The organism is Sandarakinorhabdus limnophila DSM 17366, assembly GCF_945882885.1.
In the GTDB taxonomy this organism is placed as follows: Bacteria; Pseudomonadota; Alphaproteobacteria; order Sphingomonadales; family Sphingomonadaceae; genus Sandarakinorhabdus; species Sandarakinorhabdus limnophila_A.
Window position 1 is genome coordinate 1 of sequence record NZ_CAMCWT010000005.1, and the last position, 88,067, is coordinate 88,067.

At 64.7% G+C, this 88,067-nt stretch carries 95 protein-coding genes, 1 tRNA gene and 2 riboswitches; of the genes, 40 read left to right on the forward strand and 56 right to left on the reverse strand.

The annotated features are described in order from the left end of the window. Positions 1-503: 503 nt before the first annotated feature. A complete protein-coding gene (locus Q7O19_RS01755; protein ID WP_303808292.1) occupies positions 504-1,130 on the forward strand; it encodes an RluA family pseudouridine synthase in 627 nt (208 codons plus the stop codon). Here the strand turns inward: Q7O19_RS01755 and Q7O19_RS01760 are convergent. The 6 genes from Q7O19_RS01760 to galE all read right to left on the reverse strand — a co-directional run bounded on the left by Q7O19_RS01760 (position 1,096) and on the right by galE (position 8,524). Beyond that, complete coding sequence (locus Q7O19_RS01760) at positions 1,096-1,956, reverse strand: MurR/RpiR family transcriptional regulator (protein WP_303808293.1); 861 nt, start codon at positions 1,954-1,956, stop codon at positions 1,096-1,098. The genes Q7O19_RS01755 and Q7O19_RS01760 overlap by 35 nt on opposite strands. A 43-nt stretch (positions 1,957-1,999) precedes the next feature. Further along, positions 2,000-4,048 (reverse strand): acylase, encoded by a 2,049-nt coding sequence (locus tag Q7O19_RS01765; protein WP_303808295.1) that lies wholly within the window; start codon positions 4,046-4,048, stop codon positions 2,000-2,002. After that, positions 4,048-5,316, reverse strand: coding sequence for an amidohydrolase family protein (locus tag Q7O19_RS01770; protein WP_303808297.1), 1,269 nt, complete (start codon positions 5,314-5,316; stop codon positions 4,048-4,050). The genes Q7O19_RS01765 and Q7O19_RS01770 overlap by 1 nt, the downstream gene beginning before the upstream one ends. A 58-nt stretch (positions 5,317-5,374) precedes the next feature. Next, positions 5,375-6,463, reverse strand: coding sequence for a glycosyltransferase family 1 protein (locus Q7O19_RS01775; protein ID WP_303808298.1), 1,089 nt, complete (start codon positions 6,461-6,463; stop codon positions 5,375-5,377). Between the two features lie 10 nt (positions 6,464-6,473). Then, positions 6,474-7,391, reverse strand: coding sequence for a UDP-2,3-diacylglucosamine diphosphatase (locus Q7O19_RS01780; protein ID WP_303808299.1), 918 nt, complete (start codon positions 7,389-7,391; stop codon positions 6,474-6,476). 107 nt (positions 7,392-7,498) lie between these two features. Beyond that, positions 7,499-8,524 (reverse strand): UDP-glucose 4-epimerase GalE, encoded by a 1,026-nt coding sequence (gene galE / locus Q7O19_RS01785; RefSeq protein WP_303808300.1) that lies wholly within the window; start codon positions 8,522-8,524, stop codon positions 7,499-7,501. 97 nt (positions 8,525-8,621) lie between these two features. On the opposite strand from galE, the gene Q7O19_RS01790 reads away from it, so the two are divergent. Further along, positions 8,622-9,374 (forward strand): SDR family NAD(P)-dependent oxidoreductase, encoded by a 753-nt coding sequence (locus Q7O19_RS01790; protein WP_303808301.1) that lies wholly within the window; start codon positions 8,622-8,624, stop codon positions 9,372-9,374. Here the strand turns inward: Q7O19_RS01790 and Q7O19_RS01795 are convergent. Beyond that, positions 9,371-9,994, reverse strand: coding sequence for a 2-dehydro-3-deoxy-6-phosphogalactonate aldolase (locus Q7O19_RS01795; RefSeq protein ID WP_303808302.1), 624 nt, complete (start codon positions 9,992-9,994; stop codon positions 9,371-9,373). The genes Q7O19_RS01790 and Q7O19_RS01795 overlap by 4 nt on opposite strands. A gap of 46 nt (positions 9,995-10,040) precedes the next feature. Between Q7O19_RS01795 and Q7O19_RS01800 the strand changes: the two genes are divergently transcribed. Next, entirely contained in the window at positions 10,041-10,925 is an 885-nt protein-coding gene (locus Q7O19_RS01800) for an SMP-30/gluconolactonase/LRE family protein (protein ID WP_303808303.1), read from the forward strand. 131 nt (positions 10,926-11,056) lie between these two features. On the opposite strand, the gene Q7O19_RS01805 is transcribed toward Q7O19_RS01800, so the two are convergent. Together Q7O19_RS01805 and Q7O19_RS01810 are read right to left on the reverse strand one after the other, a co-directional pair. Continuing rightward, positions 11,057-11,133, reverse strand: a tRNA-Pro gene (locus Q7O19_RS01805). A 50-nt stretch (positions 11,134-11,183) separates the two neighbouring features. Next, positions 11,184-12,485, reverse strand: a complete 1,302-nt coding sequence (locus tag Q7O19_RS01810; RefSeq protein ID WP_303808304.1) for an FAD-dependent oxidoreductase — start codon at positions 12,483-12,485, stop codon at positions 11,184-11,186. A gap of 129 nt (positions 12,486-12,614) precedes the next feature. On the opposite strand from Q7O19_RS01810, the gene lepA reads away from it, so the two are divergent. Continuing rightward, a complete protein-coding gene (gene lepA, locus Q7O19_RS01815; RefSeq protein WP_303808305.1) occupies positions 12,615-14,423 on the forward strand; it encodes a translation elongation factor 4 in 1,809 nt (602 codons plus the stop codon). A 200-nt stretch (positions 14,424-14,623) separates the two neighbouring features. Here lepA and egtD read toward each other — a convergent pair whose 3' ends face one another. The 10 genes from egtD to Q7O19_RS01865 all read right to left on the reverse strand — a co-directional run bounded on the left by egtD (position 14,624) and on the right by Q7O19_RS01865 (position 23,591). Next, positions 14,624-15,610, reverse strand: coding sequence for an L-histidine N(alpha)-methyltransferase (egtD, locus tag Q7O19_RS01820; RefSeq protein WP_303808306.1), 987 nt, complete (start codon positions 15,608-15,610; stop codon positions 14,624-14,626). 1 nt (position 15,611) lies between these two features. Continuing rightward, positions 15,612-16,859, reverse strand: a complete 1,248-nt coding sequence (gene egtB, locus Q7O19_RS01825) for an ergothioneine biosynthesis protein EgtB (protein ID WP_303808307.1) — start codon at positions 16,857-16,859, stop codon at positions 15,612-15,614. Between the two features lie 357 nt (positions 16,860-17,216). Next, positions 17,217-18,929: an amidohydrolase gene (locus Q7O19_RS01830; protein WP_303808308.1), complete on the reverse strand. Its 1,713-nt coding sequence runs from the start codon at positions 18,927-18,929 to the stop codon at positions 17,217-17,219. A gap of 73 nt (positions 18,930-19,002) precedes the next feature. Then, on the reverse strand, positions 19,003-19,680 hold the full coding sequence (gene gpmA / locus Q7O19_RS01835) for a 2,3-diphosphoglycerate-dependent phosphoglycerate mutase (protein WP_303808309.1): 678 nt from the start codon (positions 19,678-19,680) through the stop codon (positions 19,003-19,005). Positions 19,681-19,743: 63 nt separating this feature from the next. Further along, the gene (locus tag Q7O19_RS01840) at positions 19,744-20,082 is read right to left on the reverse strand and encodes a P-II family nitrogen regulator (protein ID WP_303808310.1); all 339 of its coding nucleotides are present in this window, start codon (positions 20,080-20,082) and stop codon (positions 19,744-19,746) included. Positions 20,083-20,188: 106 nt separating this feature from the next. Beyond that, entirely contained in the window at positions 20,189-20,392 is a 204-nt protein-coding gene (locus Q7O19_RS01845; RefSeq protein ID WP_303808311.1) for a DUF2007 domain-containing protein, read from the reverse strand. Beyond that, on the reverse strand, positions 20,392-20,949 hold the full coding sequence (locus Q7O19_RS01850) for a pyridoxamine 5'-phosphate oxidase family protein (protein ID WP_303782135.1): 558 nt from the start codon (positions 20,947-20,949) through the stop codon (positions 20,392-20,394). Before Q7O19_RS01850 ends, Q7O19_RS01845 begins: the two co-directional genes overlap by 1 nt. Positions 20,950-20,960: 11 nt before the next feature. Continuing rightward, entirely contained in the window at positions 20,961-22,391 is a 1,431-nt protein-coding gene (gene tldD / locus Q7O19_RS01855; protein WP_303808312.1) for a metalloprotease TldD, read from the reverse strand. A gap of 61 nt (positions 22,392-22,452) precedes the next feature. Then, positions 22,453-23,394, reverse strand: a complete 942-nt coding sequence (locus Q7O19_RS01860) for a hypothetical protein (protein WP_303808313.1) — start codon at positions 23,392-23,394, stop codon at positions 22,453-22,455. Then, positions 23,391-23,591, reverse strand: a complete 201-nt coding sequence (locus tag Q7O19_RS01865; protein ID WP_022679668.1) for a zinc-finger domain-containing protein — start codon at positions 23,589-23,591, stop codon at positions 23,391-23,393. Before Q7O19_RS01865 ends, Q7O19_RS01860 begins: the two co-directional genes overlap by 4 nt. Positions 23,592-23,748: 157 nt before the next feature. Between Q7O19_RS01865 and Q7O19_RS01870 the strand changes: the two genes are divergently transcribed. The 3 genes from Q7O19_RS01870 to nadB all read left to right on the forward strand — a co-directional run bounded on the left by Q7O19_RS01870 (position 23,749) and on the right by nadB (position 28,675). Then, on the forward strand, positions 23,749-26,067 hold the full coding sequence (locus Q7O19_RS01870) for a TonB-dependent receptor (RefSeq protein WP_303808314.1): 2,319 nt from the start codon (positions 23,749-23,751) through the stop codon (positions 26,065-26,067). 75 nt (positions 26,068-26,142) lie between these two features. After that, the gene (locus Q7O19_RS01875; protein ID WP_303808315.1) at positions 26,143-27,075 is read left to right on the forward strand and encodes an ABC transporter ATP-binding protein; all 933 of its coding nucleotides are present in this window, start codon (positions 26,143-26,145) and stop codon (positions 27,073-27,075) included. Continuing rightward, complete coding sequence (gene nadB / locus Q7O19_RS01880; RefSeq protein ID WP_303808316.1) at positions 27,053-28,675, forward strand: L-aspartate oxidase; 1,623 nt, start codon at positions 27,053-27,055, stop codon at positions 28,673-28,675. Before Q7O19_RS01875 ends, nadB begins: the two co-directional genes overlap by 23 nt. Here the strand turns inward: nadB and Q7O19_RS01885 are convergent. The 15 genes from Q7O19_RS01885 to Q7O19_RS01955 all read right to left on the reverse strand — a co-directional run bounded on the left by Q7O19_RS01885 (position 28,672) and on the right by Q7O19_RS01955 (position 40,865). Beyond that, positions 28,672-30,939 (reverse strand): bifunctional diguanylate cyclase/phosphodiesterase, encoded by a 2,268-nt coding sequence (locus tag Q7O19_RS01885; RefSeq protein ID WP_303808317.1) that lies wholly within the window; start codon positions 30,937-30,939, stop codon positions 28,672-28,674. The genes nadB and Q7O19_RS01885 overlap by 4 nt on opposite strands. 337 nt (positions 30,940-31,276) lie before the next feature. Beyond that, complete coding sequence (leuC, locus tag Q7O19_RS01890) at positions 31,277-32,692, reverse strand: 3-isopropylmalate dehydratase large subunit (protein WP_303808318.1); 1,416 nt, start codon at positions 32,690-32,692, stop codon at positions 31,277-31,279. 51 nt (positions 32,693-32,743) lie between these two features. Next, positions 32,744-33,991, reverse strand: coding sequence for a cysteine desulfurase-like protein (locus Q7O19_RS01895; RefSeq protein ID WP_303808319.1), 1,248 nt, complete (start codon positions 33,989-33,991; stop codon positions 32,744-32,746). A gap of 27 nt (positions 33,992-34,018) precedes the next feature. Then, entirely contained in the window at positions 34,019-34,561 is a 543-nt protein-coding gene (locus Q7O19_RS01900; RefSeq protein WP_303808320.1) for a peroxiredoxin family protein, read from the reverse strand. 39 nt (positions 34,562-34,600) lie between these two features. Further along, positions 34,601-35,623: a Holliday junction branch migration DNA helicase RuvB gene (gene ruvB / locus Q7O19_RS01905; RefSeq protein ID WP_303808321.1), complete on the reverse strand. Its 1,023-nt coding sequence runs from the start codon at positions 35,621-35,623 to the stop codon at positions 34,601-34,603. 14 nt (positions 35,624-35,637) lie between these two features. Then, complete coding sequence (gene ruvA, locus Q7O19_RS01910; RefSeq protein WP_303808322.1) at positions 35,638-36,234, reverse strand: Holliday junction branch migration protein RuvA; 597 nt, start codon at positions 36,232-36,234, stop codon at positions 35,638-35,640. After that, the gene (gene ruvC, locus Q7O19_RS01915) at positions 36,231-36,722 is read right to left on the reverse strand and encodes a crossover junction endodeoxyribonuclease RuvC (protein ID WP_303808323.1); all 492 of its coding nucleotides are present in this window, start codon (positions 36,720-36,722) and stop codon (positions 36,231-36,233) included. The genes ruvA and ruvC overlap by 4 nt, the downstream gene beginning before the upstream one ends. Further along, positions 36,719-37,132: a DUF4440 domain-containing protein gene (locus Q7O19_RS01920; protein WP_273435458.1), complete on the reverse strand. Its 414-nt coding sequence runs from the start codon at positions 37,130-37,132 to the stop codon at positions 36,719-36,721. Before Q7O19_RS01920 ends, ruvC begins: the two co-directional genes overlap by 4 nt. A 29-nt stretch (positions 37,133-37,161) precedes the next feature. Beyond that, positions 37,162-37,902, reverse strand: coding sequence for a YebC/PmpR family DNA-binding transcriptional regulator (locus tag Q7O19_RS01925; RefSeq protein ID WP_303808324.1), 741 nt, complete (start codon positions 37,900-37,902; stop codon positions 37,162-37,164). 63 nt (positions 37,903-37,965) lie between these two features. After that, on the reverse strand, positions 37,966-38,295 hold the full coding sequence (locus Q7O19_RS01930) for a heavy metal-binding domain-containing protein (protein WP_303808325.1): 330 nt from the start codon (positions 38,293-38,295) through the stop codon (positions 37,966-37,968). Positions 38,296-38,306: 11 nt separating this feature from the next. After that, positions 38,307-39,083: a xanthine dehydrogenase family protein subunit M gene (locus tag Q7O19_RS01935; RefSeq protein WP_303808326.1), complete on the reverse strand. Its 777-nt coding sequence runs from the start codon at positions 39,081-39,083 to the stop codon at positions 38,307-38,309. Then, entirely contained in the window at positions 39,076-39,552 is a 477-nt protein-coding gene (locus Q7O19_RS01940) for a (2Fe-2S)-binding protein (protein WP_303808327.1), read from the reverse strand. Before Q7O19_RS01940 ends, Q7O19_RS01935 begins: the two co-directional genes overlap by 8 nt. 47 nt (positions 39,553-39,599) lie before the next feature. Then, positions 39,600-40,238: a glutathione S-transferase family protein gene (locus Q7O19_RS01945; protein ID WP_303808328.1), complete on the reverse strand. Its 639-nt coding sequence runs from the start codon at positions 40,236-40,238 to the stop codon at positions 39,600-39,602. A 14-nt stretch (positions 40,239-40,252) separates the two neighbouring features. Then, positions 40,253-40,510: a DUF2312 domain-containing protein gene (locus Q7O19_RS01950; protein ID WP_303808329.1), complete on the reverse strand. Its 258-nt coding sequence runs from the start codon at positions 40,508-40,510 to the stop codon at positions 40,253-40,255. Between the two features lie 34 nt (positions 40,511-40,544). Beyond that, positions 40,545-40,865 carry a DUF1244 domain-containing protein gene (locus Q7O19_RS01955; RefSeq protein ID WP_303808331.1) on the reverse strand — a complete coding sequence of 107 codons (321 nt, stop codon included), beginning with the start codon at positions 40,863-40,865 and terminating at the stop codon, positions 40,545-40,547. A gap of 77 nt (positions 40,866-40,942) precedes the next feature. Between Q7O19_RS01955 and pyk the strand changes: the two genes are divergently transcribed. Further along, entirely contained in the window at positions 40,943-42,394 is a 1,452-nt protein-coding gene (gene pyk / locus Q7O19_RS01960; RefSeq protein ID WP_303808333.1) for a pyruvate kinase, read from the forward strand. On the opposite strand, the gene Q7O19_RS01965 is transcribed toward pyk, so the two are convergent. Further along, entirely contained in the window at positions 42,388-43,008 is a 621-nt protein-coding gene (locus Q7O19_RS01965) for an HAD family phosphatase (protein ID WP_303808388.1), read from the reverse strand. The genes pyk and Q7O19_RS01965 overlap by 7 nt on opposite strands. An 88-nt stretch (positions 43,009-43,096) precedes the next feature. After that, positions 43,097-43,222, reverse strand: a complete 126-nt coding sequence (gene ykgO, locus Q7O19_RS01970; RefSeq protein WP_022679686.1) for a type B 50S ribosomal protein L36 — start codon at positions 43,220-43,222, stop codon at positions 43,097-43,099. Positions 43,223-43,375: 153 nt separating this feature from the next. Between ykgO and Q7O19_RS01975 the strand changes: the two genes are divergently transcribed. The 3 genes from Q7O19_RS01975 to Q7O19_RS01985 all read left to right on the forward strand — a co-directional run bounded on the left by Q7O19_RS01975 (position 43,376) and on the right by Q7O19_RS01985 (position 45,986). Continuing rightward, on the forward strand, positions 43,376-43,981 hold the full coding sequence (locus Q7O19_RS01975; RefSeq protein WP_303808335.1) for a DUF4136 domain-containing protein: 606 nt from the start codon (positions 43,376-43,378) through the stop codon (positions 43,979-43,981). Continuing rightward, positions 43,978-45,108: a M14-type cytosolic carboxypeptidase gene (locus tag Q7O19_RS01980; protein ID WP_303808337.1), complete on the forward strand. Its 1,131-nt coding sequence runs from the start codon at positions 43,978-43,980 to the stop codon at positions 45,106-45,108. Before Q7O19_RS01975 ends, Q7O19_RS01980 begins: the two co-directional genes overlap by 4 nt. Positions 45,109-45,185: 77 nt before the next feature. After that, positions 45,186-45,986: an enoyl-CoA hydratase-related protein gene (locus Q7O19_RS01985; protein ID WP_303808339.1), complete on the forward strand. Its 801-nt coding sequence runs from the start codon at positions 45,186-45,188 to the stop codon at positions 45,984-45,986. A 1-nt stretch (position 45,987) separates the two neighbouring features. Here the strand turns inward: Q7O19_RS01985 and Q7O19_RS01990 are convergent, their stop codons facing one another. Beyond that, positions 45,988-47,091 carry an NAD(P)-dependent alcohol dehydrogenase gene (locus Q7O19_RS01990; protein ID WP_303808340.1) on the reverse strand — a complete coding sequence of 368 codons (1,104 nt, stop codon included), beginning with the start codon at positions 47,089-47,091 and terminating at the stop codon, positions 45,988-45,990. A 126-nt stretch (positions 47,092-47,217) separates the two neighbouring features. Between Q7O19_RS01990 and Q7O19_RS01995 the strand changes: the two genes are divergently transcribed. From Q7O19_RS01995 to greA, 7 genes are all read left to right on the forward strand, one after another. Further along, a complete protein-coding gene (locus Q7O19_RS01995; protein ID WP_022679691.1) occupies positions 47,218-47,460 on the forward strand; it encodes an exodeoxyribonuclease VII small subunit in 243 nt (80 codons plus the stop codon). 12 nt (positions 47,461-47,472) lie between these two features. Further along, the gene (locus Q7O19_RS02000; protein WP_303808341.1) at positions 47,473-48,372 is read left to right on the forward strand and encodes a polyprenyl synthetase family protein; all 900 of its coding nucleotides are present in this window, start codon (positions 47,473-47,475) and stop codon (positions 48,370-48,372) included. Between the two features lie 12 nt (positions 48,373-48,384). Beyond that, entirely contained in the window at positions 48,385-48,885 is a 501-nt protein-coding gene (coaD, locus tag Q7O19_RS02005; protein ID WP_303808342.1) for a pantetheine-phosphate adenylyltransferase, read from the forward strand. Further along, positions 48,882-49,616 (forward strand): peptidylprolyl isomerase, encoded by a 735-nt coding sequence (locus tag Q7O19_RS02010; RefSeq protein WP_303808343.1) that lies wholly within the window; start codon positions 48,882-48,884, stop codon positions 49,614-49,616. The genes coaD and Q7O19_RS02010 overlap by 4 nt, the downstream gene beginning before the upstream one ends. Before the next feature lie 39 nt (positions 49,617-49,655). Then, positions 49,656-50,705 (forward strand): tRNA preQ1(34) S-adenosylmethionine ribosyltransferase-isomerase QueA, encoded by a 1,050-nt coding sequence (queA, locus tag Q7O19_RS02015; protein WP_303808344.1) that lies wholly within the window; start codon positions 49,656-49,658, stop codon positions 50,703-50,705. A gap of 127 nt (positions 50,706-50,832) precedes the next feature. After that, complete coding sequence (locus Q7O19_RS02020) at positions 50,833-51,174, forward strand: hypothetical protein (RefSeq protein WP_303808345.1); 342 nt, start codon at positions 50,833-50,835, stop codon at positions 51,172-51,174. Positions 51,175-51,255: 81 nt separating this feature from the next. After that, positions 51,256-51,735: a transcription elongation factor GreA gene (greA, locus tag Q7O19_RS02025; RefSeq protein ID WP_303808347.1), complete on the forward strand. Its 480-nt coding sequence runs from the start codon at positions 51,256-51,258 to the stop codon at positions 51,733-51,735. Here the strand turns inward: greA and Q7O19_RS02030 are convergent. Next, positions 51,732-52,097 (reverse strand): hypothetical protein, encoded by a 366-nt coding sequence (locus Q7O19_RS02030; RefSeq protein ID WP_303808349.1) that lies wholly within the window; start codon positions 52,095-52,097, stop codon positions 51,732-51,734. The two genes, greA and Q7O19_RS02030, sit on opposite strands and share 4 nt — an antisense overlap. 122 nt (positions 52,098-52,219) lie before the next feature. Between Q7O19_RS02030 and Q7O19_RS02035 the strand changes: the two genes are divergently transcribed. The 4 genes from Q7O19_RS02035 (at position 52,220) to Q7O19_RS02050 (ending at position 55,056) form a co-directional block, all read left to right on the forward strand. Continuing rightward, positions 52,220-52,771: a hypothetical protein gene (locus Q7O19_RS02035; protein ID WP_303808351.1), complete on the forward strand. Its 552-nt coding sequence runs from the start codon at positions 52,220-52,222 to the stop codon at positions 52,769-52,771. A gap of 78 nt (positions 52,772-52,849) precedes the next feature. After that, positions 52,850-54,259, forward strand: a complete 1,410-nt coding sequence (mgtE, locus tag Q7O19_RS02040; protein WP_273462203.1) for a magnesium transporter — start codon at positions 52,850-52,852, stop codon at positions 54,257-54,259. Beyond that, positions 54,259-54,669: a DUF1489 domain-containing protein gene (locus tag Q7O19_RS02045; RefSeq protein ID WP_303808352.1), complete on the forward strand. Its 411-nt coding sequence runs from the start codon at positions 54,259-54,261 to the stop codon at positions 54,667-54,669. The genes mgtE and Q7O19_RS02045 overlap by 1 nt, the downstream gene beginning before the upstream one ends. A gap of 51 nt (positions 54,670-54,720) precedes the next feature. Beyond that, positions 54,721-55,056, forward strand: a complete 336-nt coding sequence (locus tag Q7O19_RS02050) for a GntR family transcriptional regulator (RefSeq protein WP_303782471.1) — start codon at positions 54,721-54,723, stop codon at positions 55,054-55,056. 20 nt (positions 55,057-55,076) lie between these two features. On the opposite strand, the gene Q7O19_RS02055 is transcribed toward Q7O19_RS02050, so the two are convergent. Together Q7O19_RS02055 and Q7O19_RS02060 are read right to left on the reverse strand one after the other, a co-directional pair. Next, positions 55,077-55,976 carry a crotonase/enoyl-CoA hydratase family protein gene (locus Q7O19_RS02055; RefSeq protein WP_303808353.1) on the reverse strand — a complete coding sequence of 300 codons (900 nt, stop codon included), beginning with the start codon at positions 55,974-55,976 and terminating at the stop codon, positions 55,077-55,079. A 1-nt stretch (position 55,977) separates the two neighbouring features. Further along, positions 55,978-57,153: an acetyl-CoA C-acetyltransferase gene (locus Q7O19_RS02060; protein WP_303808355.1), complete on the reverse strand. Its 1,176-nt coding sequence runs from the start codon at positions 57,151-57,153 to the stop codon at positions 55,978-55,980. Positions 57,154-57,246: 93 nt separating this feature from the next. On the opposite strand from Q7O19_RS02060, the gene Q7O19_RS02065 reads away from it, so the two are divergent. Both Q7O19_RS02065 and Q7O19_RS02070 read left to right on the forward strand, forming a co-directional pair. After that, the gene (locus Q7O19_RS02065; protein WP_303808357.1) at positions 57,247-58,689 is read left to right on the forward strand and encodes a DUF1254 domain-containing protein; all 1,443 of its coding nucleotides are present in this window, start codon (positions 57,247-57,249) and stop codon (positions 58,687-58,689) included. Continuing rightward, on the forward strand, positions 58,686-60,353 hold the full coding sequence (locus Q7O19_RS02070; RefSeq protein WP_303808359.1) for a thiamine pyrophosphate-binding protein: 1,668 nt from the start codon (positions 58,686-58,688) through the stop codon (positions 60,351-60,353). The genes Q7O19_RS02065 and Q7O19_RS02070 overlap by 4 nt, the downstream gene beginning before the upstream one ends. A gap of 17 nt (positions 60,354-60,370) precedes the next feature. Here Q7O19_RS02070 and fghA read toward each other — a convergent pair whose 3' ends face one another. Then, positions 60,371-61,198: an S-formylglutathione hydrolase gene (gene fghA, locus Q7O19_RS02075; protein WP_303808361.1), complete on the reverse strand. Its 828-nt coding sequence runs from the start codon at positions 61,196-61,198 to the stop codon at positions 60,371-60,373. Continuing rightward, positions 61,198-62,307, reverse strand: coding sequence for an S-(hydroxymethyl)glutathione dehydrogenase/class III alcohol dehydrogenase (locus tag Q7O19_RS02080; RefSeq protein ID WP_303808363.1), 1,110 nt, complete (start codon positions 62,305-62,307; stop codon positions 61,198-61,200). Before Q7O19_RS02080 ends, fghA begins: the two co-directional genes overlap by 1 nt. A 180-nt stretch (positions 62,308-62,487) precedes the next feature. Between Q7O19_RS02080 and infA the strand changes: the two genes are divergently transcribed. Then, on the forward strand, positions 62,488-62,748 hold the full coding sequence (infA, locus tag Q7O19_RS02085) for a translation initiation factor IF-1 (RefSeq protein ID WP_017668801.1): 261 nt from the start codon (positions 62,488-62,490) through the stop codon (positions 62,746-62,748). A gap of 154 nt (positions 62,749-62,902) precedes the next feature. Then, the gene (locus tag Q7O19_RS02090) at positions 62,903-63,202 is read left to right on the forward strand and encodes a hypothetical protein (RefSeq protein ID WP_303808365.1); all 300 of its coding nucleotides are present in this window, start codon (positions 62,903-62,905) and stop codon (positions 63,200-63,202) included. An 18-nt stretch (positions 63,203-63,220) separates the two neighbouring features. Here Q7O19_RS02090 and Q7O19_RS02095 read toward each other — a convergent pair whose 3' ends face one another. After that, entirely contained in the window at positions 63,221-63,676 is a 456-nt protein-coding gene (locus Q7O19_RS02095) for a DUF192 domain-containing protein (RefSeq protein WP_303808389.1), read from the reverse strand. Then, on the reverse strand, positions 63,676-64,236 hold the full coding sequence (locus Q7O19_RS02100) for a cold-shock protein (protein ID WP_303808366.1): 561 nt from the start codon (positions 64,234-64,236) through the stop codon (positions 63,676-63,678). The genes Q7O19_RS02095 and Q7O19_RS02100 overlap by 1 nt, the downstream gene beginning before the upstream one ends. Before the next feature lie 183 nt (positions 64,237-64,419). On the opposite strand from Q7O19_RS02100, the gene Q7O19_RS02105 reads away from it, so the two are divergent. The 8 genes from Q7O19_RS02105 to Q7O19_RS02140 are packed head-to-tail and all read left to right on the forward strand — an operon-like array spanning position 64,420 to position 70,713. Then, on the forward strand, positions 64,420-65,040 hold the full coding sequence (locus Q7O19_RS02105) for a CoxG family protein (RefSeq protein ID WP_303808368.1): 621 nt from the start codon (positions 64,420-64,422) through the stop codon (positions 65,038-65,040). Next, complete coding sequence (locus Q7O19_RS02110; protein ID WP_303808370.1) at positions 65,037-65,978, forward strand: XdhC family protein; 942 nt, start codon at positions 65,037-65,039, stop codon at positions 65,976-65,978. Before Q7O19_RS02105 ends, Q7O19_RS02110 begins: the two co-directional genes overlap by 4 nt. Continuing rightward, positions 65,954-67,543: an NTP transferase domain-containing protein gene (locus tag Q7O19_RS02115; RefSeq protein WP_303808371.1), complete on the forward strand. Its 1,590-nt coding sequence runs from the start codon at positions 65,954-65,956 to the stop codon at positions 67,541-67,543. The genes Q7O19_RS02110 and Q7O19_RS02115 overlap by 25 nt, the downstream gene beginning before the upstream one ends. Continuing rightward, on the forward strand, positions 67,540-68,445 hold the full coding sequence (locus Q7O19_RS02120) for a dienelactone hydrolase family protein (RefSeq protein WP_303808372.1): 906 nt from the start codon (positions 67,540-67,542) through the stop codon (positions 68,443-68,445). Before Q7O19_RS02115 ends, Q7O19_RS02120 begins: the two co-directional genes overlap by 4 nt. Before the next feature lie 30 nt (positions 68,446-68,475). Next, positions 68,476-68,949, forward strand: a complete 474-nt coding sequence (locus Q7O19_RS02125) for a MarR family winged helix-turn-helix transcriptional regulator (RefSeq protein WP_303808373.1) — start codon at positions 68,476-68,478, stop codon at positions 68,947-68,949. Then, entirely contained in the window at positions 68,946-69,392 is a 447-nt protein-coding gene (locus Q7O19_RS02130; RefSeq protein ID WP_303808374.1) for a PaaI family thioesterase, read from the forward strand. The genes Q7O19_RS02125 and Q7O19_RS02130 overlap by 4 nt, the downstream gene beginning before the upstream one ends. Continuing rightward, on the forward strand, positions 69,389-70,111 hold the full coding sequence (locus Q7O19_RS02135; protein WP_273462187.1) for an SDR family oxidoreductase: 723 nt from the start codon (positions 69,389-69,391) through the stop codon (positions 70,109-70,111). The genes Q7O19_RS02130 and Q7O19_RS02135 overlap by 4 nt, the downstream gene beginning before the upstream one ends. A gap of 11 nt (positions 70,112-70,122) precedes the next feature. Next, positions 70,123-70,713: a 2-hydroxychromene-2-carboxylate isomerase gene (locus Q7O19_RS02140; protein ID WP_273462186.1), complete on the forward strand. Its 591-nt coding sequence runs from the start codon at positions 70,123-70,125 to the stop codon at positions 70,711-70,713. Positions 70,714-70,782: 69 nt separating this feature from the next. On the opposite strand, the gene Q7O19_RS02145 is transcribed toward Q7O19_RS02140, so the two are convergent. The 4 genes from Q7O19_RS02145 to Q7O19_RS02160 all read right to left on the reverse strand — a co-directional run bounded on the left by Q7O19_RS02145 (position 70,783) and on the right by Q7O19_RS02160 (position 75,510). Beyond that, the gene (locus tag Q7O19_RS02145) at positions 70,783-71,520 is read right to left on the reverse strand and encodes a Bax inhibitor-1/YccA family protein (RefSeq protein WP_303808376.1); all 738 of its coding nucleotides are present in this window, start codon (positions 71,518-71,520) and stop codon (positions 70,783-70,785) included. A gap of 97 nt (positions 71,521-71,617) precedes the next feature. Beyond that, entirely contained in the window at positions 71,618-74,074 is a 2,457-nt protein-coding gene (locus tag Q7O19_RS02150) for an ABC transporter permease (RefSeq protein WP_303808377.1), read from the reverse strand. A 20-nt stretch (positions 74,075-74,094) separates the two neighbouring features. After that, entirely contained in the window at positions 74,095-74,793 is a 699-nt protein-coding gene (locus Q7O19_RS02155; RefSeq protein WP_303808378.1) for a dienelactone hydrolase family protein, read from the reverse strand. 12 nt (positions 74,794-74,805) lie between these two features. After that, the gene (locus tag Q7O19_RS02160; protein ID WP_303808379.1) at positions 74,806-75,510 is read right to left on the reverse strand and encodes an ABC transporter ATP-binding protein; all 705 of its coding nucleotides are present in this window, start codon (positions 75,508-75,510) and stop codon (positions 74,806-74,808) included. A gap of 68 nt (positions 75,511-75,578) precedes the next feature. On the opposite strand from Q7O19_RS02160, the gene Q7O19_RS02165 reads away from it, so the two are divergent. Together Q7O19_RS02165 and Q7O19_RS02170 are read left to right on the forward strand one after the other, a co-directional pair. Then, the gene (locus Q7O19_RS02165; RefSeq protein ID WP_273461401.1) at positions 75,579-76,193 is read left to right on the forward strand and encodes an arylesterase; all 615 of its coding nucleotides are present in this window, start codon (positions 75,579-75,581) and stop codon (positions 76,191-76,193) included. Beyond that, positions 76,190-76,339 (forward strand): hypothetical protein, encoded by a 150-nt coding sequence (locus Q7O19_RS02170; RefSeq protein WP_303808380.1) that lies wholly within the window; start codon positions 76,190-76,192, stop codon positions 76,337-76,339. Before Q7O19_RS02165 ends, Q7O19_RS02170 begins: the two co-directional genes overlap by 4 nt. Positions 76,340-76,436: 97 nt before the next feature. On the opposite strand, the gene Q7O19_RS02175 is transcribed toward Q7O19_RS02170, so the two are convergent. The 7 genes from Q7O19_RS02175 to Q7O19_RS02205 all read right to left on the reverse strand — a co-directional run bounded on the left by Q7O19_RS02175 (position 76,437) and on the right by Q7O19_RS02205 (position 83,678). Further along, complete coding sequence (locus tag Q7O19_RS02175; protein ID WP_303808381.1) at positions 76,437-77,228, reverse strand: PEPxxWA-CTERM sorting domain-containing protein; 792 nt, start codon at positions 77,226-77,228, stop codon at positions 76,437-76,439. A gap of 104 nt (positions 77,229-77,332) precedes the next feature. Continuing rightward, a complete protein-coding gene (gene gcvPB, locus Q7O19_RS02180) occupies positions 77,333-78,883 on the reverse strand; it encodes an aminomethyl-transferring glycine dehydrogenase subunit GcvPB (protein ID WP_273461410.1) in 1,551 nt (516 codons plus the stop codon). Positions 78,884-78,894: 11 nt separating this feature from the next. Further along, positions 78,895-80,262: an aminomethyl-transferring glycine dehydrogenase subunit GcvPA gene (gene gcvPA / locus Q7O19_RS02185; protein ID WP_303808382.1), complete on the reverse strand. Its 1,368-nt coding sequence runs from the start codon at positions 80,260-80,262 to the stop codon at positions 78,895-78,897. 5 nt (positions 80,263-80,267) lie between these two features. Next, complete coding sequence (locus tag Q7O19_RS02190; protein ID WP_273461398.1) at positions 80,268-81,038, reverse strand: class I SAM-dependent methyltransferase; 771 nt, start codon at positions 81,036-81,038, stop codon at positions 80,268-80,270. Continuing rightward, positions 81,039-81,410, reverse strand: coding sequence for a glycine cleavage system protein GcvH (gene gcvH / locus Q7O19_RS02195; protein WP_273461397.1), 372 nt, complete (start codon positions 81,408-81,410; stop codon positions 81,039-81,041). It lies immediately after the preceding gene. Beyond that, the gene (gcvT, locus tag Q7O19_RS02200; protein WP_303808390.1) at positions 81,407-82,546 is read right to left on the reverse strand and encodes a glycine cleavage system aminomethyltransferase GcvT; all 1,140 of its coding nucleotides are present in this window, start codon (positions 82,544-82,546) and stop codon (positions 81,407-81,409) included. The genes gcvH and gcvT overlap by 4 nt, the downstream gene beginning before the upstream one ends. A 43-nt stretch (positions 82,547-82,589) precedes the next feature. Next, positions 82,590-82,697, reverse strand: a riboswitch (glycine riboswitch). A 1-nt stretch (position 82,698) separates the two neighbouring features. After that, positions 82,699-82,793: riboswitch (glycine riboswitch) on the reverse strand. 237 nt (positions 82,794-83,030) lie between these two features. Next, complete coding sequence (locus tag Q7O19_RS02205) at positions 83,031-83,678, reverse strand: hypothetical protein (protein WP_303808383.1); 648 nt, start codon at positions 83,676-83,678, stop codon at positions 83,031-83,033. Between the two features lie 86 nt (positions 83,679-83,764). Here Q7O19_RS02205 and ispH point away from each other — a divergent pair, with 86 nt between their 5' ends. From ispH to Q7O19_RS02225, 4 genes are read left to right on the forward strand one after another with little or no spacing between them, the layout of a single operon-like run. After that, the gene (gene ispH, locus Q7O19_RS02210) at positions 83,765-84,742 is read left to right on the forward strand and encodes a 4-hydroxy-3-methylbut-2-enyl diphosphate reductase (protein ID WP_273461394.1); all 978 of its coding nucleotides are present in this window, start codon (positions 83,765-83,767) and stop codon (positions 84,740-84,742) included. 16 nt (positions 84,743-84,758) lie between these two features. After that, on the forward strand, positions 84,759-85,730 hold the full coding sequence (gene thrB, locus Q7O19_RS02215) for a homoserine kinase (protein ID WP_303808384.1): 972 nt from the start codon (positions 84,759-84,761) through the stop codon (positions 85,728-85,730). Next, positions 85,723-86,202 (forward strand): ribonuclease HI, encoded by a 480-nt coding sequence (gene rnhA / locus Q7O19_RS02220; protein ID WP_303808385.1) that lies wholly within the window; start codon positions 85,723-85,725, stop codon positions 86,200-86,202. The genes thrB and rnhA overlap by 8 nt, the downstream gene beginning before the upstream one ends. 41 nt (positions 86,203-86,243) lie before the next feature. Continuing rightward, positions 86,244-87,653, forward strand: a complete 1,410-nt coding sequence (locus Q7O19_RS02225) for a PucC family protein (RefSeq protein ID WP_303808386.1) — start codon at positions 86,244-86,246, stop codon at positions 87,651-87,653. 192 nt (positions 87,654-87,845) lie between these two features. Here Q7O19_RS02225 and Q7O19_RS02230 read toward each other — a convergent pair. Beyond that, the coding region (locus Q7O19_RS02230) for a light-harvesting protein (protein WP_303808387.1) at positions 87,846-88,067 on the reverse strand (222 nt) is incomplete at its 5' end.

Sequence of the window (88,067 nt, forward strand, 5' to 3'; positions counted from 1 at the left end):
GTCAATCGCACCGACAACTCGGTCCCGAAGATCCTGTGAGAGCGTTCGTGCCATCCATGCCGGCCTCCTGCCACCAGCAGGAAGTCTGAACCAAAACGCCGTCGAAAAGGGAATCCCCAACGAGCCAGTTCAGGTGGAAAACGCTCTAAGGGTTGCCTCCCGATTAAACCGGGCAACAATCTTCAGGCCGGTCGGCGCGGCGGTTAGGGTGACCACGGCAAATTCGCGGAGATCAACGATCATCTTCTGGCTGATGGCAAGGCCGGCGGCGGCGTATTTTGCGCCGTTGGTGCACTGGCCTGTAGACAGGCGCTACATCGCAAGGCGAACCATGTTATTGACACTGCGCTGTGCGTTGCGGGCGGTCAGCGCGCTGATGTTCGTGTTGATCATTGCCTTCTTGGGTTTACTCCCGCTTCTCGGCGCCGCAGAAGGTTCGGGGCGCTGCACTGGAAACGGCACAGCTTGAACTGCACTTAAACGCGTCTGGAAATGATCTTTATTTGAACGACTTCCCCTTCCCCATCCTGTTTTACAGCCGAGATGTCGTGATCATCGACAAGCCGGCGGGCCTGGCTGTGCACCCGGGGCCGAAAACGCCGGACAGCCTCGAAGATCATCTGCCGGCCTTGGCCAATGGCGGCTTTGTGCCGGTGGCGGCACACCGGCTGGACCGGGACACGTCGGGCTGCCTGGCCGTCGCCCGCACACGGCGCGGCGTGAAATGGCTGAGCGCGGCGTTTGAGGAGCGCAAGGCCGAGAAAGTCTATTGGGCTATCTTGTTGTCCTTGCCCGCCACGGCCGAAGGGTTGGTGGATGCACCCCTGAAAAAAGTTTCAACCGCAGAAACCGGCTGGCGGATGGTGGTACGCCGCGATGGGAAACCGGCGCGCACGCACTGGCGGGTGCTGGATGCCGCCACTCGGCTGGTGGAATTCCGCCCCGAAACTGGCCGCACCCACCAGATCAGAGTGCACGCCGCGCGCATCGGCTGCCCGATTGCGGGTGATCCGGTTTATGGAGGTGGAGTGGGCCCGATGCGGCTGCATGCCCGATCGCTGGCCATCACCTTGCCCGACGGCCAGCGCCTGGAGGCTAGCTGCGATCCGCCGGCGGACTGGCCGATTTGACCCGGCCCTGAAAGCCGATGAAATCGGCATAATGCTCAGCCAGTACGGCGAGACGCTCGTGCACCTGGGTTGGCCCAATTTTCTGCACCACGCCATCGACCAGCAGGTTCAGGAGCGAGGCCAGCGCCGAGTTCATGTCCCAGAAATGCCCCAGCGCCACTTCGGCGGTGAGGATGTGCGGCGTCAGATCCCGCGCCCACGGGCAATAAGGATCGGTGATCACCACCAGCGGTCGGCCACTGGCGGCGACCCGTTCGACCAGCAGGCGGAACTGGCGGGAATAGCGGCGCACATCGATGGCCACGAACACATCCTGCGGACCGGCGTCAACAAGCACGTCCATGATGCCGGCCGCCATGTCGAGCCCCTGCACCTGCGGGCGGACATAGGATAGGTGACGCGCAAAGCCAGCGGCAAGCCCGGCCTCCGTCTGGAAACCGGCTACATGCACGCGCGGGGCCGCCGCAAGCAGCGCCACCACAGTGGCCCATTCCGGGGTTTCGGCCAGCCGGTAGACGCCGGCAATCGCAGCGGTTTCCGCCTTCAACCGCGCATCGGCACTCGGCGCCGGGCGGGTGAGCAGCCAGGGCGCATCGCGGGCATCGTCGCGCAGATCATCCTTCAGCGCAGCGAGATTGTCATAGCCCAGGCTCTTCACCAGTCGCGCCACGGTCATCGCCGAGACACCGACACGGTTGCCGATGGAGGCCGCGGTTTCGAACGGCAGTTGATCCAGATTGTCGGCCAGCCAGCCGGCGATCATCCGCTCCGATACCGTTAGATGCTCGTAACGTTCGGCAAGGCGCTGGGCGATACGGCTGCTCATGTGCGATGGATAACAGACGCGCGGCGCTGTGCAAGCGCGCGCATCAGAACGCCACGTCCTTCCATTCCTCTCGCACGAACAGCGGCGACTGATCGGCATAGTGCGGCGAGGAGCGGCGGATGGTGGCAGCGCCATATTGATGGATAGAGCGCGATTTTACGGCGCCTTTCTTCGGCCATTCCACCAACATGATGAAGCCATCGCCATTGTCCGCCACGCGGCGGCCATCCCCGCCCTGATGAGCATAGATGGCGCGCAACGTATCGGGACCGCCGAAAACCGGCAGGTCCTTCGGGCCATGGCGCAGTCGCTGATAATCGCCCAGCGGCACATCGAGCCGGCCGAATGTCGCCTTCAGCGCGTCTACCACTTCGCGCAGCTTGGGTTCGGCCGGCGGCAGCGGATCGCCGCGATAAACCTGGCGGCCAACGCTGGCCATCACCGCCACCGCCAGGCTGTCGGAGGGGCCGATGCCGTTAGCCGTCCAGTCCCAGCGCCTGAGCAGCGTCTGCGCCTCGGCCAGATCGGGCTTGCCCTTGGTGTCCAGCGCCAGCACCGCCAGCATCCATTTCCCGGCGGGCGAGGAGCGGCTGTAGGCCTTGTCGAACTTGATGCGCAGCAGCGCTTCGCGGCTGATCGGGCCATTCACGCCGGCAAACAGCTCGGCATAACGGTGCATGCGGTTGGTAGTGTAGGTTTCGATGCCCAGTTCGGGCGCGAAATCATTGGCCTTCAGATTATCCTCCGGCGCCGTGCTCACCCACGGGATATTGTTGGCGTTGGCAACCCAGCCTGATGTGGGATCGACCACCATCGGATTGGCAACCCACGGCCTGTAACCCGTCCACAACGCGGCCGAGGTGTCGCCAGGCAACACGCCCTTCCAGTCGAAGCCGGGGCGGCGATTGGGGAATTTGGCATTGTAGAACATGCCGATGTGCCCCTCACGATCGGCATAGACAAAGTTGGTCGCCGGCACGGCCTGCGTCGCCATCACCGCCTGCCATTCGGCGAAATTCTGCGCCTTATTCAGCCGGTAATACTGTTCGACCTGGGCTACTTCACCAATGCCGGCATGGCGGATGGCAAACGCGCCTTTGTCGTTCAGGATCACCATGCCGTGCCGGCTGCGATAGACGGTGCGCGGCACCGGCAGCACCAGCGGGCCGAACTTCACCCGCAGCCAGACGCGTTTCGACTCCAGCGGAAGCCATTTGCCGTCGAAGCGATACTGGGTGCCGTCGTCATTCAGCACCAGCTTGTAAACATCGATCAGATCAGGCCGGTTGACCGTGTTGGCCCAGCCCAGGTTCCGGTTGTGACCCAGCAGCGGGAACGGCGCGCCGGGGAAATTGGCGCCGGCGAAATCCCAGCCTTCATCCGAGTGCACCACCAGTTCCCACCAGGTCACGCCACCTGCCCACGGCTGATGGCTATTGATGATCAGGCGGGTAGTGGCGTCGCCTGACCGCGCCGCCGTTACCGCAAAAGCATTGCTGCCACGTTCATCAATCGGGCCGGAATCGCGTGGCGGCAGTTCGCCTTTAACCAGCGGTTCCAGCACGCGCCCCATGCCAAAAAAGAACGGCGAACGCAGCACGAAGCCGGCAACGATATCGCGCCCCGTCACCGGGAACAGGCCCTGTAGACGCTGCTCTTGGGTGTGGCTGCGGGCATAATCATTGAGCCCCTGCGCATAGGCTTCAACCAGCGCGCGCGTTGCCGGAGACAGGCTCATGTAGCCCCGATCCGCCACGCCACGCGCATCGACCGCGTGGCTGGCAAAATCGATGCCGGCGCCGTCTTCGCCCAATATCGCCCCGGCGCGGCCGCGCACGGCGGCGAGCACTTCTTCGAGGTTGCGGAAATCATCTTCGGCGTGGGCCAGCGCGATGCCATAGGCAACATCGGCATCGGTCTTGCCGTGGATGTGCGGCACGCCCCACTTGTCGCGCTCGATATTCACCTGCCGCGGCCGCACCGGATCGGCATCAGGCGGACTCGCGCTGAACGCGTCCCACGTCGAAAGCCCCACCACCACGGCGGCGATGGCAATGCTGCTCCAGAACAGCGCGGTGAACCAGCGCGGCATCAGCGGGCGTCTTTCGCGATCACGCCGCCCTTCAACACCATCTTCACATAACGCAGCAGCGCGACGTCGCGGGTGGGATCGCCGGCCACGGCGATGATGTCGGCATAGCGGCCGGGGGCGATCTGGCCCACGTCTGCCTCGCGGCCCAGCGCCTCGGCGGCTTTCACAGTGGCGGCGCGGATGGCGTCGATCGGCGTCATCCCCCATTCCACCATCTTGGCGAACTGGCGGGCATTGTCGCCATGCGGATAGACGCCGGCATCGCTGCCGAACGCCATCTTCACGCCGGCCTTCCACGCTGCCTGAAAGGTCTGGCGCTGGCGCAGGCCGACCTCGCGTTCCTTGGCCAGACTGGATTCCGGCACGCCGTTCTTCGCGCCTTCTGTAAGGATATAATCATCGTTGTAGATATCCATGGAAAACCAGGTGCCAGCCTTCTTGGCCAGCTCGAACGCCTCGGCATCGGCAAAGCTGACATGCTCCACCGTGTCCACGCCGGCGCGGATCGCGGCCTTGATGCCGTTAGTGCCATGAGCATGGGCAGCCACCTTCAGGCCCAGCATGTGCGCCTCATCCACCAACGCGTTCATTTCGGCCTGGGTGTATTGCTGGGCTCCAACGCTGGTGCCAATGGAGAACACGCCGCCGGTCGCGCAATATTTGATAACTTCAGCACCGCGCCGGTGCAGTTCGCGCACCTTCTGGCGCACGCCATCGGGGCCATCGGCGATGCCGGGGCGATCAAAGACATAACTGGCCGGCAATTCGTTGCTGTCACAATGCCCGCCGGTCGCGCCAATTGCATAGGTGGCCGGCACGATGCGCGGGCCGGGGATTGCGCCGCGCTCGATCGCCATCTTTAGGGCGAGATCGGCATAATCGCTGGCGCCGACATTGCGAACGGTGGTGAAGCCGGCATCAATGGTGCGCTTTGCCATGGCGGCACCCAGCACCGTCCAGAACGAGGACGGATAGCTGAGCGCCTGCATGCCCGACAGCGTGGGATCGCTGGTCAGGTGCACGTGCATGTCGATCAGGCCGGGCAAGATAGTCAGCGTGCCCAGATCGATGCGCTTGCCATCGGTCACCGCCAGTTCGCCCTGCCGGCCGACCTTGGTGATGCGGCCATCCTCAACGACGATTATGGGCCTTTCGATCATGGTGCCGCTGGCCACGTCCAGCATTCGGCCGGCGGTGATCACCACGGTTTCGGCGCTGGCCGACACCGATGACATCAAGGCCACAACGGCCAAGGCAATGCGCTTCATCGAAAATCCCCCCTGTCTGCCCTTTCGATAGGGGCAGCCGGGAAGGACGGCAAGCTGATCAGGCGACCATTTGCAGACCGGGTGCCGGCAGCCAAGGCACCGGCTGGCCATCGCCGGTGAACAGTGCCGCCAGGAATTGATCGACACAGCCATCCCAGGCATAGCGGCGGGAGTATGCCACACAATCGGCGCGGCGGGCGGCCAGCGCAGCGCGCATGGCGTCGCCCAGTTCATGTGCCACAGCGCCAATCCGCCCCGGCGAACGGCCATCCGGGCCGAAGCCGCCCTGCCCCACCACATCCAGCGGCCCGGGCACCGAATAGCCGGCGACGGGCGTGCCGCTGGCCAGCGCCTCGATCATCACCAGCCCGAACGTGTCGGTGCGGCTGGGGAAGGCCAGCACATCGGCCCCCGAATAAGCGGACGCCAGCGCGGGGCCGTGCAGGGCGCCAAGGAAATGCGCGCTCGGATATTTGCGCTGCAGGGCATCCAGTGCCGGGCCATCGCCCACCACCAATTTGTCGCCAGTCCAGGGCGCGGCCAGGAACGCCTCGATGTTCTTTTCCACCGCCACCCGGCCAACATGCAGCGCCACCGGCCGCGTGAGGCCGGCATAGACCGGGTGCGGCGGCGCATCAGGGCGGAACTGATCTACATCGGCGCCACGCGACCAGAGCCGCGTCTGGGTGATACCGTGGCTGGCCAGTTCATCGGCCAGGCGCGGGGTGGCGACCATCACCGCACTGGCCGCGCCGTGGAAGCGGCGCAGCACACGCCACACGCGTTCGGGGTTGATGCCAATGCGCGCCGACACATAATCGGGGAAGCGGGTGTGGAAACTGGTGGTGAAGGCCATGCCCTGGTTCAGTGCCCAGCCGCGGGCGTGCCAGCCCAGCGGGCCTTCGGTGGCAATGTGCAGCGCATCGGGGGCAAAGGCGCGGATCTGCTTGCCGATGCGGCGCTGCGTGGTCATCGCCAGCCGGATTTCGGGATAGCTCGGCATCGGCACTGACCAGAACTGATCCGGCGAGATCACCTGCACCCGCACACCGCGTTCGGCGAGCAGGCGGATCGTGGTGGACAGTGTGCGGACAACGCCATTGACCTGGGGTTCCCAGGCATCGGTGACGAGCGTGAGCTTGAGCATGACTGTTCCTTCAGGCTGCCATCAGGGCCGGCATGGCGCGCTGGTCTGCGGCCTGGCGTGTGTGTTCGGCCCAATCGATGATCTCGATGCGACCATCGGCGTGCTCGGCCAGCGCCGTGCAGCTTTCGACCCAGTCGCCATCGTTCATGTAGGTAATGCCGCCGAATTCGCGGATTTCGGCGGAATGAATGTGGCCGCATACCACGCCATCAAGACCGCGCAGGCGGGCGGCTTCGGCCACGGCTTCCTCGAACTTGCCGATGAAGGCGACGGCGTTCTTTACCTTCTTCTTGATGTGGGCGGAGATCGACCAATAGGGCAGGCCCAGCTTTTGCCGGGCGCGGTTATAGTGGCGATTGAGTTTAAGCAGCAGTTCGTAGCCAATGTCCCCCGCCCAGGCGAGCCAGCGGTGATAGAGCACGACGCCATCGAACTCATCGCCGTGGCAGACCAGCAGTCGGCGGCCATCGGCGGTGGTGTGAATGGCTTCCAGCGCGATCTCCACCCCGCCAAAGCCAAGGCCGGCATAGGGGCGCAGGAACTCATCGTGATTGCCGGGGATGAAGATCACCCTTGTGCCCTTGGCCGCCATCTTCAGCACGCGCCGCACCACGTCGTTGTGGCGCGGCGGCCAGAACCAGCCACGCTTCAGCTTCCAGCCGTCGATGATGTCCCCCACCAGATAGAGGGTTTCCGGCTGAATCGACTTCAGGAAATCCAGCAACAGATCGGCGTTACAACCCGGCGTGCCGAGGTGGACATCGGAAATCCACACGGTGCGCAGCTTGAGCTTGCCACTGGTGGTGTGCTCATCATCTTCAGACAAAAAGGCCGGGCAAGACAATGGCAGATTGAAGGGTGGGGATGACGATGGAGCCGGCTCACGCCAGAGCAAATGATCAGCAAAAGCCAGCGGCAAAGACGACATCAGTATCCCCTGTCGGTCTATCCTTGCCAGCACGCATTAGCGACAGGCAGTGACAGGGGTGTGGCGATGGCGTTGCAAAGATGTGGCGTTATCGTTGCAGTGATATGTCAGCGATTGCCGAGCCGGTGCTGTTCCCAGGCCAGCGCATGGCCCACCATGGTTTCCAGATCGGCGAAACGCGGCTGCCAGCCCAGCAGCTCGCGCGCCTGACTTTTCGCCACCAGAACCGCTGGATCGCCGGCGCGGCGCGGGCCGTCGTGGCGCGGGATGGCGGTGCCGGAAACGGCTTCGAGCGCATCGAGCACTTCGATCACGGATGCGCCCTGGCCGTAACCAAGGTTCACCGCGTGATACTGCCCGGGATCGGCAAGGCAGGCCCGCAACAGCAGGATATGGGCTTCGGCCAGATCGGTGACATGCACATAATCGCGCACGCCAGTGCCATCGGGCGTGGGATAATCGCGGCCGAAGATGGTGAAACGCTCGCGCTGGCCGGTGAGCACGTGGCAGGCGAGCTCGATTAGGTGATGCGGGTGCTGGCTGGCCTGGCCCGAACGCATCTGCGGATCGGCGCCGCACACGTTGAAATAGCGCGGGCAAGCAACCGAGAAGCTGCGGTTGGCGGCCACCATGTCGGCCAGCGCGCGTTCGGCAAAGGCCTTGGACCAGCCATAGGGATTGATCGGCGCGATGGGCGCGGTCACTTCCAGCGGCTGGCCGTCACCGTTCCCGTACACGGCGGCGGTGGAGGAAAGCACGAACGCGCCAATCCCGCAGGCCAGCGCGGTTTCTGCCAGCGCCAGCGTCTCGCCGAAATTCTCGCGATAATAGAGCGCCGGCTGTTCGACCGATTCCGCCACCGAGATGCGGGCGGCGAAATGCAGCACGGCGCCAATGCCATGTTCACGGATCACGCGTTCCACCAGCGCCGTGTCTCCGGCGCGGCCCTGCACAAAGATTGCGCCTTCGGGCACCAAACCGCGATTGCCGGTGGACAGATCGTCCAGCACCACCACCTTCACGCCGCGATCGAGCAAGGCCAAGGCGGCATTGCTGCCGATATAGCCCGCCCCGCCGGTGACCAGCACCGGCGGCAGTTCGGATTCGGGGATCAGCGGCAGCAAGGGGCTCATTTCTTTCGCCTAGCCCGGCATGGGCGTCAGCTCAATCGGGAATGCCCTGTTAGCGGAGCGGGCGTGACTTGGCGTGTCGCGGCGTTATGCTGGCCGCATGAGCAGCGATCTTGCCACCTACCCCAGCCTTGCCGGCCGCCGCGTGTTCATCACCGGCGGAGCGACGGGCATCGGTGCGGCGCTGGTGACGGCGTTTGCGGCGCAAGGGGCCGTTGTGGGCCATGTCGATCTGGCGGCCGACGCGGCAGCAGCCCTGGCAGAGGGACTGGCCGCAGCGCCGTGGTTCCGGGCGCTGGACGTGACCGACACGCCAGCGCTGCAGGCGGCCATCGCCGATTTTGCCGCAGCCACTGGCGGGCTGGACGTGCTGATCAACAATGTCGCCAACGACAGCCGCCACGATCCGCTCGCCGTGGATGAGGCGCGCTGGCGCGGCCTGATGGCGGTCAATCTCGATTGCGGTTTCTTTGCCACGCAGGCCGCGATCCGCCTTATGCCGGCGGGCGGCAGCATCATCAATTTCTCGTCGATCAACGCGCTGCTCGGCCCGGCCGGGATGCCCGCCTATGTCGCGGCGAAATCGGCCACCGTGGGGCTGACCAAGGCGCTGGCCCGGCAATATGGGCCCGACGCGATCCGGGTGAACGCCATCCTGCCCGGCTGGGTGGTGACCCAGCGCCAGCTCGATCTGTGGCTGACGCCTGAGGCCGAGGCCGAATGGATGAGCCAAGTGGCGCTGAAGCAACGCATCCTGCCGGAGGATGTCGCCAATCTGGCGCTGTTCCTCGCCGCCGACGACAGCCGGATGATCACTGGGCAGGCACTAGTGATCGACGGCGGCCGGGTTTAGGTCAACGCGTCCCAGGCCGCCACGATGCCCTGCGCATCGGCGGCAATATCGGCCAACGGCTTGCCCGGCGTGAACAGGCTGCCGCCCAGCCCGAACCCGGTTGCCCCGGCCGCGCGGTAAACCGCCATATTGGCCGCACTGATCCCCCCAACCATGAACAACGGCAGGCCCGGCGGCAGCACAGCGCGCACCGCCTTCACGGCCGCAGGCGGCACCAGTTCGGCCGGGAACAGCTTCAGGCCGTTGGCACCAGCCGCTACGGCGGCGAACATTTCGGTTGGGGTCAGCACACCGGGCAGCGCGATCATGCCGCTGGCCACCGCCGCTTCGATCACTGCCGCGTTGCAGTTGGGCGCCACCACCAACCGGGCGCCGATGCCCGCCAGGCTGCGCACAGCGCCGGTATCAAGCACGGTGCCAGCACCAACCAGCGCAGCATCACCAACCGCCGCGATGATGGCTTCGATGCTGCTGAGCGGATCGGGCGAGTTCAGCGGCACTTCGATCAGGCTGATGCCGGCGTCGACCAGCGCGTGGGCCACGGCGGCGGCACGCTCCGGTTCCAGCCCGCGCAGGATGGCGATCAGGGGACGGTGCCCATCAAGAAAATCTCGGCTCATTCGCCGTTCTTGCGCCGGCAACAGCGCCGGTGCAATCCTGCCCGCCATGCTCGCCCTGCCCACCCAACCCGCCTTCATCATCCCGTCGCAATGTGTGCTGGCCGAAGGGCCGGTGTGGGATGATCGGGCCGGTTGCCTGTGGTTCACCGATATCCAGCAATCGCAGTTGCTGTGCTGGCATCATGCGACAAGCCGGCTCGAACGCATTGCCTTGCCCGAACGCCTGGGATCGCTGGCGCTGACCGACGACCCACAACGCCTGCTGCTGGCGATGGCCAACGGCTTCGCGCTGTTTACGCCGGCCAGCGGGCGCATCGAATGGCTGCACCGGCTGGATCTTGAAGCTCAGGGCATGCGCCTGAATGATGGCCGTGTGGACCGACAGGGGCGATTCTGGACCGGCGCAATGGTGGAGGACGATGCCCGCGCGCCGGCCGAACGTGGCTCGCTCTACCGGTTTGATCCGCCGGGAACTGCGCCGCCGGAGGCACTGCGCGGCGGTATCTCGATCAGCAATTCGATCTGCTTCTCGCCCGACAGCGCCCACGCCTATTTCGCCGACTCAACCAAAGGCCGCATCCTGCGTTACCCCGCCAATGGCCCGCCGGGCGATGGCGAACTGTTCGCCCGCACCGAACCGGGCAGCGCGCCCGATGGATCGGACGTGGATGCGGCAGGCCGGCTGTGGAATGCCGAATGGGGCGGCAGCCGCGTAACGGCGTACAACCCCGATGGCACGGTCGCCGGCCGGCTTTCACTGCCGGTCAGCCAGGTCACCTGCGTGGCGTTCGGCGGGCCGGCGCTAGATCTGCTGTTCGTCACCAGCGCCAGCGAAGGGCTGGACCGTTCAGCCGAACCGCATGCCGGTGATGTGCTGGTGTATGAAGGGCCATTCAGGGGCCTGCCCGCCGGTCGCTTTCGCCTCGCCTGAAAGGAAAAAGGGTCGGCGTTGCTACCAGCCCTTGTTGATCCGTTCGTCGGAACAAAGGATTGAAACCTTCATTCCCATTCCCCTGCAATTCAGAGGACGAAGGTTCGCCGGGACCGAACCTCAACACCAAATGGTCGGGGCGAGAGGATTCGAACCTCCGGCCTCTGCCTCCCGAAGACAGCGCTCTACCAGGCTGAGCTACGCCCCGATCCTTGCGGAAGCGGCGATATAGCCGCCGCCTCGCGCCCGTGCAACCGCTCAAAGCGCGATTTGCAGCATTTTCGTCACGTCCACCAGTTTTTCGCGCGGGGCGCCTTGCCGTGCAGCGGCGACTTCAGCGGCTTCGATCTTCTGCCAGGCGCCAAAATCCGTTGGCTTGCCGCCGCGGCCGGCCAGCAGCGCATCCAGCCCGGCCGGGCCCGCCTTGCTCGAAGCGGCGATGCCGTCCTCCACCATGGCCGCCACCACGGAAAACCCATCGGGCCGGTTGGTGCCGATGGTGCCCGAAGGCCCACGCCGCGCCCAGCCGCTGGCATAAAGCGCCGGCGCGATCCGGCCAGCGTCATCTGTGGGAAAACGGCCGAGCTTGTCGGACCAGTTAACGCCGGGAATCTCCGCCGTGCGATAGCCGATGCAGGCAATCACCAGCCCGCACGGAATCGCGTGCAGCTCGCCCGTGCCCACGGCCTGGCCATTCTCCAGCCGCGTCGTCTCCACAATCAGCCGTTCGGCCTTGCCATGGCCTTCCACTGCGACCGGGCGGCGGAAAAATTCGAAATTGATCGTCACCGGCTTGTCGCCCCTCGGCAGGCCGGCAAAACCACGCAGGTGGGTGACCATCTTGCGCTGGCCAGGATCCAATGCGGCATCTTCGGCTTCCGGCGGAAAATCGCCCGGCCGCACGACAGGATGCGCACGGACAAGGTGACCCAACTCGCCGGCTTCCTTGGTGGTGAAGCTGGCCTGGTGGGGCCCGCGCCGGCCAATGATGTGCACATCACGCACGCTGCTTTCCGCCAGCGTCTTCAGCGCGTGATCAGCGATATCGGTGGTGGAAAGTTCATCCACCGTCTTGGCCAGCACGCGGGCGCAATCGATGGCGACATTGCCGTTGCCGATGATGGCTGCGCCGTGGTGGGACAGATCGACATTCAGGCCCGCATGATCGGGATGGCCATTGTACCAGCCCACAAACGCTGCCGATCCGATCACGCCCGGAAGATCATCGCCCGGAATACCGATCGGCTTGTCGTGCGGCGCACCCACCGACAGCACGACGGCATCATACAGCCCGAGAAGTTCCTCCACCGAAACGTCACGGCCCAGCATCACATTGCCCACCAGCCGCGTGCCCGGTGCCAGGTTGGTCCCTTCGTATCGCTTGGTGACCGCCTTGATCGACTGGTGATCCGGCGCCACGCCGGCGCGGATCAGGCCATAGGGCGTGGGCAGGCGATCGATGATGTCGATGCGCACATCATCGCCCCACTGCTTCTGGGCGGCTTCGGCGGTGTAATATCCGGCCGGGCCGGCACCCACGATGGCGATGGAAAGCGTCAAGTCTCGACTCCCGAATCTGTGCGGTTCCGCTATGGCTGGCAGCATCGTGGGTCAAGCAGCTTGGGCTAGCCCACCCCCAAGGCCAACTGTCGCGTTGCATGCACCGCCACGCCTGCTAAAGCCGCTGGCATGACTGTCGACCAGAGCCGTATCCGCAATTTCTCGATCATCGCCCATATCGATCATGGGAAATCCACGCTGGCAGATCGCCTGATCCAGACAACCGGCGGCCTCCAGTTGCGCGAGATGTCGGAGCAGGTGCTCGACAACATGGATATCGAGAAGGAACGCGGTATCACCATCAAGGCGCAAACCGTGCGCCTGGATTACCGCGCGTCCGACGGGAAGGATTATATCCTCAACCTGATGGACACGCCCGGCCACGTCGATTTCGCCTATGAAGTGTCGCGCTCCCTCGCCGCCTGCGAAGGCGCGCTGCTGGTGGTGGACGCAGCCCAGGGCGTCGAAGCGCAAACGCTGGCCAACGTCTATCAAAGCATCGAGCACGACCATGAAATCGTGCCGGTGATCAACAAGATCGATCTGCCGTCTGCCGATCCGGAAAAGGTGAAGAAAGAGATCGAGGACATCATCGGCCTCGACGCATCGGGCGCCGTGCTGGCCAGCGCAAAATCCGGCATTGGCATTGTCGAAGTCCTTGAAGCCATCGTCAAACGCATCCCACCGCCCAAGGGCGATCCCACCAAGCCGCTGAAGGCGATGCTAGTCGATAGCTGGTACGATCCCTATCTCGGCGTCGTCGTGCTGGTGCGCATCATCGATGGCGTCATCAAGAAGGGCCAGCAGATCAAGTTCATGGCGGCAGACAGCATCCACCTGGTGGACCGTGTCGGCGCCTTCCGCCCCAAGATCGAACAGTTCACCGAACTCGGCCCCGGCGAAATCGGATTTATCACGGCCCAGATCAAAGAAGTGGCCCAGGCCCGCGTGGGTGACACGATCACAGATGCGAAACGCCCGGCCAACGAAGCCCTTCCCGGCTTCAAGGAAGTGCAGCCGGTCGTGTTCTGCGGCCTGTTCCCCACCGATGCGGCCGATTTCGAAAAACTGCGCGAATCCATCTCGCGCCTGCGCCTGAACGACGCCAGCTTCAGCTTCGAAATGGAAACCAGCGCCGCATTGGGCTTTGGCTTCCGCTGCGGCTTCCTCGGCCTGCTGCACCTCGAAATCATCCAGGAACGCCTGAGCCGCGAGTACGACCTCGATCTGATCACCACGGCGCCGTCGGTCGTCTATCACATCATGATGCGCGATGGCTCCACGTTGGAGCTGCACAACCCTGCCGACATGCCCGATCCGTCGTCCATCCTGCAGATCGACGAACCGTGGATCGAAGCCACCATTTACGTGCCGGATGAATACTTAGGCAGTATCCTGAAACTCTGCCAGGATCGCCGCGGCATCCAGAAAAACCTGACGTACGTGGGCGGCCGCGCCCAGGTCGTCTATGAACTGCCACTCAACGAAGTCGTGTTCGATTTCTACGATCGCCTGAAATCCATCTCCCGCGGCTATGCCAGCTTCGATTACCACCAGGTCGGCCACCGCGAAGGCGACCTGGTGAAAATGTCGATCATGGTCAACATGGAGCCCGTGGACGCCCTCTCCATGATCGTCCACCGCAGCGCCGCCGAAGCCCGCGGCCGCCACATGTGCGAACGGATGAAAGACCTCATCCCCCGCCACCTGTTCAAAATCCCGATCCAGGCCGCCATCGGCGGCAAAGTCATCGCCCGCGAAACCATCGCCGCCCTGCGCAAAGACGTCACCGCCAAATGCTACGGCGGCGACGCCTCCCGCAAACGCAAACTGCTGGACAAGCAGAAGGAAGGCAAAAAGCGGATGCGGCAGTACGGCAATGTGGACATCCCGCAGGAGGCGTTCATCGCGGCCTTGCGGATGGGGGATGATAATTGAGGTTGGAGTAAGAGGGGACCTCCGGCGGGCAGCAGGTCAAGCGCAAATCGCGACGCTGTCCCACAGGGCGCTGGCGGCGCTATAATCGGCGTCCGGCCCACCCGGATGTTCTTTCCACGATTGATCTTGCCCAGACGCGCGTGCGCATGTGGAAGAATCTGTAACCTTTGCAATCTACAGCGGCGGCAGGGGCGTGCAGTTCAGGGCTGCAGGGCGCCATCGTGATGCCGCCAAAGCCGCACGGCGAAGCGACCGGCGCTGTCGGTCCAGGCGTGCACCGGCGTCCAGCCGCTGGCATGGGCAATCAGCCGGATTTCGGCCGGCGTCCATTTGTGGCTGTTTTCGGTGTGGATGGTCTCACCGGCGGCTAGGCGGAAGGTCTGCCCGGCGGCGGTGAACGTCGTTTCACGTTGGGCGACCAGGTGCATTTCGATGCGGCCAAGATCGGCGTTCCAGACGGCGCGGTGGGCGAAATCGTCCACGCGCACCGTGCCGCCCAGTTCGCGGTTGATGCGGTGGAGCAGGTTGCAGTTGAAGGCGGCGGTGACGCCGGCGGCATCATCATAGGCCGCTTCCAGCGTGGCCACGGATTTGCCGGCGCCCGGTGCCAGATCGAAGCCGATCACCAGCCAGCTTTCCGGCCCCAGCAGGCCGGCAAAGCCGCGCAGCAGATCGATGGCCGCGCCGGGTGCAAGATTGCCGATAGTGGAGCCGGGGAAGAACCCCAGCTTCGGCAGCGCGGCCACAAGCGCCGGCAGCGCAAAGCTGCGGGTGAAATCGGCGACCACCGGCAGGATGGGCAATTCGGGAAACTGCAAGGCCAGCGCGGCGGTCGATTGGTTCAGAAATTCGCCCGAAATGTCCACCGGCACATAGGCCGCCGCATGCAGCGGCCGCAGCAGCAGCGGAGTTTTTGCCGATGAACCCGATCCAAATTCCACCACCGCCTGCCCTGGCCCCACCGCCGCCGCAATGGCCGCTGCCTGTTCGGCCAGGATCGCGGCTTCGGTGCGGGTGGGATAATATTCGGGCAGCTGCGTGATCGCTTCAAACAGCGCCGATCCGGCTTCATCATAGAAAAACCGGGCCGGAATGACCTTTTGCGGCTGGGCCAGCCCGGTCAGCACGGCCCGTTCGAAGGCATCAGCAACATCTGGGACAGCGCCCGGTCCTGCAGCTTCGTACATGTCAGGCATCCCTTGCGAGGCGCAGGCCGGTGAACTGCCAGCGTTGATGGGCTGCGAAGAAATTGCGCACGCTGGCCCGCGAACTGCCGCGCGGCGTGGCGCAGCTGGCGCCTTTCAGCACCATCTGCCCGCTCATGAACTTGCCATTATATTCGCCCACCGCGCCTGGCGCCGGGCGGAAGCCGGGGTGGGGCAGAAAGGCCGAGGCCGTCCATTGCCAGCAATCGCCGAACAGCCCGGCGCTGGCGCCCGTCGGCTGCACGGCGGCCGCGCTGTCCAGTTGGTTGCCGGCTGCCGCGTCATGATTTTGGGCTGCCACCTCCCATTCGGCTTCGGTGGGGAGGCGTGCCTCGGCCCAGGCGGCAAAGGCGTCGGCTTCATAATGGCTGATGTGCGTGACCGGCGCGTGCGGTGCCAGCGGCTGCCGCCCGGCCAGTGTCATGCTGGTCCAGCCATCGGCGCCCGCCTGCCAGCGCAGCGGCGCCGTGATCCCATTACGCTGCACCCACGCCCAGCCATCCGACAGCCACAACCGCGGATCGGCAAAGCCGCCATCATCGATGAAGGCCTGCCATTCGGCGTTGGTGACCAACGTGCTGGCCAATTGGAACGGGCGCAGCAGCACGTCGTGGGCCGGCCCCTCGCAATCAAAGGCAAAATCGCTGCCCGCATGGCCGATCCGCACGATGCCGCCAGCATGGTTCTCCCAATTGCGGGCGCGCGCCTGCGGGCTGATGGGCGCTGCCGCCACATAGGCCGGTTCCAGCGGATTGGTTGCAAACAGATCGAGGATATCGGTCAGCAGCAATTCCTGATGCTGTTGTTCGTGATTGATGCCCAGTTCCACCAGCGCGAGCGCCGCCGGGTCCAGCGTTGGCAGTGCGGCCGTCAGCGCATCATCAACATGGCCGCGCCACGCCAGCACATCGGCCAACATCGGCCGCGTGAGCATGCCGCGCTGATCGCGTGCATGGCGCGGGCCAACCGCTTCATAATAGCTGTTGAACAGAAAGGCGTAGCGTTCATCAAAAATGCGATAGCCCGGCACATTGGCCAGCACGAACGTTTCGAAGAACCAGGTGGTGTGCGCCATATGCCATTTTGCCGGCGAGGCATCGGGCATCGATTGCACACTGGCATCGGCATCCGACAACGGCGCCGCCAACGCCACGGTCAGGCTGCGCGTGCGCTGCAAGGCGGGCAGCAGCGACGCCGGATCAGATATTGTGGTGCTTGTGTTGGTGGCCATGCGGCGGGGCCCTCCCGATCAGTCAGCGGTTCGCGCCCGGCACCCGAATTTCTCGGCCGGCGGGTCACACTCGCCACGAGCCAGCACAAAATGCAAGTGCGGCAGCCGGTTGAGATCGTGCAACATTGTTGTCAGATACATTTCAGGGCTGCCTGGCAGTGGAAACGGGCTAACGTTCGGCGGGCACGAGAGTTCCGGCAAAAACCGGCAATCAGGCTGGCACCGAAAGTCCGCTACGCGCCGATGGCAAATGCAGCCCAGGTCGCGCCCGAGGCTGTTTGTGAAAAACCATTACTGTCGCAGCTCAGCCCAGTCCAGGCATAAGTCCTTGCATCTAAAGCCCCCTGCCCTTCCCCGTCAGGGCTTGCGCTCGAACACCACCTGCCCCCGAAACAGCGTTATATCCGCTTTCATGTCCTTGATGGCGGCGGTAGGCACCGAATAGGGGTCGCGGTCCCAGACGGCGATGTCGGCGGCTTTGCCCACGGCCAGCGTGCCGGAGCCGTCGGCGCGGATCAGGGGGGCGGCCCAGCTGGTATAGCTTTTCAGGGCGGTGTGGATGTCCACGCTTTCGGCGGTGCCAAAGGGGGCGTCTCCCCACACCTTGCCGCTGGTTTCGCGGGCGGTGGAGGCCCACAGGCCGAGGCGGGCGGGGAATGGGGTGACGCCGGTATCGGAGCCACCGCCCCACAGGATGCCGTTTTTCAGATAGGTGGCATAGGGGTTAAGGCGCTGGGAGCGTGCGGGGCCGAGGTTGGCGGCGTAGATGTCGCCGATCCACCAGGTGAAGGTGGCCTGGGTTTCGGGATAGCCGGAGCCATAGTCGCGTTGCAGCGCGGCCATAGTGGCGATAGCGTGATCGGTGGGCGTGTTGGTGTGGATGATGGAGAGGCGCAGGTCCTTCACGGGTCGCGCTTTCAGCGCGGCGGCATAGCCATCCACCACCCAGTCGATCGCCTTGTCCCCAATGGCGTGGGTGCCGATGCCGATATCGGCGTTGATGAACATGGTGATCATCTGGTGATATTCTGCTGGATCGATCTGGGGATAGCCGCTGTTGCCCTTGGCGATTTCGGTGCGGTGGTGGTTCCAGTCTTCATACATCCAGGCCGTGGGCGCGGCGCCACTGCCATCCATGAAGAGTTTGACGCCGCAGACGGAGAGGGAACTGTTGGCGACGGGGGCGATTTCGGTCTTGGCCTGACGGATTTCGGCCAGCGCCTTGGTGGCAGTGGCCATGGACCGGCCGCCGGAGAAGAGGACGCAGGCGTTGATCGGGAAGTTGCCGGCCTTGGCGAGGCCGAGATAGGCCTGCCAATCCGCGCGGCCGATGCTGGGGTCTTTGAAGCCGGTCATGCCTTCTTCATGTAGGCGGCGGATCATGTGGGAGAGCGCGGCCTGGCGTTGGGCCACCGTGGGTTCGGGGATGAGGCGGGTGATGGGTTCCTGTGCGGTTTCCTTCATCACGCCGGCGGGGCGGCCGTCGGGCAGTTTCTCGATGGTGCCGGCGGTGGGTGTGGCGGTGGTGGCGGTGACGCCGGCCATTTTGAGCGCGAGGCCGTTGGCGACACCATAATGCCCGGTGGTGTTTTCCAGCCAGACCGGATTGTCGGGGCTGACGGCGTCAAGCTCGGCAGCAGTGGGGTAGCGGCCATCGGCGAACTTGCCTTCGTCCCAGCCGACGCCCAGCACCCATTGGCCCTTGGGGGTGGTGGCGACGCGGGCTTTCACGGCGGCGACCATGTCTTCCACCGAACGCGCGCCGCCCAGCGCGATCTGGTTAAGTTCGCCGAGACCAGTGGAGAGGATATGGGCGTGGGTATCGATCAGGCCGGGCGTGGCGGCGCGGCCTTTCAGATCGATCACCTTGGTTTTCGGGCCGATCAAGGCGCTGATGCTGGCATCGCTGCCCACCGCGGCGATCTTGCCGCCGCTGATGGCCAGCGCCTGGACCACGCTGTCCTTCGCATCGGCAGTAATGATGCGGCCGTGGAGGAGGACGGTATCGGCGGGTGCCGCCAGTGCGGATGTTGCCAGCAGCGCCGTTGCTGCCATCAAGTGCCTGATCATCGTTCGCCCCCTGCCCGGTTGAAGCGGATAGTCTGGCGAAGTCTGGACGGGCGTCAAGCTTTTAGCGTGCGCCTCAGATATAGCGCCGCGAAATCGCTGTCAGATCGTCGGCCAGATCATAGACCATCGGCTGGCCGGTGGGGATTTCCTCGTGAACGATCTCGTCGTCTGACAGGCCGGAGAGGTGCTTGACGAGGGCGCGCAACGAATTGCCGTGGGCGGCGATGATGACGCACTTGCCGGCCTTGAGTTCGGGCACGATGGCCTGTTCCCAATAGGGCAGCACGCGGGCAATCGTGTCCTTCAGGCTTTCCGCGGTCGGGATAGCGATGCCGGCATAGCGGCGATCGGCAGCGAGATCGAATTCACCGCCCGGCTCCAGCGGCGGCGGCGGGACGTCGAAGCTGCGGCGCCAGATCTTTACCTGGTCCTCGCCATATTTGGCGGCGGTGTCGGCCTTGTTGAGGCCGGTAAGGCCGCCGTAGTTGCGTTCGTTCAGCTGCCAGTTCTTGGTGACGGGCAGCCACAGACGGCCCATGGATTCCAGCGCGAGATTGAGTGTCTTGATCGCCCGGCTCTGCACGCTGGTGAAGGCGACATCGAAATCGAGGCCGGCGGCCGCCATGCGCTGGCCAGCGTCGCTGGCTTCGGCGACACCCTGATCGGTGAGGCCCACGTCCCACCAGCCAGTGAAACGGTTTTCAAGGTTCCACTGGCTCTGGCCGTGGCGGAGAAGGACGAGTGTTGGCATGGGCGCGGTTTAGCAGGCGCGGGCAGCGTTGCCAGCCCCTCAATTCACCGCGCCTGCGGTCGATCAGAGCGCCAGCTGATCGATTTCGCCGGTGCGGATGCGCACGGCATTGGCAATGGCGGAAACGAAGATCTTGCCATCCCCCACGGTGCCGGTGTGGGCGGCATGGGCGATGGCATCGGTCACGCGCGCCATGTCGTCATCGTCCACCACCACTTCGATCTGCAGCTTGGGTACCAGGTTGAGATTATGTTCGGCACCGCGATATGCTTCGGCCTGGCCTTGCTGACGGCCGAAACCGCGCACTTCGGTCACGGTCATGCCCTGCACGCCGGCCTGCATCAGGGCCTCGCGCACGTCCTCCAGCCGGAACGGCTTGATGATGGCCGTGATGAGCTTCATGCTGTTTTTCTGTCCCCGAGCGTCATGGCGTAAAGCCTGCCGCAGGCGATTTGGTAGCAACATAAGGCGTTTGCCGGTTGCGACGAATGGGCAGGCCGGAACGGCCTTAGAACGGAAGGGCCAACTCGGTTCGGGCGAGATCCAGATCGTCTTCATCCACCATCAGGCGGATGCCCGAAACACCGGGGCCGATCAGGCTGGCGATGCCGGCATCGAACAATATGGCCGGGATACCGGCGGATTCCAGCCGGCTCCGCATGATTTCGGCTTCCACGGGCGAGTAGAGCGTATCGATGCAGGCAAGACCCATCAGCAGTAGGGCAGCACGGCGGGCGGAGTCACCGGTAGGCCGTCGATGGAACGGTTACGCTCCTGATATTTAGTGAGGCGGGCGGCCGGATCATCTTGCACGAAATATTTGCGCAGGGTCTGGCGTTCTTCCACCAGTGCCATCTTCGGCACGGCCCAGCCGCAGCTGGTCTGGGTGCTGTCCACATCGATCACGAAGATCTGCCGCACACCGCGTTCGATGGTGAATTGCGCGGCCAGCGCGGCCCACTCCGCATCCTGCGGCAGCACCGACCGGCCGCGGCCATAGATGCGGTAGATCAGCGCCGGTTGGTCGAAGGCGCAGAGCATGATGGTGATGCGGCCATCGGCGGCGAGGTGCGCGTGGGTTTCATTGCCGCTGCCGCCAAAATCGAGATAAGCGCATTGCCGCCCTCCATCGAGGACGCGGAACGTGTCCATGCCCTTGGGGCTAAGGTTGATGCGAGCGCCTTCTGCGGCGGTGGCGACGAAAAACACCGGCTGGCGGGCGATGAAGGCGGCGTGATCGGCGGTAATATGATCAAAGAACTCCGACATGCAGCCCTCCCTCAGCCGGCGGTGCCGCCCACCGTCAATCCATCGACCAGCAGGGTCGGCTGGCCAACGCCGGCCGGCACGCTCTGCCCGCCCTTGCCGCAGATGCCAACGCCTTCATCCAGTGCCATGTCGTTGCCGATAGCGCGCACGCGGGTGAGCACATCGGGGCCATTGCCGATCAGCGTGGCGCCCTTCAGCGGGCGGCCCAGCCGGCCATTTTCGATCTCATAGGCTTCGGTGCAGGAAAACACGAACTTGCCGCTGGTGATGTCGACCTGGCCGCCGCCGAAGCTTTTGGCAAAAATGCCCTTCTTCACGCTCGACAGGATATTGCCCGGGTCTTCGCTGCCGCCCAGCATGAAGGTGTTGGTCATGCGCGGCATCGGGGCGTGGGCATAGCTCTCGCGGCGGCCGTTGCCGGTCGGGGCGACCCCCATCAGGCGGGCGTTGAGCCGATCCTGCATGTATCCCTTAAGGATGCCGTCCTCGATCAGGGTGGTGCGGCCGGTGGGCGTGCCTTCGTCGTCCACGGTCAGGCTGCCGCGGCGCTGATCAAGGCTGCCATCGTCCACCACCGTCACGCCCGGTGCCGCCACGCGTTCACCGATGCGGCCCGAAAAAGCGCTGGTGCCCTTGCGGTTGAAATCGCCTTCCAGGCCGTGGCCAATGGCTTCGTGCAGCAGAATGCCGGGCCAGCCGGGGCCAAGCACCACGGTCATCTCGCCGGCCGGAGCATCGACGGAATCAAGGTTCACCAGCGCCTGCGCAAGCGCAATATCGATCGCACCTTCCCAGGCCGCATCCTTCAACAGCGCATCATAAAGGTAACGCCCGCCCAGCCCGTGGAAGCCTGTTTCGCGGCGGCCGTTCTTTTCCGCCACGATCTGCACATTCAGCCGCACCAGCGGCCGCACGTCGCGCACGCGGGTGCCGTCACCGCGCAGGATTTCAACAACATTCCAGCTGCCGAGCAGGCTGGCGGACACCTGCACAACGCTCGGATCGCGCGCGCGGGCGGCGGCATCGATCTGCTGCATCAGCGCCACCTTGGCGGAAAAATCCACGCCAGCCAGCGGATTGGCATCGGTATAGCGTCGGGCGTTGGTGGGCGTGGGCGGCATCGCCATGGTGCCGCCGTGACCGTCACGCACCACCTTGATGGTGTCGGCAGCGCGCGCGATGGCGGCGTGCGACAGATCATTGGCGTGGGCAAAGGCGGTCATCTCGCCGGCCACACCGCGCAGGCCAAAGCCCTTCACCGTATCGAAGCTGGCGGATTTCAGCCGGCCATCATCGAAGGCGAAACTTTCGGACACACCATATTGCAGATAAAGCTCACCATCGTCGCAGCCGTTCAGCGCGTCAGCGACCTGCGCGGCGGTGCGATCGGGATCAAGCCCGGTATCGGTGTAGAACAGCTGGGTGGCATCGGGTGTGGTCATGGCCAAGATATGGGCCAGCCATGGCCAAAGGGAAAGAGGTCAGTCGCCGCAGCCGCCGCAATCAGCCGAACTTGCAGGTCAGCAGCCAGCGTTCACCCGCCCGATCAAAGCTGATGCGGCTGCAATCATCCAGCACATCGCGGCCAATCAGGATCCACGGATCGCGGCCGCGCTTTTTCTTGCGGTCAGCCGAAACGGTGATGGTGTCCTCGTCGTCGCTTTCGCTGGATGTGCCCTTGGCGGCGGCATCGATGCGGCGCGCATCGATTTCCGAGACGCGCACGCTCATCTGGCGCATCGGCAGGCCGGCGATGGTCAAGCCGGCCTTGGGCGCCAAACCCTGCATAGGCAGCGCCACTCCCGGGAACGGCCGCCAATACCCAATGCTGTTGGCTCGCCGTGCCAGGCCAGCCGCCATCAAGGCCTCGCCAGCACGGGCGTTCATCACGGTGGTCGGGCTGTTGAGTTCAAGGCTGAGATTGACCGCTTCGGCACCGATCCGGGTCTTGATGCCGGTTTCGCCGCTGCCTTTCTTGGCAATCACATACTCGCGGCTGCCGGCCGGCGTTTCGCGCAGGATCACGTCCACCCGATCCGCCTTCAACGCTGCGATGGTCAATATGCCATCCGCATCGGCCGCCACCGGAATGCTCACCCAGATCGCCGGCACCTTTTTCGACGGCAGGCCCGCCGGCGTAACCGTGGGCAGGTTGAAACGGAAGGTCGCCTTGCCGCCCGGGATCATCGCGTTGCTGAAGCTGCCCTTGCCGATCAGGGGAAACGGCTTCAACCCGGCGCGCGCGGCCGCCGGTTCGTTGAGGACCAACCCCTGATCGAAGCTTAGCGCCATGCGGATGTTGAGCGTGGCATTCTTCACCACGACCGGCAGATAGGGATTGCCGTTGTCACTGGTGCGCAGGGTGAACACCGGCGGCGTGGCGACCCTCGCCGCCTGCACGGGCGCCGCCAGCAGCAGGAACGCCAGCGGCGCGAGCGCCTTCATCGCTTATCGGCCGGGCCGCCCGCCAGGATGAAGCGGCGATCACAATAACCGCAATCGGCAAAGCCGGTGCTGTCGATCTGGATCCACACCCGCGGGTGGCCATCACCGCCGCGCTCATCGCCGTCGCAAAACACGCGGGCGGTATCGGCAACGTAGGTTTCGGGGGCCGGAAGGGCGAGAGCGCGGGGAGAAGCCATGCGCCATGATTAGCAGCGCTGCGCCGCCAAGTCACCATGTCGAAAGGCGCTGCAGCATAACTATCATGCCAATGCCACGCGATTGCAACCTGCAGCCGGCACAGCGACGCTTCATGCCGCACTGCAACATCGCCGTGCCGCCAAAATGGGGAATGATATGCGCCGTCTTCTGCTGCTCGCCTCCGCCAGCCTGTTGCCTGCCCTGCCCGCATTCGCCGCTGATGCCGATCAGATGGCCGAATCGATCGGTGAGGAAATCGTGGTGACAGCGCAAAAGTCCGAGCAGAAACTGAACGACGTGCCGATCACCATCACCGCCTACACCGGGCGTAGCTTGCGCGAGATCGGCGTCACCCAGTTCGATCAGCTCGCCGCCTATGTGCCCGGCCTGAACGTCCAGGAACAATCGCCCAACAACCCCGGCTTCGTGATCCGCGGCATCACGTCGGACACCGGCTCCTCGCAAGGCTCTCCGGCTGTCACCGTCTATCTCAACGGCGTCGATGTCTCGCGGTCGCGTGGTTCCTACTTCGATCTTTATGATCTTGAGCGCGTCGAAGTCGTGAAGGGCCCGCAATCGACCCTGTTCGGCACCGCCGCTGCTGTGGGTGTGGTCAGCGTCATCACCGCCAAGCCGAAGCCCGGTTTCTCCGGCGAAGTGCGCGTTGGCTACGGCAATTATGATCAGCGCCGCATCGATGGCCATGTGAACATCGGCAACGACATCATCGCCCTGCGCGTCGCTGGCGCCATGAAGCTGCGCGACGGCGTGGTGGAAAATATCGCCGGCCGCCCCGGCTCGCAGACGCCGAACGGTCAGCGCGTGGATGATCTGAACGGCCAGGGCCAATATGGCGCCCGCATCTCGCTGCGCTACACGCCCACGCCCGATCTCACCGCCGATCTGGTTGCAACCTATGACGGCCAGCGCGCGCCGGGCACTGCCTTCTCATCGGGCACCTTCGCGCCCACCGGCGGGACCACCAGCCCCTACAGCTTCAAGGAAGCCGCCGGTTCACCGTTCAGCGCCGCCGTGCTGGGCGCCGATCAGCCCAGCCTGACGCGCAATGTGTATGACGTGAACCTGAGCCTGAACGCCAAGTTCAGCGACGCCTGGAGCTTCACCACCATCGCCGGCTACCGCAATTTCGACAGCAATGAAGTGTTCGACGCAGACGGCACCCAGGCCTGGTATCTGGAATTCGCCGAAGACGCGCGCGGCGAGCAGATGAGCTTTGAAGGCCGCTTCAACTACGACAGTGAGAAACTGCGCGGCTTCTTCGGCGCCAATTATTTCTGGGAAACCGGCTTTCAGCGCGTGCCGTTCAGTTCAGAAGAAGGCATTTTCCTGCAGTGCGCGGCGCGACTGGTGCCGGGCCTGGCCTGCATCAACAATGCCACCGGTGTGGTGGAAGCCGCCCGCGCCACCGCGATCCTGACCGGCGGCGCGGCCACCGTGCTGCCCTATTCCGCCGAACTGTTCCGCAACTCGGCTGAAATCAGCACATTCAGCGCCTTTGCCGACGTGACGGTGATCCCGGTGCCGCGCCTGGAAATCAACCTGGGCGGCCGTTATCTGAGTGAAGACCGCGACAGCGGCATTTCGACCCGCATTCCCAACTCGGTGATCACCCGCGGCCCGCTGATTGCTGGTGGCGTCAACACCAATGGTGAAGTGCTCGGTGCCTCGCGTCGATTTGATGCCTTCCTGCCGCGCGCCAACATCCTGTTCCGCGCCACCGACAACGTGAACCTGTACGCCACCTATTCGCGTGGTCGCCGCTCGCCGGTGGTGCAGGTCAATGCCGGCCGCGTGGCGGGCGTGCTCACCCCCAACGTGCGGGTGTTCCCGGCCGAACTGCTCGACAATTACGAAGCCGGCGTGAAGGGCACGCTTGGCAAGCTCAACTTCAGCATCGGCGCCTACCTTATCAAGTACAAGGATTTCCAGATTTCGGTGCCGCAGCAGGGCGCGCCGGCGCTGATCGTCAATGCCGATGCCAGCAACAAGGGCGTGGAAGCCGAATTCGCCCTGAACCTGTCGGACAATGTGCGGCTGTTCGCCAACGGCGCCTATATCGATGCCCGGGTGAACAATGATCCGCGTTTCGGCAATTTTGCTGGCGATCGCTTCCGCCTGCAATCGGAATGGCAGGGATCGGCAGGCGCCAATTTCCGCCTGCCGCTGGGTGACAAGATCGAACTGTTTGCCAATCCGAACGTCACCCACCGTTCTGGCGTCTTCTTCGAACTGCCCAACAACCCGGTGACCTCGCAAGGCCCCGTCACCCTGGTCAATCTGCGCGCCGGTATCCGTGATCAGAAGGGCAAGTGGGAAGTCATCGGTTTCGCCAACAACCTGTTCAATCAGGAATATCTGCTCGACGGCGGCAACACCGGCGGCGCGTTCGGTATCCCCACCTTCATCCGCGGTCTGCCGCGCTTGTTTGGCGTGGAAGCGGTTGCACGCTTCTGATGCGTACGGGGCGGGTGGTGTGGTTGGGGGTCGCCTCCCCTTGCCCCACTTCCCGCCCCGGTCTATCGCGATTGCATGAGCGAAGCTGCAATCAGCCTGCGTGGCCTGACCAAGACCTATGCCGGCGGCAAGCAGGCGCTGAAGGGGATTGATCTCGATATCCCGCGTGGTTCCATCTTCGGCCTGCTCGGCCCCAACGGTGCCGGCAAATCGACTACGATCAATATTTTGGCCGGCCTGGTGAACAAGACGGCCGGTAGCGCCCGCATCTGGGGCTTCGACATCGACGAGCATCCGCGCAACGCCAAAGCCAGCATCGGCATCGTGCCGCAGGAACTGGTGTTCGATGCCTTCTTCACGCCATTTGAAACGCTGGAATTGCAGGCCGGCCTGTTCGGCGTGCCCAAGGCCAAGCGCCTGACGATGGAATTGCTGAAGGCGGTGCGGCTGGACGACAAGGCGCATGTCTATTCGCGCACCCTTTCGGGCGGGATGAAGCGCCGGCTGCTGGTGGCAAAGGCGCTGGTGCACAACCCACCGGTGCTGGTGCTGGATGAACCGACGGCAGGCGTTGATATCGAGCTGCGGCAATTGCTGTGGGATTATGTGCGTGAACTGCACAGCATGGGCACCACCATCGTGCTGACCACCCATTATCTCGAAGAAGCCGAAAGCCTGTGCGATCGCATCGCCATCATCAATCATGGGCAGGTGGTCGCCAACGACGAAACATCGAAACTGCTCGGCACCACCGGTGACAAGGTCCTGGAAGTGGTGGTGGACCGCGAGCTTGCCGCCGTGCCGCCGGCGCTTGTCGGCTGCAAGGCGGTGGAGCTGAAGGGCCCGCGGACGCTGGTCATCACCTATGACAAGCGTAGCAACAATGCCGGCGCCGTGCTGGCGATGGTGGGTGCTGCCGGGCTGGGCGTGGTGGAGGTTTCCACCCGCGAAGCCGATCTGGAAGATGTGTTCCTGGAGCTGACAAGTGGCAAAAGCGCCGCCGCCTGAGGCCCGCCATTTCGATGCCATCGTGGTGGGTTCCGGTGCAGCCGGGCTGACGGCGGCATTGCACCTGGCCGAACATGGCACGGTGGCCGTGCTGGCCAAGGGCGATCTCGCCGATGGTTCCACGGCCTGGGCACAGGGCGGGATCGCCGCCGTGCTGGATGCCGGCGATACGGTTGCGGCGCATGTGGAAGACACAATGGTGGCCGGTGCCGGGCTCAACCACCGCGCCACGGTTGAATATGTCGCCAGCAATGCATCGGCCGCGATCGACCGGCTGGAGGAATTTGGCGTGCCGTTCAATCCCGGCAAGACCGTGTCCGAACGCTGGCACCTCACGCGCGAAGGCGGCCACAGCCATCGCCGCATCGTGCATGTCGATGATGCCACTGGCTGGGCGGTTTCACAGGCGCTGATCAAGGCGGCGCAGGCGCATCCCAACATCACCTTGGTGCCGCACATGGCCGCGGTCGATCTAATCACTCATCGCCACGTGCTGCACGAGCGCTTCCCACAGCGGCGCTGCCACGGCGTCTATGCGCTGGATGTGAAGAAGCGGCATGTCGTGCGCTTTGTCGCGCCGGCCACGGTTCTGGCCACCGGCGGGGCGAGCCGCGTCTATCTTTATTCTACCAACCCCGATGGCGCGACAGGCGACGGCATCGCCATGGCGTGGCGGGCGGGGTGCCGGGTATCGAACATGGAATTCAATCAGTTCCACCCGACCTGCCTTTATCACCCCGAGGTGCGCAATTTCCTGATCACCGAGGCGGCGCGCGGCGAAGGCGGCAACCTGAAACTGCCCGACGGCAGCCGCTTCATGGCGCGTTATGACGAGCGGCTGGAACTCGCCCCGCGTGACGTGGTGGCACGGGCCATCGATGCCGAGATGAAGCGGCTTGGCATCCCACATGTACTGCTCGATCTCACCCATCTGGGTGCGGACTTCGTGCGTGCCCATTTCCCCACCATCCATGCCCGGCTGCTGGATCTGGATATCGATTGCACGCAGGTGCCGATCCCGGTGGTGCCGGCGGCGCATTACAGCTGCGGGGGCGTGATGGTGACGCTGGATGGCCGCACCGATCTGGCCGGTCTGTGGGCGGCCGGCGAGGTGACCCAGAGTGGGCTGCACGGCGCCAATCGGCTGGCGTCGAACTCGCTGTTGGAATGCCTGGTGTTCGGTCAGGCCGTGGCTGACGACATTGCCGCGCAAACCCCACAGAACTCGCCGCGGGTGAAGCCCTGGGATGAAAGCCGGGTGACCGACAGCGACGAGGAAGTGGTGATCGCCCACAATTGGGACGAACTGCGTCGCACCATGTGGGATTATGTCGGCATCGTGCGCACCGATAAAAGGCTGGAACGCGCCGCTCACCGGGTCAAGAATCTGCGCAAGGAAGTGCAGGATTATTACGGCAATTTCCGCATCACCGCCGATCTGATCGAACTGCGCAATCTGGTGACAGTCGCAGATCTGATCGTGCGTTCCGCCCGCCGCCGCCGCGAAAGCCGCGGGTTGCATTACAGCACCGATTATCCGGCCATGGCCGCAGAAGCGGTGGACACCATCCTTGATCCGGTGATGACGCGAGAGGCCTAGGCCGCAGCGCGCCGTGTTAGCGGGAACGGCTGCGGCTGGCCGAACAGCCAGCCCTGGGCGAGATCGCAGCCCAGCCGGGTAAGCAGCTGGCGCTGGGCGTCATTCTCCACCCCTTCAGCCACCACCTGCTTGCCCATCGAATGCGCCAGATCGATGGTGGCGCGAACCACCTGCTGGTTGCCGGCCGATTCCGAAAGGCGGTCGATGAAACTGCGATCAATCTTGACGATGTTGGCCGGCACATTGCGCAGCTGGATCAGGCTTGCATGACCAGTGCCGAAATCATCCAGCGCCACATTCACGCCGGCATCACGCAGGCATTCCAGCGCCTCGATCAGCGCGCCGCCCAGGCCGCTCATCACCACCGATTCCGTCACTTCCACCACCAACGCATGCGGCGGCACACGGTGGCGGGCCAGTTCATCCAGGATGGCGACGGCAGCGGCCGTGCCCTGCAACTGGCTGCCAACGAAACTGATCGCCATGGTCAGATCCCTGCCGTCGCTCCGCAGCCTGGCCAATTGTTCCAGTGCCGATTTCAATACATGGGCCTGCAACTGGGGCAGCAGCGTTGATTCGCGCAGCACATCGGGGAAATCGCCGGGGGCCAGCTGGCCCAGCCGCGGATGCTGCCAGCGCAGCAGCGCTTCATAGCCAACAAGCGTATCATCCAGCTGCACGATGCGCTGATAATGCGGCAGGAACTGGTTGCCAGCCAGGCCAACGCGGGCTTCCGACAACAGGCGGCTGCGCGCTTCGGCTTCATCAGCCATGCTGCTGTCATAACTGCGCCAGCAACCACGGCCCGCCGCCTTGGCCCGGTACAGCGCCAGATCAGCCTGCTTGAAGATGCGGGCCAGAGCCACGCCCTTGTTTTCTGACGAACTGTGGCCAGCGCAGATCGAGATGGTCAGATTATGGCCCGAATGGCGCAGCGGAACACCGGACGACAGCGCGATCATCTGGCGCACGGCCGACAGGCGTTCGCGCGCCGCGCCGGTCAGCAGGATCACGAACTCGTCACCGCCAACCCGGGCGATATTGGCTTCGGGGCCGGCCGCTGCTGTCAGCCGTTCTGCCACCGCCACGATCAGCGCATCGCCCGCATCATGGCCGGCCATGTCGTTCGTCTGCTTCAGGAAATCGATATCGATGGCGATCACGTCGATGCCAGAATTGCGGGTCAGCGGCTGTTCCAGCATGTTCTGGAACAGGGCGCGGTTGCCCAGGCCGGTGAGCGCATCAGTGGTGGCCACCCGGAACAGCGTATCGCGTTCGGCATCGGCGGCATCGGCATCGCGGCGCAGCTGGCGGAAGCGATCGGCAATGGCCAGCGACAGCAACAGCGATTCCCAGCCGACGGCGGCAAAGCCGGCAAGATCGACCAGATCATCCTGCGGCAGCAGGCTGAAGTTGCGGAAGATGCGCAACACCAGCACGGCCAGCGCCGGCAGCCAACCAGCCAGATAATACCAGATCGCCCGGCTGCCGCGCAGCGCCGCAAAGCCCGAGCCAACCGTGAGCGTAAGCGTGACGATGATCAGCGTGATGTTGAGCAGAAGATCGCCCAGCGCTGCTGGAAACAGCGTGTCAAACGCCGCCACCACTGATGCAAGCGCCACGCCCATGCCGGCAAGCTGACCAAAATCGATCAGGCGCTGGGGCAACTTGTCCTTCTCGATCAGCGAGAAGAAGAAGGCGGCGCCAGACACCACCATCAGGCCAAGCAGCAGGTAGAAGGTGCGCACCGCTGCTGGCCCGGCAAGGAACGGGAAGATATTGAGGATCGCACCCGACCACACCAGCAAATAGCCCAGGCTGCCCGCCAGCCACACGACATACCAGCGTTGGAACCCGGTGCGCAGCCAGGTGAGCAGGAACATGTTGTAAACAAAGGCCGAGAACAACATGCCGAGCACAAGGGCGACCTGCACCGTCCAGCGCAGCAGATGCGATTCATGGCCGGCGGCATCCATCGCCTTGATGGTGCGCAGCAGGCCCGGCCCGTCCATGTTGCGATAGCCGATCTGGATGGCCGTCACATCAGGGCCCGCAACCGGAATCTGGAAGCGCAGATTATTGCCCATTGTCCAGTTGCGGCTGAGCTCGAACTGGCCACGGCGGATCACCGCCACGCCGCCTTCGTGCACCACCCGAATTTCGATGGCGGTGAAGCGGACATTGTCGATCACGAGGTTCCAGCCCGCTGGCATGCGCTGCAGCCGGGCGGGATCGACAGCAAACCACGTCCATTTGCTGGGCATGTCCTTGCCCGAACCCGGTGCAATGGGGGTGATACAGCTGTTGCCCTGGCAGGTCGGAACTTGCCGGTACGCAAGTTGCACGTTCTCAGCTCGCGCTGGTGCCACCCATAACGCGAAGAACGGCCCCACCACCAATACGATCAGACCCCAAGATCGTTTGGTGAAGGGGGCCAGGCGGCTCATCAGAGCCGATGTCGGTCTGCTGCCTTGTCGCAACATTCCGTCCTTTGCTTACCCCTCGTAAGAGACAAACATACGGGAGAAGCCGTTTAGGAACCATTACCGCCTCGTTCTGATGGCGGCTATTGAGGGTGAAACCCAGACAATTCAGTCCGAATCAGCGCATTAACTGGCGAACATCCACCAGATGCCCCGAAATAGCCGCCGCTGCTGCCATCGCGGGCGACAACAAGTGCGTGCGCGCACCTGGGCCCTGCCGGCCAACGAAATTGCGATTCGAGGTGCTGGCACAGCGCTCGCCGGCAGGCACCTGATCGGGGTTCATGCCCAGGCACATGGAACAGCCCGGCTCACGCCATTCGAAGCCGGCATCAATGAAGATGCGGTCCAACCCTTCGGCTTCGGCCTGGCGCTTCACGAGGCCGGAACCCGGTACCACCAGCGCCTGCCGCACGTTGCCGGCCACCTTGCGGCCGCGCACCACATCGGCAGCCACGCGCAGATCCTCGATGCGGCTGTTGGTGCAGCTGCCGATGAAGATGTTTTCCACCGGCACATCGGCCATGCGGGTGCCCGGCGTCAAGCCCATATAATCCAGGCTCTTCTGCGCCGCCGCGCGCTTGCCGGCATCGGCGAAGCTGGCCGGATCGGGCACCACATCGGTGATGGCAACCACGTCATCCGGGCTGGTACCCCAGGTGACGAGCGGGGCAATGGCGCTGCCGTCGATGGTGATGCGCTTGTCATACGTCGCGCCCGGATCGGTTTTCAGCGTCTTCCACCAGGCCAGCGCTGCCTCCCATGCTGCACCCTTGGGCGCACGAGGGCGGCCTTCAACATAGGCGAAGGTCTTTTCATCCGGCGCGATCAGGCCGGCGCGGGCGCCGGCTTCGATCGCCATGTTGCACAGCGTCATCCGCCCTTCCATGGAGAGCGCCTCGATCACTGGGCCGGTATATTCGATGACATGCCCGGCACCGCCGCCCGAACCCAGCACGCCGCACACGGCCAGCGCCACATCCTTGGCGGAGACGGAAAAGCCGAGCTCGCCCATCACATGCACCTGCAGCGTTTTGGACTGACGCAACAGCAGCGTTTGCGTTGCAAACACATGCTCCACTTCCGAGGTGCCGATACCAAAAGCCAGCGCGCCGAACGCACCATGGGTGGCGGTGTGGCTGTCCCCACAGACCATAGTAACACCCGGCAGGGTGAAGCCCTGTTCCGGGCCGATGACGTGGACGATGCCCTGTTCCGGCGAATCGATGTTGTAGAGCTCCACCCCGAAATCGGCGCAGTTTTGCACCAGCGCGTCGAGTTGTGCCTTCGACATCGGATCGAGGATCGGCAGCCGGCGATCCGTGGTGGGCACGTTGTGATCGGGCACGGCCAGCGTCAGATCGGGCCGGCGCAACCTGCGGCCAGCGATACGCAGCGCCTCAAACGCCTGCGGGGTGGTTACTTCGTGGATGAGGTGGCGATCGATGAAGATCAGCGCGGTGCCGTCATCAAGCGACTGGACGACATGATCGTCCCAGATCTTCTGGTAGAGGGTGCGGGGGGTGCTGCTCATGGGTGCGGCTGTGCCAAGGCCGCGCACCAAAATCCAGCGGCAAATGACGCGTCAGCCGGCGATCTGCTTCAGGGCGGCAATCAGCGCGTCCACCTCATCCAGCGTGTTGTAGTGGGTGAAGCCCACCCGCACCGCACCGCGATCGCGCAGGCCCAGCACGCCGGCAGGTTCCCACGCGTAATAATAGCCGTTCCACACGAAGATGTTTCGCGCCGCCAGATCGGCCGCGATGGCATCGGCGCTATGGCCTTCAATCTCGAACGTGAAGGTCGCCACCCGCTCGTGGAGACGGTTGGCGTTGGCAATGCCGTGCAGTGTCACGCCCGGCACAGTGGCGATGCCGGTGAGGAAGCGCCGCATCAATTCGGTCTCGTGCGCCTGCGCCGCCGCCAGGCCGGCCACCAGCCGCTGGCGCAGCGATGCATCACCGCTCACCGTGCCCGCAGCAATTCCCAGCCACGCCATATGCTCGATGGCCGCCGTGGTGCCGGCCATGGCCTCGAAACTGGGCGTGCCGGGCATCAGCCGGGTCGGCATTACATCAACCGAGGGACGGACCTTCAGCGGCCGGATCAGCCCCTGCAAGCGATGGGAGATGTACATGATGCCAAGGTGCGGCCCGAAGAATTTATAGGCCGATGCCGCTATCAGATCGCAGCCGATGGCCTGCACATCCAATGCGATATGCGGGGCAGACTGCACGGCATCGACAATGCTCACCGCGCCCACGGCGCGCGCGGCGGCGCAGACGGCGGTAACATCGTTGATGGTGCCGAGGAAGTTGCTGGCATGACCCACGGCAACGGCGCGGGTGCGTGCGTCGATCAGATCGGGCAACGTTTCCAGTTTGAGCGCGAACGTCTCGCGATCCCACTCGATGAAGCGCACCTCCACCCCGCGCGCCTCGGCCGCCTGCAACCAGGGCGAAACATTGGCATCATGATCCATGCGGGTGAGCAGGATATTGTCCCCTGCCTGCCAGTTGGCGGCAATCAGCGGCGCCATCTGGAAGAACAAGCTGGTGGTGTTGAGGCCGAAGATCACTTCATCCTCGGCGCAGTTGAAACAGGCTGCGGCGGCGGCGAGCGCGGCTTCGACGATGGCACCGGTCGCCACAGACGTGCGGAAGGTGCCGCCATCATTGGCGCAAGCTTCGATCATGGTGCGGCTCATCGCCTCCACGACCCGGCCCGCGACCTGGGTGCCGGCCGGCGCGTCGAGATAGAGGCGCGGGAGCCCATCGTCGGCAAGGGCCAGCGCCGGGAAGGCGGCGCGCACGTTGTCCATCGGCAATGTCATGTTCGTCCCCCGCCTGTTGCGGGAGGTTTATTGGCCCAGCGCGTCGACGGCGGCAAGCACCGCTTCGGGTTGTGGGCGCTGGCGGTAGTTTGATTCCATCAGCCGCGCGCGGATCACGCCCTTCTTGTCGATCACATAGACCGCCGGCAGCGGCACCCCATGGGCGCGATTACCGGGCGGGTAGGCCGGATCGCGCAACTGCCAGCGATCGATAACCTTCGACTGCGGATCCGATAGCAGCGGCCAGGCCACCTTGCGCTCGGCAGCGAACTTGGCGAGCACGGCTGGATCGTCATACGACAGGCCAACCAGTGCGTAACCGCGACTGTTCAGCCCCGCCGCCGCACTCTCGTTCATGGCGATCAGCTGGGCCTTGCAGAACGGGCACCAGGACGCCGAGCGGAAGAACATCAGTACCGTGCCTTTGCGGCCGGCGAGTTGCTTCAGCGTCCGGGTCTTGCCCGCAATGTCGGCACCTGAAACTGCGAGCGCCTTGTCTCCTACGGCGGGAAAGGCGACGACCGGCGCTGCGATGACGGAAAGGGCGATGAAGGCGGGGAGAATGCGCATGCAAAGTCTTTCGCATGGCAGCCGGCAAAGGTTGCAGCCCTATTCCTCGTCAAGCAGCGGCAGTTGCACCTGATCGGCCGGCGGCAGCAGCCCCAGATGCTTCCAGGCCGGGCCGTTGAGCATGCGGCCGCGGGCGGTGCGGGCGATCAGGCCCTGCTGGATCAGGAAGGGCTCGATCACGTCTTCCACCGTGTCGCGCGCCTCACTAAGACCGGCGGCGAGCGTTTCTATGCCGACCGGGCCACCGCGATAGATATCGGCGATCATCATCAGGTAACGCCGGTCCATCGCGTCGAGGCCGAGGCGATCGACCTCCAGTCGGCTGAGCGAGGCATCAGCCATGCGGGCAGTGACTTCGGTCTGGCCGGCGGCAGCCGCGAAATCGCGCACACGGCGCAGCAGCCTGCCGGCGATGCGCGGCGTGCCACGGGCCCGCGCCGCAATCTCGCGCGCCCCATCGGCGGTGAGCGGCAATTCGAGCAGCCGCGCAGCGCGGGTGACGACCTGTTCCAGCTCATCGATGGAGTAGAAATTGAGGCGCAGCGGGATACCGAAACGATCGCGCAGCGGTGTCGTCAACAACCCGGCGCGGGTGGTAGCGCCAACCAGGGTGAACGCCGGCAGATCGATGCGCACGCTGCGCGCCGACGGGCCTTCGCCGATCATGATGTCGAGCACCCGATCTTCCATGGCCGGATAGAGGATTTCCTCCACGGCGGGCGACATGCGGTGGATTTCGTCGATGAACAGCACATCATGCGGTTCGAGATTGGTGAGGATAGCCGCAAGATCGCCGGCCTTGGCGATGACGGGGCCAGACGTGGCCCGGATGCCCACGCCCAGTTCGCGCGCCACGATCTGCGCCAGCGTTGTCTTGCCCAGGCCGGGCGGGCCGTGCAGCAGCACATGGTCCATCGCCTCGCCGCGCGCGCGGGCCGCCGAAATGAACACGCCCAGATTCTCACGCAGGCCCTGCTGGCCGATGAACTCGTCCAGCCCCTTGGGCCGCAGCGCGGCATCAATATCGTCCGGGCGACGTTGCGGGGTGAGATCGGCGGTCATCTGGTCCCCGTCTCTTACCGCGCGCTCTTCTTCAGCGCCACACGCACCACGTCGTTGAGGGCAGCCCCCTCGCCCAGTTCAGCCAGCGCCTCGGAAACCGCGCGGCTGGCGTCCATCGGGCGGAAACCAAGGGCAGCCAGCGCAGAAACGGCATCTTCCACCACGCGGGCGCCGGCCGTGACTGGCAAAGGCGCACCGGCGGAGACAGCGACGCCGCCCATCTTGCCTTTCAATTCGTTTGCGATGCGGGCGGCAAGTTTGGGGCCGACTCCGTTGGCGCGAGCCAGCGATGCGGAATCACCCGCTGCGACCGCGTGCGCGACCTGATCGGGCGTAAGCACAGAGAGAATGTTGAGCGCCACCCGGCCGCCAACGCCCTGCACCGTGATCAGCACCCGGAAGGCAGCGAGTTCGGATTCGGAAACGCAGCCGAACAGAGTGATGGCGTCTTCCCGCACCTGGGTTTCGATGTGCAGCGCCACCGGCCGCCCCACCGACAGCGAAGCCAGCATGCGGGTGGAGGCCTGCACCAGATAGCCGACGCCGTTCACATCAACGATCACGCTATCGGCCGAAACGCTGTCCACCAATCCCTTGAGCCGCGCGATCACAGCAGGCCCTTTCGCAAACTGGCACCCAGATGTGCATGAGCAATCGCCACGGCCAGCGCGTCTGCCGCATCGGCCCCCACCACTTTCACGCCTGGCAACAACCGCTCCACCATCGCCTGCACCTGATCCTTGCTGGCACTGCCCACCCCGGTCAGCGCCTTCTTCACCAGCCTTGTGGCATATTCCGCCACGGGCAAGCCAGCACGCGCCGTACAAAGCAGCACGACGCCGCGCGCCTGCCCCAGTTTCAGCGTCGATTGCGGATTGGCGTTGACGAACACCTCCTCCACGGCGGCTTCGGTGGCGCCGTGGTCGTCGATCACCGTCATCAGGCCGTCATGCAGCGCCACCAGCCGTTCGGCCAGCGGCGCGTTGGCCGACGTTTTCACCGTGCCGTGAGCGATGTGGCGCAGGCGATTGCCCTCAGCCACGATCACGCCCCACCCCGTCGCCGCCAAACCGGGATCGAGGCCGAGGATCAGCCTCACGGTTTGCCGGGCGCTCCGTTGGACAGCGTCACGAATGTTTCGCTGCGCAGTTTCCAGCCCGTGGGCGTGGGCACCCACACCGCCAGATATTCGCCGCTGAACCGGCCGGTGAGGCTGCCACCCGACCAATGACCGCGTTCCATCGCGCGCAGCGGCGGGACGGCGACCGTGACCACGTCGGGTGTGCGCACGAAACCGAGAAAGCCCGGCGTCTTGAAGGCGCGGGCAAAATAATCGGCCATGGCGTCGGCGCCGATAATGGCTTCGCCGCCGGTGCCGGCAATGCCGACATAGCCCTCCCCCAGCGCGGCGCGCACGCCAGCGGCATCGCGGGCGGCGATCGCGGCGTTGTAAGCGGCGCGCGCGGCCTTGATGTCGGCAACAGGATCGGCAGCGGCAGGCGTGGCCATGATCATAGCGAGCGCAGTCAGCCCCAGCTTCACAGACCGGCCATCACGTCGTCGGGCACGTCATAATTGCCCCACACGGTCTGCACGTCGTCATCATCATCCAGCACGTCGATCAGCTTCATCAACTGCGCCGCATCCTCGGCGCCAACAATGACCATCGTGCCCGGCTTCCACGCCAGCTTGGCCTGGCCGCTGTCCCCCAGCACCGGCTCCAGGGCGCGGGCGACGTCGTGCAGATTCTCGATGCTGCACCAGATTTCGTGGCCATCCTCGCTCGATTCCACGTCGTCGGCACCAGCTTCCAGCGCGGCTTCGAACACGGCATCGGCACTGCCAGCGGCGGCGGGATAGGAAATCAGGCCCAGCCGCTCGAAGCCGTGCGAAACGCTGCCCGAAGCGCCGAGGTTGCCGCCATTCTTGGCCATCGCCGTGCGCACGTTGGTGGCGGTGCGGTTGCGGTTGTCGGTGAGCGTTTCGATGATCAGGCTCACGCCACCGGGGCCGAAGCCTTCGTAACGCACTTCCTCATAATTCGCGAGGTCACCACCCTGCGACTTGTCGATGGCGCGCTGGATATTGTCTTTCGGCATGCCTTCCACGCGGGCGGCGAGCACGGCGGCGCGCAGACGCGGGTTGTTGGCTGGATCGGGCATGCCCATCTTCGCCGCCACGGTGATTTCGCGGGAAAGCTTTGAAAACAAGGCGCTGCGCTTTTTGTCCTGCGCGCCCTTGCGGTGCATGATGTTCTTGAATTTGCTGTGGCCGGCCATGATCGTTCAACTGGTTGCAGGTTGGATGGCTGCGGCCTTAGCAACCCGCCCGCAAAACGGCAATCAGCCCAGCTTCACGGCGGTACCAACGGCACCCACCATCAGCATCGAATCCGAAGCGCCCAAGGCGGCATAGCTGATCTGCACGCCGATCACGGCATCGGCGCCCATCGCCAGCGCCCGATCGGCCATTTCGCGCAGCGCTTCCTCGCGGGCGCCCTGCATCACTTCTTCATAGGCGCCGGAACGGCCGCCAACGATGTCGCGGATGCCGGCAAAGATATCGCGGAAGATGTTGGCACCCATGATGGCTTCACCAGCGACGACACCCAGATAGCGCGTCGCCATGCGGCCTTCGACCGTGGGAGTGGTGGTGACAATCAGTTCGGCCATGACAGCCTCCTTCAGGCCAGAGTGGCCAGTGCCTGCTTCAGCATCACGCCGCACAGATGGGCGCGATATTCGGCACTGGCGTGGATATCGCTGTTGAGATCATCGGCGGCCAGCACCAGCCCGGCAGTATCGGTGCCGGCGTTCAGCGCGGCTTCCGCGTCCGTCCAGCGGAACACGCCTGGCCCGGCGCCGGTGACAGCGAGGCGCCAACCCGCAGCATGGCGGGCGACATAGACGCCGACCATGGCATAACGCGAGGCTGGATGGCGGAACTTGGCATAGGATGATTGCTGCGGGATGGTGAAGCCGACGCGGGTGATGATCTCGCTCTCAGCCAGCGCCGTAGTGAACATGCCCTGGAAGAAATCATCGGCCTTGTGGCTGCCGCGATCGGTTTCGATCACCGCGTCCAGCGCCAGCGCGGCGGCGGGATAATCGGCGGCCGGATCATTGTTGGCGATGCTGCCGCCCAACGTGCCGCGGTTGCGCACCTGCGCGTCGCCAATGCCGGCGGCCAGGCAAGCCAGACCCGGAATGGCGGTGGCGCCCGTGGCGACATCGGCATGGAGGGTGGTGGCACCAATCCACAGGCGATCCCCGTCGCGACTGATGCCCGACAGGCCAAGGCCGGTCAGGTCCACCAATGCATCGGGCATGCGCAGCCGCGATTTCATGGCAGGGATCAGCGTGTGGCCACCGGCGAGATAGGCGGCTTCGCCATCAGTGCCGGCAAAGGCGGCCGTGGCCGCCGAAACGCTGGCCGGGCGATGCAGAGCGAAATCACGCATTCTGGGCCTCCATCGCTGCCGCGCCGGCCACGATCGCCTTCACGATGTTGATGTAACCTGTGCAGCGGCACAGATTGCCTTCCAATTCATGCGTGACCAGTTCCGGCGTCAGCTTCGTGCCATGCTTGCGCACCATTTCCATGCCGGCCATCACCATGCCTGGCGTGCAGAAGCCGCACTGCAGGCCATGGGCTTCGCGGAAGGCCTGCTGCATCGGGTGCAGCGCATCGGTGCTGCCCAATCCTTCAATGGTGGTGACCTGCGCGCCCTGCGCTTGTGCAGCCAGCATCGTGCAGGCCTTCACCGCCGCGCCATCCACCAACACGTTGCAGGCGCCGCACTGGCTGGTGTCGCAGCCGATGTGGGTGCCGGTGAGGCCCAGCTGGTCGCGCAGCACCTCAACCAGCAGGGTGGCGGCGGGCGCCTCCACGCTGTGGTCCTGGCCGTTGATGGTCAGCGTCATCTGCATTGGAGTCCCCTTGTGGGATTGAGCTTACGGGCGAGGTCGCCTGACAATCAAGCCCGGCTGGCCATCATCTGCTTCAAGCCTTCGGCCTGCTCGGCAATCGCCTGCGCGCCCAGCGCACTGGCCTTGGCACGGGCCCACCAGGCAGCGAGGCCGGGCTGTGCGGCCACCAGCGCCTTGGTCGGCATCGGGCCATCCAATGCATCAAGGAAGAAGAACAGCGGGATCAGCGCCGCATCGGCTTGGGTGAAGCTGTTGCCGTAGGCGAACGCGTCATCGGCGTTGCGGTAATGCTCGATGTAACCCAGCGCCTCACCCATGCCCTTGAGCGCGTCCGGCACGCCGGCCGGGATCTCGCGGCCGCGGAACAGCCCGCCCAGTTGCGGTACGACATAGCTGTCAGCCAGCCGCACCAGCAACCGCACCTTGGTGGCGCCCATGATATCGGCCGGGATCAGCTTGGGACCGGGCAGCGCCAGATCAAGATAATCGGCGATGACCTGGCTTTCCGGCAGCGCCAGATCACCATCGACCAGTAGTGGCATCTTGCCGGTGGGGCAGAGCGCCAGATATTCCGGGCACTTGATGCCCCCTTCAAAGCTGCCCAGCGTGACCTCGGCACCCTTTGCACGGCTCACCAGCAACGGCCGCATCACGAACGGCGAGAGCTTGCCCCCATAAAGAATCATCGTTTTTCCCCCGATTACAGGCCGATGGCGGCCCGGTAGGTTTCCAGCAGCGCTTCGGCTTCCTGCCGGGCGGCGGTTTCCATTTTCCGCAGCCGCACCAGCGTCTTCATCGTCTTGATATCGAAACCAGTGCCCTTGGCTTCGGCGTAGACATCCTTGATGTCGTCGGCCATGCTCTTTTTTTCTTCTTCCAGCGTTTCGATGCGCTCGATGAACAGGCGCAACTGGGTGGCGGACACGCTTTCGGTGCCAGAGATCGTCTCGTCGCTCATTTGGGTCCCTGTCTGAAATTGGTTGCCGCAGGGGTTATCGAACCCGCTCATTCTGCGCCAGCGATTCGGCCATTCGGTCCAATTGTTCCTGCGTCGCCGGATGCTGATGCTGCGCCTTCCACTCGGTCTGGCTCATGCCATAAACATGGATGCGGCCCTCAACCTTGCTAACGGCCAAGCCCAACTTCTCAGCTTCCTCGTGCAGCCAGTCGCCCAGGCAGTTGCGGCAAAAGCCGCTCCAGCCCATCAGGTCGATATTCTGCACGTCAGTGCGCTGGCGCAAATGCAGCATCAGGCGGCGAAAGGCTGCGGCTTCAAGCCGTTCCCGCACTGCATCATCGGCAAGGATCGTCATGGCGGTGTCTCTCTCCTGTGGCACTGCGCCGCATCAACCGCTAGGGTAGCGGCAAATCCGAACGACTGAGACGCAGCATGAGCCGACATCTTCAACCAAGGGCCCGCCGGGTCAAGGTGCTGGCCACGTTGGGGCCAGCATCGGCTTCGGAAGAGATGATCAGCAAACTGCATGCGGCCGGTGCCGATGCCTTTCGTGTGAACATGAGCCACGGCAGCCACGAAAGCCAAGGCAAGCTGATCGCGGCGGTGCGCGCTGTCGAAAAGGCCAATGGCCGGCCGATCGCCATCCTTGCTGATCTGCAAGGGCCGAAATTGCGGGTGGGCCGGGTCGCCGGCGGCGCGGCGGAGTTGGTGAAGGGCCAGGCCTTCCGTTTCGATCGCCACACTGCGCCGGGTGATACAGCGCGCGTTTGCCTCCCGCACAAGGAAATCTTTGCCGCGCTGCGCCCCGGTGCCCGCCTGCTGGTTGACGATGGCAAGATCGTGCTGCGCGCCATCGACGTTTCGGAAGACGCCATTGATTGCGTGGTGGAGGTGCCCGGCACCATCAAGGACAACAAGGGCGTCAACGTGCCCGATGTGGTGGTACCGCTGCCGGCGCTGACCCCGAAGGACCGCGCCGATCTCAGCTTTGCGCTCGATTGCGGGGTGGACTGGGTGGCCCTGAGCTTCGTGCAACGCCCCGAAGACGTCGCCGAAGCGCGCCGGCTGATTGGCGGCCGCGCCGCGCTGCTCGCCAAGATCGAGAAGCCGGCGGCGCTGGAACGGCTGGAGGAGATATTGGAAATCGCCGACGCCGTGATGGTGGCGCGCGGGGATCTGGGTGTCGAACTGCCGCCGCAGAATGTGCCGCCCGCCCAGAAACGCATCGTTGCCATGGCGCGCAGTCTGGGCAAGCCGGTGGTGGTGGCGACCCAGATGCTGGAATCGATGATCACCAGCCCCTCGCCCACCCGCGCCGAAGTATCGGACGTGGCGACCGCAATCTATGACGGCGCCGATGCCGTGATGCTGTCCGCCGAAAGCGCCGCCGGGGCCTGGCCGGTGGAAGCGGTGAGCATGATGGATGCCATCGCTGCCCAGGTGGAGGCCGACCCGAGCTATCATGGCCGCGTGCATTTCACCGAAGTGGCCACCGGCCGTTCAACGGCGGCCGCCATCACGTCGGCCGCTGCCGACATCAGCCGCACCATCGGCGCCCGCGCCATTGCCTGCTTCACCATCTCCGGCTCCACTGCCGGCCGCGCCGCGCGCGAGCGGCCTTCGGTGCCGGTGCTGTGCCTCACGCCCAGCCAGACGACGGCGCGGCGCATGGGCCTGGTGTGGGGTGTGCATGCAGTCACCACCCGCGATGTTGGCAGTTTCGAGGAAATGGTGGCCAAATCCAAGCGTATGGCATTGCGAACGGGTCTGGCCAAAGGCGGCGATCCGCTGGTGCTGATCGCCGGCGTGCCCTTTTCGACGCCCGGCACCACCAACGTCGTCCACGTTGTCCGACTGACGGGGGACGAGCTGAAGAATTATTGAGCCAGCAGGCCCAGCCGCGCCAATTCCGCCGCCAGCACTTCGTGGCCGGTGAACAGGTGGCCCACAAAGCCGTTGGCCACGGCTGCCTCCACATTGTCGGCGCGGTCATCGATGAAGATCGCTTCACCGGGGCCAAGGCCGAAACGGCGCAGGGCGAGTTGATAGATCGCGGCATCCGGTTTGGTCAGCCGCTCTTCGCCTGAAACGATGATGTCGGTGAAATGATCGAACACCGGCCACTCGGTCCGGAACGGTGGCCAGAATTCGTGGCTGAAATTGGTGATGGCAAACAGCGGCACGCAGGCCGCGGCCAACTGCTCCACCAGTTCGATCATGCCAGAAATGGCACCGGGTACCGTTTCATTGAAGCGGGGGCCATATTGGCGGATCAGTTCAGCCTCGGCCGGGAAGCGGGCGATGAGTTCGGCGCTGGTTTCCGCAAACGGCCGGCCGGCATCATGCTGGAAATGCCAGGTCGGCGTCACCACCTCAACCAGGAACCAGTCCAGCCGCGCCGGATCGGGGATCAACGGCGCATAGAAAGCGCGCACGTTCCAATCCACCAGCACATTGCCGACATCGAACACCACGGCAGTCGGCAAGATTCTGGCCATCACCAACCCCACAAACAGCAAAACCCCCGCCCGATGGCAGGGGTCTCACCAAGTCAACCTGCCGGCCAAACGGGCCAGCGGCGCGGCTTCAGCCCTGGCGGGCCTTGAAGCGACGGTTGGTCTTGTTGATGACATAGGTGCGGCCGCGACGACGCACGATCTGGCAGTCACGGTGGCGGCCCTTGAGGCTCTTGAGGCTGTTGCGGATCTTCATGATCAATCCCGGCAAGTGAATCGGTGGTGAAACGAAAGCCGGTCGCTAAGGGAGGCGCTGCGCTTTGTCAACCGCGGTCGCCTGATCCACCCTTGCTTGCCCGCAGCCGAAGTGCGACCAGACAGGGGTATAAGTGCCCCGCGAGTAAAGCCCATGACCCGCCACATGATTTTGCCTGCCGTGCTGGCCGCCCTGCTGCTGCCATCGGTGGCCCATGCCGCAACCGTGAAAGTGGAGGTAACCCGCTTCCACATCCTGGCACCGCCGGCACCGCCGCTGACCGGCAGCAGCATCACGGTGGAGCCAGCCGATCCGGCGGCGGCATCCTCGCTGCAGTTCGGCGCGCTGGCCGCTGTGGCCAATGCCGAACTGGCCAAGGCGGGCTTTACGCTGGCAACGGGCGGCCAGCCGGCTGATCATGTCGCGCGCATTTCGCTTACCGGCAACAGCGAGGTGGTCCGCAAACGCTCCCCCATATCGATTGGCATCGGCGGCGGCACTGGCGGCTGGAATGGCGGCCTTGGCGGCGGTGTGACCTTCCCGGTGGGTGGCGGCACCCGCAACGTGACGGCCGCGCTGATGACGCTGCAGATCCGCCGGGCCAGCGACGGCAGCGCCGTGTGGGAAGGCCGCGCCAGCACCATCGCTCCCAGCATCGATCCGATCAGCGCCGCGCCGGTGCTGCTGCAGGCCCTGCTCAAGGGCTTTCCCGGCCCGAGCGGCCAGAGCGTGACCGTGAAAGTGAAGACCGACCAATGATCAGCATCGATACTGCCTTTGATTCGGGCAACATCCAGGTCGAGCGGATTGCCGGCCCGCACGAGATCGTGCTGACCATAGGCAAGGACGCGCACAGCGACTTCTATCAATGGTTCCACTTTCGCCTTTCTGGAGCGAAGGACCAGCGCTGCATCATCCGCATCATCGATCTGAACAACTGCGCCTATCCCGGCGGCTGGCCGGGCTATCGCGCCTGCGTTTCGGGAGACCGGCAGACGTGGCGGCGCGCGCTGACCAGTTTCGATCCCAAATCCGCCAATGGCACGCTCACCATCGAGGTGACGCCAAGCGTTGACCAGCTTTGGCTGGCCTATTTCGCGCCGTATTCCATGGAGCGGCACCATGATCTGATTGCCCGCATCGCCGCCCAGCCCGGCGTGCGCGCCGATGTGCTGGGCCTCAGCCTTGATGGCCGGGCGATTGACCGGTTGGTCGTGGGCGATGGCGCCAAGACCGTGTGGCTCTATGCCCGCCAGCATCCGGGCGAGAGCATGGCCGAATGGTGGATGGAAGGTGCGCTGGAGCGACTGACTGACCCGCACGATCCGGTAGCGCGCACGTTGCGCCAACAGGCCACTTTCCACATCGTGCCCAATATGAACCCTGATGGCAGTTTCCGCGGCCATCTGCGCACCAACGCCGCCGGCGTGAACCTCAACCGCGAATGGCAAGCGCCGTCAGCGGAAAAATCGCCTGAAGTATTGTGTGTGCGGCAAGCGATGGACAAAACCGGCTGCGACCTCGCCATGGATGTGCATGGTGATGAAGCCATCCCGCAGGTGTTCATCGCCGGCTTTGAAGGCATCCCGTCGATCACGCCGAAACAGCTGGCGCTACTCGCCGATTACAAGGCGCGGCTGGCGCGGATAACGCCGGATTTCCAGACCGCGAAAGGCTATCCCGTCGCCCGCCCCGGCACCGCCAATCTGGCCATGAGCACCAACCAGCTGGCCGAGCGGTTCGGCTGCCTCGCCATGACGTTGGAAATGCCGTTCAAGGACAACGACGATCTGCCCTGCGCCGAGTATGGCTGGTCGCCGCAGCGTTCGATGCAACTGGGCCGCGATTGCCTGGCGGCGATCATGGAAGTGATGCCCGAGCTGTAAGCGATCCACCTTGGCTGATTGATGGGGTGACGGGGCGCGCCCACGCCCCCTATCGTGACGGCCAAAGGGAGACCGTCATGAGCTATACCCACATATTGTTCGAAGAAGCCGAGGGCATCGCCACCCTCACCATCAACCGGCCGCAGGTGATGAACGCGCTCCACGTGGGCGTGATCGAGGAGATGATCGACGCGGTGGACCGGGTGCGCGACGAAGGCACGGCGCGCGTGCTGGTCCTGACCGGCACGGGGCGCGGCTTCTGTTCGGGCGCCGATCTGGCCGGCGGCGGGGCTGGCGGTGGCGCAAAACGCTCCGGCCCGCCGGATGCCGGTGCCGTGCTCGAATCGCATTTCAATCCGCTGCTGGAGCGCTTGTTTGCGCTGCCGGTGCCGTTCATCACCTCGGTCAACGGCGTCGCGGCCGGTGCCGGCTGTTCCTATGCGCTGGCCGGCGACATCGTGATTGCGGCGAAATCCGCCTATTTCTTGCAGGCCTTCGTCAACATCGGGCTGGTGCCCGACGTCGGCTCGACCTGGCTGCTGCCGCGGCTGGCCGGCCGGGCGCGGGCGCAGGCCATGATGATGCTGGGCGAACGCATCCCGGCCGAAACCGCGCTGGATTGGGGAATGGTCTACAAGGTGGTCGAGGATGCCGATCTGGCCGCAGCCACCCGTGCCGTGGCCGAGAAACTGGCGAAGGGGCCGACCAAATCCTATGCCCTGATCCGCCAAGGTATCCGCGATTGCCTGGATGTATCGCTGTCCGAAGGCCTGATGGTGGAGCGCCGCAACCAGCTTCTGGCCGGGCGCAGCGCCGATTTCGTGGAGGGTGTCAGCGCCTTCCTGCAGAAGCGGCCGGCGACATTCACCGGGAAATAACTCACTCCATCACCAGCACCGGCTTCACCGCCTTGCCGCTGGCCATATCGGCCACGGCTTCGTTGATGGCTGCCAGCGGATACTCTGTCACAAGCGGTGCGTGATTGAAGCGGCCGGCACGGTGGCGGTCGATCAGCCAGGGGATGAAGCTCTGCGGATCGGCATCGCCTTCCACGGCGCCGCGCAACGAACGCCCGCCGAGCAGCGTGTTGGGGTTGAACGTGATTTCGGTGCCCGGCGCGGTGACGGCCAGCATGGCGAGTTCCCCCCTGCTGGCCAGCGCCTCCAGACCGGCGCGGATCACGGCTGAGGCCCCGGTGGTATCGACGATGCGATCGATGCCGGTCGCCACCACCTCGCGCAGCGCCAGCATCATGTCGCGGCCATCGGCCAATATGGTGTGCGTCGCCCCCAGGCGACGGGCGAGCGCCAGCCGTTCGGCAACCCGATCGACCGCGATGATGGTGTGGCAGCCGCGGTCCACCGCCGCCAGCAGAGCCGCCAGCCCCACCGAACCTGCGCCCATCACGGCGAACCCGTGATGCGGCTGCACGTTCAGCGTGTTGTAGGCGGTGCCGGCTCCTGTCTGCAGGCCGCAGCCAAACGGGGCAGCCAGCGCGAACGACACGTCATCGGCCAGCTTCACCGTATTGCGCGCATAGGCGATGGCATGATCGGCAAAGCTGGATTGGCCAAAGAAGCCACCATAGACCGGCTGCCCATTCTGGCTCATCGGCACCCGGCCGTCGGGCAACACGCCGGCGTAGTTCAACGCCATGAAGTTCGCACAATATTGCGGGTGATCATGGCTGCAACTGGGGCAGGCGCCGCAGCTGGCATAGCTCAGCACCACGCGGTCTCCGGCGGCCACGTTGGTGACGCCTTCGCCCACCGCCAGCACCGTGCCAGCGCCTTCATGGCCCAGCACCTGCGGCAAGGGTGTGCCCTGTTCGTAACGCTGCACGCCCACATCGGTGAAGCAGATGCCGCAGGCCGCCAGCTTGACCAGCACCTGCCCCGGCCCGGGATCGGCCAGCTCAACGGTTTCGATGTTGTAGGGCTGCCCTCGTTGGCGCAGCACGGCAGCGCGCGTGGAGGTTGGCATGTCTCATCTCCTTGATCGATTTTTCAACAGTGTCGCGCCGCGGCGCCGGGCTGGCAAGGCGGATTGATGTTCGCAAGCATGCGCCCGGCTTGACCACGCGCCCGCGCCCGTCCAGATACGGCGTTCATGGACACGCCCGCTGCCCCCCAGCCCAGCTTCGAAGACGCCCTGCGCGAGCTTGAAGACATTGTGCGCAAGCTGGAATCGGGCGATCTCAGCCTCGATGACAGCATCGCGCTCTATGAACGCGGCCAGTCACTGAAATCGCTGTGCGAAACCCGGTTGAACGATGCACGCATGCGGATCGAACAGATCCAGCAGAATGCCGCCGGCGAAGCCGTCGCCACCCGCCCCTTTGACGCGCAATAAGGGCGAACGGACATGGTGCAGCCCTCGCTCAGCCTGAAGCCCGCCCTTGATGCCATCGGCAAGGCCATCGATCAGCGTTTCGATCGGCTGCTGGCCATGCCCGATGACAGCCGCGCTCGGCTGTATGAAGCCATGCGCCATGCGGCGATCGGCGGTGGCAAACGCATGCGCCCGCTGCTGGTGATTGCGGCCTGCGATATCTTCCATGTGCCACGCGAACAGGCGCTCAGGGTCGCGCTCGCGATCGAATGCATCCATGTCTACAGCCTGATCCACGACGATCTGCCGTGCATGGACGATGATGACCTGCGCCGCGGCAAGCCCACCGTGCATAAGGCCTTCGACGAAGCCACCGCCGTGCTGGCCGGCGATTGCCTGCACGATCTGGCTTTTGAAATCCTGGCCGATCCTGCCACCCACCAAGATCCAGTCGCCCGGCTGGAACTCATCACCCAACTTGCCATCCAGTCCGGTCCGGCCGGCATGGCCGGCGGCCAGATAATGGACCTGGTGGCCGGCGACGTGACCTATGATCTGGCCGGCATCACCCGGCTGCAGCAGCTGAAAACCGGCGCACTGATCGTGTGGTGCCTGGAAGCCGGCGCCATTATGGGCCGGGCATCGGAAGCCAACAAGAAAAGCTTGCGCGCCTACGCCCGCGATCTCGGCCTGGCCTTCCAGATCGCCGATGATCTGCTCGACGTGGAAGGCGAATCCGCCAAGACCGGCAAGGCCGTGCAGAAGGATGCAGCCGCCGGCAAGGCGACCTTCGTCTCTCTGCTGGGGGTCGAACGCGCCCGCGCCCAGGCCAATGCCCTGATCGATCAGGCCATCGCCCATCTTTCCGGTTTCGGACCGGAGGCCGATCTGCTGCGCGCCATTGCGCGTTTCGCTGTCGAGCGTGATCGGTAAGAAGCAAGCCTCATGACCCGTATTGGCGTCTATCCCGGCACCTTCGATCCGATGACCCTTGGGCATATGGACATCATCCGCCGTGGCGCGCGGCTGGTGGACAGGCTGGTGATTGGTGTGGCCACCAACCCATCGAAATCGCCGATGTTCACGCTGGCGGAGCGCAAGGCGCAGATCATCCGCGAAACCGCTGACATCCCCAACGTGGACGTTGCCGATTTCGATGAGCTGCTGATGACCTTTGCCGAGCGGTTGAACGCCACGGTAATCGTGCGCGGCCTGCGCGGTGCCGGCGATTTCGAATATGAGTTCCAGATGACCGGCATGAACCGGGCGCTGAATGACGATATCGAACAGGTATTTCTAATGGCCGATGTCGCCTTGCAGCCGATCGCTTCACGTCTGGTCAAGGAAATTGCTGTTTATGGTGGCGACATCCGCAAGTTCGTCCCGCCCCGTATCGCTGCCGATGTGGTGGCCAGGGTCGCGGAAACCGGATTGAAAGGCCAATGATGCGATTGCCGTTGCTGATTGCTGCTGTGTTCACTCTGGCTGCCGGACCGGCTCTGGCCCAGCAACAGCGCATCGATCCCAAGGATCTGAAGGCCCCGCCCAAGCTGCCGGAAATGGCGGCGCCGTCCAATATCGCCGGCATGATCGCCCAGGTGGACCAGGAAAATATCTTGGTGCTCGATCTGTCGTCGGGCGGCCGCGTCAAGATCGTCATGCGCCCGGATGTGGCGCCCAAGCACGTGGAGCGCATTCGCACGCTGGCGCGCCAGGGTTTCTACGATGGCACCGTCTTCCACCGCGTGATCGATGGCTTCATGGCGCAGGGCGGTGATCCCACCGGCACCGGCACAGGCGGTTCTAAGCTCGACGATCTGAAGGCCGAATTCAACGATCTGCCGCACGTACGCGGCGCTGCCGCCATGGCGCGTTCGCAGAGCGACGACAGCGCCAACAGCCAGTTTTATATCGTGCTGATGCCCGCCCTGAAGCTGGATCGCACCTACACAGTGTGGGGCCGCGTGGTGGAAGGCATGGCCTATGTGGACGGCATCGAAAAGGGCGAGCCGCCGGAAAATCCCAGCCGCATCATCAAGGCCAGCATCGCGGCCGACAAGGTGCCGCCGCCCAATTTTGCAGCGCTGAAGGCCAAGGCCTCGCCGATTCCGGCGGGTGTGCTGAACCTGCCCCCACCGGCATCCGGCACGCAATCGGGGCCGCAGCCGCCCCGCTGACCCCCTCCCTCTTCCTCCGACCAAAGGGCTGTTCCCCCGATGCTGGTTGATGATTTCGATTTCGATTTGCCCGAAGACCGCATCCCGCTGCGACCGGTGATACCGCGCGACAGCGCCCGGCTGCTGACCGTACGCGGCAGGGATGTCGGTGTGTTGGACGATCTCCACTTCACCGATCTGCCCGGCCAGCTGCGCCCTGGCGACGTGCTGGTGGTGAATGATACCCGCGTGATCCCGGCGCAATTGTTTGCAAACGTAGGCGAAGCCGCCATCGGCGTGACGCTGCACAAGCGCGAGAGCGGCAACCGCTGGTGGAGTTTCGTCAAGAACGCCCGCCGCCTGAAACCGGGCACCCGCGTGGACTTCAGCCAAGGCGGCAGCGCCCTGCTGATCGGCGAGGTGATCGAAAAGGCCGACGAGGGCGGCGTGCTCTGGCAGTTTGAAACCGCCGGCCAGCCACTGGAATCGGCGTTGCACAACGTGGGCGAAATGCCGTTGCCGCCCTATATTGCCCGCCGGCGCGGCATCGATGCTCAGGATTTCAGCGATTATCAGACGCTGCATGCCGCCAAGGACGGCGCCGTTGCCGCCCCCACCGCCGGCCTGCACTTCACGCCGCGCTTGTGGGCCGCCTTGCACGCAGCCGGCATCTCGCGCGAGACCGTGACGCTGCACGTGGGTGCCGGCACCTTCCTGCCGGTGAAGGCAGACAGGATCGAAGATCACCAGATGCACGCCGAATGGGGCAGCATCGATGATCAGACCGCCCTGCGCCTCAACGCTGCCCGGGCCACGGGTGGTCGCATCATTGCCGTGGGCACCACCTCCCTGCGCCTGCTCGAATCCGCCGTCGACAAGGGGGGTGCCATCCGAGCTTTTTCAGGCGACACCTCGATCTTCATCACACCCGGCTATCGCTGGAAGGCCATCGACGGCCTGATTACCAACTTCCACTTACCGCGCTCGACCCTGTTCATGCTGGTCAGCGCGCTGATGGGGTTGGACGTGATGCGCAAGGCCTACGCCCATGCCATCGAGAACGAATATCGTTTCTACAGCTATGGCGACGGCAGCCTGTTGCTGCCCTGATCACGACGCGGGCAACCGGAGTGGCTGAAGCCGCAGCTCCGCGTAGATGACAGCAACGCATTCATTTTGGTTAAATATCGGCAAATTTCTATTGTCGAATCTATTCTGCCCGCCCTAGGGTGCCGCCATGGCTGATTATCGCGTTTCCAAAGTTGAAATTCTTCCCGGCACTGATGGCTATGTGGCTGAACGGCTGGGTGGCAGTGGCTGGTCTGATGTTGCCGTCAACATCATGGCCTATATCCGCCGCAATCAGCACGCGTTCCTGATGGCCACGCCCGAAGGCGACGCGCGGTTTGTGGTGATGCGCGATGCCGCCGGCGCGGAATGCCTGGTGGCCACGCTGGCCGATGGCCAGCTTGTGACGCTGAACAGCATGCAAACCGTGGTTCGACCCGCCCCGGTACAGCTGGCCCGACCGCTTTTCCAGCAACTGTTCCGTTTCCTGGGCGCCGGTTCCCGCCCTTAACCTGACCGGGCAGCGCGGCCGAACCTTGCGCCTTCGGCACTGGCGGTGGCATGCTCCCTTCTCCAAGAGAGTTGCCCTGCAATGAGTGTTGCCTTTACCAAGGAATCTGATGCCGAGGCGGTCGCCGCCGATCTGCCTGACCGGCCGATCCCGGCGCACCCCAATCTGGTCACCGCGCGCGGACTGGCCCGGATCGAAACTGAACTGTCTGCCGCGCGGGCCGCCTATGCCGTCGCGCAAGCCGGAGACCAGATCAGCAGCGACCGCACCGCCATGGCGCGCACCACCCGTGATCTGCGCTATTGGTCAGCCCGGCGCGCCTCGGCGCAGCTTGTCGAGCCGCGCACCAGCGCTGACAGCATCAGCTTTGGCCACAGCGTCAGCTTCGAACGCGCCGATGGCCGCATCCAGACCTATGCGATCGTTGGCGATGATGAAGCCGATCCGCACCAAGGCAGCGTCAGCTATGTATCGCCGCTTGCCCGCGCCGTGATGGGCAAGACTGTGGGCGATGTCGTGACGCTGGCCGGGCAAGAGGTGGAGATCATCGCCGTCACCTAACCGGCGGCGTTCATCGCCCAATTGGCCAGCACCAGGAAGGCAGCGCCGCCCACGAAGGCATGGGCGGTGAGCACCGGGCCCAGACCCTCTGGGCGCGATTTTGCCAGTATACCGGCAAACAGGCCGATCATTGCCGTCAGCCCGAGCATGACCAGCGCGATGCTGGCATTTTCCTTGAGATCGGGATCGGAACTGAACCGCGAGGTGATGATCATAACAACTTCCAGCCCGCCAAAGCCCAGCACGAAGTGCAGCGCCTGAAGCCCCTGGGACGGGCGCTTGCCGCTCAGGAAATACCAGCCCAGCACAAGCCCAAGCACCACGGTGGTTCCGTAAATGATGATCGGCAACCAGATCAGCATCGCTGCGCCCTCCCCAAGCGCCAGTGGTTACACCAGCGGGCGACGACGGGCCAGATGCGCTGATGGTACCATCAAAAGCCGAAACCTTGATTAGGCTGGACAGTTGAATAGTCTCGCCGCCGATGAAACCTGCTCCATCTGAACTGGCCGGCCGCGACCGGGCCGAATTGCGCCTTCATCTGGCAAGTTACTGGAAAATGGAAGCCGGCAATGTGGTGGCGATGCCGGCGATGGGCTGCGCCATGCTTTGGTCGGCCGGGCTTGCCCCCGATACCGCCGCGATTGCCGGCATGGCGGCCTGCTCCTTGCTGCTGGTGATCGGCGCTGCAGCCTGGCGGATGGCGCTGGCCGTGCTTGATGGCGACACAGGATTGGCTGAGCGCCTGACGGCGGCCTGCGCTCGCGCCCAACTGCCGTCGTTGGCGGTGCTGGTGGCGGCCACTGCGCTGGCGGCGCTGTCGTTGCGAAATCAAGGCTGGCAGCCCAACTTCTTTGCTGCGGCCGGCTTCACAATGCTCGGCTGGCTGGAGTATGTGAACTATTACCATTTTCAACTGCAGAATTTCGATTCCAACATTTATCTGAAACGATTGAAGGCCGGTCGTGGGCTGCGGCGGGCCCATCTCGGCCGGGCCGTGCGGGCCTGGCGCGTGACCCGGCGCCGGAAGGGCTGAACGGCCGGACTGCGACGCATTTTCCAACCCCACAGCCAAGGCTGGCGCTGCCGGCAAAGGCGCGTATAACCCGTCGCCGTGAACGACGATCTGCGTCTTGACCCGCGCGCCGACGAGGCACCGGATGCGCTGGAAGAGGGCCGGCTGAGCCGCGCCTTTGTCAGCGACGTTGCTGCTGCACTGGACAGCGGCGACGACGATGGGGTGCGCGCGCTGGTCAGCCCGCTGCACCCGGCCGACGTCGCCGATCTGTTTGCCGCCATTCCCGCTGATGCCCGCGTGCCGCTGGCCGATGCTCTGGGCGATCTGCTCAATGCCGAAGTCATCGCCGAACTTGATGATTATGTGCGCGAGGACGTGCTGGACGCGCTGTCGCCCGGCGAAGTGGCCGAGGTCGTCACCCAGCTCGATACCGACGACGCCGTGGCCGTTATCGAGGATCTGGAAGCCGACGAACAGCGCGAGGTGCTGCGCGCGCTGGCTCCCGAAGACCGTGCCGACATCGAAGCCGCCCTGAATTACCCGGAGGAATCCGCCGGCCGCCTGATGCAGCGCGACCTGGTGGCTGTGACCGAAACGATGAGCGTGGGCGGGGTGATCGATCGCATCCGCGCCAGCATCGATCCGGCCACCGATTTCTGGGAAATCTTCGTCGTCGATATCGTCGGCCGCCCCATCGGCACCATGCGGCTGTCCTGGCTGCTCACCGCCCCGCCGGATCTGATGGTCGGCGATGTCATGAAGCGGGAGCAGACGCTGATCCCGGTTACCATGGACCAGGAAGAAGTGGCGCTGATCTTCCAGAAATATGCGCTGATTTCCGCCGCGGTCGTGGACGATGCGGGCAAACTGGTGGGCGTCATCACCGTCGACGACGTGGTGCACATTATCCAGGCCGAAGCTGGCGAGGACGTGCTGAAACTGTCGGGCGCCGGCGATGGCGACATCAACGAGCCGGTGTTCAGCACCTATCGCACCCGTTCACGCTGGCTGGTCGCCAATCTGATCACCGGGCTGGTATCGGCCAGCGTGATCGGGGCGTTTTCGGCCAGCATCGAAGCGCTGGTAGCACTGGCGGCCCTGTCGCCGATCGTCGCCAGCGTGGGCGGCAATGCCGGCAATCAGACAATGGCGGTCACGGTGCGAGCACTCGCGACCAACCAGCTGACCGACAGCAACACGCGCCGCACCATCTGGCGGGAAATCCGCGTGGCCTGCCTCAATGGTTTGACGCTGGCCGTGCTGATGGGGCTGGGCGTTGTGTTGGTCCTGGGCAACACCAACCTTGGTCTGGTGATCGCCGCGGCAATGTTGTTCAATATCGTTGTTGCAGGGCTTGCCGGCGTGATGGTGCCGCTCACCCTCGATCGGCTGGAGGCTGACCCGGCGGTTGCATCTTCCGTGTTTGTGACGATGATCACCGATTCAATGGGTTTCTTCGCCTTCCTCGGCCTCGCCACGCTGGTGGGCGTCCAGTACCTCGGCTGATGCTGCATCTTACGAAAGTGGCCGCCGGCTGCCCCGATATCGAGACGTTGGCGGCGCGGCAGGCGCATTGGTGGGGCGCGGGCCGTGCCGGTGCCCACACCCGCTTCATGCCGAAACGCGCCGAAGAACTGATCGGCGGGTCAATCTTCTGGATCATTGGGCACCGACTGGTGGCGCGGCAAACCATCCTGTCCATCGCCATGGCCAGTACCGATTGGGGACCGAAATGCGCCATCGAACTGCAGCCAGGCCCGGTGCCGGTGCAGCTGCGTCCGTGCCGCGCCCACCAGGGCTGGCGCTATCTGGAGGCAGCCGATGCGCCAACCGATTTCGATGGCGGCCCCGGCGACGGCGTGGAAGCCCTGCCAGCCGGCATGGTGCGGGAACTGCAATCGCTGTGGCTGCTATAGGCCTTTAACACAGCCTTGACCTTTGGCTGTGCTGGCGGCATACAACAGTGCATGTTTGCCACCGATCGTCCCATCTACCGCCAGATCCGCGATCTGATCATCGGTCGCATCCTTACGCTGGGTGATGGCGCCATGTTGCCGTCGGTGCGCGCTCTGGCGGCCGAAGCCGGCGTGAACCCGCTCACTGTCGCCAAGGCCTATCAGGATCTGCAAGCCACCGGCTTGGTGCGGGCACGCAAGGGCGTCGGCCTGTTTGCCGCCGATGGGGCGCTGAACAATCTGCTCACCCAGGAACGCCACCAGTTCCTCACCGAGGAATGGCCGCGCGTGCAAGCCCGCATCGCCCAGCTAGGGTTGGACGTGACGGACCTGCTCGAACAGGCTTAAGCGCGCTTACCAGCCTTCCATCACCACTTTTCTTCTGGCCACCACGGGAACACGTTTTCCGGCATGTTCTGGCTCACCGTGTCCGGATAAGCCGGCGGGCGCTTTTCAAGGAAGCTGACCACGCCTTCCTTGGCATCGCCCGAGCGGCCGCGCATGTAGACCATCTTTGAATCGAGCCGGTGCGCATCCCACGGGCTGGGCGCGCCCGCCATGCGCCACAGCATCTGCCGGGTAAGTGCCACCGACACCGGCGCAGTGTTCTCGGCGATCTCCATCGCCAGCGCGCGAGCGGCGGGCAACAGATCATCGGGCGCGTGGGTGGAACGGACGAGGCCGCCTTTCAGCGCTTCAGCCGCATCGAACACGCGGCCGGTCATGCACCATTCCAGCGCCTGCGGCAGGCCAACAAGCTTGGACAGGAACCAACTCGATCCGGCTTCCGGCACGATGCCGCGCCGGGCAAAGACGAAACCGAAGCGCGTCGTGTCGCTGGCCAGCCGCATGTCCATCGCCAATTGCATGGTGACGCCGATGCCCACTGCCGGCCCGTTCACGGCGGCGATCACGGGTTTGAGGCTGCGGAAGATGCGCATGGTCATCTGGCCGCCGCCGTCGCGAGTGGCCGGGTGCGTCCAGTCGATGCTGCCATCGTCCTGCATCGGATTGGCGCTGCGGGCGCCGCCCAGTTTTTCATAATCGAAGGTGGCAGCGCCGGCGCTGAGATCGGCTCCGGCGCAGAAGGCACGGCCACGGCCGGTAACGATCACCGCCTTGACCTGATCATTGGCGTCGGTTTCATCGAACGCTGCGATGATTTCGGTCATCATCACGCCGGTGAAGGCGTTCAATTTCTCCGGCCGATCGAGCGTGATGGTGGCGATGGGCCCGTCGATATCGAGGGCGATCTGGGTATAGGTCATGTCAAAGCGCCTCGATAATGGTGACGTTGGCCAAGCCGCCGCCTTCGCACATGGTCTGCAGGCCCCAGCGCTTGCCGTGGGCGTGCAGGGCATGCACCAGCGTCGTCATCAGCTTGGTGCCCGACGCGCCGAGCGGGTGCCCCAGCGCAATCGCGCCGCCATTGACGTTCAGTCGGGCGTGATCGGCTTCCAGCACCTGCAGCCAGGCCATCGGGATCGAAGCAAAGGCCTCGTTCACCTCATAAAGATCAATATCGCTGATGCTCATGCCGGCGCGCTGCAGCGCCTTCTTGGTGGCGCCGATGGGCGCTTCCAGCATGATCACCGGGTCTTCGCCAACCACCGTCATGGTGTGGATGCGGGCCAGCGGCTTGACGCCCAGCGCCTTCAGCCCGCGTTCGTTGACAATCAGCACGCCCGATGCGCCGTCGCAGATCTGGCTGCTGGTCGCCGCCGTCAGCCGGCCGCCTTCCGGGTTGATCAGTTTGACGCCCTTCACGCCTTCCAGGCTGGCATCAAAGCGGATGCCTTCATCCTGGGTATGGACGTGCGGCGCGCCATCATGCGTCGTCACGTTGATCGGCACGATTTCGGCATCGAACGCGCCCGATTTGGCCGCACGGGCGCCGCGCACCTGGCTTTCATAACCAAATTCGTCGAGCATGTCCTTGGTCAGCCCATATTTGGCGGCGATCATTTCGGCGCCGGTGAACTGGCTGAACTGGATGCCGGGGTAGCGCGCGGCCATGGCATCGCCATAGGGCATGCCCATGCCGGCCTTGGCGGGCAGCGCCACGGTCATGCCCATCGGCACGCGGGTCATCGATTCGACGCCGGCGGCAATCACCACGTCCATCTGGCCGCTCATCACCGTGGCGGCAGCAAAATGGATGGCCTGCTGGCTGGAGCCGCACTGGCGGTCGACGCTGGTGCCCGGCACCGATTCCGGCAGCTTTGAACTCAGCACGGCATTGCGCGCGACGTTGGTGCTCTGCTGGCCGCCCTGGCCCACGCAGCCCATGATCACATCTTCGATCAGGGCCGGATCAACCCCGGTCTTGTCGACCAGCGCATCCAGCACCTTGCCGGCAAGATCAGCCGGATGCCAATCGCGCAGCAGGCCACCACGGCGGCCACCGGCGGTGCGCTGGGCGGCAACGATATAGGCTTCGCTCATTCTTCCCACTCCTGATCGAGAGATTCGCAACACCGCACTTTACGCCGCTCACCCCCTTGGGCATTGACGGACGAAATGATCAGGGAGAGGCGAATGGGCCACCATTGGGGAATCGTCGCCGTCGCACTGGCCATGCTGGCCCAGCCGGGGGCTGCCGCGCCGACACGTGCGCCGGCAAAAAAGGCTGCACCGGCCAAGCCGGTTGCCAAACCTGCGCCCTCAAAGCCTGCGGCCAAGCCCGCCGCGCCGGCAAATGTGATCCCGGCTCCGCTGCCCGACACACCGGAAATCCAGGCCCTGCGCCGCGCTTTCCGCTTCGGCTTTGCACCCTATGAAATGCTGCGGACCAGGCAGGCGCAGGTGGCTCGCATGTCCGCCGCCGGCATGGGAACCGGCATCAACGCCATTGTCCCGCGGCTGACCCTGGCCGATGCCACCACCCGCGAGGTAACGACGCCCAACAACGATACGCTTTATGGCTCGGCCTGGCTCGACCTGTCACAGGGCCCGGTGTTCTTCTCGATCCCGGCGCTGAAGCGCTATCATTCCGCCGCGCTGATGAGCATCACTAGCGATGTGATCGCCGTCCTCGGCACACGCACGGTGGGTGCCAATGGCGGCCGCTATGCCATTGTTGGCCCCAATTGGCGCGGCGATCTGCCGGCCGGGGTCGAAATGGTGCGCTCCCAGTCCAACGATGCTTGGCTCTTGGTACGCGTGGTGGTGAATGGCGAGGAGGATCTGGCCGCCGCTGCCGATGGCCTCACCCGTTATACGCTCTCGGCCGTGGCCGGCGACACGCCGCTCGATCTAAAGGTGCCGGCGAAGCCCAATGGCAAGGCGTTTCTTGCCACCGTCAATGCTGCCATCGAGCGCTCCGGCGACACCCTGCTCGCCAACCGCGCCGCGCAATTTGCCGATCAGGGCCTGGGCAAGAGCTGGGAAACGCTGGCGCCGGAACAGCAGAAACTGTGGAACGACAGCCTGCCGGCGCTGATCCACGAACTGAAGGGCGGGCTTACCGCGGACGAAGGCGTCGATGGCTGGGTCTATCCGCCGTTCAACATGGCGCTCTATGGCGAGGATGATGATCTGCGCGCCCGCGTCGCGCTTGGTGGACTCGCCGCCCTGCCCCGCATCGAGGCGATCTATGTTTCAGCCACCAAGGATGCCGAAGGCCGCCCGCTAACCGGCGCGAAGAGCTGGCGGGTGAAAATGCCAGGCAATCTGCCGGTGGGCGCTTTCTGGTCACTGACCATGTACGAACAGGCGCCCGATGGCCGGCTGTTCTTCGTTCCCAACGACCTCAATCGCTTCGCCGTGGGCGACCGATCCCAGCATTTGCGCCCGGAACGCGACGGCAGCATTGAGTTGTTCGTGCAACACGGCAAACCGTCGGGTGAGCGGGTGGTGAACTGGCTGCCGGCGCCCAAGGGCAAGTTCGTGCTGATGTTCCGCGCCTATCTGCCCGGCGCGCCGTTGCTTGATGGAAGTGTGCGGCTGCCACCTGTGACCGAAGGCGAGATGATCCCGTGAGCAATCAAGTGGCTGCGCCGCGGGCCGGCAAGCACCTCTTCCTCGATATCCTGCATTCGGAGGGTGTGGAGATCATCTTTGGCAACCCCGGTACGACCGAGTTGCCACTGCTTGATGCCTTCGTGGTCGAAGATCGGCTGCGTTATGTGCTCGGCCTGAACGAGGTGGTGGTGATGGGCATGGCCGATGGCTGGGCCCAGGCCACCGGCAAGCTCGCCGTGTGCAACTTGCACGCCGCGCCGGGCCTGGGGAATGCCATGGGCATGCTCTACAACGCCGCCAAGGCCGGTGCGCCGGTGATGGTGACCGCCGGCCAGCAGGACATGAGCATCCGCCTGACCGAGCCATTGCTGTGGGACGATCTGGCCACCATGGCCCGCCCGCTCTGCAAATGGTCGTTCGAGGTGAACAGCATCGAGGAACTGCCGCGCGCCGTGCGCCGGGCGGCCAAGGTGGCACTGACGGCCCCCACCGGCCCGGTGTTCCTCTCCATCCCCGGCGACGTGTTAACAGCGATGGCGCCGGAAGGCCTGGACATCGGCGCGCCGACCCGCATCGGTACTGGCATTCGCGGTGATGCAAACGAAATTGCCAAGGCCGCCGCGCTGATTGCGGGCGCCGAAACCCCGGTGATCTTCGCCGGCGATTGCGTGGCCAACCGCGACGCCTTTGCCGAAGTCGTGGCGTTTGCCGAAGCCGTGGGCGCGCCCGTGTATATGGAAGGCATGGCCAATCGCGCCGCCTTCCCGTCGAGCCATCCGCTCTATGCCGGCACCGTGCCGCGCATGACGCCGGCGCTGCGCGGCGTCATGCAAAATCACGATCTGCTGATCAGCATCGGCGCAGACCTGCTAACCCAAAGCCAGGCCACCGGGGTGGAAGCGCTCGCGCCGGGCACAAAGCTTGTGCAGCTGGATGACGAGCCGTGGCAGATCGGCAAGAATTTCGCCGCCACTGCCGCCATTCAGGGCTGCCCGAAGGCAACGCTGCCCGAATTGACCGCACTGGTTCAAGGCAGCGGCGCGTCTCGCCGGGCCGGCGTTGAAGCAAAGATTGCCGAAACCAAGGCCGCGCTGTTCGCCAAGGCCGAAGCCGCAATGGATGCCAGCCCGATGGACCCGATGGCCGTTCTGAAACGGCTGGGCGAAGCGATGCCCGAGGATGCCATCATCATCGAAGAGCTGCTCTCCTCGGGCATGAACGCCGTGCGCCAATTGCTGCCCGCGACAAGGCCCGACTCCTGGTTCGGCATGCGCGGCGGCGGCATCGGCGTGGCCCTGCCCCAGGCCGCTGCCATGCAATTGGCCAACCCGGGCCGGCCGGTGGTGGCGCTCACCGGCGATGGCAGCCTGATGTATTCGGCCGCCGCGCTGTGGACGTGCGCCCACTACAAGCTGCCGGTCGTCACCATCGTCTTCAACAATAGCAGCTATCGGATCCTGAAACAGCGCACCCGCGCCATCGGCGATCACAGCGCCCGCGAAGGCGTGTTCGTGGCGATGGACCTGACCGAACCGGCGATCGATTTCATGGCGCTGGCGACGGCCCACGGCGTGCAGGGCGTGCGGGTGGACAGTATTCCGGCGCTGATCGATGCGTTCAAGGCCGCTCTTGCAAGCGATGCGCCGACGCTGATCGAAGTGCCGGTCGCCCGAGCACCCTGATCCCTGATCCTAGCACCCTAACCGTTCAACCGCGCTTCGTGCCAGTGCAGGTGATCGGCGACGAAGCTCTGCACGAACCAATAGCCATGGTCGTATCCGGCGTGGCGGCGAAGCGTCAGCGGGATGCTGGCGTGGGCACAGGCGACTTCCAGCAGTTCCGGGCGCAACTGTTCGGCCAGGAACGCGTCTGCTTCGCCCTGATCGACCAGCAGTTCGGCTACCTTTGCGCCGCCATCGATCAACGCGCAGGCGTCATGCGCCGCGTGCGCCGCCGGATCATCGCCCAAATAGGCCGGCAGCGCCTTTTGCCCCCATGGCACCTGGGTCGGCGCGACGATGGGCGCAAAGGCTGACACGCTACGAAACACGCCCGGATGCTTCAACGCCAGCGTGAGCGCGCCGTGGCCACCCATACTGTGCCCAGTGATGCCCTGCCGAGCCATGTCGGCCGAGAAATGCGCCGCGATCAAGCGAGGCAGTTCGTCGATCAGCCACGTCCGCATCCGGAAATTCGCTGCCCACGGTTGTTGCGTGGCATCGAGGTAGAAGCTCGCCGCCTGCCCCATGTCCCACGCCGGATCATCGGCCACAGCTTCGCCGCGCGGACTTGTATCGGGCGTCACCAGCATCAGGCCCAGTTCCGCCGCAAGACGCTGGGCGCCGGCCTTGATGGCAAACGTCTCTTCGGTGCAGGTCAGTCCGGCAAGGCACCACAGCACCGGGAATGGCCCCTTCCCCGGTGGCACGAATACGCCGAAACGCATCGCCGTGCCGGTGCTGCTGCTGGCATGGCTGTGAAAACTCTGCACCCCGCCATGGCAGGCGGCGCGGCTCAGCGTTTCCATCAGAACACCACGACGCTGCGGATGCTTTCCCCCGAATGCATCAGGTCGAACGCCTTGTTGATGCCGTCCAGATCCAGCACGTGGGTGATCATCGGATCGATGGCGATCTTGCCGTTCATGTACCAATCGACGATCTTCGGCACATCGGTGCGGCCCTTCGCGCCGCCAAAGGCGCTGCCCTTCCACACCCGGCCGGTCACGAGCTGAAACGGACGCGTGGCGATTTCCTTGCCAGCTTCGGCGACCCCGATGATGATGCTCTCGCCCCAGCCGCGGTGGCAGGCTTCCAGCGCGGTGCGCATGACGTCGGTATTGCCGGTGCAATCGAAGGTATAATCCGCCCCGCCATCGGTGAGCGCCACCAGATGCGCGATCAGATCGCCCGATACGTCCTTCGGGTTCACGAAATCGGTCATGCCGAACTGGCGGCCCCAGGTTTCGCGATCCGGATTGATGTCCACGCCGACAATCTGGTCCGCGCCTACCAGCTTCAGGCCCTGAATGACGTTCAGCCCGATGCCGCCCAGACCAAACACGATGCAGCGCGCGCCGGGTTCGACCTTGGCCGTCTTCACCACCGCGCCCACGCCGGTGGTGACGCCGCAGCCGATGTAGCAGGCCTTGTCGAACGGCGCGTCGGTGCGGATCTTGGCCACCGCGATTTCCGGCAGCACGGTAAAGTTCGAGAAGGTCGAACAGCCCATGTAATGGAAGATTGGCTGGCCCTTGTACGAAAAGCGGGTCGTGCCGTCCGGCATCAGGCCCTTGCCCTGCGTGGCGCGGATGGCTGTGCACAGGTTGGTCTTGCCGGAAAGGCAGCTTTTGCACTGGCGGCATTCCGGCGTGTAGAGCGGGATGACATGATCGCCGGGCGCAACGCTGGTGACGCCGGCGCCAACCTCGCGCACGATGCCGGCGCCTTCATGGCCCAGGATCGACGGGAATATGCCCTCGCTGTCCTTGCCTTCCAGCGTGTAGGCATCGGTATGGCAGATGCCGGTGGCCATGATCTCCACCAGCACTTCGCCGGCCTTCGGGCCTTCCAGGTCAACCTCGACGATTTCGAGCGGCTGGTTGGGCGCAAAGGCGACGGCGGCGCGGCTTTTCATGAAGAATCCCCTGATGAATGTGGGCCACACCTGCCGCCAAAGCCGCGCTTTGCCAAGGTGGCAAGGTTGCAATTTTGCATGGTTCAGGTCATGGGGCAGGCCAGTCGCGGCGAACCACCACCGGCGGCACGCTTAACACAGGATCATTCATGCAGTTTGCCAGCGGGATTCAGGCTTAACATGCCGAAAGAGGAAATCATCCGGATCGAAGGTGAAATCACCGAAATCCTGCCCGACGGGCGTTTCCGCGTGAAGCTGGAAAACGAGCACGAGATCATCGCCTACACCGCCGGCAAGATGCGCAAGAACCGCATCCGTTCCATCGTGGGCGACCGCGTTCATGTGGAAATGACGCCCTATGATCTGGACAAGGGCCGCATCGTGTTCCGTGAGAAGACCACGCCGATGCCGATGAATCAGCGGCGTTTCTTCCGCCGCTGATGACCTGGCATTGCTCCGGCCGGCCAGCATCAAACCCGGCGTAACCTGCGACTGTCTTTCAAATTAACCAAAACCACGACATAAATGTCGCGTTGCAACATTTATGTATTACGGTGGTTTATGGCTCGGTACATTGTTTCTGCGTTAAAGGCTGTTGCCCCCCCCGACAGGTGCGGTGCTCGATCGCATCCTTGGCCCGGGCTGGATAGCCACGCCGTCCTCCCTGCTCGATCTGATGGCCGATGGCAGTCATGAATTCGTGCTTGATGGTGGCAGCCATTCACTGGCGGCTCGGCGCGACCCGGTCGGCAATATCGCCATCTTAGTGGTCGACAATCAGGGCCGCGAAGTGGAGCCGAGCAGCCTGCCGCACTGGCAGATGGAAATGCACCGCGGCACCCAAGTGAAGGCGCAAAGCTGGTGGCAGCGCCTGCTCGACCCAGACGCCCGCTGATCAGCCCGATTACCCTGATTACCGACGCACGCGATCGCCCGGCTTCAGCCCGATCCGTTCCGCTTCACCCGCCGCCAGTTCGATCACGTCAGCCGTGACCCCGGCGGAATCGAGCACCTCGCGCGAATAAGGCTGGCCACGCCGCACGTTCAGCACCCGCCCCGCTGCAGAGACATAAATGATGTCCAGCGGCAGCGGCGTATTTTCCATCCAGAAACCGGTGGCGCGGGGGGGCTGCATCGGGAAGGCCATGCCCGTGCCCGGCGCCATGCGATCGCGGAACATCATGCCGCAAGCCTGTTCTTCGGCCGTTGCCGCCACTTCGACCTTGTAGACGAACCGACCCTTGGCCGTTTGAAATGCCACAGGGACGATGCGCAAGCCGCTGTTGGGGCAAGTAGCAGCGGCTGCCGGTGCCAATGGCACCAGCGCGGCAAGACTGAACAGGAAGGCGGCGGAGCGTATGGAGTTCATCACTCCGGCGTATTAGCCGGTTGTGCCGCAACCGCCAATGGCCCCTTGTGCCCAGGTGCCACCCGCACTTCCAGGGCTTGCCCCGGCTGCAATTCACCCAGCCCGGCCATGCGCACGGTTTCCATGTGGATAAAAATGTCCTCGGTGGAGCCCGGCCGCACCATGAAACCATAGCCTTTCAGCCGGTTGAACCACTTCACCAGCGCCGGTTCGAACGGTCCGGCGGCGGCCAGCATGGCCTGCGGATTGACGCGATCGGCCGCGCGCGCGGCGGCGGTTTCCGGATCCGGACCCACGACAGTGGTGAGATCAAGATCGGTGATGCGCCGCGCCTGGCGGCCGCGATCCCGCGCGACCACAATGCAGGTAAGTGTCGCGCCTTCCGGCAAGGTGCGGCGACCCAGTTCGCGAACCAGGCTGAAATGCACCAGCACATCCGCACCATCGCCCGCCGATGGCACCATGAACCCATAGCCGCGGACCGGATCGAACCACTTCATCGTGCCACGCACGATGACTTCATCAGCGGCAAGCTGCGTCGCTTCTTCGGCGCCCTTCATCAAAACCCCCAGACCCTACAACGCACGATACACACCCCGCAGCACACCAGACATAGACAGATTATTAACGGATAGTTTTTAAATCGCAATAATGCTTTTCCGCTCATGATTGACTTGTCATGTGAAACTGGCATCGAAAGGGCACGATCGCACCGCCACCGCCTTGAACTGGAAAGAGAGTTTATGGACCTTGCAGGATCGGTGGAAATCGCCAGCCCGCGCCATGTATTGTGGGCGGCGTTGAATAATCCCGATGTGCTGGCCCGCTGCATCGATGGCGTGGAGAGTTTGACCCGCACTGAAGCAGATACGCCGGTTTTCGATGGCGTCATGCAAGCCAAGGTGGGCCCGGTGCGTGCACGCTTCGCCGGCACTGTGCGGCTGGAAGATATCGTTGCGCCCGAGCGCTATCGCCTGGTGGGTGAAGGCAAGGGCGGAGTCGCCGGCTTTGCCAAGGGCAGCGCCGATGTCGTGCTCACCGAATTGAGCCCGGCCAAGACGCAACTGGATTATGTGGTGAAGGCCCAGGTGGGCGGCAAGCTGGCCCAGCTCGGCGCCCGGCTGGTGGAAGGTGCGGCAAAGCAATATGCCGAAGGCTTCTTCGCCAAACTGAAGGCCGAAGTAGAAGCACCGCCTGTCGACATCGTGGCGCTGGCGGCCGCGTCCGATCAGGCGGCAGCCGCCGAAGCGGAACCTGCCGCCGGTGGTCTGTCGCCCTTGGCCTGGGCCACCGGTCTCATCCTCGTCACGCTGCTTTTCCTGCTCTGGCAATGGTCCGGCGTGGGATCCGGAATGACGATGTGACGGGCGTTGGCCGCGACGAGGATCTGACCACCCTGGCTACTGCGCTGGGGTGGATTCAGGCTGGTCATGGCGTGGCGATTGCCACCGTCATCACGACCTGGGGATCAGCCCCGCGCCGCGAAGGCAGCCATCTTGCCATCCGCGCCGATGGCCTGTTCGAAGGCAGCGTTTCCGGCGGCTGTGTCGAAGCCGATGTGATCCTGGCGGCGCAAGACATGATATCCGCGCAGGCCGGCCACGCCGTGCTGGATTATGGTGTGGCCGACACGGTGGCGTGGACGGCGGGGCTGGCATGCGGTGGGCGCATATCGATCCTGGTGCAACGATTCGCCGATGATGCACTGCCGCCGGCGCTCGTTGCCAATGTGCTGGCAGCCACATCTGCCGGACGCATGGCGGCGATCAGCAGCGATCCTGCCACCGGGCGCGCCGTTGCCGGAGAAGTCGGCCCGTTCGTGCGCCGCTATCCGCCCCCGCGCCGGCTGTTCATCATCGGCGCCGTGCACATCGCGCAGGCGCTGGTGCCGTTGGCCGACGGGCTGGGCGTGGTGCCAACGGTGATCGATCCACGCGGGTTATTTGCCGCCGATGCGCGCTTTGCCGGGCTGGAACTTGATCGCCGCTGGCCCGACGAGGCGCTCGATGGACTGCTCAACCCGGCGTCTGCCGTGGTCGCGCTTACCCATGATCCCAAGATCGATGATGTGGCGCTGGCCGCAGCGTTGCGATCACCGGCCTATTATATCGCGGCGCTGGGCAGCCGAAAAAATCACGCCGGACGGCTGGAACGGCTGGCGGCGCAAGGCTTTGGCCCGGATGATCTGGCTCGTATCCATGGCCCGGCTGGCCTTGCCATCGGTGCCACCGGCCCCGCCGAAATTGCGCTCTCCATCGCCGCGCAGATGACTGCGGCATGGAGAAACGCGCTCACGTCATGAAGTTCGGGCCGGTTCCGCTGGCACAGGCCGAAGGGGCCTTGCTGGCGCACGGGCAGCAGATCGGCCAGCGCCGCCTGCCCAAGGGCCATGTTCTGGACGCTGCCGATCTCGCCGATGCCGCTGCGGCAGGCGTTATCGAATTGGTCGTTGCCCGGCTGGAGCCCAGCGACGTGGCCGAGGATGACGCCGCCGCTGCGCTGGCCGCAGCACTGGCCGGGCCGGGGTTGGCGGCGTTGGTGCCGGTGCACGGCCGCGTCAATCTTGCCGCCACCGCCGCTGGCCTGTTCACTGCCCCGCCCGGCATGGTGGCTGCGGTCAATGCTGTCGATGAAGCCCTCACCCTCGCCACGCTGCCCACCGGCACGCGGGTGGCGGCAGGTACCATCGTCGCCACCATCAAGACGATCAATTATGCCGTCACCGGCGACGCGCTGGGCGCCGCCATCGCCGCCGCGCGTCCGTTGATGGTGGCGGCCTTCCGGCCCCTATCCATCGCGCTGATTGCCACCACCCTGCCCGGCACCAGCGCCAAGGTGCTCGCCAAGCTGGAGCGGGTGACGGCCGCGCGGATCACGGCGCTGGGCAGCCGGATGGAAATGCTGCCGCCCTGCCCGCACGATGTGGCTGCGCTGGCCTCTCAGCTGACCCGATGCAGTGCCGATCTTCTTTTGGTCGCCGGCGCATCGGCCACGGTCGATCGCGGTGACGTGATCCCACAGGCCATTATTGCGGCAGGCGGCACGGTAGAACGGCTGGGCATGCCGGTCGATCCCGGCAATCTGCTGGTGCTGGGCACGCTGGCTGGCCGCCCGGTGATCAGCCTGCCCGGTTGCGCCAAGAGCCCCAAGCGCAACGGCCTCGATCTGGTGCTGGAACGCCTCGCCGCTGACTTGGCCGTAAACGCAGAGACGATCGCCGCCATGGGTGACGGCGGCCTTTTGCCCGAAGCCGAACGGCCGGAACCGCGGGCGGTCGCCAGCGCGCCGGGCCGGGTTGGCGCAATACTGCTCGCCGCCGGCCGCTCCAGCCGCTTTGGTGCCGGCCACAAATTGCTGGCACCCTGGCGCGGCAAGCCCTTGGTGGCACACGCTGTGGATGCGATCGCCGCCGCCGGGCTGCCACCGCCGATCGTGGTGCTGGGCCATGATGAAGCAGCGGTGCGCACTGCGCTGGCCGGGCATGATGTGCAGTTCGTTACGGCGCCCGACTGGGCCGAGGGTATGGGTCGCAGCCTGGCGGCCGGCATCGCAGCCGTGCCTGCCGATTGGGATGCAGCACTGATTTGCCTGGGCGACATGCCTGCCGTGGAACCCGCGCTGATTGACGCGCTGGCGGCCACGCCGGGAGAGCTGGTGGTGCCGCTGTGGGATGGCCGTCGCGGCCACCCGGCGCGTTGGCCACGCGCAGCTTTTACCCGCCTGATGGCCCTGACCGGCGACAACGGCGGCAAGGCAGCCATGGCCGATTTCACCGTCACCGAAGTCGCGGCACCATCGGCCGCGTGCCTTGTCGATATCGACACCCCCACCGCACTGGCGGAATTGGCCGCAGGAGAAGCAGGATGACCGAGACGCAACCGACCCAGGTGATTATCGCGCTTTATGATCGCTTCACCCATGTCGGCGACCTCAGCCGGCGGGATATGGTAGCGCAAATGGCGCGGCTGGCCGGTGGCACAGCGGCGGCCAACGCCCTGCTCGGCCTGATTGCGGCGCGCGCCGATGCGGCGCCCCTGGTGGCGGATGATGATGCGCGCATCAAGGTGGGCGATGTGCGCTTTTCCGTTGGGGCTGGCCGGGAAATGTCGGGATACCTCGCCGAACCGGCCAAGGGCGCGGCCGCGGCGCCGCGCGTGCTCGTCATTCACGAGAACCGCGGGCTTAACGATCATATCCGCGATGTTGCCCGCCGCCTTGCCGCCGAAGGCCTGGTGGCGCTGGCCGCTGATTTCCTGGCGCCAAACGGCGGCACGCCAACGCTGGGTGACGGCACAATCAGCGCCGAGGACACGGCGCGCACCATGATCGGTGCGCTCGATCGCCAGCAAACGGTGGCCGATGGCGTCGCCACGCTGAAATGGCTGGCTGCAAGTGCCCCAGGCAAGGGTGCGCCGGGCGCGGTAGGCTTCTGCTGGGGCGGCGGCATGGTCAACGCGCTGGCGGTGGCCGCCGGCCCGGCCTTGCGTGCTGGCGCGGCTTATTATGGCGCGGCGCCGCAGGACGTGTCCGACGCAACGCGGGTGAAGGCGCGGTTGATGCTGCATTATGCCGGCCTGGATGAGCGGATCAACGCCATGGGCCCGGCCTGGCAGGCCGCACTCACCGCCGCCGGGGTGCGGTTCGAGGCCCATACCTATCCGGGCGTCAATCACGCCTTCAACAACGACACCTCGCCCGCCCGCTATGACAAGGCGGCTGCCGATCTGGCCTGGCAGCGCACGCTGGCACTGCTGAAATCCGGCGGTTGATTATCTGCAATTGCATCTTATTCTGTGGGCATGAGCACAAGCCCACCCGAGTCGCCTGCCTCCGCACTGCCGCCCGGTCCGGCGGCATTGTGCACAGCGGCCAAGGTGCGGCGGCTGTCGCGGCAAGTCAGCCAGATCTATGACGACGCGCTCAACCTTCACGGACTGACCATCGGCCAGTTCGGCCTGCTTGCCTGCTTGTCGCGCCGGCGCGGACTGGCAATTGGCGCGCTTGCAGAGCGACTGGCGGCTAATGCGTCGACCGTTTCGCGCCTGGTCAAACCCCTGGCCAGTGATGGCCTGCTGCGCATCGAGATCGACCCTGAAGACCGGCGCGGGCGCCTTGTGTGGCTCACCGACGTCGGCCACCAACGCCGCGCAGCCGCGCAGGCCGGCTGGCAAGCCGCGCAGGACGTGATGGAGCAGCGCCTGGGCGGCGGCCGGCTGGCGGCTTTGCGCTTCCTGCTCGATGAAAGCTACGAACGTCTGGAGATCGCAGAATGACTGCAATTACACAGAAAGCTGACGGACTCACCCAGATGCGTGCGCTGGCCGCCAGCAAGGGTGGCAGCGGCATGGGCGCGCTGATGGCCATGGATGGCGGCGAGGCTGGCGAGGGCACGATGATCATGCACGCAGTCCCCGGCAGCCAGCACGGCAACCCTATCGGCATCGTCCACGGCGGCTTTGCGGCCACCCTGCTCGACAGCGCAATGAGCTGTGCCGTCCACACCACGCTCTCTGCCGAAGAGACTTATGTGACCACCGATCTGCATGTCAGTTTCGTACGGGCCATCACGCCCGCCACCGGCCGGGTGACCGCGCGTGGCGAAGTGGTGTCACGCGGGCGCCGGCTGGCGACGGCGCGTGGCACATTGGTGGACGCAAACGGCAAATTGCTGGCCACCGGCATCGCCACCTGCATGATCATGGGTGCTGGCGCATGAGCGGCGCGGCGGTGGTGATTGGTGCCGGCGATGCCACTGGCGGCGCGGTGGCGGCGGCCTTTGCCCGCGATGGTCTGGTGGCGGTGCCGGTGCGGCGCACGGGCGATGGCCTCGCCCCGCTGGCGGCGCGGATTGAAGATGAAGGCGGGCGCTGCCTGCCAATCGGCGCTGATGCCCGCGATGAAGACGCGATGATCGGCCTGTTCGACCGGGTCGAACGCGAGATTGGCCCGGTGGAGGTGCTGGTGTTCAACATCGGTGCCAACTCTCCCATGGGCATCCTCGATGAAACCGTGCGTCGTTACCGCAAGATCTGGGAAATGTGTGCGCTGGCTGGCTTCATCACCGCCCGCGAGGCGGCCCGCCGCATGGTGCCGCGCGGGCGGGGCACGATCATCTTCACCGGGGCCACTGCCTCTATGCGCGGTTCGGCCGGGTTTGCAGGCTTTTCTGGCGGCAAGTTCGCGCTCAGGAGCCTGGCGCAAGCGATGGCGCGGGAACTGGGGCCAAAGGGCATCCATGTTGTCCACCCGATCATCGATGGCGCCATCGACACCGAGTTCATCCGCAGCAATTTCCCCGATCGCTATGCCCTGAAGAGCGAGGACGGCATTCTCGATCCCGAGGCGATTGCCGCAGAATATGTGCAGCTGCACCACCAGCCGCGCTCCGCCTGGACGCACGAGCTGGATCTGCGGCCGTGGATCGAACGCTGGTAAAGGAGAAGACCATGCCACACCCTATCGAGTTCCTCTTCGACGTGGGTTCGCCCACGGCCTATCTCGCCTGGCATCGCCTGAAAAAGGTGGCTGCGCGCACCGGGGCGACCCTGGTACCGGTTCCCATCCTGCTGGGCGGCGTGTTCAAGGCCACCGGCGGCAGCCCGCCCGGAGTGGTCGTCGCCAAGGGCCGCTGGATGAACGAGGACATGCAACGCTGGGCCGCGCGTGATGGCATAGCGCTGGGCAACAATCCTTATTTCCCGGTCAATACCATCACGCTGATGCGCATTCTGGCCGGCCTTCAGGGCGACGAACGCTTCGAAGCGGTGACCGACACGCTGTTTGCCGGCATGTGGCTGCACGGCCGCAACATGGCTGATGCCGAGATACTAGCCGCCACCCTGACCGAAGCCGGCCATGACGCTGCCGCCCTGCTGGCACTGGCGCAGGAGCCGGAGGTGAAGCAGCGCCTGATCACCAACACCGAAGCCGCTGTGGCGCGCGGCGTGTTCGGCGCGCCGACCTGCTTTGTCGCCGGGCAGATGCACTTCGGGCAGGACCGGATTGATTGGGTCGAAGCGGCGGCTGTTGCCGCCTGAATGTCCTGCACAAAAGAAAAGGCCCGGCGAGTTTCCCAGCCGGGCCTTAACTTTGGTCAGTTCAACCGATCAGTCACGATTGCCCATGAAGCTGAGCAGGAACTGGAACAGGTTGATGAAGTTCAGGTACAGCGTCAGCGCGCCCATCACGGCGAACTTGCCGGCGAACTCGGTGCCGGCGACCTGATAATACATCTCGCGCAGGCGCTGCGTGTCATAGGCGGTGAGACCAGCGAAGATCAGCACGCCCAGAATGTTCACCGCCAACTGCAAGCCGCTGGAGCCGAGGAAGATATTGGCGATCGAGGCGACAATGATGCCGATCAGGCCCATCATCAGGAAACGGCCCATCGCCGACAGGTCCTTCTTGGTGGTGTAGCCATAGAGGCTGAGACCAGCGAACGACGCCGCCGTCACGAAGAAGGTCTGCGCGATCGACGCGCCGGTATAACGGGCGAAGATGACGCTCATCGACACGCCCATCAGCGCGGCAAAGCCCCAGAACAGGCCCTTCAGCGAGGTTTCGCTCATCCGGTTCAGTCCGAAGTTCATCGCCAAGATGATGGCGAGCGGCGACAGCATCGCCACCCAGCCCAGGATGGTGGGCGAACCGACCTGATTGAAGAACACCGCAAACAGCGCCGGCGTCGAATAAACCAGCAGCGCGACAATGCCGGTGAGCAGCACGCCTGACGCCATATAGTTGTAGATCGACAGCATGTAGCTGCGCAGGCCGGCATCAAAGCCGGCGTCGCCTTGGGCCTGGGCCCGGAAGGCAGCAAGCCGAGGGTCCACGTTATTGGCCATCGTAAAATTCCTCCTGTGGTCGGCAAATGGCCGACGACCCGATCAATATCGGGCATCCCGCCTGAATTTTCAATGGCCGAACGTTACGTCGGCGCAATCACAACTGTCGCAGCACCGCTGCCGGCCGGGCCGACAGCGCCCGCCAGTTGCCGGCGAGCCCGAGCACGACGGTGACAACAGCGCCCACACCAACGGTGAGCAGCACGCGCGGCCAATCCGGCGTCCAATCCAGCTTGAAGATCTGGGTGACGACGAACCAGCCAGCCGTACTGCCCAGCACCAGCGCCAGACCCGAAACGATGGCGGCGAGCAGGCCATATTCGGCCAGGGTCGCCGCTGCCACCTGGCCGCGCGTCGCGCCCAGCAGCTTCAGCAGCACCGCATCATAGGTGCGCGCCCGCGCGCCCGCGGCCAACGCGCCAACCAGCACGGCGATGCCGGCCGCCACGGTGACGCTGGCGGCCGCGCGGATGGCGGCAGAAAGCTGGCCCAGCAATGTCTGCACCTGGCCGATCACATCCTTCACGCGCACCACCGAGGCGGTGGGGAAAGTGGCGGAGAGCGCGCGGGCGACGGCACGTTCCTCGCGTGGCACCACCTGCACGGTGGCCATCCAACCATGCGGGGCGGCTTCCAGCGCGCCGGGCGCGAATAGGATGGCGAAGTTGAAGCCCAGCGATTGCCAGTCGATCTTTCGCGTGTTGGCGATGCGGGCGGTGATGTCCACGCCCAGAACGGAGACACTCAGAGTGTCGCCCACCTTCAGGCCCAGCGCCTGGGCGGCCTGATCATCAAGGCTGATCAGTGGCGGGCCGGCATGATTGCGCGGCCACCATTTCCCGCTCACCAACGTGTTGGCTTCAGGGAAATCGGCCGCGTACGAAAGCCCGCGATCGCCGCGCAAAATCCAGCCTTCGGCACCGGCCTTGATCTGCTGAGCCGGCACGCCATTCACCGCCGTCACCGGCCCGCGCAGGGACGGCACGATCACCGTACGGGCGCCGGGCGCCTTGCGCTCCACCAGCGCGGCAAAGGCGGCCTTTTGATCATTGGGGATATCGAGCACGAAGAAGCTGGGGGCCTTGGTGGGAATAGTGCGATTGATCTGGCTGGCCAGATTGCCTTCGATCGTGGCCAGCGTGGCAAACAGGGTGAGGCCCAGGCCCAGCGCCACCACCAGATTGCGCGTTGGCGCGCCGGGGCGATGGAGATTGGCCAGAGCGAGGCGCGCCAGCGTGCCCTTGGGCTTGGGCACCCGCGCCGCCAGCCACTTCACGCCGGCCGCCAGCGCCCACAGCACGACGATCAGCCCGATGGCGCCAGCCAGAAAGCCCATCATGAACAATTGCTCATCCGCCAGCAGCACAACCAGCGCCAGCACGGAGATCGCTGCGCCGGCAATGATCGCCAACGTGGTGTTGTCAGGGCGGGCGCGTTTCTCGGTCAGGCTGCGCAGCAGGCGCGCGGCAGGCATCCCCGCGCCTTCCGCCAGCGGCCACAAGGCGAAAGCCAATGCGATGGCCAGGCCATAATAGGCCGCCTGAGCGAGCGCGCCCCATTGCAACCCGGTGGCAGGTGGCACCGGCAGGCTGGCGGCCGCCAACTGCGCGACTGCACCCGGCGTCGCCGCGCCGATGGCCAGACCGACCAGCACCGCGCCGCTCGAAACCAGCGCCAGTTGCCACAGGTAGACGGCGCGCACCGTGGCACTGTCGGCTCCCAGCACTTTCAGCGTGGCGATGGTGCGGGTGCGCGCACCGAGATAGGCGGAGACGCCGCCGGCCACGCCAACGCCGGCCACCACCAGCGCAGTGAGGCCAACCAGGCTGAGAAACTGGCCCAACTGGTTGACGAAATTGCGGGTGCCGGGCGCGCCGTTGCTGCGATCACGCACGCGGCCACCCTCGCCGGCCACCGCTTCCAACCGTTCGCGAGCGGCATCGAGCGACACGCCGGTTTTCAGCTTCACCCGCAGTTCGCTGGCGTACAGGCTGCCCAGCGTGATCAGTTCGGCGCGTTCCAGATCCTTCACGTCCACCACCAGGCCGGGGCCAAAGCCAAAGCCATCGCCGGCACGGTCCGGCTCTTCCAGCAATGTGCCGGCATAGGTGAGTGTGGCCTGGCCCAATTGCAGGCGATCGCCGGGTTTCAGGCCCAATTTGTCGGCCAGCACCGGTTGCGCGGCGGCCATGCCAGGGCCAACGCGCCCGCCGCCTTCCAGCGCCACCCGGCCATAAAGCGGCCAGGTTGCATCGACCGCCTTCACTTCGGCGAGCACGCTGTCGCCGCCATCCCCACGACTGACCATGCCGCGCAGTTTCACCACGTCGCCCACCGTACCCAGAGCGGCGGCCGCTGCCCGCTGTTCCGGCGTGGGGTTCCGGCCCGAAACGCGCAGCGCCGCATCGCCGCCCATCAGGAACTGGCCGCGTTCGGCCAGCCCGGCGTTGATGGCACTGGCCAGACTGCCGACGCCAGCAAGTGCGGCGACGCCGAGCACCAGGCACACGGCCAGAATGCGCAGACCAGCCAGGCCGCCACGCAATTCCCGCAAGGCGAGGCGAAGCGCGAGGCTCAGAGGGTTTCTGCCAGCAGGCCGGTCATCGCGGCCCAACTGCGCTTGTCAGCCGCAGCGTTATACATCGCGGTGCCGGGCGCGTTGGCATGTTCGTTGGTGAAGCTGTGATAGGTGCTGCCATAGGCATGGATCTGCCAATCGGCGCCAGCCGCGGTCATTTCGGCGGCCAGCGCGTGGTGATCCTGCGGCGGCGTGTAGGGGTCTTCCCAGCCGTGCAGCGCCATCACCTTGGCCTTGATTGGCCCGGCCGCACCCAGGCCCGGATTGTAAATGCCGTGGAAGCTCACCGCCGCCTTGACGCGCGGGTCGCAGGCGCGCGCGACATCGAGCGCGCACAGGCCACCAAAGCAATAGCCGATGATGGCGAGCCGGTTGGCGTCAACCTGCTTCAGGCCGGCAGCGGCATCGACAGCGGCGAGCAGGCGCTGGCGCAGCGCAGTACGATCACCCACCCACGGGCCCATCAGGGCGCTGTTATCGCCGGCCGGATCACCGCGACGGCCCTTGCCATACACGTCAATGGCCATGGCGGCGTAACCAAGCGCGGCCAGCTTGTCGGCCAAAGCGTTGTCCCACGCGGTTTGCCCCACCCAGTTCGGCGCGATCAGCACGCAGGGGAATGGGCCATCGCCGGACGGCAGCGCCAGATAGGCTTCCAGTTCGTCGGTGCCGTCGAAATAGCTGAACAATGTCATGGTCTTTTCCCCTTATTCCGCGGCTTGCGCCAGATCCATGCGATCATCCACGATCAGCCCGTCGCGCATGGTGATGATCCGATCACACAGCGGCGCCAGATCGGCGTCGTGGGTGATCAGCACCAGCGTCGCGCCGGTTTCCGTCAGGCGGCCGAAAAGCAGATCGATGATCGCGGCCCCCGTGGCGGCATCGAGATTGCCGGTCGGTTCATCGGCAAAGATCAGCGCCGGGCGGCCAACCAGCGCCCGGGCGATGGCGACACGCTGCTGCTCCCCGCCGGAAAGCTGGGTGGGATAGTGGTGGAGCCGATGGCCGAGTCCAACGGCTTCCAGTTCGGCCTTGGCGCGGGTCTGCACGTCGGCTTCGCCGGCCAGCTCCAGCGGCACGGCAACATTTTCCAGCGCGGTCATGGTCGGGATGAGGTGGAAGGCCTGCAGCACGATGCCGATGCGGCCGCGCCGGGCGCGGGCCAGGCCGTCTTCGTTCATGGTGGTGAATTCGGCACCGGCCACACGCACGTTGCCGCTCGTGGCGCGCTCCATGCCGGACAGCACGGCCATCGCCGAAGATTTGCCGGAACCCGACGGCCCGAGGATGGCAAGTCGCTGGCCGGCCGGCACATCAAGCGTCAGCCCGCGCAGCACATCGACTGCGGCATCGCCGCTCCCCAGCCGCAGGGTGACATCGCGGGCTTCAATCACCATATGGCTGTTCATCCGCGTCCCGCTTGGCTGAAAGGATTCGAGTCTTGCCCGAATTAGGTGTTCGATCTGCGCTTTACCAGATGGCGTTGCTGTTTGGCGCGCTGTTCATGTCGCAGGCGGCGCTGGCACGGCCACTCGTGGTACTGGCCTATGGCGACAGCCTGACCGCCGGCTATCAACTGCCGCCCGGCCAGGGCTTTGCCCCGCAACTGGAAAAGGCGCTGAAAGCGAAAGGCCGCGACGTCACCGTTGTCGGCGCCGGCGTGTCGGGCGACACCAGCACACAGGGGCGCGCCCGCGTGAACTGGGTGCTGGCGGGCATGAAGCAGAAGCCTGATCTGGTGGTGCTGGAACTGGGCGCCAACGACATGCTGCGTGGGCAACCACCGAAGACGGCGCGCGCGAATCTCGATGCGATGGTGAAGACGTTCAAGGCCAAAAGCGCGCGCGTGCTGGTCGCCGGGATGCGGGCCAATCCCACCTTGGGCAAGGCCTATGTCACGGAATTTGAAACCATGTTCCCGGCGGTGGCGAAGGCGAATGGTGTGGCGCTCTATCCCTTCTTCCTGGATGGCGTCGCCGCGCAGCCCGGTCTGCAGTTGGCCGATGGGATGCACCCCAATGGCAAGGGCGTGGCTGTGATGGTGAAGCGCATCATGCCCGCCGTAGAACGGGAACTTGCACTGGTGAAGTGATGCGCTTGATTGCAGGCCTTTGTCTGCAGGAAAGCGTGAAATTGGCGCTGGTGGCGACGATTAGCGGTGTGGCCGGGGCGCAGGCAAACAGCAGCGCAACTTCGTTTCACCCGGCGTTTAATCGCCCCATGCCGCTGCCGAACTGATCAGGCTGGTTGAACAGCTTTCCTCGCTGCAAAATCCCCCGCCTGGCATCCAGATATCAAGGCGCTGCTCATTCAACCGTTGGTTCGAAATCAACTGTCAAACGGAAATGGCACTCGTGCGGCGACGCGAAATAGCGCCCACTAGGCCAAAACCGGCCAGCAGCATCATCCAAGCCGCTGGTTCCGGAATTGCATTGGGTGTGATGCCCGCCGGCGATACCGATGCGCCGTGAGGCACCCAGGTGCCGCCCGGCTGCAACCAGCGGCCGACTGTGTGATTGTCGCTTTCATAGCCGCCGCTCGTCACCTGGTCGAAAACGATGCGATCGAAGCTGGTGCCGCCGCGGGCATAAAAGTTCAGAAAGGCATAAGGCTCGCCGCAATTGCGATTGGCCGGCGCATTGGGATTGCAGCGATAGGCGCTGGCGTTGGGCTGCGCATTGACGAAATTGCGCAACACCGTAGCATCAAAGGTAAACAACTGCGTGCTGTTCTGAAAGAAACGCACCGTGTTCCCATTGTCGAGCGCCGACAGCCAGAAGCCGAAATACGTGACACCGCCCGGCCGCGATGACGTCAGGTCCAGCGTGAAGCCCGGGGTCCCGAACTGAACGACATAACGGCCGCTGCCGCCGGCGCCGCCAAATTGATCGGCGTTGATCACCTGAACCCGGCTATAGGTGCCGTTGAAAGCCGAACCGCCGAAGTTCGAGCTGAATATCTGGTTTGTACCAGCAGTTCTGCTGTTGAAGCTCTCAACACCGACAGTCGCAAATCTGGCGGTGCTGTTCTGGATGCCCGGCGCTTCGATCGTGATGGAATACACCGCTCGAGCAGGCGAGAGCGGCAAAACGGCCGTCGCCGCTGCCAACATGAGCTGAATACGCATAGATCGACCCTTGAACTCCGTGCACCCCTCGCACGGCAGGCGATTTAGCGTATCAAGGTTAAGGAATAGTATCCTTGATCAGCATTGACTGCGATGTTGATTGTTCATGCCGCTTCGCTGTCCTTGTAACCCAGCACTGGTTTGCGGGCCGCCAGCGTCTCATCCAGCCGGCGGCGCGGCGCGAAATGCGGCCCCGTGCGCCAGGCATCCGGATCGGCCAGCATTTGCGTCGCGACGTGGCGCATCGCCCCGATCAGCTGATCGAGATTGGCCTTGCTCTCCGTCTCGGTGGGTTCAACCAGCATGGCGCCGTGCACCACCAGCGGGAAATAGACCGTCATCGGGTGGAAGCCTTCGTCGATCAGCGCCTTGGCCAGATCGAGCGTGGAAAGCCCGGTGCCATCGAGGAAATCATCCGAGAACAGCGCTTCGTGCATGCACGGGCCGCTGGCGGCGAACGGCGCGGTGTAGAGATCCTTCAGGCTGGCAAGGATGTAATTGGCGTTGAGCACCGCATCCTCGGCGACCTGGCGCAGGCCATCGGCGCCGTGGCTCATCATGTAGCTGAGCGCGCGGACGAACATGCCCATCTGGCCGTGGAAGGCGACCATGCGGCCGAAGCTCTGGTTCGCATGGGTGCCGGCGGTGTCTTCTTCGACCAGTTCCAGGCCGGTCGCGGTCTTGCGCACGAATGGGATCGGCGCGAACGGGGCCAGCGCGGCCGACAGCACAACTGGGCCTGAACCCGGCCCGCCACCACCGTGCGGGGTGGAGAAGGTCTTGTGCAGGTTGATGTGCATGGCATCAACGCCCAGATCGCCGGGGCGCACGCGGCCAACGATGGCGTTGAAATTGGCACCGTCGCAATAGACATAGCCTCCCACCGCATGCACCGCATCGGAGATACGCTTCAGGTCAGGCTCGAACAGGCCGCAGGTGTTGGGGTTGGTGATCATCACCGCCGCCACATCCGGCCCGAGCCGAGCGAGCATTGCATCCAGATCGACCCGGCCGCGATCGTTGGCCGGAATGTTTTCCACGGTGAATCCGCAGAAGGCCGCGGTCGCCGGGTTGGTGCCATGCGCCGATTCCGGCACCAGCACGACGCGGCGCGGATCGTTCTTCGCATCAAGCGCGGCGCGGATCGCCACCATGCCGCACAGCTCGCCATGGGCGCCGGCCTTGGGGCTCATGGCCACCGCCGGCATGCCGGTCAGCTTCATCAGCCAATCGGCCAGCACGTCGATCAGTTCGAGCGCGCCTTGCACGGTGGATTGCGGCTGCAGCGGGTGAATGTCGGCAAAGCCGGGCAGCCGCGCCATTTTCTCGTTCAGGCGCGGATTGTGCTTCATCGTGCACGAACCCAGCGGGAAGATGCCGAGATCGATGGCATAATTCTGCCGCGACAGGCGGGTGTAGTGGCGCACGGCTTCCGGCTCGGAAAAGCCCGGGAGACCGATGACGGCATCACGGCCAAGGCCGCCGAGGCGATCCGGAACCGGCGGCACCGGCGGCAGATCAACGCCCGACGTGTCGAGCGAGCCGCGCTCGAACAGCAACGGCTCTTCCAGCATCAGCGCCTTGTTGCCGGTGAAGGTTTCGGCGACGGCACCGGTGCCGGCGACGAGGCGGGTGGGGCGGCCCACGTTGTTCATTGCAGTCGTCATTACGCCATCACCTCGTCCAGCGCGTCTTCATACGCGTCAAAATCCTCGTCGGTCGCGGTTTCGGTCACCGCCACGATCATGGCGTTGGCCAGCGCTTTTTCGCCCGGCCACAACCGGCCCAGCGACACGCCGCCCAGCACGCCCTTTTCAGCCAGCTTGCGCACGACGGGGCGGACTTCGCGGCCAAGGTCCAACGTGAATTCGTTGAAGAACGGCCCGTTCAGCAGAGTCACGCCGGGCACGCGGCTCAGCCGATCAGCCAGCTGCACGGCGCGGGCGTGATTGAGGCCGGCCAGATGGCGCAGGCCCTTTTCGCCCAGCAGCGACAGATGCGCGGAGAAGGCCAGCGCGATCAGGCCGGAATTGGTGCAGATGTTGCTGGTCGCCTTCTCGCGGCGGATATGCTGTTCGCGGGTGGACAGCGTCAGCACGAAACCACGCTTGCCGCTGGCGTCCACGGTTTCGCCGCACAGCCGGCCCGGGGCCTGGCGTACATGCTTTTCGCGGCAAGCAAACAAGCCCAGGTACGGCCCGCCAAACAGCAGCCCGGCGCCGAGCGATTGGCCTTCGCCCACCACGATATCGGCGCCCATTTCGCCCGGCGACTTGATGGCGCCCAACGAAACGATTTCGGTGACCACGACGATGAGAAGCGCGCCGGCCTTGTGGCAGGCATCGGCCAGCGGGGTGAGATCGGCGACATGGCCAAACAGATTGGGGTTCTGCACGACGACGCAGCTGGTTTCGGCGTCAATGCTGGCAATCAGGCTGGACAGGTCATCGCCCGGCGCGCCCGGCGTGAACACCGGAGTTCCGGCTTCCACCACGTCGCCAGTGAAGCGGGTGAGCGTCTTCAGCACCGAGGTATAGTGCGGGTGGACACCGGCGGACACGATGCACTTGGATTTGCGGGTGATGCGGCGCGCCATGAACACCGCTTCTGTCATGGCGGTGGAGCCGTCGTACATCGAGGCGTTGGCCACTTCCATGCCGGTGAGCCGCGCCACCTGGGTCTGGAATTCGAACAGGACCTGCAGGGTGCCTTGCGCGATTTCCGGTTGATAGGGCGTGTAGGCGGTGAGGAATTCGCCGCGCTGGATCACCATGTCCACCGTGGCCGGCACATGATGTTTGTAGGCGCCGCAGCCGACGAAGAAGGGCGTGGTGCTGGCGGTCAAATTCTTGCCGGCCATCTTCACCAGCGCGCGTTCCACCGCCATTTCGCTGGCGTGGTTCGGGAGGCCGGCAATGGGGCCATCCAGCACGGCTTCGGCCGGCACGTCCTGAAACAGATCGTCGACGCTGGCGGCACCGATGGTGGCCAGCATGGCTGTACGGTCAGCCGTGGAAAGGGGCAGATAACGCAAGGGCCTTACTCCGGGAGATGGGCGGAAAAACGGATGCGGACATAATCGGCGATCCACTGGCCATTGGCGGCTTGCAGCGCCGGGGCGAGGAGAGCGACGGTTTCGGTGATGATCTGGTCTTTTTGGCCGTCAGGCACACCGGCAGCATCGATGAAGCCACCACGGAAGGTTTCCAGCCAGCCGGCCATGCCGCTTTCTGGCAGCGGCGTCGGGCGCGGGATGATGGCGCAGCTGTCCACCACGAAACCGCCCGCTTCCAGAACGGCGCGGAAGGCCTCGGCGGTGGGATAGAAGCTGGTTTCGGCTCCAGCGGCCGGGAAGCCGTGGCGGGCGAGCACAGCGATCAGCGCGGTGCGGATGGCCGCGATATTGGCGTGGCCGCCGAATTCGCCGACATAACGCCCACCGGGCTTCAATGCACGCTTCACGCCCGCCGTCACCACGTCGGGCTGGCCGACCCAGTGTAGCGCGGCGTTGGTGAAGACGGCATCATATTCGCCATCGAAATCAAGCGCGAGCGCGTCACCCAGGCGGGCATCGATGCCCTTGGCCTGCGCTGCCGCCACCATCGCCGCATCGGCATCGACGCCGACAACGGTGCAGCCGGCGTCGATCAGCTTTTGCGTCAGCACACCATCGCCGCAGCCCAGATCGAGCACTTGGCTGCCCGGCTTCGGCGCCAGCAGGTCAAGCACCGCCGCCCCCAGCGCCGGCACGAAGCTGGCGTGGGTCGCATAGAGGGACGGATCCCACCGCGTGGCGGTGCCTGTGGTCACTTACAGGCTGGCGACAAACGCGTCGTAAGCGGCCTTGTCCATCAAGCCATCCAGCTCCGACGCGTCAGACAGGGTGAGCTTGAAGAACCAACCGTCGGCTTCCGGCGCACTGTTGACCAGGCTCGGATCCTCGGGCAGCGCCGGATTGGACTCGGTGACGGTGCCTGACACCGGGGCATAAACATCAGACGCGGCCTTCACCGATTCGACCACGGCAGCTTCCCCGCCCTTGGTCACGGCGCGACCGGCGTCGGGCAGATCGACGAACACGACGTCGCCCAGCTGGCCCTGCGCATAATCGGTGATACCAACGGTGGCTTCACCGCCGGCAACGTCGATCCATTCATGATCCTGCGTGTAAAGACGGCTCATTTCTTGTCCCCTTCCCGAACATAATTCTTCTGTTTGAAAGGCATCGGTACCACGGTGGCCGCGATCCGCTTGCCACGCACTTCGATTTCCAGCGCCGTGCCATCGGCGGCACAGCCAGTGGCGACATAGGCCATGGCAATCGGCACGTTGAGGCTGGGCGCGAAACCGCCAGAGGTGAGCACGCCCACCTGTTCGGCGCCCACCCACACGGTCGCGCCTTCACGCGCCGGCATGCGGCCTTCAACGGCCAGGCCCACGCGCTTGCGGGCGGCGCCATTGAACAATTGATCGAGCACCCGCTCCGCACCGGGGAAACCGCCTTCCGCCTTGCGGCGCTTGGAAATGGCGAAGCTCAGATCGGCTTCGACCGGCGTGGTTTCCGGATCGAGATCATGACCATAGAGCGGCAGACCAGCTTCAAGCCGCAGCGAATCGCGCGCGCCGAGCCCGATGGCCTTCACCTCGGCATGCGCCAACAATGCTTCGGCCAGCGCTTCGGCATATTCGGACGGCACCGAAATCTCGTAGCCATCTTCGCCGGTATAACCCGAGCGGGTAATGCCGAGCAGAATCCCGTTCCACAGCCAGCGCGCGCCGGCCATGAACTTGAGATCGGCAAAGGCCGGCTGATCGGCAGACTCGAGGGTGAGGTCGAACCGGCTCATCACCGTCACCGCCTCCGGGCCCTGCAGCGCCAGCAGCGCATGGTCTTCCATGTGGTGCAACGTGATTCCGGCCGGCAGCCGCGCCTGCATATGGGCCAGATCGCCATGCTTGGTGGCGCCGTTCACTACGAGGTAAAAGCTCTTGCCTGTATTGTTGACCATCAGGTCATCCAGGATGCCGCCATTGTCCGCCAGCAGCAGCGAATAACGCACGCGGTGGGGCTGCAACGCCTTGAAGTCACCGGGCGCCAAGCTTTCCAGCCATTCGGCGGCGCCTTCCCCTTCCAACAGCAACTGGCCCATGTGCGACACGTCGAACAGCCCAGCATGTTCACGCGTCCACAAATGCTCGGCGATGATGCCGTCAAACTGGATCGGCATGGCATAGCCAGCAAAAGACACCATGCGCGCGCCCAGGCGGCGGTGCAGCGCATCGAGCGGCAGTGTTTTCAGATCGGCATCATCAGCCATACGGCCCCCGGCAACAGTCACGGTTCAGCCTTGTGCCAAACCTGGTTCCCCCACTGTCGCCAGACCTGAGAGCTTTGACCGGACAATGTCCGGCTTACCCCTTCGGTGGGGTGAAGGCGTGAGCCCGCACCCGCTTTCCAGAGTGTCGCTGATACGCCGGCGCGGTCCGTTTTGCCTGAGAGATTCCGGGGGCGGCTTGCTCCTTCGGCGGTGAAACTTGCGCTTCACACTCTCCCGCGCGCGGCGCCGGAGTTGCCCCCGGCGACAGTCGCCGATTGGGCGAACCTCGCGCCTGAGTCAACTGCCCTAATGACCACCACAATGCCGCAACCCCGTAGGCAGACGGCCGTAACTCCAGAGCATGATTGCCAAGCGCCTGCCCCTGATTGTCCTGCTCCTCGGCCTTGCCCTGGCGTTGAGCATCAACCGCGCCGATGGGGCGCGGCCAACGTCAACTCACGCCGAATCGCTGCCCTGATCTGGCTTACTTGGCGATGTTGTAGGCCAGCGCGCGATCGTCGAGCTGGAAGCCGAGCAGCACTTCAAAGCTGGCGGCGCGCAGGGCAGCCTTCACTTCAGGATCAGCCATCGGATCGGTGGCCGCATCCAGTTCACCGGGACGCCGCTTGCGGTTGATCTTGTCGAGAATGGCCTGCGGCACGGCGGCAGCGGTGCGCGACACGGCGGCCGTGGCCGTGCCCTGGGCAACGGCCCGTTCCTGGCCGGCAGCAAAATTCACCGTCACCTGGGAAATCTGCTTGGCGTTCACGATGTTCCCGGCCTGAACCACGGCAGCAAATACCGGCAGCACGAACTGCCGGGCTGGTGCTGCGTCGGTGCGGCGCACGATAACGTCATAATTAATGCGCGATACGAACTGATCGCTGGTTTCAGCGCAGTCATCGCGCACGGTGGTGATGGTTGCCACGGCGTCCATGTTGGCCGCATCGGCAACGGTGCCTGCCGCGCCCGGCCGGAACAACGTCATGTCGCCGGCATAGGCCGCCACCGCGACGGCCGGGCATGAGGAGCGCCGCACCACCAGAGGATTGCGGTCGCACGCGGCCAGAAGCAGCGCCGGCACGGCAACAGTGGCCAGGGCGATGGAACGGCGAAAAGCAGGGCTCGTCATGCCCCGTCTACTATGGGGCAAAAGGCGTCACCGCAAGCGCCAACAAACTATGGCGCGGGCCGGGCCAATCGCGTATCAGCCGGGGCATGAGCAACGTCGCCCCCGCCATGGATTTTGTTCCTGTCGAACTGCCAGCCCTGAATGTACTGGTTGCCGCTCCGCGCGGCTTTTGTGCCGGGGTGGATCGCGCGATCCACATTGTTGAACTTGCGCTCGAACGCTGGGGCGCGCCGGTTTTCGTGCGGCATGAAATCGTCCACAACAAGTTCGTGGTGGACAGTCTGAAAGCCAAGGGCGCCATCTTCGTCGAGGAACTGGACGAAGTGCCCGACGGTGTGCCGGTCGTGTTTTCCGCCCACGGCGTGCCCAAGGCCGTGCCGGCCAAAGCCGAAGAGCGCGGGTTGACCTATGTGGATGCCACCTGCCCGCTGGTTTCCAAGGTGCATCGCCAGGCCGAACGGCTAGTGGCCGGCGGTTGCCACATCCTGTTCATCGGCCATCAGGGCCACCCGGAAGTGATCGGCACCTTTGGCCAGGTCCCCGAAGGCGCCATGACCCTTATCGAAACGCTGGAAGACGCAGCTGCCGTGCAAACGCCCAACAGCGGCAAGCTGGGGTTCCTCACCCAGACGACGCTGAGCGTAGACGACACCGCCGACATGGTGGCTGAACTCAAGCGGCGCTTCCCGGATATCGAAGGGCCGCGCGGCGACGATATCTGCTATGCGACGTCGAACCGCCAGGCCGCGGTCAAGGCGATGGCGCCCCGCTGTGATCTGGTTCTGGTGATCGGCGCCGCCAACAGCAGCAACAGCCAGCGCCTGCGCGAAGTGGCCGAGCGCGAAGGCGCGCGCAGCTGGCTGATCCAGCGCGCGGCCGAGATTGATTGGGCCTGGTTCGAAGGTGTGACCACGGTCGGGCTGACCGCCGGCGCGTCGGCCCCGGAAGTGCTGGTGCAGGAAGTGCTGGCCGCGATGAACGAACGCTTCGCCGTGACGACCGAAAATATCACGACGGCGGTGGAAGAAGTGGTGTTCAAGCTGCCGCGTTCGCTGACCGCCTGACCCGGGTTGCCGAGCGATGGCCGTTTACACCCCGGTCAGCGCCGATGATCTGACGGCCTTTCTGGCCGGTTATGATGTCGGCGCCGCAGTCAGCTTCAAGGGCATCGCCGAAGGCGTCGAGAACAGCAATTTCCTGCTCGAAACCACACGCGGGCGCTTCATCCTCACCCTTTATGAAAAGCGCGTCGATGCTGGCGATCTGCCCTGGTTCCTGGCGCTGATGGGCCATCTTGCGGCCAAGGGCCTCCCTGTCCCGGGCCCGGTTGTCGATGCCCGCGGCCAGGTTTTGCAGGTGCTGAACGGCCGCCCGGCCTGCCTGATCGAATTCCTGCCGGGTGTGAGCGTTACTGAAGCCACGCCGGAGGCCGCCCGTGAGGTTGGCGCCGCACTTGGCCAGATGCACCGGGCGCTCGCCGATTTCACCGCGCCCCGCCCCAATGCGCTTGGCCCCGCCGCCTGGTCGCCGCTTGCCGCCCGCTGCAATGGCCGGCTGGGCGAGATTGACGCCGGCCTGCCCGATGCCGTGGCGCGCGGGCTGGCCGCAGCCGCCGCGTGGCCCGCTGGCCTGCCGCAATCGACCATCCATGCCGATCTGTTTCCCGATAATGTGCTGATGCTGGATGGGCGCGTCACGGGCCTTATCGATTTCTATTTCGCCTGCACTGACGCCCGCGCTTATGATGTCGCCATCACCCACGCCGCCTGGTGCTTCTCTGCCGATGGCCGGCAGTTCTTCCCCGAACGCGCCGCCGGCCTAATGCGCGGCTATCTGGCCGAAGTCGAGCTCTCGGCTGCCGAGCGGGCTGCCCTGCCGCGGCTGGCGGCCGGTGCCGCTCTGCGCTTCACGCTCACCCGCGCCTATGATTGGATCAACACGCCGGCCAATGCGCTGGTCACCCGCAAGGATCCGATGGCCTTTGCCCGCCGCCTGACCTGGTATCTGGATGCAGATTATAGCGGCAATGGGCCGGAGATGATGGGTGGCTGACGATGCGCCAGCGCGCCCGCTCGTTGCCATCTTCACCGATGGCGCCTGCAAGGGCAATCCCGGCCCCGGCGGCTGGGGCGCCATCCTGCGCGCTGGCGGCAAGGAACGGGAACTGAACGGTTCCGAACCCCATACCACCAACAACCGCATGGAATTGCAGGCGGCGATTTCGGCCCTGAAAGCCCTCACCCGGCCCTGCAGCGTCGATCTCACCACCGACAGCGTCTATGTGCGCGACGGCATTTCGAAATGGGTGCACGGCTGGCAGAAGAACGGCTGGAAAACCGCCGACAAAAAACCGGTGAAGAACGATGATCTGTGGCAGGCGCTGCTTGCAGCCGCCCGCCCGCATGTCGTGCGCTGGCACTGGGTGAAGGGCCACGCCGGCCATGCGGAGAACGAACGCGCCGATACGCTGGCCAATGAAGCCATTGCCGCCCTGCGGGCAGCAGCCCCGACCAACAGCGATTGACGCTATTGCCAAACCCCAGCCAATCGGCTTTTTGAGGCCTCATGTCAGCCGAACAGCCAGCCCAGGGCCTGAACGCCCAACTCATTAAGGTGTGGACGACATGGGGCACGCGCTTCCTGCCGTTTGCCGATGTTGCCACCCCGGAATTGCCGCTGTCGCGCCTGCTGCGTCTGTCGCTGATCCAGGTCAGCGTCGGGATCAGCCTGGTGCTGCTGGTTGGCACACTCAACCGGGTGATGATCGTGGAACTGGGTGTGCCGGCATCGGTGGTTGGCGTGATGCTGGCGCTGCCGCTGCTGGCCGCGCCCTTCCGCGCGCTGGTGGGCCACAAATCCGATACCCACAAATCCGCCATGGGCTGGCGGCGGGTGCCCTATATCTACATGGGCACCATGGTGCAGTTTGGCGGCCTGGCGTTCATGCCCTTTGCTATCCTGGTGTTGTCGGGGGCGCAGGAAGCCTTTGATGAGCGGGTGTGGCTGGGCATGCCGGCCGCGGCCATTGCCTTTCTGATGGTGGGTGCCGGCATCCACATTACCCAAACCGTTGGCCTGGCGCTGGCCACCGATCTCACCAAGACCGAACAACAACCCAATGTGGTTGGCCTGATGTATGTCATGCTGCTGCTGGGCTCGATCGGTGCGGCCCTGTTTTTCGGCTGGGTGCTGACGGATTTCTCTCAAGGGCGGCTTATCCAGATGATCCAGGGCTGCGCAGTGGTGACGGTCAGCCTGAACTTCCTGGCCCTGTGGAAACAGGAAACCCGGATTCCCAGCCGGCTGCGGCCTCAGCCGGTCGCGCCTGATCCCAGCTTCCGCGAAAGCTGGGACCTGTTTGTGGCCAAGGAAAAGACGCTTCTGCGTCTGCTCGCGGTGGGGCTGGGCACATTAGCCTTTTCGATGTCGGATATCGTGCTGGAACCTTATGGCGGCGAAGTGCTCAATCTGGGCGTTGGCACCACCACCCTGCTTTCGGCGCTGACGGCGGGCGGCAGCCTGATCGGTTTTGCCTATGCCTCTTATATTCTGAGCCTGGGTGCCGATCCGTTCCGCATGGCCAGCCTGGGCGCGCTGATCGGCGTTCCGGCCTATGGCCTGGTGATCTTCGCCGCCACATCCGACGCGCCGTCGATTTTCACCCTGGGCGTGCTGCTGGCCGGGCTTGGCACTGGCCTGTTCGGCCACGGCACGTTGACAGCCACCATGCAGTTGGCGCCGAAACACCAGGTTGGCATTGCCATGGGGGCATGGGGCGCGGTGCAGGCCACTTCCCAGGGGATTGGCGCAACCATCGGCGGCGTGGTTCGCGATCTCACCCGCGGCGTCGATCTGGGGTTCAACCTGGCCGCCAAGGCGGATGGTTATGTGCTGATCTTTGGCCTGGAACTGCTGCTGATGCTGGCCACGCTGATCGCCATGCGGCCACTGTTGCACCGCGAAAACGAAAATTAATGCTCTGCAGCAGGCGTTTTGCGGCCGGTTTTCTGCTGCACTCCGCCGCCATTGCCCCACATCGCCGGGCTTGATTCGCCCACGGGGGCTGCGCACCCCGGAAAATGATACACAATAAAAAAGGCCGGTGCCCCACCGTAAGGCGGGTGGCACCGGCCCATTCCAGCCTGCCCGGCGATGCCGAGCGAAAACTTACTTGGCAGCTTCAGCCGGAGCAGCTTCGGCAGCCGGAGCGGCTTCCACCGGAGCAGCTTCAGCAGCCGGAGCGGCTTCAGCCGGGGCAGCGTCCATTACCGGAGCGGCGGCGACAGCAGCGCCACCCTGCCAGAAGGCAGCAAACCAGGTTGTGTTGGTCAGGATCGCCAGGTGGATCGAGAAAGCGACCCCTGCGACCCAAACGAGGAAGAACAGCGG

Coding starts and splice junctions, on each gene's coding strand:
- queA (WP_303808344.1), top strand. CDS start 49,656: ATGCTGGTTGATGATTTCGATTTCGATTTGCCCGAAGACCGCATCCCG.
- infA (WP_017668801.1), top strand. CDS start 62,488: ATGCCGAAAGAGGAAATCATCCGGATCGAAGGTGAAATCACCGAAATC.
- leuC (WP_303808318.1), bottom strand. CDS start 32,692: ATGAGCAGCACCCCCCGCACCCTCTACCAGAAGATCTGGGACGATCAT.
- thrB (WP_303808384.1), top strand. CDS start 84,759: ATGGCCGTTTACACCCCGGTCAGCGCCGATGATCTGACGGCCTTTCTG.
- Q7O19_RS01930 (WP_303808325.1), bottom strand. CDS start 38,295: ATGGCCGAACTGATTGTCACCACCACTCCCACGGTCGAAGGCCGCATG.
- Q7O19_RS01800 (WP_303808303.1), top strand. CDS start 10,041: ATGCTCGCCCTGCCCACCCAACCCGCCTTCATCATCCCGTCGCAATGT.
- gcvPB (WP_273461410.1), bottom strand. CDS start 78,883: ATGAACAACGTGGGCCGCCCCACCCGCCTCGTCGCCGGCACCGGTGCC.
- Q7O19_RS01870 (WP_303808314.1), top strand. CDS start 23,749: ATGCGCCGTCTTCTGCTGCTCGCCTCCGCCAGCCTGTTGCCTGCCCTG.
- ispH (WP_273461394.1), top strand. CDS start 83,765: ATGAGCAACGTCGCCCCCGCCATGGATTTTGTTCCTGTCGAACTGCCA.
- Q7O19_RS02205 (WP_303808383.1), bottom strand. CDS start 83,678: ATGACGAGCCCTGCTTTTCGCCGTTCCATCGCCCTGGCCACTGTTGCC.
- gcvH (WP_273461397.1), bottom strand. CDS start 81,410: ATGAGCCGTCTTTACACGCAGGATCATGAATGGATCGACGTTGCCGGC.
- Q7O19_RS01780 (WP_303808299.1), bottom strand. CDS start 7,391: ATGTCGTCTTTGCCGCTGGCTTTTGCTGATCATTTGCTCTGGCGTGAG.
- gpmA (WP_303808309.1), bottom strand. CDS start 19,680: ATGCCAACACTCGTCCTTCTCCGCCACGGCCAGAGCCAGTGGAACCTT.
- Q7O19_RS02155 (WP_303808378.1), bottom strand. CDS start 74,793: ATGACATTGTTCAGCTATTTCGACGGCACCGACGAACTGGAAGCCTAT.
- Q7O19_RS01760 (WP_303808293.1), bottom strand. CDS start 1,956: ATGAGCAGCCGTATCGCCCAGCGCCTTGCCGAACGTTACGAGCATCTA.
- Q7O19_RS01990 (WP_303808340.1), bottom strand. CDS start 47,091: ATGCCAACCTCCACGCGCGCTGCCGTGCTGCGCCAACGAGGGCAGCCC.
- pyk (WP_303808333.1), top strand. CDS start 40,943: ATGAGCCGACATCTTCAACCAAGGGCCCGCCGGGTCAAGGTGCTGGCC.
- Q7O19_RS02165 (WP_273461401.1), top strand. CDS start 75,579: ATGGCGTTGCTGTTTGGCGCGCTGTTCATGTCGCAGGCGGCGCTGGCA.
- Q7O19_RS01965 (WP_303808388.1), bottom strand. CDS start 43,008: ATGGCCAGAATCTTGCCGACTGCCGTGGTGTTCGATGTCGGCAATGTG.
- Q7O19_RS01995 (WP_022679691.1), top strand. CDS start 47,218: ATGGACACGCCCGCTGCCCCCCAGCCCAGCTTCGAAGACGCCCTGCGC.
- Q7O19_RS01795 (WP_303808302.1), bottom strand. CDS start 9,994: ATGAGCCGAGATTTTCTTGATGGGCACCGTCCCCTGATCGCCATCCTG.
- Q7O19_RS01770 (WP_303808297.1), bottom strand. CDS start 5,316: ATGAAGCGCATTGCCTTGGCCGTTGTGGCCTTGATGTCATCGGTGTCG.
- Q7O19_RS02120 (WP_303808372.1), top strand. CDS start 67,540: ATGACCGAGACGCAACCGACCCAGGTGATTATCGCGCTTTATGATCGC.
- Q7O19_RS01900 (WP_303808320.1), bottom strand. CDS start 34,561: ATGCGCATTCTCCCCGCCTTCATCGCCCTTTCCGTCATCGCAGCGCCG.
- Q7O19_RS01875 (WP_303808315.1), top strand. CDS start 26,143: ATGAGCGAAGCTGCAATCAGCCTGCGTGGCCTGACCAAGACCTATGCC.
- Q7O19_RS02000 (WP_303808341.1), top strand. CDS start 47,473: ATGGTGCAGCCCTCGCTCAGCCTGAAGCCCGCCCTTGATGCCATCGGC.
- Q7O19_RS02030 (WP_303808349.1), bottom strand. CDS start 52,097: ATGCTGATCTGGTTGCCGATCATCATTTACGGAACCACCGTGGTGCTT.
- Q7O19_RS01920 (WP_273435458.1), bottom strand. CDS start 37,132: ATGGCCACGCCTGCCGCTGCCGATCCTGTTGCCGACATCAAGGCCGCG.
- Q7O19_RS01980 (WP_303808337.1), top strand. CDS start 43,978: ATGATCAGCATCGATACTGCCTTTGATTCGGGCAACATCCAGGTCGAG.
- Q7O19_RS01935 (WP_303808326.1), bottom strand. CDS start 39,083: ATGCGTGATTTCGCTCTGCATCGCCCGGCCAGCGTTTCGGCGGCCACG.
- Q7O19_RS01945 (WP_303808328.1), bottom strand. CDS start 40,238: ATGATTCTTTATGGGGGCAAGCTCTCGCCGTTCGTGATGCGGCCGTTG.
- Q7O19_RS02045 (WP_303808352.1), top strand. CDS start 54,259: ATGCTGCATCTTACGAAAGTGGCCGCCGGCTGCCCCGATATCGAGACG.
- coaD (WP_303808342.1), top strand. CDS start 48,385: ATGACCCGTATTGGCGTCTATCCCGGCACCTTCGATCCGATGACCCTT.
- Q7O19_RS02100 (WP_303808366.1), bottom strand. CDS start 64,236: ATGAAGGGCGCCGAAGAAGCGACGCAGCTTGCCGCTGATGAAGTCATC.
- Q7O19_RS02020 (WP_303808345.1), top strand. CDS start 50,833: ATGGCTGATTATCGCGTTTCCAAAGTTGAAATTCTTCCCGGCACTGAT.
- Q7O19_RS01885 (WP_303808317.1), bottom strand. CDS start 30,939: ATGCCCAGCAAATGGACGTGGTTTGCTGTCGATCCCGCCCGGCTGCAG.
- Q7O19_RS02095 (WP_303808389.1), bottom strand. CDS start 63,676: ATGAACTCCATACGCTCCGCCGCCTTCCTGTTCAGTCTTGCCGCGCTG.
- Q7O19_RS01985 (WP_303808339.1), top strand. CDS start 45,186: ATGAGCTATACCCACATATTGTTCGAAGAAGCCGAGGGCATCGCCACC.
- Q7O19_RS01790 (WP_303808301.1), top strand. CDS start 8,622: ATGAGCAGCGATCTTGCCACCTACCCCAGCCTTGCCGGCCGCCGCGTG.
- Q7O19_RS01840 (WP_303808310.1), bottom strand. CDS start 20,082: ATGAAGCTCATCACGGCCATCATCAAGCCGTTCCGGCTGGAGGACGTG.
- Q7O19_RS02135 (WP_273462187.1), top strand. CDS start 69,389: ATGAGCGGCGCGGCGGTGGTGATTGGTGCCGGCGATGCCACTGGCGGC.
- Q7O19_RS01955 (WP_303808331.1), bottom strand. CDS start 40,865: ATGACGATCCTTGCCGATGATGCAGTGCGGGAACGGCTTGAAGCCGCA.
- Q7O19_RS02140 (WP_273462186.1), top strand. CDS start 70,123: ATGCCACACCCTATCGAGTTCCTCTTCGACGTGGGTTCGCCCACGGCC.
- lepA (WP_303808305.1), top strand. CDS start 12,615: ATGACTGTCGACCAGAGCCGTATCCGCAATTTCTCGATCATCGCCCAT.
- Q7O19_RS02115 (WP_303808371.1), top strand. CDS start 65,954: ATGGAGAAACGCGCTCACGTCATGAAGTTCGGGCCGGTTCCGCTGGCA.
- egtB (WP_303808307.1), bottom strand. CDS start 16,859: ATGGCCACCAACACAAGCACCACAATATCTGATCCGGCGTCGCTGCTG.
- Q7O19_RS01895 (WP_303808319.1), bottom strand. CDS start 33,991: ATGACATTGCCGATGGACAACGTGCGCGCCGCCTTCCCGGCGCTGGCC.
- Q7O19_RS02125 (WP_303808373.1), top strand. CDS start 68,476: ATGAGCACAAGCCCACCCGAGTCGCCTGCCTCCGCACTGCCGCCCGGT.
- Q7O19_RS02080 (WP_303808363.1), bottom strand. CDS start 62,307: ATGAAAAGCCGCGCCGCCGTCGCCTTTGCGCCCAACCAGCCGCTCGAA.
- Q7O19_RS02145 (WP_303808376.1), bottom strand. CDS start 71,520: ATGGCCAATAACGTGGACCCTCGGCTTGCTGCCTTCCGGGCCCAGGCC.
- Q7O19_RS01860 (WP_303808313.1), bottom strand. CDS start 23,394: ATGAAGGCGCTCGCGCCGCTGGCGTTCCTGCTGCTGGCGGCGCCCGTG.
- fghA (WP_303808361.1), bottom strand. CDS start 61,198: ATGGAAACGCTGAGCCGCGCCGCCTGCCATGGCGGGGTGCAGAGTTTT.
- Q7O19_RS02130 (WP_303808374.1), top strand. CDS start 68,946: ATGACTGCAATTACACAGAAAGCTGACGGACTCACCCAGATGCGTGCG.
- Q7O19_RS02010 (WP_303808343.1), top strand. CDS start 48,882: ATGATGCGATTGCCGTTGCTGATTGCTGCTGTGTTCACTCTGGCTGCC.
- Q7O19_RS01925 (WP_303808324.1), bottom strand. CDS start 37,902: ATGGCCGGCCACAGCAAATTCAAGAACATCATGCACCGCAAGGGCGCG.
- Q7O19_RS02050 (WP_303782471.1), top strand. CDS start 54,721: ATGTTTGCCACCGATCGTCCCATCTACCGCCAGATCCGCGATCTGATC.
- greA (WP_303808347.1), top strand. CDS start 51,256: ATGAGTGTTGCCTTTACCAAGGAATCTGATGCCGAGGCGGTCGCCGCC.
- Q7O19_RS02060 (WP_303808355.1), bottom strand. CDS start 57,153: ATGAGCGAAGCCTATATCGTTGCCGCCCAGCGCACCGCCGGTGGCCGC.
- Q7O19_RS01830 (WP_303808308.1), bottom strand. CDS start 18,929: ATGATCAGGCACTTGATGGCAGCAACGGCGCTGCTGGCAACATCCGCA.
- gcvT (WP_303808390.1), bottom strand. CDS start 82,546: ATGGCTGATGATGCCGATCTGAAAACACTGCCGCTCGATGCGCTGCAC.
- Q7O19_RS02065 (WP_303808357.1), top strand. CDS start 57,247: ATGGGCCACCATTGGGGAATCGTCGCCGTCGCACTGGCCATGCTGGCC.
- Q7O19_RS01950 (WP_303808329.1), bottom strand. CDS start 40,510: ATGAGCGACGAGACGATCTCTGGCACCGAAAGCGTGTCCGCCACCCAG.
- Q7O19_RS02225 (WP_303808386.1), top strand. CDS start 86,244: ATGTCAGCCGAACAGCCAGCCCAGGGCCTGAACGCCCAACTCATTAAG.
- Q7O19_RS01845 (WP_303808311.1), bottom strand. CDS start 20,392: ATGGGTCTTGCCTGCATCGATACGCTCTACTCGCCCGTGGAAGCCGAA.
- Q7O19_RS02105 (WP_303808368.1), top strand. CDS start 64,420: ATGGACCTTGCAGGATCGGTGGAAATCGCCAGCCCGCGCCATGTATTG.
- ruvB (WP_303808321.1), bottom strand. CDS start 35,623: ATGACCGCCGATCTCACCCCGCAACGTCGCCCGGACGATATTGATGCC.
- Q7O19_RS01940 (WP_303808327.1), bottom strand. CDS start 39,552: ATGCAGATGACGCTGACCATCAACGGCCAGGACCACAGCGTGGAGGCG.
- Q7O19_RS01865 (WP_022679668.1), bottom strand. CDS start 23,591: ATGGCTTCTCCCCGCGCTCTCGCCCTTCCGGCCCCCGAAACCTACGTT.
- egtD (WP_303808306.1), bottom strand. CDS start 15,610: ATGTACGAAGCTGCAGGACCGGGCGCTGTCCCAGATGTTGCTGATGCC.
- Q7O19_RS02055 (WP_303808353.1), bottom strand. CDS start 55,976: ATGACCTATACCCAGATCGCCCTCGATATCGACGGGCCCATCGCCACC.
- tldD (WP_303808312.1), bottom strand. CDS start 22,391: ATGACCACACCCGATGCCACCCAGCTGTTCTACACCGATACCGGGCTT.
- Q7O19_RS01775 (WP_303808298.1), bottom strand. CDS start 6,463: ATGCTCAAGCTCACGCTCGTCACCGATGCCTGGGAACCCCAGGTCAAT.
- galE (WP_303808300.1), bottom strand. CDS start 8,524: ATGAGCCCCTTGCTGCCGCTGATCCCCGAATCCGAACTGCCGCCGGTG.
- Q7O19_RS01765 (WP_303808295.1), bottom strand. CDS start 4,048: ATGCCGCGCTGGTTCACCGCGCTGTTCTGGAGCAGCATTGCCATCGCC.
- Q7O19_RS02175 (WP_303808381.1), bottom strand. CDS start 77,228: ATGCGTATTCAGCTCATGTTGGCAGCGGCGACGGCCGTTTTGCCGCTC.
- Q7O19_RS02035 (WP_303808351.1), top strand. CDS start 52,220: ATGAAACCTGCTCCATCTGAACTGGCCGGCCGCGACCGGGCCGAATTG.
- ykgO (WP_022679686.1), bottom strand. CDS start 43,222: ATGAAGATCCGCAACAGCCTCAAGAGCCTCAAGGGCCGCCACCGTGAC.
- Q7O19_RS01850 (WP_303782135.1), bottom strand. CDS start 20,949: ATGTCGGAGTTCTTTGATCATATTACCGCCGATCACGCCGCCTTCATC.
- Q7O19_RS01975 (WP_303808335.1), top strand. CDS start 43,376: ATGACCCGCCACATGATTTTGCCTGCCGTGCTGGCCGCCCTGCTGCTG.
- Q7O19_RS02160 (WP_303808379.1), bottom strand. CDS start 75,510: ATGAACAGCCATATGGTGATTGAAGCCCGCGATGTCACCCTGCGGCTG.